The sequence below is a fragment of the Streptomyces griseiscabiei genome, from assembly GCF_020010925.1.
Lineage (GTDB): Bacteria > Actinomycetota > Actinomycetes > Streptomycetales > Streptomycetaceae > Streptomyces > Streptomyces griseiscabiei.
The window spans coordinates 172443-287785 of record NZ_JAGJBZ010000006.1 but is presented as its reverse complement, the minus strand read 5'-3'; the positions used below and the strand labels follow the sequence as shown (position 1 = coordinate 287785).

79 protein-coding genes, 1 other RNA gene and 2 pseudogenes (2 of these 82 cut by a window edge) are annotated in these 115343 nt (G+C 72.2%); 44 read left to right on the top strand and 38 right to left on the bottom strand.

Features of this window, described 5'->3' with window-relative positions; all coding sequences use genetic code 11:
• From J8M51_RS45720 to J8M51_RS45670, 11 genes and pseudogenes are all read right to left on the bottom strand, one after another.
• On the bottom strand, window positions 1–305 hold the start of the coding sequence (locus J8M51_RS45720; protein WP_179203456.1) for a cytochrome P450 family protein. It extends 925 nt beyond the left edge of the window; 305 of the gene's 1230 nt are visible here — the first part of the coding sequence; it begins with the start codon at window positions 303–305; its stop codon lies off the left edge, out of view.
• 396 nt (window positions 306–701) lie between these two features.
• Window positions 702–1475 (bottom strand): dimethylarginine dimethylaminohydrolase family protein, encoded by a 774-nt coding sequence (locus J8M51_RS45715; protein ID WP_398858221.1) that lies wholly within the window; start codon window positions 1473–1475, stop codon window positions 702–704.
• A 116-nt stretch (window positions 1476–1591) separates the two neighbouring features.
• Entirely contained in the window at window positions 1592–1807 is a 216-nt protein-coding gene (locus J8M51_RS45710; protein WP_086755833.1) for an MbtH family protein, read from the bottom strand.
• A 40-nt stretch (window positions 1808–1847) separates the two neighbouring features.
• Window positions 1848–3176 carry a lysine N(6)-hydroxylase/L-ornithine N(5)-oxygenase family protein gene (locus tag J8M51_RS45705; RefSeq protein ID WP_086755832.1) on the bottom strand — a complete coding sequence of 443 codons (1329 nt, stop codon included), beginning with the start codon at window positions 3174–3176 and terminating at the stop codon, window positions 1848–1850.
• A gap of 103 nt (window positions 3177–3279) precedes the next feature.
• On the bottom strand, window positions 3280–3975 hold the full coding sequence (locus J8M51_RS45700) for an FMN-binding negative transcriptional regulator (protein ID WP_086755831.1): 696 nt from the start codon (window positions 3973–3975) through the stop codon (window positions 3280–3282).
• A gap of 141 nt (window positions 3976–4116) precedes the next feature.
• Window positions 4117–20472, bottom strand: a complete 16356-nt coding sequence (locus tag J8M51_RS45695; RefSeq protein WP_086755830.1) for a non-ribosomal peptide synthetase — start codon at window positions 20470–20472, stop codon at window positions 4117–4119.
• Window positions 20473–20478: 6 nt separating this feature from the next.
• Window positions 20479–24003 (bottom strand): annotated as a pseudogene (locus J8M51_RS45690) (amino acid adenylation domain-containing protein); the annotation flags it as partial.
• A 100-nt stretch (window positions 24004–24103) separates the two neighbouring features.
• Entirely contained in the window at window positions 24104–25051 is a 948-nt protein-coding gene (locus J8M51_RS45685) for a condensation domain-containing protein (RefSeq protein ID WP_216589497.1), read from the bottom strand.
• Complete coding sequence (locus tag J8M51_RS45680) at window positions 25048–29139, bottom strand: non-ribosomal peptide synthetase (RefSeq protein WP_267300185.1); 4092 nt, start codon at window positions 29137–29139, stop codon at window positions 25048–25050. The genes J8M51_RS45685 and J8M51_RS45680 overlap by 4 nt, the downstream gene beginning before the upstream one ends.
• On the bottom strand, window positions 29136–29966 hold the full coding sequence (locus J8M51_RS45675) for a thioesterase II family protein (protein ID WP_086753470.1): 831 nt from the start codon (window positions 29964–29966) through the stop codon (window positions 29136–29138). The genes J8M51_RS45680 and J8M51_RS45675 overlap by 4 nt, the downstream gene beginning before the upstream one ends.
• 221 nt (window positions 29967–30187) lie before the next feature.
• Window positions 30188–31330, bottom strand: a complete 1143-nt coding sequence (locus J8M51_RS45670; RefSeq protein ID WP_086753468.1) for a ParB/RepB/Spo0J family partition protein — start codon at window positions 31328–31330, stop codon at window positions 30188–30190.
• Window positions 31331–32053: 723 nt separating this feature from the next.
• Between J8M51_RS45670 and J8M51_RS45665 the strand changes: the two genes are divergently transcribed.
• Window positions 32054–32689, top strand: a complete 636-nt coding sequence (locus J8M51_RS45665; RefSeq protein ID WP_086753466.1) for a ScbR family autoregulator-binding transcription factor — start codon at window positions 32054–32056, stop codon at window positions 32687–32689.
• A 571-nt stretch (window positions 32690–33260) separates the two neighbouring features.
• Window positions 33261–34277, top strand: coding sequence for a ScbA/BarX family gamma-butyrolactone biosynthesis protein (locus tag J8M51_RS45660; RefSeq protein WP_086753464.1), 1017 nt, complete (start codon window positions 33261–33263; stop codon window positions 34275–34277).
• Window positions 34278–34474: 197 nt separating this feature from the next.
• Here J8M51_RS45660 and J8M51_RS45655 read toward each other — a convergent pair whose 3' ends face one another.
• Both J8M51_RS45655 and J8M51_RS45650 read right to left on the bottom strand, forming a co-directional pair.
• A complete protein-coding gene (locus J8M51_RS45655; protein ID WP_086753462.1) occupies window positions 34475–35122 on the bottom strand; it encodes a ScbR family autoregulator-binding transcription factor in 648 nt (215 codons plus the stop codon).
• Between the two features lie 306 nt (window positions 35123–35428).
• Window positions 35429–36157 (bottom strand): HAD family hydrolase, encoded by a 729-nt coding sequence (locus J8M51_RS45650; protein ID WP_086753460.1) that lies wholly within the window; start codon window positions 36155–36157, stop codon window positions 35429–35431.
• 309 nt (window positions 36158–36466) lie between these two features.
• On the opposite strand from J8M51_RS45650, the gene J8M51_RS46415 reads away from it, so the two are divergent.
• Window positions 36467–36670, top strand: a complete 204-nt coding sequence (locus J8M51_RS46415; protein ID WP_398858204.1) for an SDR family oxidoreductase — start codon at window positions 36467–36469, stop codon at window positions 36668–36670.
• Between the two features lie 462 nt (window positions 36671–37132).
• Here J8M51_RS46415 and J8M51_RS45640 read toward each other — a convergent pair whose 3' ends face one another.
• Complete coding sequence (locus J8M51_RS45640; protein WP_086764671.1) at window positions 37133–37609, bottom strand: helix-turn-helix domain-containing protein; 477 nt, start codon at window positions 37607–37609, stop codon at window positions 37133–37135.
• 377 nt (window positions 37610–37986) lie between these two features.
• Here J8M51_RS45640 and J8M51_RS45635 point away from each other — a divergent pair, with 377 nt between their 5' ends.
• From J8M51_RS45635 to J8M51_RS45600, 8 genes are all read left to right on the top strand, one after another.
• Window positions 37987–38745 (top strand): hypothetical protein, encoded by a 759-nt coding sequence (locus J8M51_RS45635; RefSeq protein ID WP_179203555.1) that lies wholly within the window; start codon window positions 37987–37989, stop codon window positions 38743–38745.
• A complete protein-coding gene (locus J8M51_RS45630) occupies window positions 38745–38975 on the top strand; it encodes a hypothetical protein (RefSeq protein ID WP_086764666.1) in 231 nt (76 codons plus the stop codon). Before J8M51_RS45635 ends, J8M51_RS45630 begins: the two co-directional genes overlap by 1 nt.
• Window positions 38976–39160: 185 nt before the next feature.
• Complete coding sequence (locus J8M51_RS45625; protein WP_086764663.1) at window positions 39161–39568, top strand: hypothetical protein; 408 nt, start codon at window positions 39161–39163, stop codon at window positions 39566–39568.
• Between the two features lie 147 nt (window positions 39569–39715).
• Complete coding sequence (locus J8M51_RS45620; RefSeq protein WP_216591802.1) at window positions 39716–40294, top strand: phage tail tube protein; 579 nt, start codon at window positions 39716–39718, stop codon at window positions 40292–40294.
• Between the two features lie 121 nt (window positions 40295–40415).
• A complete protein-coding gene (locus tag J8M51_RS45615; protein WP_216591863.1) occupies window positions 40416–40703 on the top strand; it encodes a hypothetical protein in 288 nt (95 codons plus the stop codon).
• 65 nt (window positions 40704–40768) lie between these two features.
• Window positions 40769–41161 carry a hypothetical protein gene (locus J8M51_RS45610; protein WP_216591864.1) on the top strand — a complete coding sequence of 131 codons (393 nt, stop codon included), beginning with the start codon at window positions 40769–40771 and terminating at the stop codon, window positions 41159–41161.
• A gap of 20 nt (window positions 41162–41181) precedes the next feature.
• A complete protein-coding gene (locus J8M51_RS45605) occupies window positions 41182–41832 on the top strand; it encodes a hypothetical protein (RefSeq protein ID WP_086756934.1) in 651 nt (216 codons plus the stop codon).
• A gap of 140 nt (window positions 41833–41972) precedes the next feature.
• Entirely contained in the window at window positions 41973–42347 is a 375-nt protein-coding gene (locus J8M51_RS45600; protein WP_086756932.1) for a hypothetical protein, read from the top strand.
• Window positions 42348–42446: 99 nt separating this feature from the next.
• Here J8M51_RS45600 and J8M51_RS45595 read toward each other — a convergent pair whose 3' ends face one another.
• Together J8M51_RS45595 and J8M51_RS45590 are read right to left on the bottom strand one after the other, a co-directional pair.
• The gene (locus J8M51_RS45595; protein ID WP_086756931.1) at window positions 42447–42893 is read right to left on the bottom strand and encodes a hypothetical protein; all 447 of its coding nucleotides are present in this window, start codon (window positions 42891–42893) and stop codon (window positions 42447–42449) included.
• A gap of 251 nt (window positions 42894–43144) precedes the next feature.
• Window positions 43145–43555, bottom strand: coding sequence for a DUF3592 domain-containing protein (locus tag J8M51_RS45590; RefSeq protein WP_143673227.1), 411 nt, complete (start codon window positions 43553–43555; stop codon window positions 43145–43147).
• A 153-nt stretch (window positions 43556–43708) separates the two neighbouring features.
• Here J8M51_RS45590 and J8M51_RS45585 point away from each other — a divergent pair, with 153 nt between their 5' ends.
• The 9 genes from J8M51_RS45585 (at window position 43709) to J8M51_RS45545 (ending at window position 51265) form a co-directional block, all read left to right on the top strand.
• Entirely contained in the window at window positions 43709–44386 is a 678-nt protein-coding gene (locus J8M51_RS45585) for a hypothetical protein (protein WP_086756929.1), read from the top strand.
• Window positions 44387–44531: 145 nt separating this feature from the next.
• Entirely contained in the window at window positions 44532–45467 is a 936-nt protein-coding gene (locus J8M51_RS45580; protein WP_264761017.1) for a hypothetical protein, read from the top strand.
• 168 nt (window positions 45468–45635) lie between these two features.
• Complete coding sequence (locus J8M51_RS45575; protein ID WP_086756926.1) at window positions 45636–46475, top strand: hypothetical protein; 840 nt, start codon at window positions 45636–45638, stop codon at window positions 46473–46475.
• Window positions 46462–48822, top strand: coding sequence for a hypothetical protein (locus J8M51_RS45570; RefSeq protein ID WP_267300182.1), 2361 nt, complete (start codon window positions 46462–46464; stop codon window positions 48820–48822). Before J8M51_RS45575 ends, J8M51_RS45570 begins: the two co-directional genes overlap by 14 nt.
• Window positions 48815–49123 carry a hypothetical protein gene (locus tag J8M51_RS45565; protein WP_267300181.1) on the top strand — a complete coding sequence of 103 codons (309 nt, stop codon included), beginning with the start codon at window positions 48815–48817 and terminating at the stop codon, window positions 49121–49123. The genes J8M51_RS45570 and J8M51_RS45565 overlap by 8 nt, the downstream gene beginning before the upstream one ends.
• Window positions 49120–49776 carry a hypothetical protein gene (locus tag J8M51_RS45560; RefSeq protein WP_086757626.1) on the top strand — a complete coding sequence of 219 codons (657 nt, stop codon included), beginning with the start codon at window positions 49120–49122 and terminating at the stop codon, window positions 49774–49776. The genes J8M51_RS45565 and J8M51_RS45560 overlap by 4 nt, the downstream gene beginning before the upstream one ends.
• A 121-nt stretch (window positions 49777–49897) precedes the next feature.
• Window positions 49898–50761: a peptidoglycan-binding protein gene (locus tag J8M51_RS45555; RefSeq protein WP_086757624.1), complete on the top strand. Its 864-nt coding sequence runs from the start codon at window positions 49898–49900 to the stop codon at window positions 50759–50761.
• Between the two features lie 20 nt (window positions 50762–50781).
• Entirely contained in the window at window positions 50782–51018 is a 237-nt protein-coding gene (locus J8M51_RS45550; RefSeq protein WP_086757623.1) for a hypothetical protein, read from the top strand.
• A complete protein-coding gene (locus J8M51_RS45545; RefSeq protein WP_086757621.1) occupies window positions 51005–51265 on the top strand; it encodes a hypothetical protein in 261 nt (86 codons plus the stop codon). Before J8M51_RS45550 ends, J8M51_RS45545 begins: the two co-directional genes overlap by 14 nt.
• Window positions 51266–51306: 41 nt before the next feature.
• On the opposite strand, the gene J8M51_RS45540 is transcribed toward J8M51_RS45545, so the two are convergent.
• From J8M51_RS45540 to J8M51_RS46410, 5 genes and pseudogenes are all read right to left on the bottom strand, one after another.
• Window positions 51307–52134 (bottom strand): hypothetical protein, encoded by an 828-nt coding sequence (locus J8M51_RS45540; RefSeq protein ID WP_086757619.1) that lies wholly within the window; start codon window positions 52132–52134, stop codon window positions 51307–51309.
• A gap of 118 nt (window positions 52135–52252) precedes the next feature.
• Window positions 52253–53437 carry an acyltransferase family protein gene (locus tag J8M51_RS45535; RefSeq protein WP_086757618.1) on the bottom strand — a complete coding sequence of 395 codons (1185 nt, stop codon included), beginning with the start codon at window positions 53435–53437 and terminating at the stop codon, window positions 52253–52255.
• A complete protein-coding gene (locus J8M51_RS45530; RefSeq protein ID WP_086757616.1) occupies window positions 53434–55791 on the bottom strand; it encodes a glycosyltransferase in 2358 nt (785 codons plus the stop codon). The genes J8M51_RS45535 and J8M51_RS45530 overlap by 4 nt, the downstream gene beginning before the upstream one ends.
• Complete coding sequence (locus J8M51_RS45525; protein WP_267300176.1) at window positions 55791–56660, bottom strand: hypothetical protein; 870 nt, start codon at window positions 56658–56660, stop codon at window positions 55791–55793. Before J8M51_RS45525 ends, J8M51_RS45530 begins: the two co-directional genes overlap by 1 nt.
• A gap of 375 nt (window positions 56661–57035) precedes the next feature.
• Window positions 57036–57966: pseudogene (locus tag J8M51_RS46410) on the bottom strand (LysR family transcriptional regulator).
• Window positions 57967–58050: 84 nt separating this feature from the next.
• Here J8M51_RS46410 and J8M51_RS45510 point away from each other — a divergent pair.
• The 3 genes from J8M51_RS45510 (at window position 58051) to J8M51_RS45500 (ending at window position 62865) form a co-directional block, all read left to right on the top strand.
• On the top strand, window positions 58051–59430 hold the full coding sequence (locus J8M51_RS45510) for an MFS transporter (RefSeq protein WP_267300174.1): 1380 nt from the start codon (window positions 58051–58053) through the stop codon (window positions 59428–59430).
• Window positions 59431–59524: 94 nt separating this feature from the next.
• The gene (yicI, locus tag J8M51_RS45505; protein WP_086761943.1) at window positions 59525–61855 is read left to right on the top strand and encodes an alpha-xylosidase; all 2331 of its coding nucleotides are present in this window, start codon (window positions 59525–59527) and stop codon (window positions 61853–61855) included.
• Complete coding sequence (locus J8M51_RS45500; RefSeq protein WP_267300172.1) at window positions 61852–62865, top strand: LacI family DNA-binding transcriptional regulator; 1014 nt, start codon at window positions 61852–61854, stop codon at window positions 62863–62865. The genes yicI and J8M51_RS45500 overlap by 4 nt, the downstream gene beginning before the upstream one ends.
• Before the next feature lie 53 nt (window positions 62866–62918).
• Here the strand turns inward: J8M51_RS45500 and ssrA are convergent.
• The 5 genes from ssrA to ftsE all read right to left on the bottom strand — a co-directional run bounded on the left by ssrA (window position 62919) and on the right by ftsE (window position 67003).
• Window positions 62919–63320, bottom strand: a transfer-messenger RNA (tmRNA) gene (ssrA, locus tag J8M51_RS45495).
• A 126-nt stretch (window positions 63321–63446) separates the two neighbouring features.
• On the bottom strand, window positions 63447–63986 hold the full coding sequence (gene smpB / locus J8M51_RS45490; protein WP_086763613.1) for an SsrA-binding protein SmpB: 540 nt from the start codon (window positions 63984–63986) through the stop codon (window positions 63447–63449).
• Window positions 63987–64085: 99 nt separating this feature from the next.
• Complete coding sequence (locus J8M51_RS45485; protein ID WP_216589657.1) at window positions 64086–65288, bottom strand: S41 family peptidase; 1203 nt, start codon at window positions 65286–65288, stop codon at window positions 64086–64088.
• A 67-nt stretch (window positions 65289–65355) separates the two neighbouring features.
• On the bottom strand, window positions 65356–66273 hold the full coding sequence (ftsX, locus tag J8M51_RS45480) for a permease-like cell division protein FtsX (RefSeq protein WP_086757059.1): 918 nt from the start codon (window positions 66271–66273) through the stop codon (window positions 65356–65358).
• Window positions 66274–66313: 40 nt separating this feature from the next.
• Window positions 66314–67003 carry a cell division ATP-binding protein FtsE gene (gene ftsE, locus J8M51_RS45475; RefSeq protein ID WP_009320785.1) on the bottom strand — a complete coding sequence of 230 codons (690 nt, stop codon included), beginning with the start codon at window positions 67001–67003 and terminating at the stop codon, window positions 66314–66316.
• Between the two features lie 260 nt (window positions 67004–67263).
• On the opposite strand from ftsE, the gene J8M51_RS45470 reads away from it, so the two are divergent.
• A complete protein-coding gene (locus J8M51_RS45470; protein WP_216589658.1) occupies window positions 67264–67458 on the top strand; it encodes a hypothetical protein in 195 nt (64 codons plus the stop codon).
• Window positions 67459–67557: 99 nt separating this feature from the next.
• Here the strand turns inward: J8M51_RS45470 and J8M51_RS45465 are convergent, their stop codons facing one another.
• From J8M51_RS45465 to J8M51_RS45450, 4 genes are all read right to left on the bottom strand, one after another.
• Complete coding sequence (locus tag J8M51_RS45465) at window positions 67558–68388, bottom strand: hypothetical protein (protein ID WP_086764018.1); 831 nt, start codon at window positions 68386–68388, stop codon at window positions 67558–67560.
• A 323-nt stretch (window positions 68389–68711) separates the two neighbouring features.
• Window positions 68712–69815 carry a peptide chain release factor 2 gene (prfB, locus tag J8M51_RS45460; RefSeq protein ID WP_086764016.1) on the bottom strand — a complete coding sequence of 368 codons (1104 nt, stop codon included), beginning with the start codon at window positions 69813–69815 and terminating at the stop codon, window positions 68712–68714.
• A 166-nt stretch (window positions 69816–69981) separates the two neighbouring features.
• Complete coding sequence (locus tag J8M51_RS45455) at window positions 69982–71223, bottom strand: serine/threonine-protein kinase (RefSeq protein WP_267300170.1); 1242 nt, start codon at window positions 71221–71223, stop codon at window positions 69982–69984.
• Between the two features lie 341 nt (window positions 71224–71564).
• Window positions 71565–73292 carry a serine/threonine-protein kinase gene (locus tag J8M51_RS45450; RefSeq protein ID WP_086764644.1) on the bottom strand — a complete coding sequence of 576 codons (1728 nt, stop codon included), beginning with the start codon at window positions 73290–73292 and terminating at the stop codon, window positions 71565–71567.
• Window positions 73293–73809: 517 nt separating this feature from the next.
• Between J8M51_RS45450 and J8M51_RS45445 the strand changes: the two genes are divergently transcribed.
• The 9 genes from J8M51_RS45445 to J8M51_RS45405 all read left to right on the top strand — a co-directional run bounded on the left by J8M51_RS45445 (window position 73810) and on the right by J8M51_RS45405 (window position 92117).
• Window positions 73810–77694, top strand: coding sequence for an FHA domain-containing protein (locus tag J8M51_RS45445; RefSeq protein WP_267300168.1), 3885 nt, complete (start codon window positions 73810–73812; stop codon window positions 77692–77694).
• A gap of 553 nt (window positions 77695–78247) precedes the next feature.
• On the top strand, window positions 78248–79660 hold the full coding sequence (locus tag J8M51_RS45440; RefSeq protein WP_398858193.1) for an ABC transporter substrate-binding protein: 1413 nt from the start codon (window positions 78248–78250) through the stop codon (window positions 79658–79660).
• A 91-nt stretch (window positions 79661–79751) separates the two neighbouring features.
• Window positions 79752–81038 carry a carbohydrate ABC transporter permease gene (locus J8M51_RS45435; RefSeq protein ID WP_179203533.1) on the top strand — a complete coding sequence of 429 codons (1287 nt, stop codon included), beginning with the start codon at window positions 79752–79754 and terminating at the stop codon, window positions 81036–81038.
• Window positions 81035–81940 carry a carbohydrate ABC transporter permease gene (locus J8M51_RS45430; RefSeq protein ID WP_086764261.1) on the top strand — a complete coding sequence of 302 codons (906 nt, stop codon included), beginning with the start codon at window positions 81035–81037 and terminating at the stop codon, window positions 81938–81940. Before J8M51_RS45435 ends, J8M51_RS45430 begins: the two co-directional genes overlap by 4 nt.
• Before the next feature lie 346 nt (window positions 81941–82286).
• Entirely contained in the window at window positions 82287–84530 is a 2244-nt protein-coding gene (locus tag J8M51_RS45425) for a bifunctional glycosyltransferase/CDP-glycerol:glycerophosphate glycerophosphotransferase (RefSeq protein ID WP_086764404.1), read from the top strand.
• A 151-nt stretch (window positions 84531–84681) separates the two neighbouring features.
• Entirely contained in the window at window positions 84682–86898 is a 2217-nt protein-coding gene (locus J8M51_RS45420; protein WP_267300166.1) for a bifunctional glycosyltransferase/CDP-glycerol:glycerophosphate glycerophosphotransferase, read from the top strand.
• Window positions 86899–86903: 5 nt separating this feature from the next.
• Window positions 86904–89141 (top strand): bifunctional glycosyltransferase/CDP-glycerol:glycerophosphate glycerophosphotransferase, encoded by a 2238-nt coding sequence (locus J8M51_RS45415; protein WP_086764076.1) that lies wholly within the window; start codon window positions 86904–86906, stop codon window positions 89139–89141.
• A complete protein-coding gene (locus tag J8M51_RS45410) occupies window positions 89138–90445 on the top strand; it encodes a hypothetical protein (protein ID WP_086764074.1) in 1308 nt (435 codons plus the stop codon). The genes J8M51_RS45415 and J8M51_RS45410 overlap by 4 nt, the downstream gene beginning before the upstream one ends.
• 40 nt (window positions 90446–90485) lie before the next feature.
• Complete coding sequence (locus J8M51_RS45405) at window positions 90486–92117, top strand: hypothetical protein (RefSeq protein ID WP_267300165.1); 1632 nt, start codon at window positions 90486–90488, stop codon at window positions 92115–92117.
• A gap of 66 nt (window positions 92118–92183) precedes the next feature.
• Here the strand turns inward: J8M51_RS45405 and J8M51_RS45400 are convergent, their stop codons facing one another.
• On the bottom strand, window positions 92184–92597 hold the full coding sequence (locus J8M51_RS45400) for an organic hydroperoxide resistance protein (RefSeq protein ID WP_086760831.1): 414 nt from the start codon (window positions 92595–92597) through the stop codon (window positions 92184–92186).
• Window positions 92598–92770: 173 nt separating this feature from the next.
• On the opposite strand from J8M51_RS45400, the gene J8M51_RS45395 reads away from it, so the two are divergent.
• The 7 genes from J8M51_RS45395 to J8M51_RS45365 all read left to right on the top strand — a co-directional run bounded on the left by J8M51_RS45395 (window position 92771) and on the right by J8M51_RS45365 (window position 100695).
• Window positions 92771–93286, top strand: coding sequence for a MarR family winged helix-turn-helix transcriptional regulator (locus J8M51_RS45395; RefSeq protein ID WP_086760832.1), 516 nt, complete (start codon window positions 92771–92773; stop codon window positions 93284–93286).
• 154 nt (window positions 93287–93440) lie between these two features.
• The gene (locus J8M51_RS45390; protein ID WP_086760834.1) at window positions 93441–95033 is read left to right on the top strand and encodes a glycosyltransferase family 2 protein; all 1593 of its coding nucleotides are present in this window, start codon (window positions 93441–93443) and stop codon (window positions 95031–95033) included.
• A gap of 65 nt (window positions 95034–95098) precedes the next feature.
• Entirely contained in the window at window positions 95099–96061 is a 963-nt protein-coding gene (gene galE / locus J8M51_RS45385) for a UDP-glucose 4-epimerase GalE (protein WP_086760836.1), read from the top strand.
• Between the two features lie 155 nt (window positions 96062–96216).
• Entirely contained in the window at window positions 96217–96651 is a 435-nt protein-coding gene (locus tag J8M51_RS45380) for a DUF6507 family protein (RefSeq protein WP_086760838.1), read from the top strand.
• The gene (locus J8M51_RS45375; protein WP_086760839.1) at window positions 96648–99077 is read left to right on the top strand and encodes a hypothetical protein; all 2430 of its coding nucleotides are present in this window, start codon (window positions 96648–96650) and stop codon (window positions 99075–99077) included. Before J8M51_RS45380 ends, J8M51_RS45375 begins: the two co-directional genes overlap by 4 nt.
• Window positions 99074–100123 carry a hypothetical protein gene (locus J8M51_RS45370; RefSeq protein WP_267300164.1) on the top strand — a complete coding sequence of 350 codons (1050 nt, stop codon included), beginning with the start codon at window positions 99074–99076 and terminating at the stop codon, window positions 100121–100123. Before J8M51_RS45375 ends, J8M51_RS45370 begins: the two co-directional genes overlap by 4 nt.
• Before the next feature lie 218 nt (window positions 100124–100341).
• The gene (locus tag J8M51_RS45365; protein WP_267300163.1) at window positions 100342–100695 is read left to right on the top strand and encodes a hypothetical protein; all 354 of its coding nucleotides are present in this window, start codon (window positions 100342–100344) and stop codon (window positions 100693–100695) included.
• Between the two features lie 48 nt (window positions 100696–100743).
• Here J8M51_RS45365 and J8M51_RS45360 read toward each other — a convergent pair whose 3' ends face one another.
• The 4 genes from J8M51_RS45360 to J8M51_RS45345 form a co-directional block, all read right to left on the bottom strand.
• The gene (locus J8M51_RS45360) at window positions 100744–101049 is read right to left on the bottom strand and encodes a DUF6355 family natural product biosynthesis protein (RefSeq protein WP_236068018.1); all 306 of its coding nucleotides are present in this window, start codon (window positions 101047–101049) and stop codon (window positions 100744–100746) included.
• A gap of 281 nt (window positions 101050–101330) precedes the next feature.
• Window positions 101331–101609: a hypothetical protein gene (locus J8M51_RS45355; RefSeq protein ID WP_317853013.1), complete on the bottom strand. Its 279-nt coding sequence runs from the start codon at window positions 101607–101609 to the stop codon at window positions 101331–101333.
• 61 nt (window positions 101610–101670) lie between these two features.
• Complete coding sequence (locus J8M51_RS45350; protein ID WP_179202836.1) at window positions 101671–101961, bottom strand: AbrB/MazE/SpoVT family DNA-binding domain-containing protein; 291 nt, start codon at window positions 101959–101961, stop codon at window positions 101671–101673.
• A 144-nt stretch (window positions 101962–102105) separates the two neighbouring features.
• Window positions 102106–102744 (bottom strand): TetR/AcrR family transcriptional regulator, encoded by a 639-nt coding sequence (locus J8M51_RS45345; protein WP_086751328.1) that lies wholly within the window; start codon window positions 102742–102744, stop codon window positions 102106–102108.
• Between the two features lie 176 nt (window positions 102745–102920).
• On the opposite strand from J8M51_RS45345, the gene J8M51_RS45340 reads away from it, so the two are divergent.
• A complete protein-coding gene (locus tag J8M51_RS45340) occupies window positions 102921–103871 on the top strand; it encodes an ABC transporter permease (protein ID WP_086751329.1) in 951 nt (316 codons plus the stop codon).
• 49 nt (window positions 103872–103920) lie between these two features.
• Entirely contained in the window at window positions 103921–104754 is an 834-nt protein-coding gene (locus tag J8M51_RS45335) for an ABC transporter ATP-binding protein (protein ID WP_398858218.1), read from the top strand.
• A 15-nt stretch (window positions 104755–104769) separates the two neighbouring features.
• Here the strand turns inward: J8M51_RS45335 and J8M51_RS45330 are convergent, their stop codons facing one another.
• On the bottom strand, window positions 104770–105900 hold the full coding sequence (locus J8M51_RS45330) for a glycosyltransferase (RefSeq protein WP_086751339.1): 1131 nt from the start codon (window positions 105898–105900) through the stop codon (window positions 104770–104772).
• Window positions 105897–108803 (bottom strand): bifunctional glycosyltransferase/CDP-glycerol:glycerophosphate glycerophosphotransferase, encoded by a 2907-nt coding sequence (locus J8M51_RS45325; protein ID WP_086751332.1) that lies wholly within the window; start codon window positions 108801–108803, stop codon window positions 105897–105899. The genes J8M51_RS45330 and J8M51_RS45325 overlap by 4 nt, the downstream gene beginning before the upstream one ends.
• A gap of 161 nt (window positions 108804–108964) precedes the next feature.
• Between J8M51_RS45325 and J8M51_RS45320 the strand changes: the two genes are divergently transcribed.
• A complete protein-coding gene (locus tag J8M51_RS45320) occupies window positions 108965–109981 on the top strand; it encodes a serine/threonine-protein kinase (protein WP_267300162.1) in 1017 nt (338 codons plus the stop codon).
• Between the two features lie 302 nt (window positions 109982–110283).
• Complete coding sequence (locus tag J8M51_RS45315) at window positions 110284–112026, top strand: serine/threonine-protein kinase (protein WP_398858216.1); 1743 nt, start codon at window positions 110284–110286, stop codon at window positions 112024–112026.
• Between the two features lie 83 nt (window positions 112027–112109).
• Here the strand turns inward: J8M51_RS45315 and J8M51_RS45310 are convergent, their stop codons facing one another.
• On the bottom strand, window positions 112110–115343 hold the 3' portion of the coding sequence (locus J8M51_RS45310) for an NAD-glutamate dehydrogenase (protein WP_086760525.1). It continues 1740 nt past the right edge of the window; only the last 3234 of its 4974 coding nucleotides appear in the window; its start codon lies beyond the right edge, outside the window; it ends in the stop codon at window positions 112110–112112.

Sequence of the window (115343 nt, the reverse complement as noted above, 5' to 3'; positions counted from 1 at the left end):
TGGTCGTCGCCGTCGGCGAGCACGAGGATGCCGAGGTAGTCGCGGTACTCCGCGGGCAGCCCGTACGCCTCGATCATCTGGTCGGCGATGCTCGGACCGTCCTGGCCGGGGAGTTTGGCGCTGTCCCGCACGAACCTGGGGTCGGTGAGGGCGGCCTTGGCGTCCGCGTAGCGGGTGACCAGCCAGACCGGGGTCTCCACGTCCGGGAGGGTGACGCGGACGAGGGGGGCCTGCTCGCGCAGGGCGGTGAAGCCGCCGGGGGTGCTGACGAACTTCGAGGTCAGGCTGAGGACTTCCTGCGACATGGTGTCTCCATCCATGGGACGTGGTGTCCGCCGACGGCCGGGCCGCGACCGGATGGCTTGAAACATACCGGGACAGCGGTATGTTTCCTATCGCGTTCAACTGTTCGGGTTTGTGGGGGGACATGAGTAGAGGGCCGCGCGGCTTGTGGGCTGCGCGGCCCTCGGGGGCGATCAGGTGCGTCGGCGGGTGCGGGTCCGGTGGGGCTTCTCGCGCAGTTCCCCGCGCCCCTGAAAGACCAGGCCCTGCGGGCCTGAAAGACCACGGCCGGGCGCGTCTGGAAGGCGAGGGGTGGGCGGGGGAAAAGCATGGGGCGCAGCCCCTGCTTTTCAGGGGCGCGGGGAACTGCGCGAGAAGCCCCACCGGGCCGCGGTCGCCGACGAACCCGCAGGCCCGAGCTATGAGGCGCCCGGTCCCAGCTCCAGCGTGCAGGATCTGATGCCGCCGTCGTCCCGCACCAGTTCCGAGAGGTCGAGGCCGATGGGGCGGAAGCCCCGGTCACGGAGCTGGTCCATGACTCCGGCCGCCGCCTCCGGCAGGATCACGTGGAGGCCGTCGCTCACCGCGTTCAGCCCCACCGCGTCGGCCTCGTCGACGAGCAGCGCGTCGGGGAAGAGACCGGCCAGGACATCGCGGCTGACCTCGGAGAACGCGTCCGGGCAGTACATGATCTCGTCGCCGTCCAGGACGGACAGCGCGGTGTCGAGACGGCCGAAGCGGGAGTCGGCCAGCTCCAGGCTGATCAGGGGCCGCCGGAAGTAGTCCAGCGCCTCACGGTGGGCCTCGGGCGGGCTGCCCAGCGGGCGCCCGGCGAGCAGCCAGCGCGTGGTGGCCAGATGGTCCCGCGCCCCCTCGTTGGCGTACACCGCGCCCCGCACCTCGGTGAAGCCCTGGGCGCGGAACCAGTCCAGATACGCCGGCTCCCCCGCCGGGCCGCCCCGCCGCGCCCCCAGCACCCGCCCGTCGACCACCGTCGCGGTCGCCGCCGCGCGGACCGCGTCCGGCAGTCCGGGCAGCGGTCCGATCAGGCGGACGTCGTGGCCCAGGGAGAGATAGAGGCTGTAGAGGCGGCCCCACTGCATCAGGGCCCGCCGGGAGGTCAGGGGCGCGGAGGTCCGGTCGGTCCAGGGCCGGTCGGCCTCCACCGCGTCGAACGGATACGGCTGGCACATCAGATACCGGCGCCGGGTGGCGGTGCGCTCCCCGCGGTGCCGCGCCGCCGGCCGGAGGGGGGTCCGGCGGCGCGGCACCGCGCGAGGGCGGGGAAGGACGCCCTCGCGGCGGGGGCTCATACGGCGGCCATGGCCTCGCGGAGGCTCTTGGGTCGCAGGTCGGTCCAGTGCCGCTCGATGTACTCCAGGCACTCCGGCCGGCCCGCCTCGCCGAACACCGCCCGCCAGCCCGCCGGGACCGGGGCGAAGGCCGGCCACAGCGAGTGCTGCTCCTCGTCGTTGACGAGGACGTGGAACGTGCCGTTGGCGTCGTCGAACGGGTTGGTGCTCATGTCGGGTTCAACTCCCTTTGGATGTGGACTGGTTGGCCGGTCAGGCGATGCCGGAGCCCGCCGGGGCGTGCTGTCGTGCCGCCAGGTCCATCGCGATGGCGTCGGCTATCTCACCGCTGCGGATGGCGATGTTGGACAGCAGCGCGGAGGCGAGGCCGTGGGTGTGCTCGGTGCCGCCCTGGAGGTAGATGCCGACGCCGAGCTCCGGCGAGGTGACGAGGCGGTAGTCGCGTTCGACCCGGAGCCGGCCCTGCTCGTCGCGCAGGCAGTACCGGGCCAGGTCGCCCAGCAGCGGCGTCGGGTCCATGGCGTCGTAGCCCGTGGCGAAGACGATCGCGTCGACGTCGAGGCCGTACGTGGAGTCGTCCCGCACGGAGTGCATGGTGAGCCGGGCCCCGTCGGCGGTCTGTTCGACGGTCCGGACCCGGGAGAGGTTGAGCAGGTGGAGGCGCTTGATCCGGGCGACCTCGTCGTCGTACGCGCGCTGGTAGAGGTCGCGGATGACCTCGTCGTCGGCGACGCCGTAGTTGGTGTTGCGGTGGTAGCGCCAGAACGACTCCCGGGTGCGGTCGGTGCCTCCGTAGTAGTCGTCGACCGCGTCGGCGTCGAAGATGCGGTTGGCGTAGGGGGTGTCGTCGGCGATCGAGTAGCCGTACGACGGCATGATCGCGTAGACCTCGGCGTGCGGGACGGTGTCGTAGACGTACCGGGTGATCTCGGCGGCGCTCTGGCCGGCGCCGACGACGGCGAACCGGCGGACGCGGTCCTTGTCGAGGGTGTTGAACCGGCCGAGGAACTCGGAGCTGTGCCAGACGCGGGCGCCGCGGTCGATGCCGGTGGGCATCGTGGGGACCAGGCCGGTGGAGACGACCAGGTTGCGGGCCTCGACGAGACGGGTGCCGCCGCGCGGGCCGTTGTCCTTCACCTCGACGCGCACGGTGTCGACGGGGCCGCCGGTGTACCCCTCGGGAAGGTGGACCGCGCTCACCTCGCTGTTGTAGGTGACCCGGTCCGAGAAACTCGATTCGGCCCAGTCGAGATAGTCGTGGAATTCGTTCCGGGTGGGGAAGAAGTCCTGGTTGTTCACGAACTGGGCGAGGCGGCCGGCGGCGTGCAGATAGGCGATGAAACTCCACTGGGAGGCCGGGTTGCGGAAGGTCGCCAGGTCCTTCAGGAAGGAGATCTGCATCTTTGTGTCGGGCAGCAGCATGTTGCGGTGCCAGCCGAGGGAGGGCTGCTTCTCGAAGAAGGCCGCGGTGAGCGGGTTCTCGTCCTTTCCGCGCTGCTCCTCCAGGGCGATGGCGAGCGACAGGTTGGACGGCCCGAATCCTATTCCCACGACCTCGTAAGCTTCGGTGTGAGCTTCCATGAATTCTCCCGCAAGTGGTGTGCTGGAAAGGTACGTTGCGTCTTTTTGGGGCGTCAACGACGGTGGCGGTCGGACAGTTGAACTCAGGGGACACGAGCCGGGCTCAGTGGTGGACCGGGCAGCCCTTGATCGTGCCGGTCTTCTCCATGCGGTCCATCAGGCCGGCCGTCTCGCGGTACTGGGTGGAGTCGCGCAGGGCGAAGTCCTCGCGGACCCGGTCGCGGATCTCCTCGTCCTGCTCCTGGCTGAGCTTGAACATGCCCTCGGCGCCGGTGATCTCGACGCGGAAGGCGCCCACCGCGGGCAGGATCGTCGCGAAGTAGTCGATGGAGCGGGACATGTCCCAGGCCCTGGCGGCGCCGAAGTCACGCTCGTACGCCTTCACGGTGTCCTTGCAGACCTCCAGCGAGTCCTCGCCGGGCGCCGCGGCCTCGATCTTGTGGAAGACGCCGTGGACATGGACGGAGGTGAAGTCCCAGGTGGGTGCGGCGGGGGTGATGTCGTACACCGTGGGCGAGACATAGGCGTGCGGGCCGGTGAAGGTGATGAGGACCGGGGTGCCGGTCTCCAGGGCCGTCCAGTGCGGGTTCTCCCGGTTCATGTGGCCGATGAGCCGGCCGCCGGCCAGGGTCTCGGTCCACTCGCCGGTCCACTCCGGGTCCCGGAGCACGGGGAGGTGGGTGGCGTACGGGTCGGCGTCGGCGGGGCCGTTGGAGACCAGCAGGGCGAAGGGGTTGAGGCGGATCAGCTCGGTCATCCACGAGCCGTCCGGCTCCCGGTACGGATCGGGAACGAACATTCGGACCTACCAATTCTCGGCGCTTCGGAAAGGCGCTTCGGAAGGGCTCTTCGGTGGGTTTTTCCGCCCCCGGGGCATTCCTTGTGGGTTCGCCCCGGGGACGGGTTCGCGGGGCCGGTGGGTGGAGGCCCCGCGACGGGGTCAGGACGGTTTGCCGTCCCGGGCCTTGTCGAGCTCGTCGAGCTTGTGGCCGATGACTTCCGCCATTCCGGCGGCGTGCGCCGGAAGGCACATCTCGTGGTGGGTGCTGTGTACGTCGTACGCCGTCAGCTCGCCGGTGACGTACGGCGTCCACTGGTCCGTGTAGGGCGCCTCGGGGTTCAGCGTCGCGTTGAAGAAGAGGACGTCGCCGTCGTAGACCGGCGGGGTGTGCCTCTTCAGCAGTTCGACGTGGTGGACCACGTAGGCGGACGACTTCTCCAGGAGGTCTTCCTGGTCCGCCCCGCCGAATTCACCGAGGAGTTCGCGCACCTGGGACAGTTCGAGATCCGGGTCGTTCGCGAAATGACCGCCCGGGGCCGCGTCGAGCAGGCCGAGAAGGGCGACTTCATGTCCCCTGTGCCGGAGTTCCGCGGCCATCGCGTGGACGACCGCTCCGCCGAAGGACCAGCCGATGAGGTGATACGGCCCTTCCTTCTGCGAAGAGACTATCTCCGTCACGTATTCCGTCACCAGGGATTCCAGTGAATTCGGCAGTACGGAACTCCCGGAGTTCACGGAGTTCCCGGGGTGCCCGGAATTCCCGTCCGCCGGCGCGGACCACGCGGGCGACTGGATGCCGTACGCCGGCCGGTCGGCGGGGAGGTGGGCCGCGAAGGACAGATAGGGCCAGGCGAGTCCGCCGGTGAGGTGGACGAACCACAGGGGTTCGCGGTCCCCGTCGGCCTTGATGGTCAGGACTCGGGCGAACGGGTCGGTGTCCTCCCGTACGGTCCGGGTGCCGTACGCGGCGAGCCTCGCCACCGTGGGCGCCTGGAACACCGCCCGCATGGGCAGCGCCGGATCCACTTCCCGGCGGACGCGGCTGACGAGCCTGGCCGCGAGCAGCGAGTGGCCGCCGAGCGCGAAGAAGTCGTCGTCGACGCCGACCTTCTCCAGGCCGAGCACCTCCGCGAAGAGGGCCGCCAGGGTCTCCTCCCGGGCCGTGCGGGGCGCCCGGTAGGCCTCGCCGGTGAACTCGGGTTCGGGCAGCGCCCGGTGGTCGAGTTTGCCGTTCGGGGCGAGGGGCAGCCGGTCGAGGTGCACGAAGGCCGCGGGGACCATGAACTCCGGGAGCCGCCCGGCGGTGTACGCGGACAGTTCCTCGGTGTCGGGTTCGGCGCCGGGCGCGGCCACCACGTAGGCGACGAGGCGTTTGTCGTCGCCGTGGGGCCGGGCGACGACCGCCGCCCGGTCGACGGCCGGGTGGGCCGTCAGGGCCGCCTCCACCTCGCCCGGCTCCACACGGAAGCCGCGCACCTTGACCTGGACGTCGCCGCGGCCGGCGTACTCCAGCTGCCCGCCCTCGTTCCAGCGGGCCAGGTCGCCCGTGCGGTACATCCGGGAGCCGGGCTCGCCGAACGGGTCGGCGACGAAGCGGTCGGCGGTCAGGTCGGGCCGCCCCCGGTAGCCGCGGGCGATGCTCCCGGCGACGTACAACTCCCCCACCGCGCCCGGCGGGACGGGTGTGAGACCCGAACCGAGCACGTACGCCCGCATGTTGGGCAGGGGGGCGCCGATCGGGGCGTTGCCCGTGGACTCCGAGGGCTCCCCCACCGGGGCGACGGTCGCGTAGAAGCTCTCCGTCTGGCCGTAGGCGTTGACCACGCGCACTCCCGGGAACGCCTCCCGCACCCGGCGCAGGAGGCCGGAGGTGAGGGCCTCGCCGGCGAAGACGAGGGTGTCCACGGAGGTCGTACCGGCCAGCTGGTCGACGAGTTCGGCGAAGACCGACGGGACCGTGCTGATGACCGAGCCCTGCCAGGTGTCCCGCTCGCCCAGCGCGAGCACGTCGCGGACGATCTCGACGGTGCCGCCGTGGGCGAGGGTGGTGAACAGCTCGAACACCGAGACGTCGAAGTTGACCGAGGTACCGGCCAGCATCCGGCGGCCGGGGGCCATGCCCACCGGACCGGCCAGCCGCAGCACGCCGTTGACCACGTTGGCGTGGGTGATGGCGACGCCCTTCGGGGTGCCCGTGGAGCCGGAGGTGTACATCACGTAGGCGAGGTTCTCCGGGCCTGCCGGGCGGCCGAGGTCGGTGGCGTCGGCCGGCAGGACCAGCTCGTCGACGTACAGCTTCGGGACGGTCGTCGGGGGCAGGACGGAGAGGGTCGCGGAGTCGGTGAGGACCAGTTGGGGCCGGGCCTCGCCGAGGATGTGGTCCAGGCGGTGGCTCGGGTACCTCGGGTCGATCGGCAGATAGGCGCCGCCCGCCTTCAGCACGGCCAGCAGGGCGACCGCCAGTCCGGCGGTGCGGGGCAGGGCCACCGCGACGACCGTCTCCGGGCCGACACCGTGGGCGACGAGTTCCCGGGCGAGCCGGTTGGCCGCCGCGTTCAGCCCGCCGTACGTCAGCGCCGTGTCGCCGTCCTCGACGGCGGGCGCGTCCGGGGTGCGGGCCGCCTGGCGCTCGACCAGGGCGTGGACGGTGGTCGCGGGGGTGTCCGCGGCCGTGCCGCTCAGCCCGGTGAGCCGCTCGTGCTCGGCCGGTTCGAGCAGGTCCAGACGGCCGACCGGCACCGACGGGTCGGCGGCGATCTGCCGCAGGACACGGACGAGCCGGCCGCCCAGCGCCTCGACCGTCTCGCGGTCGAAGACGCCCTGCTGGTACTGGAGGACCAGTTGGAGGTGCGGGTCGGCGGCGGCCATCACCGTCAGCGGGTAGTGCGTGCCGGAGAACGGGCGGATGCCGGTGAAGGCGATCCCGGCCGCGCTGTTGGCGGAGTCGATGCCCTCCTTGTCGACGGGGAAGGACTCGAAGACGACGAGGGTGTCGAAGAGGGTGCTCAGACCGGTGGTGCGGTGGATCTCGCTGAGCCCGTGGTGATGGTGGTCCAGCAGCGCGGCCTGGCGGCGCTGAAGGCCGGTGAGCAGGTCGGCGAGGGTGTCGCCGGGGCCGTGTTCGACCCGTACGGGCAGGGTGTTGATGAACAGGCCGACCATCGAGTCGACGTCCGTCACCGTCGGCGGCCGGCCGGAGACGGTCGCGCCGAAGACGACGTCCTGACGGTTCGTGGACCGGCTCAGCAGCACCGCCCAGGCGCCCTGGACGAGCGTGTTGACGGTGACGCCGAGTTCGGCGGCGCGGCGGTTGAGGGCGCGGGCCTCGTCCAGCGGGAGCCGGATGTCGAGCTGGCCGACGCCAGTGGCGGCGGCGTCCGCCGTGTGCGGGGCGAGGAGGGTGGGTTCGGTGACGCCGTCCAGCTCCGCCGCCCAGGCGCGGGCGGTCTCGGTCTCGTCCTGCCGGGACAGCCAGGTGAGGAAGTCCTTGAAGCCGCGGGTGCGGGGCAGGACGGACGGGTCGCCGGCCGAGCCGTACAGGTGGAGCAGGTCCTGCATGAGGATCGGGAAGGACCAGCCGTCGAACAGCACATGGTGGGCGGTGAGGACCAGTTCGGAGCGGTCGTCGGTCATCCGGACCAGCGACAGCCGCAGCAGGGGCGGGGTGGCCGGGTCGAAGTGGGCGGTGTGGTCCTCGGCGAGGAACCGTTCGAAGGCCGCCTCCCGCTCGGCCTCGGGGAGGTCGCGCAGGTCGGTCTCCCGCCAGGGCAGCGGCACCCCGTCCACGACCGCCTGGACCTGCTGTCCGGACGAGTCCGTCACGAACGCGACCCGCAGGTTCGGGTGGCGGTCCAGGAGGGCCTGGCCCGCGGCCCGCATCCGCTCCGGGTCGACGCGGCCGGAGACATGGAACGCGATCTGCATCTGGTAGGCGTCGTGGGCGGCGCCGTCGTCCAGGAGGGACTGGAAGAGCAGGCCGGACTGGAGTGCGGTGAGCGGCCAGACGTCGGTGAGGCCGGGGTGGGTCCGCTCCCACTGTTCGATGTCCTGCTGGGTCACGTCCACGAGGGGGAGGTCGGAGGGGGTGAGGCCGCCGGCTTCCGGGTGCTCGGTGACATGGGCGGTGATCGCGTGCAGGGCGTCCGACCAGAGGTCCATGAGGTCCTGGACCTCGGAGGGGGTGAGGATGCCCGCGGGGAAGCCGACGTTGGCGTCCAGTTGGGCGCCGAGTTCGGTGTCCAGCACCGCGGAGTTGATCTCCAGGGTGGTCATGGCGGGCATGTCGCCGAGGTCTGCGGTGAGGCCTCCGGCCGGGAGTTGGGTCCAGCCGAGGCCGCGGAGTTCTTCGGGCATGTCCGCTGCGGAGAAACGGCCGAGGTAGTTGAAGCCGATCTGGCCGGCCGAGGTGGTCGGTGCGGCCAGCTCAGCCCTTGCTTCCTCGTTCAGGTAACGCAGCAAGCCGTAACCCAGACCCTTGTCCGGGATCGACAGCAGTTGCTCCTTGACGGCCTTGAGCACTCCGCCCGTCGCCTCGCCTCCCTCGAACGCCTCGTCCAGGTCGAAGCCGGTCGTGTCCAGGCGGACCGGGTACATGCTGGTGAACCAGCCGACCGTGGTGGAGAGGTCCGCGCCGGGGACGATGTCCTGTTCGCGGCCGTGGCCTTCGAGACGGACCAGGGTGGACGGTTCGTCCAGGCCCCGGCCCCGGCGCCACTTGGCGACGGCGAGGGCGAGGGCGGCGAGGAGGCCGTCGTTGACGCCGCCGTGGAACGCGGCCGGGACCTTCGTCAGCAGGGCCTCGGTGACCGCGACCGGGAGGCGGACGGAGAGGTGGTCGAGGGTGGAGCGGGTGTCGACCGCCGGGTCCAGGGGGCGTGCGCCCAGGTCGGGGTCGGGGCCGTCGAGGACGCCTCGCCACAGCTCCAGCTCGGCCGTGCGCTCCGGCGAGTTCGCCTCCTCGATCAGCGCGTGCGTCCAGCGGCGTACGGAGGTGCCGACCGGCGGGAGTTCCGCCGTGCCGTTCGTCCGCACCTGCTGCCAGGCCTCGGCGAGGTCGGGGAGCAGGATGCGCCAGGAGACGCCGTCGACGACGAGGTGGTGCAGGGCGATGAGAAGGCGGCCGGGGGTCGCCGGGTCGGCGGGGTCGAACCAGACGAACTGGGCCATGGTCCCGGCGGCCGGGTTCAACCGGCCGGTGGCCTCGTCGAGTTCACCGGCCGCGGTGCGCAGCCACTCCTCGTCCCAGGTCCCGTCGCACGCGATGCGGCGGATCAGCGAGGCCGTGTCGACGGACCCGGTGGGGCCGACCTCCAGGCTCTCCCCGGTCAGCCGTGACCTGAGCAGGTCGTGCCGGTCGAACACCGCGTCCAGGGTGGCGACGAGGCCGGCCCGGTCGATGCCGAGGGGCAGTTCCAGGGGGAGGGACATGGAGAAGCGGTCGAAGTCGCCGCCGAGTTCCAGCATGTACCGGGCGACCGGGAGCAGCGGCAGGGTGCCCGTGCCGCCGCCCTCGAACTCCTCCAGGAGTTCGGCGGTGCCGGTGGTGCGGGCGACCCGGGCGAGTTCGGCGACCGTGCGGTGTTCGAAGATCTCGCGCGGGGTGACCTCGACGCCCTGGGCGCGGGCCCGGGTGACGACCTGGATGGAGCGGATGGAGTCGCCGCCGACGGCGAAGAAGTCGTCGTCGACCCCGACGCGGGCGTGGCCCAGGACGTCGGCGTACACGCCGACGAGGATCTCCTCCTCGGCGGTCGCGGGCGCCCGGTACTCCCCGCCGGTGAACTCCGGTTCGGGCAGGGCCCTGGTGTCGAGCTTGCCGTTCGGGGCGAGCGGCAGCCGCTCGATGACCACGAAGGCGGCCGGGACCATGAACTCCGGCAGCCGCTCGGCGACGAAGGAGCGCAGGTCGCGGGTGGTGAGCCCGGCGGTCAGGTCGAAGTCGGTGTCCCCGAGGCCCTGGCCGCCGCCGGGGCCGGAACCGGCGTCCACCGGGACGACGTAGCCGACGAGTTGCTTGCTGTTGCCGTGCTCGCGTACGACGACGGCCGCGCGGTCGACGCCGGGGTGCGCGGTGATCGCGGCCTCGACCTCGCCGGGTTCGATGCGGAAGCCCCGCACCTTGACCTGGGAGTCGGCCCGGCCGGCGTACTCCAGCTGTCCGTCGGCGTTCCAGCGGGCCAGGTCGCCGGTGCGGTACATCCGGGAGCCGGGCGGGCCGAACGGGTCGGCCACGAACCGCTCGGCGGTCAGGTCCGGGCGGCCCCGGTAGCCGCGGGCGATGTCTCCGGCGATGTACAGCTCGCCGGTGACGCCGACGGGGGCCGGACCGAAGCCGGGGCCGAGGACGTACGCCCGCATGTTGCCGAGCGGGGTGCCGACGGGGGCGCTGCCGGTGCCGCCGCCGGAGCCGTCGGCGGTGAAGGTGGTGGCGTAGAACGACTCGGTCTGGCCGTAGGCGTTGATGACGCGGACGCCCGGGATCCGCTCGCGCATCCGGTCCACCAGGGTGGTGGGCAGGGCCTCGCCGGCGAAGACGACGGTCTCCACGGTGAGCCGGTCGGCGAGCTGGTCGAGGAGTTCGGTGAAGGCCGACGGCACGGTGGAGATCATCGTGCCGTTCCAGGTGTCGCGTTCGCCGAGGACGAGGACGTCCCGGACGATCTCGGCGCTGCCGCCGACGCTCAACGTGGTGAACAGCTCGAACACCGAGACGTCGAAGTTGACCGAGGTGCCCGCGAGGATGCGGGAGCCCTTGCGGACGCCGGTCCTCGGGACGAGGCGGAGGACGCCGTTGACGACGGTGTGGTGGCTGAGGGAGACGCCCTTGGGGGTGCCGGTCGAGCCCGAGGTGTACATGACGTACGCCAGGTTCTGCGGGCGGGCGGTGACCGGCAGGTTGTCGGGCGAGCGGTCCGTGAGGTCCAGGCCGTCGACGTAGAGCTTCGGGACGTCCGTGTCCGGGAGGACGGAGACCGTCTCGGAGTCGGTCAGGACGAGGGTCGGGGCGGCCTCCGTGAGGATGTGGTCGAGGCGGTGGCTCGGGTACTTGGGGTCGATGGGGAGGTAGGCGCCGCCCGCCTTCAGGACGGCGAGCAGGGCGACCGGCAGTTCGGCGGTGCGCGGCAGGGACACCGCGACCAGGGTCTCGGGGCCGACGCCGTGGGCGGCCAGCTCGCGGGCGAGCCGGTTGGCGCGGGCGTTCAGCTCCCAGTACGCGAGGGTCGTGTCGCCGGAGACGATCGCGACCGCGTCCGGGGTGGCCGCGACCTGCTTCTCGACGAGTTCGGTGAGCGTGACCTGCGGGGTCGGCTCGGCGGTGTCGTTGAGGCGGTGCAGGACCTGGTCGCGCTCGGTCTCGTCGAGGAGGTCGACCGCGCCGACGCGGGCCGCCGGGGCGGCGACGAGCTGGCGCAGCACCCGGACGAAGCGGTCGGCGATCCGTTCGGCCGTCGCGCGGTCGAAGAGGTCGGTGGCGAACTCCAGGAGGCCCTCGACCTCGCGTCCGGCCGGGCCCGTCACCTCGGTGAGGTTGAAGAACAGGTCGAACTTGGCGGTGCCGGTGGGTGTCGGGACGTAGGAGACGGCCAGGCCCGGCAGGTCGAAGTCGGCCTGCGCGAAGTTCTGCCAGGCGAACATGACCTGGAACAGCGGGTGGTAGGCCGTGGACCGCTCGGGGTTGAGCAGTTCCACCAGTCGCTCGAAGGGAGCGTCCTGGTTGGCGTAGGCGGCCAGGGCCTTGTCGCGGACCTGGGCGATCAGTTCCTCGAAGGTGGGGTCGGCGGACAGTTCGGCGCGCAGCACCCAGGTGTTGACGAAGAACCCGACCTGGTCGGCGAGGGCCTCGTCGGTGCGGCCGGCGATCGGGGAGCCGATCGGGATGTCGTCGCCGCCGCCGAGCTGGTGCAGCAGCACGGCCAGCACCGACTGCATGATCATGGACACGGTCACGTCGTGCTCGCGGGCCAGCCTCTCGACGGCGACGAGCAGGTCGTCGTCGATGGAGAAGTCCAGCATCTCGCCCCGGTAGCTCGCCTTCGGCGGGCGCGGCCGGTCGACGGGCAGCCGCAGCGGCTGCGGTACGGCGGCCAGCTCCCGTCGCCAGTACGCCGACTGGGCGGCGAGCGGGCTGTCCGGGTCGGTGGCGTCGCCGAGCAGGTCGCGCTGCCAGAGCGTGTAGTCGGCGTACTGGACCGGGAGTTCGGGGAACTCCGGCGCCAGGCCCTCACGGCGGGCCGCGTAGGCGGTGGAGATGTCCCGGATCAGCGGGGCCATGGACTCGCCGTCGCCGGCGATGTGGTGGATGAGCAGGGTCAGGATGTGCTCGCCCGGCCCGCAGCGCAGCACTCCGGCGCGGACGGGGATGTCGGCGGCCAGGTCGAAGTGGTGGCCCGCCGCGCGTTCCACCGCGGCCGGCACCTCGTCCGGCGCCACCTCCACGACCGGCACGGGCAGGGTGAACTCGCCCGGTTCCAGGACGACTTGGTACGCCGTCCCGTCCTCGGCCGCCCGGTACACGGTCCGCAGGCTCTCGTGCCGGGTCACCACGTCCCGGATCGCCTCGGCCAGCGCCTCGGTGTCCAGATCGCCGGTGAGCCGCAGCGCCATCGGGATGTTGTACGTCGCCGAGGGGCCCTCGAAGCGGTCGATGAACCACAGCCGGCGCTGGGCGAACGACAGCGGCAGCCGCTCGGGGCGGGTGCGGACCCGTCGCAGGGGGGTGCGGACGGTGTCGCCGGAGGAGAGCCGGGCGGTGAGTTCGGCGACCGTCGGGTGGCCGAAGACCACCTTGATCGGGATCTCCACCCGCAGTTCGGTGCGGATGCGGCTGATCAGCCGGGTGGCGAGCAGCGAGTGGCCGCCCAGGTCGAAGAAGTTGTCGTCGATGCCGACCTCGTGCACCCCGAGGACCTCCCCGTACAGCCGGGCGAGGATCTCCTCCCGCTTGGTGCGCGGCGCCCGGTAGGGCACCCCGGCGAACTCGGGGGCGGGCAGCGCGGCCCGGTCGAGCTTGCCGTTCGGCATCAGCGGAAGCCGGTCGAGGACCACATGGGCGGCCGGGACCATGAACTCGGGCAGGGCGCGGGCCGCGAAGTCCGCCAGTTCCTCGGTGTCCAGCTCGTCCGTGCTCACCCCGGAGGCGGGCACGACGTACGCCACGAGCACCTTGCCGGCGTTGGTGCCGCGCCCCTCGCGGGCGATCACCGCGGTCTGGCCGACCGCCGGGTGGGCGGCGAGGGCGGCCTCGACCTCGCCGGGCTCGATCCGGAAGCCGCGCACCTTGACCTGGACGTCACCGCGGCCGACGTACTCGATCTGCCCGTCGGCGTTCCAGCGGGCCAGGTCGCCCGTGCGGTACATGCGGGAGCCGGGCTCGCCGAACGGGTCGGCCACGAAGCGGTCGGCGGTCAGGTCCGGGCGGCCCCGGTAGCCGCGGGCCAGGTGCCCGGCGACGTACAGCTCCCCCACCGCGCCCGGCGGGACGGGCGTGAGGCCCGAACCGAGCACGTACGCCCGCATGTTGGGCAGCGGGGTGCCGACGGGCGCGCTGCCCGTGCCGTCCCAGCCGGCCGCGTCGAACGTGGTCGCGTAGAAGCTCTCCGTCTGCCCGTAGGCGTTGACCACGCGGACACCGGGCAAGGCCTCGCGGACCCGGGTGACCAGGGCCGACGGCAGGGCCTCGCCGGCGAAGACGACCGTCTCCACGGCCGTGCGGTCGGCGATCTGGTCGAGGAGCTCCGCGAAGGCGGACGGGACGGTGCTGATGACCGCGCCGTTCCAGTGGTCGCGCTCGCCGAGGACCAGGACGTCCCGGACGATCTCCGCCGTGCCGCCGTGGGCGAGCGTGGTGAACAGCTCGAACGCGGAGACGTCGAAGTTGATCGAGGTACCGGCCAGCACCTTCGAGCCCGCCCGGACGCCCAGGCGGTCGGCGAGCCCGTGGACGCCGTTGGCCAGCGCGCAGTGGGTGATCGCGACGCCCTTGGGGGTGCCGGAGGAGCCCGAGGTGTACATCACATAGGCGAGGTTCCCCGGGTGGACGGTGACGGCGGGGGCCGTCGCGGGCCCGGTTGTGAGGTCGAGTCCGTCGACGTACAGCGTCGGCGCGCCCGTCTCCGGCAGCACGGCGGCCGTCGCGGAGTCGGTCAGCACCAGGGTCGGGCGGGCCTCGCCGAGGATGTGGCCCAGGCGGTGGCTCGGGTACTTGGGGTCGATCGGCAGATAGGCGCCGCCCGCCTTCAGTACGGCCAGCAGGGCGACCGCCAGGTCGGGCGAGCGCGGCAGGGAGACGGCGACGACCGTCTCCGGGCCGACGCCCCGGTCCACGAGGACCCGGGCCAGCCGGTTGGCGCGGGCGTCGAGCCGCTCGTACGTCATGCGCGCGCCCTCGAAGAGGAGCGCGACCGCGTCCGGGGCGGCGGCGGCCCGCTGCTCGAAGAGCCGGGTGACCGGGGTCCCCGGGGTGGGCGCGGTGGTGCCGCTCAGCTCCAGCAGCCGTCGGTGCTCGGCCGGTTCCAGAAGGTCGACCAGGCCGATCGGCAGCGTCGGGTCGTCCGCCAACTGCCGCAGGACGAGGGCGAGTCGGGCCGCGAACGCCTCGACGTCCGCCCGGTCGAGGACGTGCTCCTGGAACTGCAGGGCAAGACGCAGATGCGGGTCCGCGTCCGCCATCACGGTCAGCGGGTAGTGGGTGCCCGTGGAGGGGCGGATGGTGGTGAAGGCGATCCCGGCCGCCGCGTTGGCCTCGTCGAGACCGGCCCGGTCCACGGGGTAGGACTCGAAGACGACCAGGGTGTCGAAGAGGGTGCTGAGGCCGGTGGTCCGCTGGATCTCGCCCAGGCCCCGGTGGTGGTGGTCGAGCAGCACGGCCTGCCGCCGCTGGAGCCGGGTCAGCACCTCGGCGAGGGAGTCGCCGGGGGCGTACTCGACGCGCACCGGCAGGGTGTTGATGAAGAGGCCGACCATCGAGTCGACGTCCGGGACCGCGTGGGGCCGGCCGGAGACGGTCGCGCCGAAGACGACGTCCTGCCGTCCGGTGAGCCGGCCGAGGAGGACCGCCCACGCGCCCTGCACCAGGGTGTTGACGGTGACGCCCAGTTCGGCGGCGCGCCGGGTGAGCGCGCGGACCTCGTCGAGCGGCAGCGGGACGTCGACCGAGCCGATGCCGTGGCTGCCGGAGGCCGGGGCCCCGCCGCGCACCAGCAGGGTGGGCTCGTCGACGCCCTCCAGCTCCCGTGCCCAGGCCCGCTCGGACGCCTCGTGGTCCTGGCGGGCGAGCCAGCCGAGGAAGTCCTTGAAGCCGCGGACCCTCGGCAGGACGGCGGGGTCGCCGCCGGAGCCGTACAGGTGGAGGAGGTCCTTCATCAGATGGGGGAAGGACCAGCCGTCGAAGAGGACGTGGTTGGCGGTGAGGACCAGCTCGGAGGTCTCGCCGGTCATCCGGACCAGGGTCATGCGCAGCATCGGCGGGACGGCCGGGTCGAAGGCCGCCGCGTGGTCCTCGGTGAGGAAGCGCTCGAAGGACGCCTCCCGTTCCGTCTCGGGGAGGTGGGTCAGGTCGATCTCCCGCCAGGGGAGTTCCACGCCGTCGATGACGGCCTGGACCTGACGGCCGGAGGAGTCGGTGACGAACGCGGCCCGCAGGTTCGGGTGCCGGTCCAGCAGCGCCTGGCCCGCCGTGCGCATACGGTCCGCGTCGACGTCTCCGGTGACGTGGAACGACATCTGCATCTGGTAGGCGTCCCAGGAGCCGTCGTTCAGCATCGTGTGGAACAGCAGACCGGACTGGAGCGCGGTGAGCGGCCAGACGTCGGCGAGGCCGGGGTAGGTCCGCTCCCAGAGTTCGATGTCCTGCTGGGTGACCTGGACGAGGGGGAGGTCGGAGGGGGTGAGGCCGCCCGCCTCCGACCCGGTCACGTGGTCGGCCAGCGCCGTCAGGGCCGCGAACCAGAGGGTGACCAGTTCCTCCACGTCCTCCTTGGCGAAGAGGGTCGCGGGGAAGCCGATGCTGGCGTCCAGTTGGGCGCCCTCTTCGGTGTCGATGACGAGGGAGTTGATCTCCAGAGCGGACATGGCGGGCATGTCGGCGTCCAGGGGGGCGGAGAGTTCGGAGAGTTGGGTGAAGCCGAGGCCTCTTAGGGTTTCGGGCATGTCGGCTGTGGAGAAGCGGCCGAGGTAGTTGAAACCGATCTGGCCCGCCGTCTGTTGGGTGCGGGTTGTCCGTGGCTGGTCGCGCAGTTCCCCGCGCCCCTGATGGGGCGCCAGCTCAGCCCTTGTCTCCTCGTTGAGGTAACGCAGCAAGCCGTAGCCCAACCCCTTGTCCGGGATGGCGAGCAGTTGTTCCTTGACGGCCTTGACCGCGCTGCCTGCCGCCGGGCCTCCCCTGAAGGCCTCGTCCAGGTCGATGCCGGCCACGTCGAGGCGGACCGGGAACAGGCTGGTGAACCAGCCGACCGTGGTGGAGAGGTCGGCGCCGGGGACGGCGTCCTGTTCGCGGCCGTGGCCCTCCAGCTTGAGGAGGGTCGAGGGCTCGTAGACGCCGCGTGCGCGCCGCCACTTGGCGACGGCGAGGGCGAGGGCGGCGAGGAGGCCGTCGTTGACGCCGCCGTGGAACGCGGCCGGGACCCTGGTGAGCAGGGCCTCGGTGGTGTCGGCGGGGAGTTGTACGCGGACGAAGTCCAGGGAGCCCCGGGTGTCGACGGCCGGGTCCAGGGGGCGGCGGCCGAGGAGCGGGTCGGGGCCGTCGAGGACGCGCTTCCACAGGCCCAGCTCGGCCTGCCGCTCGGGCGAGTTCGCCTCCTCGATCAGGGCGTGCGTCCAGCGGCGTACGGAGGTGCCCGTGGCCGGCAGCCTCGCGCGTCCCGTGTCGCGGACCTGCTGCCAGGCGGCGGCGAGGTCGGGGAGCAGGATGCGCCAGGAGACACCGTCGACGACCAGGTGGTGCAGGGCGAGGACGAGCCGTCCGGGGGTCCCGGAGTCGGCCGGGTCGAACCACACGAACTGGGCCATGATCCCGGCGGCCGGGTCCAGCCTGCCGGTCGCGGCGTCGAGTTCGGCGGCCACGCGGGCGTCGCAGGTCTCGTCCCACGGGCCGTCGTGTCCGACCCGGCGCAGCAGCGTGCCGGCGTCCACCGAGCCCGGCGCGGGGACGGAGAGGCGGTGGCCGTCGAGGCGGGCGCGGAGCACGTCGTGCCGGTCGAGGACGGCGTTCAGGGTGGCGACGAGCCCGGCGCGGTCGATGCCGACGGGCAGTTCGGCGAGGACGGCCATGGAGAAGCGGTCGTGGGAGCCGCCGAGTTCGAGCATGTACTCGGCGATCGGCAGCAGCGGGAACTCTCCGGTGCCGCCGCCCTCGTACTCCTCCAGGGCGACCGTGGCCGAGGTCTGTTCGGTGACGACGGACGCCAGTTCCGCCGCCGTGCGGTGTTCGAAGATCTGCCGGGGGGTGACCTCGACGCCCTGGGTGCGGGCGCGGGAGACGACCTGGATGGAGCGGATGGAGTCGCCGCCGACCGCGAAGAAGTCGTCGTCGACACCGACCCGTTCGAGGCCCAGCACCTCGGCGTACACCTCGGCGAGGACGCGCTCGCGTTCGTTGCCGGGCGCCCGGTACTCCCCTCCGGTGAACTCCGGTTCGGGCAGCGCCTTGCGGTCGAGTTTGCCGTTGGGGGCGAGCGGGAGGCGGTCGAGGACGACGAAGGCGGAGGGGACCATGAAGTCGGGCAGCCGCCGGGCCACGAAGGCGCGCAGCTCGGCCGTCTCGACGCCCGCCCGGAGGTCGGTGCTCGCGGAGTCGCTGCTGTAGGCGGGCACGACGTAGCCGACGAGCTGCTTGGTGGTGCCGTGGCTGCGGGCCACGACGGCGGCCTGCGCGATGCCGGGGTGGGCGGTGAGCGCGGCCTCGACCTCGCCGGGCTCGATCCGGAAGCCGCGCACCTTGACCTGGTTGTCGCCCCGGCCGAGGTACTCCAGGCGGCCTTCGGCGTTCCAGCGCGCGAGGTCGCCGGTGCGGTACATCCGGGACCCGGGGGGCCCGTACGGGTCGGCCACGAAACGGTCGGCGGTCAGCTCGGCGCGGCCGTGGTAGCCGCGGGCCACCTGGCCGGCGACGTACAGCTCGCCCGCCACGCCCCGCGGTACGGGGGTGAGGCCGGGGCCGAGGACGTAGACGCGCATGTTGCCCAGCGGGGTGCCGATGGGCGCGCTGCCCTCGCCGTGCCAGCGGCGGCTGTCGTCGATGGCGAACGCGGTGGCGTAGAAGCTCTCGGTCTGGCCGTACGCGTTGACGACCCGGACCCCCGGGAACGCCTCGCGGACGCGGGCGGCCAGCGTGGAGGACAGGGCCTCGCCGGCGAAGACGAGGGTGTCGACGGTCGTCGTGCCCGCGATCTGGTCCATCAGTTCGGCGAAGACGGACGGGACGGTGCTGATGAGGCTGCCGGTCCAGCCCTCGCCCCGGGCCGCGCGCTCGCCGAGGACGAGGACGTCCCGGACGAGTTCGACGGTGCCGCCGTGGGTGAGCGTGGTGAAGATCTCGAACACCGAGACGTCGAAGTTGACGGAGGTGCCCGCGAGGGTCCGTGAGTCCTTGCCCAGGTCGACGGTCTCGGCGAGCTGGAGCACGCCGTTGACGAGGGTGTGGTGGGTCAGCGCGACGCCCTTGGGGGTGCCGGTGGAGCCCGAGGTGTACATGACGTACGCGAGGTTGTGCGGGTGGGTGCCCGCGTCGGGGGTCTCCGTCGGGCTGCCGGTGAGGTCGAGCGTGTCGAGGTACAGCTTCGGGGCGTCCGTGTCCGGCAGGACGGCGACCGTGTCGGAGTCCGTCAGGATCAGCTGCGGGCGGGCCTCGCCGAGGATGTACTCCAGGCGGTGGCTCGGGTACTTGGGGTCGATCGGCAGATAGGCGCCGCCCGCCTTCAGCACCGCGAGCAGCGCGACGGGCAGGTCGAGGGTGCGGGGCAGGGCCACCGCGACGACCGTCTCGGGTCCCACCCCCCGCTCGGTGAGGACATGGGCCAACTGGTTGGCGCGGGCGTCGAGTTCGCCGTACGTCAGGGAGGTGCCCTCGTGCACGACCGCCTCGGCGTCGGGGGCGAGGGCGGCCTGTTCCTCGACCAGCCGGGCCAGGGTGAGGGCCGGGACCGGCTCGGCGGTGGCGTTCATGTCGACGAGGAGGCTCCGGCGTTCGGCCGGGTCCAGGGTGTCGACGGCGCCGACGGGCAGCGCCGGGTCCGCCATCAGCTGCCGCAGGACGCGCACGAAGCGGGCGCCGATCGACTCGGCGGTGGACCGGTCGAACAGGTCGAGGGCGTACTCGATGGTGCCGCGCGCGCCCTGCCCGTCGTGGTGCCGGGCGATGTTGAACTCCAGGTCGAACTTGGAGGTCTTGGTGTCCAGCTGCTCGAAGTCGAGGCGGGCTTCGAGGCCGGGCAGGTCCAGCTCGGGCCGGGTGATGTTCTGCCAGGCGAACAGCACCTGGAACAGCGGGTTGTAGGCGGTGGAGCGCTCGGGGCTGAGCCGGTCCACCAGCATCTCGAAGGGGGCGTCCTGGTTGTCGTAGGCGTTCAGCGCCCGCTCGCGGACCTGTTCGAGGACGTCCTCGAAGGCCGGGTTGCCGTCGAGGCGGACACGCAGCACCCAGGTGTTGACGAAGAAGCCGACCAGGTCCGCGAGGTCCTCGTCGCCCCGGCCGGCGATCGGGGAGCCGATCGGGATGTCGTCACCGCCGCCGAGCTGCTGGAGCAGGACCGCGAGGACGGACTGGAGCACCATCGACACGCTCAGCCCGCGCTCGGTCGCCAGCTCCTCGACCTGGGCGAGGAGTTCGGGCTCCAGCGTGAACTCGACGGTGTCACCGCGATGGCTGGCCACCGAGGGGCGGGTGCGGTCGACGGGCAGCTGCAACGGCTGCGCCAGGCCCGCGAGTTCGCCCTCCCAGTGGGCGAGCTGCCGGGACACCAGGCTGTCGGGGTCCTTCTCGTCGCCGAGCAGCTCGCGCTGCCAGAGCGCGTAGTCGGCGTACTGCACGGGCAGTTCGGGGAACTCCGGCGCCCGGCCCGCGCGGCGCGCGGTGTAGGCGAGGCCGAGGTCCCGCAGCAGCGGGGCGCCCGACTCGCCGTCGGCGGCGATGTGGTGGAAGAGCAGCAGCAGGACGTGCCGGTCGGGGGCCTGGCGCAGGATCCGGGCGCGGACCGGGATCTCGGTGTAGAGGTCGAAGGTGTAGGAGACGGCCTCGGCGATCGCCTCGGAGAGCCGGCCGGGCTCGACGTCCACCACGGGGATGTCGGGCCGGATCTCCTCCGGCGGAAGTATTCGCTGGTAGGGAACGCCGTCCTCGTCGTAGAGGATCGTGCGCAGGCTTTCGTGGCGGCCGATCACATCGCGGATCGAGGCGGTCAGCGCGCGGGTGTCCGGCTCGCCCGTGAGGTGCAGGGCGAGGGGCACGTTGTAGGTGGCAGAGGGGCCCTCGAAGCGGTCGATGAACCAGAGCCGACGCTGGGCAAACGACAACGGGATCACTTCGGACTACTCCTTGTTCATTCTGCGCAGACGGGGCCTGCTCGGGCTGGACGCGGGGGAACCGGCGGAACCGGTGGCTCCGGGTGAGGCGGGGGCGGCGGCGAGGTGGTCGGCGAGCTGGGCGACCGTGGGGCTGGAGAAGATCGTCTTGATGGAGACCTCGGCGCCGAGCTGCTTGCGGATACGGCTCTTGAGCCGGGTGGCCAGCAGCGAGGTGACGCCCAGGTTGAAGAAGTTGTCGTGGACGCCGATCCGGTCGGCCTCGACGCCGAGGACGTCCCCGAACAGGGCGCACAGGGCCTGCTGTTGCGGGGTGAGGGGGGCGGCGTCCGTGGTGGGTGCCGTCGCCTCCGCCGCGACCGGGTCCGCCGGGCTCTCCGCCGGGCTCCCGGCCTCGGTGACGATCGGCGCGCCCAGATCCAGGGAGCCCACCGGACGGTCCGGGTCCTCGGCCAGCGCCCGCAGGACCGTGCCCAGGCCGGTGGCGATCCGCCCGGCGGTGTCCTCGTCGAAGACGGCCGGCAGGTACTGGAACGTCAGCCGCGGCCGGTCCCCCGCCCCTCCCTCCGCGATCAGGGTCAGCGGGTAGTTGGAGCCGCCGAGCGAGCGTGTCCCGGTGAGGGTGAGCCGGGCGGCGTCGGAGGCCTCGGCGAGGCCGGACTCGTCGACGGGGAACGCCTGGTGGACGAGGAGGGTGTCGAAGAGGGCGCCCAGACCGGTGGCCTCGTACAGACCGCTCAGGGACTGGTGGTGGTGGTCGAGCAGCGCGGTCTGCCGCTCCTGGAGGCCGGTCAGGAGCGTGCCGAGCGTGTCCTCGGAGCCGCGACTCACCCGTACCGGCAGGGTGTTGATGAACAGCCCGACCATCGACTCGACCCCGGGCAGCCCCGGCGGCCGGCCGGAGACGGTGGCGCCGAACAGCACGTCGTCGCGTCCGGTGAGCCGGCCGAGGGTGACGGCCCAGGCGCCCTGGACGAGGGTGCCGAGGGTGACGCCCAGGGCGGCGGCCCGCCGTACGAGCCGTTCGGCGTCCTCGTCGGTGAGCGGCACGTACGCCGTGGCGGCCTCGGAGCCGGACAGTTCGTCGCGGGCGACCGCCGTGCCGCCGAGCAGGGTGGGCCGGTCCACACCGGCCAGTTCGGCGGCCCAGGCGCGGGCCGCGCCCGGCTCGTCCTGCCGGGCCAGCCAGGCGAGATGGTCACGGAAGCCGCGGACCGGCGGGACGGCCGCGGGGTCGCCCCCGGCCGCGTACAGACGAAGCAGGTCCTGTGCGAGGACCGGCTCGGACCAGCCGTCGAGCAGGGCGTGGTGCAGGGTGAGGACGAGGGCGGCCTGCTCGGCGCCCTGCCGGACGAGGGTCATCCGCAGCAGCGGCGGGGCGGCCAGGTCGAAGGGCTCGGTCCGGTCCTCGGCGAGGAGGCGTTCGAGGGCCGTGTCCCGGTCCTCGGGCACCAGGGTCCTGAGGTCCAGCTCCCGCCAGGGCAGTTCGACGCCGTCCACCACCAGCTGGACCAGATCGCCGGACGCGTCGGGGGCGAAGGCCGCCCGCAGCGCGGAGTGCCGGTCGAGCAGGGCCTGTCCGGCGGCCCGCATCCGGGCGGGGTCGACGCGGCCGGCGAACGTGAACACCGACTGCATCCGGTAGGTGTCGTGGCCGCTGTCGCTGAGCATCGACTCGAACAGCATCCCGGACTGCATCGGCGTCAGCGGCCAGACGTCCGACAGACCCGGGTGGCGCTCACGGAAGGCCGCCAGGTCCTCGTCGCTCAGCGACACCAGCGGCCCCGACACCTCCTCGTACGACGGTGCCGGTGCGGCCGTGCCCGCGTGCGGGGCGAGCCGGGCCACGGTCCGGTGGGTGAGCACCTGCCGCTGGGTGAGCTCCAGGCCCCGGGCGCGGGCCAGCGCGATCACCTTGAGCGAGCGGAGCGAGTCACCGCCGACGGTGAGGAAGTCGTCGTCGGCGCCGACCCGGTCCAGGCCCAGCACCTCGGCGTACACCTCGGCGAGGATCCGCTCCCGCTCGCCCTGCGGCTCCCGGTACTCCCCGCCGTCGAAGACGGGCGCGGGCAGTGCCTTGCGGTCGAGCTTGCCGTTGGGCGACAGCGGCAGCGCGTCCAGGAACACGAAGGCGGACGGGACCATGAACTCGGGCAGCCGTCCGGCGGCCGAGGCCCGCAGCTCGGCGGCCTCGACGCCGTCCGCCACCAGGTAGGCGACCAGGTGGCGGCCCTCGTGGGCGACGACCGCGGCCTGCCGTACGGCGGGGTGGGCCAGCAGCACCGACTCGATCTCGCCCAGCTCGATGCGCAGCCCGCGCAGCTTGATCTGGTGGTCGGTGCGGCCGAGGTACTCGACCTCGCCGTCCGCCGTCCACCGGGCGAGGTCGCCGGTGCGGTACATCCGCTCCCCCGCCGGCCCGAACGGGTCGGCCAGGAACCGGTCGGCGGTGATCTCGGGCCGCCCCAGGTAGGCGGTGGCCAGCTGGACGCCCGCGAGATACAGCTCCCCGGACTCGCCTGCCGGGACGGGCCGCAGCCCGGCGTCGAGGACGTACAGCCGGGTGTTCCACACGGCCTTCCCGATCGGTACGGGACCGTCGGCGCCGGTGTCGCAGGGGTGGTACGTCACGTCCACGGCGGCCTCGGTCGGCCCGTACAGGTTGTGCAGCTCCACGCCCGGCAGCAGCCGCCCGAACTCCCGTACGGTCTCGCGCGGCAGGGCCTCGCCGGAGCAGAACACCCGCCGCAGTCCGGTGCGGCCTGCGGCCTCCGGCTCGGCGAGGAACACCTGGAGCATCGACGGCACGAAGTGGCAGGTGGTCACGGCCTGTTCGCGGATCGTCCGGGCCAGATACACCGGGTCCTGGTGGCCGCCGGGCTCCGCGACGACGATCGCCGCCCCTTCGCGCAGCGCCCAGAAGAACTCCCACACGGACACGTCGAATCCGGACGGGGTCTTCTGCAGCACCCGGTCGGCGGCGGTGAGCGGGTACTCGGCCTGCATCCACCGCAGCCGGTTGTCGATCGCCGAGTGCGGGACGACGACGCCCTTGGGGCGGCCGGTGGAGCCCGAGGTGAAGATGATGTACGCCGGGTGGCCGGGGGTGATCGCCGCGGCCGGGTCGGTGGCCGGGCGGGCCGCCACGGCGTCCCCGTCCTCGTCGAGCACGACCACCGGGACGCCCGCCGGCACCGGCACCCGCCCCGCGGTGTCCGCGACCACGCAGGCCGGGCCCGTGTGCTCCAGCATGTAGGCGAGCCGGTCGGCCGGGTAGTCGGGGTCCAGCGGCAGATAGGCGCCGCCCGCCTTCACCACGGCGACCAGGGTGACCAGCAGCTCCAGGGAGCGCGGCACGGCCACGGCGACCGGGGCGCCGGGGCGCACGCCGAGCGCGGTCAGCTGGTGGGCCAGCCGGTTGGCGCGGGCGTTGAACTCGGCGTACGTCAGTGTCTCGGTGCCGAAGACCAGGGCCGTCGCGTCCGGAGTGCGCCGGACCTGCTCCTCGATGGGCGCGACGAGCGTGAACTCCGTCAATTTCAACACCTTCTCTCGCTGGATATCGTCCGGCGTTTTCACGAACGAAAGGAAGAAATAGAAAATCAATACGGCTTCGACAACGACCCTAAGGTCACCGACTTTTCCCAACAACGGTCGCCCCGGAATCCGCACCGGAATTCGCTCCGGAGCCGGTTCCGGAACTCGCGCCGGAGCCGGTTCCGGAATTGGCGCCGGAATCCCTGGCGACGCGCCGCAGCACACCGGCCAGCCGCTCCGCCGTGTCCCGTGCCGCCTCGGGGCCGAACAGCCCCCGCCGACCGCGCACCCGCAGTTCCAGGGGCCCGGGGTCGGCGCGCAGGACGAGCGTCAGCGGCGGCTGTCCGTGCTGGACGGCCCGGACCCCGGTGACCGTGACCCGTCCGGCGGGGCCGGGGCCCGGTGTGCCGAGGCCCGGCGTGCCGAGGACGACCTCCCGGCGCCCGGCCGCGCCGGCGAGGACCACCGTCCAGGCACCGCGCACGACCGTCTCCAGGTCCACGCCGAGCCCGAGCGCGCGCAGGGTGAGCCGTCCGGCGTCCGCCGTGGTCAGCGGCACCGGGGCCTCCTCCACGGGCGGGCCCCCGCCGCGGGCGCGGACGGTGCCCGCGCCCGCGTAGGAGCGCAGCAGGTCCCGCAGCAGCGAGCGCAGGGTGTCCTCGTCGAGGTGCGGATGCCGGGCGGTGAACACCAGCAGATGCCGTTCCCAGGCCAGCCGGACGAGCGTGGCCCGCACCGCCGGGCCGGGGGCGCCGCAGCTCCGGCGGTCCGCCTCCAGGAGGGTGTCCAGGGCCTCGGTGCGCTCGCCGACGTTCAGGACGCCGAGGTCCAGCTCCCGCCAGAGCGGCTTGTGGCCGCCCCGGTCGAGGAGCGCCTTCACCGCCGTACGCATCCGCACCGGGTCGACCCACCCGGCCAGGTGCACCACGAGCTGGAGCGGCCCGGTGCCGGGGGCGGTGAGCAGGGTGGGCGGCCGGGCCGGGACCGGCGGGGCCGACCGGGGCGGGAACACCGGCGCGGGGGCGGTGCCGGGCCGGATCACCGGTCGGCCCCCGAGGCTCCCGAGGCCGCCGGCGCTCCGGCGACCGCCGTCGCCGTCTCCGTCGCCGTCTCCGTCGCGGTCGCGGTCGTGGCCGCCGTCGCCGTCGCGATCTTCGCCGCCATGCCCTCGACCGTGGGGCTCTCGTACAGCTCGTGCGTGCTCAGCCGGACGGCGAGTTCGGTGCTGACGCGGGCGAGCAGGCGGGTGGCGCGCAGGGAGTTGCCGCCGAGGTCGAAGAAGGACTCGTCGCGGCCGACGTCCCGCTGCCCGAGGACGTCGCACCAGATCGCGGCGATCCTCCGCTCCAGCTCCCCTTCGGGTGCGGTGGGCCGCCGTCTGCCGAGGGCGGCCCGGCGGGGCGCCATGTCGAGCAGCAGCTGGGTCGTGTCGATCGCCCCGGTGCCGTCCTTGGGGATGCGGGTGACCTCCATCAGCCGTACCGGGACGGGGAGTTCGGCCAGGGCGGGGGCGAGCGCCGCGTGCACGGCGGCCGGGTCGGCGCCGTCCGAGGTGTAGGCCACCAGCACCTCGCGCACGCTCAGCTCGTCCGGGGCCAGTTCGTCCACGACGACCGGGTTCCGGGCGTCGAGGCCGATGAGCTGGTAGTGGTACGGCAGCGCCGTGGCCGTGAGGAAGCAGCGCAGGCCGCGCTCGGCGTCGATCGCCCGGAAGCCGCGCAGCCGGGCGGGCGCGGTGGACCGGCCCCGGCTCATGCCGATGTCGTCCCACATGCTCCAGGCCAGGCAGCGCACGTCCCTGCCGCGCTCGTGGTGCCAGTGGTCGGCGAAGCCCACGAGGAAGGTGTTGGCGGCGGAGTAGGCGCCGAAGGAGTGGCCGCCGAACTCGCCGTTGACCGACCCGAACAGCACCAGCGAGGCGGCGGGCCGGCGCTCCAGGACGTCGGCGAGCGCGAGGGTGCCCTCGACCTTCGCCGCGTACTGGGCGCGGAAGCCGTCCTCGGACTCCCGGGCCAGCGTGTGCCGTTCGAGGTTCTCCCACTGGTCGGAGACATCGGCGGCGGCCAGGTGCAGGACGCCGTCCAGCGGGCGCCCCCAGCGCTGCTCGGCGGCGGCGACCACGGCCTCCAGCTGCGCCCGGTCGGTGATGTCGGCCTGCCGGTAGGTGACCTCGCCGAGGTCGGTGAGGTCCTTCAGCCGGGCCGCCCTGGCGCCCTCGGCGGGCGAGCGGCCCACCAGCAGCAGCCGGGCGCCGTACGCGGCCAGCAGATACCCGGCGAGGTCGCCGGCGATCCCGCCGAGCCCGCCGGTGACCAGGTACAGCCCGCCCGCCACCAGCGGCGGCGCGGCCTCGGCCTCCGTCTCCTCGTGGACGGCCCGCAGCCTCGGCTGCCAGCGCAGTCCCTCGCGGGCGGCGACCACTCCGGTGTGGGTGGGGTCGGCGAGTTCGGTGCGCACGGCCCGCGCCCACTGCGCGCGGTCGGCGGGCAGATCGAGCTGGCGCACGGTGATCAGCGGGTTCTCGGCGGCGGCCGTACGGATCAGGCCGGGCAGTCCGCACACGCCGAGGTCGACACGGTCGCCGGGCCGGACGTGGGCCGCGCCCTCGGTGAGGACGAGCAGCAGCGGGGCGCCGAACTCGTCCAGCACGCCCATCAGCGCGGTGAGCTGGACGCTGGCGGCGGTGAGCCGGCGGGCGGGGTCGGGGTCCTCGTCGTCCAGCGGCCAGGCGAACACCACCGAGTCGATGGGCCCGTAGTGGGAGGTGACATCGGTCAGGACCCGCCGCAGATCCTCGGGGTCACCGGGCGCCACCCGGTACCGGTCGAGGTCGACCTCGGCGAAGGAGCGGCCCTTGCCGACGAGCACCGCGCCCTCGTCGTCGAGGCCGAGCGCGGCCAGTTGCCCCTCCTGCGCGAACACCACGCGCGTACCGCAGTCGGCGGAGAACACCAGCCGGGAGGAGCCGCTGTCGGCCGGGGTCCGCGCCGCGGGCAGCCGCGACCACTGCCGCCGGAAGAACCAGGTCCCGGACTCCGCCGTCTCCTCGTCCTCCTCCTCGCCGGCGACGCGGTCGGCGTACCGGCCGGCCCGCAGATCGGCGACGAGCGCGGCCCGCTGGATCTTCCCGCTGGCCGTCTTCGGGAACTCGGCGTCGGTGACCGGTACGACCAGGTCCGGGGCGATCCCGGCCTCCCGGACCAGCGCGGCCCGTACGTCCTGGAAGGTCCGGGCGAGCGCGTCGGCGTCCCAGCGCGTCGGGACGAAGAAGACGACCAGCCGGTCCGATCCCTCACCGGGCTCCCGCACCCCGGCCGCCGCCGAGAACGTGACGCGTACGCCCTCGACCTGCTCGACGACGCTCTCCAGTTCGTGCGCGACGAAGTTGGCGCCCCGCACGATGATCTGGTCCTTCTTCCGCCCGGCGATCACCAGCGACCCGTCCCGCACGAAGGCGAGGTCACCGGTGCGGAACCAGCCGTCGTCGGTGAACGCCTCCCGGTTGGCCTCGGCGTTGCCGTGGTAGTGCCGCAGCATCGTCACTCCACGGATCTGCAGCTCCCCGACCCGGTCCCGGGGCAGCGTCCGCCCCTCGGCGTCGACGACGCGCAGCGTGACGCCGGGGACGGGGCCGCCGACCTCGGTGAACGCGACGGTGTCGACACCCTGCCGACCGAACGCCCGGTATTCCAGATCGCCGTCGAGGGACGCCTGCGACACGACGACCGTCCCCAGCTCACGGTCGTCCCTGCTCTGCCGGGTGTACGTCACCCCCGAGCAGGTCTCCGACATCCCCCAGCACGGCACCATCGCGTCCGCCCGCAGCCCGTGCGGGGCGAGCAGTTCCAGGAAGCGGTGACTGGTGCCGGCGACCACGGGCTCGCCCGCGTTGACGAACTCCCGCATCCGGGACAGGTCGAAGCGCCGCCGGCCGATCTCCTCGGCGCACTCGTTGACCAGGTTGTACGCGAAGTTCGGCGCCCAGGTGTTGGTCACCCCGTACCGCTCGATCCAGTCCAGCCAGAGCAGCGGGTCGCCGAGCACGTCGTCGATGCGCCCGTTGACGTGCTCGCACCGCAGGAACACGTCGCGGACGTTGTAGTAGACCATCGTCACGTGGTCGAGCGGCATCCAGATGAGGCTGACGTCCTCGGCGGTGTAGCCGCGCGCCTGGATCACCGCCCACTCGCGCGCGGCGACGGAGGCGTTGGTGTGCTGCACGCACTTGGGGACGCCGGTGCTGCCCGAGGTGAGCAGATTGATCACCGGGGAGTCCGGGGTGGTCGGGTACCAGGCGGAGTCCCGCTCGTGGCCGAGCAGTTCGTCGACCCGGAGGACCCTGAGGACGGCCGGGTCCGGCTCCTCCCACAGCCCGCGCAGCCCGCCGAGCGCCGGCGCGGTCTCCCGGTCGGTGAGGATCACCGGCCGGTCGAGCAGCTCCCACGCGTTGCGCAGCTTGCGGTTGGTCTCGTTGTGGCTCCCGTACGTCGTCGCCACGGCCACCGGCGTCGGCACGAACCCGCCCAGCACACAGGCCCAGAACGCGGTCATGTACGCGCGGTGGTCCCCGAACTGGAAGAGCGCCGCGTCCCCGGGCGCGAGCCCCGCGTCCCGCAGACCGCCGAGGACGCGCTCGGCGTCCACGAGCAGTTCCGCGTACGTCTGCAGATCCGGCTCCGCGCCCTCTCGCAGATACCGCGTCCCCTTCTCCGGGGCGAGCGCGGCGGCCTGCCGCAGCCCCTCCTGGAGCGTCATGGGCGCACCGGCGGGGACGCGCAGGTCGCCGCCGAAGGTCTCGGAGGAGGGGCGGTCGGTGGAGGGGTCGGGGGTGGGGGCGGGTGCGGCGGGGGGCGGCTCGGCGGGGGCCGGCGCTGGGCCGTTCCCGCTGCCGTCGCGGTCACCGTCACCGTCGAGGGTGCGGGCCCCCTGACGTACGACGACGGCGGCGTCGCGCACCCCGGGTATCGCCCGGGTCGCGGCGGCGAGACGGGCCGCCACGGTGGGGTCGAGACCGGGCGTGACGTCGGTGGTCTCGGAGGTGGCGGAGGCGTCGGAGGTGCCGGAGGCGTCGGAGGTGCCGGAGGCGTCGGAGGTGCCGGAGGCGTCGGAGGTGCCGGGTGTGTGGGTCATCGCGCGCTCCCCGCGAGTTCGGGAGCCGGCTCGGACGGGCCGGCGTGGGACTGACCGCCGAGCGCCTGGCCGGTGAGGGCGTGGCCGAGGTAGGAGACCAGGTCGGCCGGGTCGGTCAGGAAGTAGAAGTGGCCGCCCGGGTAGAAGCGGGTGCGGAAGGCGCCGGTGGTGTGCGCGGCCCACCCGTAGAGGGTGTCCTTCGGCGCCCGCGGGTCGGCGTCGCCGCTGAGCACGGTGATGGGGGTGTCCAGCGGCTCCCCCGCCTCCACCCGGTGCCGTTCCCAGAGGGTGAAGTCGGCCCGGAGCGTGGGCAGCAGCCCCTCCATGACCTCCTCGTCCTCGGCGATCTCGGGCTCGATCCCGCCCAGCCGTACGACCTCGGCGCCGAGTTCCCCGTCGGAGAGCGTGTGCATCACCGGGACGCGGCCGACGGTGCCGGGCGCGGGCTGCGCGGACAGGAAGAGATGACCGGGCGCGGGGCCGCCCCGCTCCCGCAGCGCCTTGGCGACCTCGTACGCCAGCGCCGCGCCCCCCGAGTGCCCGAAGAAGGCGAAGTCACCGTCGAGCACCGGGCGCAGCGCCTGCGTCAGCACCCGCACCAGCGGCCCCACCTCGGTCACCGGGTCCTCGGCGATCCGGTTCTGCCGCCCCGGCAACTGCACGGCCGCCAGCTCGACCTCCGCCGGCAGCAGCCGCGCCCACTCCCCGTAGGCCCCCGCCCCGGCCCCGGCATGCGGAAAACAGATCAGCCGCCGCCGCGCCCGTGGCCGCCGGGCCCGCCATATCCAGGGCGTCTCGACAACAAGGTCAGGACTGTGCTCACTCATGGATCTCCTCCGTAGAAAAAGCTTCGGAAACATGTGCGCGATGGAATTACTTGAGAAAGTCGCGAGCAATCTGCTGGAGAAAGTGCGGAAGAGGGGGCGCCCTGAGAAAACACGCCCGCAACCGCGCCCGAAAGGGCGCGGGGAACTGCGCGACCAGCCACAGGACGACCGGAAGTCGCCGATCCACCCGGAACCCCGACGGCGGCCAGGCGGCACAGAACTCAGCCCCGCCGCATCTCCAGCTCATTGGCCAGCCGCAGCCAGTGATCCGCACAACGCCGCGCCGCCTGCGCGAGCACCGGCGCCCGATGCCCCGGCACGCTCTGCGCCAACCGCCGCCACCGCGCCTCGTCCCCGATCGCGTGCACGCTGAGCATCTGCAGCAGCATCCGCCCCGCCTCCGTGCGCAGCGACGGGTCCTTCCGCAGGTTCGGCAGGATCAGCCCGATCGCCGCCGCCGACATGTGCGCGGTGCTCCGGCCACCGGCCGCGCCACCGCCCCCACCTCCCGCGCCTCGCCCCGGCTCCTCCCGCGAAGCGCCCGACGGCGTGCCAGCCGGAGCGACCCGCTTGGCCGGCTGCCCCTGCGGCAGCGGGTCCTGCCCCCGGCGCAGCCGGTCCCGTACGTCCTTCGCCGTGGCGGTGGCGATCCCGGCCCGCTCGGCTATCTCCCGGAGCGACGCGGTGGGGTTCGCGGCGATGACCTGGCTGGCCCGCAGCCGCCCCTCGGTCGCCTGCAACGGCCGTACCCGGCCGTCCCGGCCGACCCGGGGCGCGTTCAACTGGTCGCTTCGACTCGTTGAACGGCGCCGGATCGCCGCGACCGTGCTGGGCGCGAGCCCCGCGTTGGTGGCGACACGGCGGTCGGACCAGTACGGGTGGCTGTCGAGGATGCGCTCGGCGGCGGCGGCGCGATCGGCCTGCGAGAGCGGGAGGCCGTGCGCGATGTTCAGTTCGACGGAGAGGGCGAAGACCTCGCCCTCGTCGCCGTCGAAGTACTCGACGGCTATCGTGTCGGCCCCGCGCAGCCGGGCCGCGGCGAGCCGGTGCATACCGTCGATGACCCGCATCGACGGGTGGTGCACCAGGACCGGCGGCAGCGGGTCCTCCTGCTCGGCGAGCATCCGCACATGGTCGCGGTTCTCGCCGCCGAGCCGCGGCGAGTCGGACGCGTGGAGCGAGTCGATGTCCACGACGGCGGTCCGTCGTGCCCGCCCCTCCTCGCCCGTGCCCCCGCTCCGGTCGTCGGCGGAGGCGGAGCCGGACGGCGGTGCCTCGGTACCGCCCGCGACGGCCAGCCGCAGACCCGGCCTGGGCCCTTCCCGGCGGTCCGTGGACTCGGCGTGAGCGCCTGAGACGTTCATGACGTGTTCGCTCCTCCCCGTTACGGGCGGGCCACAGCTCTGCATTCCCCCGTGGCCCTCTCAGCCGTGGCAGAAACATACCAGGGGGACGGGTTTTTTTACCCCGCCCGTTGGCTGGTTTTCCGCAACGGGGTCCGTCGGCCCGACGCCACCGAAAATTCTGACCAACCTACGCAAAACGGCCCGCAACCGTGCCCCGGGGGATGGAGGCACGGCTGCGGGAGTCCATTTTGTCGAGAAACGAGAGGCCCCTCCTGGGGGATCCGCCCTCACTCGGTCGGCTTCAACCCAGGAAAACATACCGCTTTAGCGGTTTGCAACACCCTCGCCGAACCCACCCCGGGCGGGGCCGCGTCGAGTCCGAGCCGTTCGGTGATCCGCACGAAGGCCGCCCGGAGGTGGTCCGGCGGGATTCCGAGCGCGGTCGCCGCCCGGTCGACGGAGGGCGTGCGGCCGACCGGGACCACACCGGACTCGGGGGCGCCGGGGCCTGCGGCAGATCCCGGCCGATCACCTTGCGCACGCGACGGACAGCTCCCGGCCGACGGTGCCGGTGCCCTTTACCCCGCAGGCAGGCCCCTTGTGCGTGTACGGGCCTGATCCGGGTACGCGGCAGACGTCCGTTCCCAGCCGAATACCGCACACAGGCCTCTTCCATCTGCAAACCGCTTCGTCGGTTTGTTAGCCTGGTATCTCGATGGTGAACGGAGAGTGACGGAGCCCATGGCCACGCAGGAACGCGCGATCCGTACGCGCAACGCCCTCATCAAGGCTGCGGCCGAACTGCTGGACCAGGAGGGCCCGGCCTCGGTCTCGCTGGCGGCCATCAGCGCCAGGGCCGGCGTCAGCAACGGGGCGCTGCACTTCCACTTCCCCAACAAGACGGCGCTCCTGGACACCGTGGTCGTCGAGGCGGAGGCGCAGCTGCGCCGGGTCACCCGCCCGCGTGACCTCCACACCGTGCAGGCGCTCATCGACGCCAGCCACGACCTCGTGCAGGAGCTCGGGCGGAACGTGGTGCTGCGGGTCGGCTTCCGGCTCAGCGGTCGCGGCGAGCACTCCGAGGCGGCGCCGGACCTGTGGGGCGACTGGCAGCGATGGGTCGAGGCCACGCTCGCGCGCGCGGACGGCGAGGGGGCCCTGGTGTCCGACGCCTCGCCCGAGGAGCTGGCGGCCGTCGTGGTCGCCGTGGGGGCCGGCCTGCAGGCCCGGGGAGAGAGCGACGTCCGCTGGCTGGAGCGGGTCGTACTGACCCGGTTCTGGGCGCTGTTGCTGCCCCGCATCGTGGGCAGCGCCGCGCGGCACCACTTCAGCCCGGCCGGGTTCGTGCCGGGGGCCGGCGAGGATCAGGGGTTCTGACCTCTCGGCCACCGCCGACGGCACCGCCCGGCCCGAGGGCCTCGCCCATCGGGCACGCGCCCGCCACCACGATCGGCGTCATCAAGACGCCTCCCCTCCCGGGGACAAGCGGCAACGGCCCTCCACGCCCACGAGAAGCAAAACAAACCATGCGTGTGGTTTATGGCGGCCGAGGGCGCTCACCCGGCGGGCACATCAGCACCGACCACCCCTGTTCACAGCCGCTCCGCCGCAGCGTCACCCGCACCGCCGCGAGAGCTGCCAGGTCGGTCCTCTTCGCTCGCAGGACCGCGTACCGCGCGGATCAAACCCGTCGCACGGCTGAAAACGTACGTTTCACGGCACCACGGGCACCCCTGGAATCATCCGCATCCCAGGGAGGAACCTGAGGTCAGCCGCCCTGTCTGCGACCAGGGGGACCGGAGTTCCGCGCACGGGAAACCAGCCGTTCGCCGGGCCGTCCGGCCGGAATGAAACATACCGCTAGAAAGTAAACCGGGTGGTATGTATCTTCACAGGCCTGAGGGACCCTTCACATCGACTTCACGCTTCTTGGCCCAGGGGGAGAGACATGTCTGCGAGCACTTTCCGCGTCGAACATCCCATCACCGGCGCTCGTCCCGCCGAACAGGGCAACGCAGCGACGGCACGTGTCGTCCTGCCCCGTTTTCCGTCTCTGACCAGCACCGTTCCCAAGGAACTGGTGCACCGTGCCAGCGTCGCCGAGGTGATGCTCACCGACTGGGAACGCGAGGACGACACTCATTTCACCGTGGCCGCGCAGTGGCCCCGGCGGCACGGCTTCTTCGACGCCGTCGACGGCTGCCACGACCCGCTTCTCATAGCGGAAACGGTCCGTCAGGCCGGAATCCTGCTGGCGCACGCGGAGTTCGACGTCCCCATCGACCACCAGTTCCTGATGTGGGACCTCGAAGTCGACCTCACACCCGAGCACCTGCTCGTCGGGGCCACGCCGGCCTCTCTCGACATCGCGATCGCCTGCACGGACATCAAGCGCCGGGGTTCGAATCTCTCGGGGCTTCACTTCACGGCCGTGATCCACCGTGAGGGGCAGGTGGCCGCGACCGGGTCCGCCACCTTCACCTGCACGTCTCCGGCCGTCTACCGGCGCCTTCGTGCCGCGAGGATCAAGGACGGTGTCCCCACTCCTCTCGCGCTGACGAGCCCGACGGCACCGCAGACCGTCGGCCGGCTCTCTCCCACGGATGTCGTCCTGTCCCCGGTGCCGGAGCCGGGCTGCTGGCAGTTGAGGGTGGACACCCGGCATCCGGTGCTCTTCGACCACCCCGTCGACCACGTGCCGGGCATGGCGCTGCTGGAAGCCGTCCGCCAGGCCACGTCGGCGTTCCTGGGACGCGCCTGCCTGCCGGTGGGCATCACCACCGAGTTCATCTGCTACGCGGAACTCGACGCACCCTGCCTGATCGAGGTGTGTTCCCTTCCGCGGCACACGGACGGCAAGGAACGCGTGCTCGTGACGGGCCGCCAGAACGGCAAGATCGTCTTCACCTCCGCCGTGACCGTGGCACCGGCACCGACCTCGACTTCGGCCTCGGCCTCGGCCTGAACGGTCGGACGTTCCCCGTCCTCAAGCCGCGCATGACTTCACCGGCGGCAGCGGTGGCCCGTGACCACCACGGGTGCCGACAGCCGAACGTCCTCGTCCGGCCCCGTCGCACGGGGCCGGACGAGGACGAGGACGGGGACGCCCCGACCGACAGCGGTCGACAACGGCCGATGTGAGCCGGGCAGTTGTCGGGCGCGTCAGGCCGAGGCGGGCACCAGGGCCGCCGCTTGACGGACGAGACGTTCCCCGCGGTCCGCGGCGACGTCCAGACGCATCAGCACCGCGGGCGAGGCGATGGAGGGCAGCAGGTGCTGCAGCAGTACCGAGATGCGGTGCTCGACGTCCTCCAGGCCGGTCTCCAACTGGGAATAGACCTGCACCCCGTAGAACGTGCCGACCAGCAGTTCGGCGACCTCGCGCGGCACCACGTGCGACAGGGTCTCGCCGCGTTCGCGGGCCCGGGTCACGATCTCGGTCAGCACGTCGACCCACAGCGGCCAGGCGCTCCCGTAGTGCTTGCGGCCGGTGGGGTCCGCGGAGAGCCGGGCCCCGGCCCGCAGAACGGGATCGAGCGGCAGCCGGTGGGCCACCGTCATGATGACGTCCACCATCTCCTGGAGCTTGATCTCATGCTCGGGCGGGGGCTGGTCGGTCTGGACCTCCAGAACCCCCCGGGCCAGCGCCTCCTTCGAATCGAAGTGGAAGTAGAGCGCGCCCTTGGTCACTCCCGCGACCTGGAGGATGTCCGCGACCGTCGCCGCTGTGTACCCGTGATCCGCGAAAACCGCGGCGGCGGCCTCCAACACGGCACGGCGCGTCTCGATCGCTCGCTTTTGCTGGGCCACTGCGTCTCCCCTTCCTTCAAGCCTCCTTCGCAACGTGACACGCGTCAGCGAAGAAAAAACCGTCTAGAAGGTACTGTACTCTGCGGTCAAGGTCTTCACCAGCGCTACCGACGATTCTCCCTCCCCCGCCTCACGGCCCCTGACGCCCGCACCCTCTCCTCGGCAGGAGAAACATGCTGGTCAAGTAGGTCGCAGCGTGCCTTCCTGGGCCTCGCGCGCCTTCCGGGGCAGAGGAAAACGCGAAGCGCGCGAAAGCGTCCGGAGTGCTGGTTTCCGTACCTGGTCGGCGATCGCTTCCCCGTCGTGTCACGCCATCGCAGGGACACGGCGGTCGGCACACCCGGCGTCCGCGAGCCGAGGCCGGCCGGCCTCGGCCCCGGCCTCGGCGTCCACGGTCCTCAGCAGCGATTCGTCGATCCCGTCGAGCGACCCGACCACGTGCCGCACCCCGGCCTCTTGCATCAGCTGCCGCTGGAAGCTGTGGGCGTAGGTGGTCGGATGCCCGATGAAGGCCGCTCCCAAGGTCCGGGCGACCTCGGCCACACGCGCCACGTCGTCGATGAACAGCGTCTCGCCGCAGGGCAGTCCGAAGATGTCCTCGGCGATCTCCCGTACTCCGGGACGGAATCCGTTGGTGCACACGTAACCGGGGCCGTCGAAGTACGCGGCGAACGGGGCCAGGTACCGGTCGAAGTGGGCCCGTTCCAGGCCGCCGTAGCACACCAGGGACGCCCCGGTGGCGCGCAGCCGTTCGAGCAGCCCGCCGGCCCCCGGAAGGACCCGCACGGGATGCTCCCTGAGGTACTCGTCCCGCTCCTGGAAGTACGCCTCCGCGACCTCCTCGGGCACCGACCCCGGCCCGCCCAGTGCCGCGGCGGCCCGGAGCTGCGACTGCGACAGCACGGTCCGTTCCAGTTCGGCGGTGTAGGCGCCGCCACGACTGGCCACGAACCGGTGGAAGACCGGGCTGAAGGTGTCGTTCAGCAGAACCCCGTCGATGTTCACCGCGATCAGACGCACATGCCGAAAGGCCACTGGGACCACCTTGGGTCGAGCCGCACGGATGCGGGCCTGAGGATGTCGGGTGACGAGAACACCACCTGTGGTCATTATTAAACCGGTCATGCGGTTTTTTCAACCGCCTGGGGAAAGCCCGTCGGGTACGCCGGCCCACGCTTCGCACGAGGCCGTACGGGAAACGTCCTCACGGGTCCGATGGACCCATCGCCGCCACAGGGAAGACGGGGGAAGACAAGGGCTGCGCTGAATGGCCAAGAGCGCGCTCGACGCCCTCACCCGCACGCACGCCAAGGAGTTGGGGCCCGGCAGATCACGGCGAACTCCGTGGCACCGGGCTTCGTCAAGACGGACCTGAACAGGCAGCCCTGGTCCCCACCCGAGAACGAGGCCGCCCACGCGTCGCTGTCCGTGTTCGGCCGCATGGGACAGCCCACGGACGTCGCGGACATCGTCGCCCTCCTCACCTCGGACGACGCCCGTTGGATCACGGGCCGGCGCATCGCCGCGACCGGCGGCACGGGGCTGTGAGGCTGCGCGGGGCGTGACGGTCGGTCGAGTTCCGGGGCGTGACGGTGCGGGAGACGGGTCAGGGGCGGTGGAGGGAGGAGAGCGCGGTCGGCAGGACCGGGGGCGTCACCCACCGCCGCGGGACCGTGGCCGACCGGCCCGCACTCCGCCAGAAGCGCCCTGCTGAAGGCTCCAGTTCGGCCATGCACCGGACGGCCGCGCCCCGCCGGCCACAGCGCACCCGTGACGTACGCCGCCGCGAGCCCGCCGACACCGCCGCGGAGCCGTGCCCCTGTACGAGAGCGACGACCCCGCCACCGCGCCCACCACCGGCCCGCGCCCCCTCCCCTCCTCCGAGGCACCCTCAAGAGGAGGCAGCTCGACGACTCCCCCGCACAGCTGGGCGGGTCCGTGCCGCCCGCCTCCCAGCTGAGGACCACGTCGTCGCCGGAGCGGCGGACCCTGGCGCGTACCGGAGGTGACTCAGGTGCCCGCCTGGCCGTCCGCCCCCGCGCCCGCGCCCGCCTCCGGGATCGCCGGGCCCGTGGGCGCGCCGAGTCTGAGCTGTTCGGTGATCTGCACGAAGGCCGCCCGGAGGTGGTCCGGGATGCCGAGCGCGGTCGCCGCCTGGTCGGCGGAGAGCGTGTGGCCGGCCGGGACCGCACCGGTCTCGGGGGGTGCCGGGGCCTGCGGCAGATCCTGCTCGGTCAGCTTGCCCGATCGGATCAGGACATCCCGGACCGGGATGCCGAGCGCACGGGACAGACCCCGCATCGTCTCCAGGTCGGGCATGCTCTGGCGCTGCAGCAGCCGGGTGATGGCCGCCCGGTGCACCCCCGCGTCCTCGGCGAGCTTGGTCTTGCCACCACCGCGCGGGCTGTCGATGTCGTACCCGCGCGCCCGCATCACGCCTTCGATCCAGGCTGCGAACTCGTCGATGTGTTCGGCATCGCTTTTCATTTTGTGGACGCTCCCCTCGGCTGCACCCCCACTTTAGCGGTCGTGCGCACGCGAACTATGCCGTTGCGCGCACGCACGAGTAAAGGTTGAGTGAGCACCCTTCGTCAATCCGGCCTTGTTCCGACCTCGTTCTCGCCCTGCTCACACCCCACTCCCACCCCGATCCGCCCCGAACCGGCCGTTGGCCGATTCTCGACGCGACCCCTTCCGTCCGTCGAGGTGATCCTCGATCTCCGTTGCGCGCGAGATCGCAACATGTGAAGCTGTGTGCGGGCTCGCAACAACAGGAGACTCTCCTTTCCCTTCAGTTGCCGCCGCCCCAGCTCTTGGTTGCCGTCGAAGGGCTTCTGATGGCCCCAGATCGGAGTGTGTCCACCATGTCCTCAGGCCTCGCCGCGCAGCACACCGCCCGCGCCGCCCGCTGGATCGACATCCTGCGCCGCCAATTCCCTGAATTGCTCCAGGAGTTGGCCCCGGGCCGACCGGGCGGCGGGACCCGTTCCCGCCCGCCACTGGGCCCGGCCGCCCTCCGCGCCCTCGGCGAACGGGACGCCGCGGAGCGCGCCGAGGCCCTGCTCGGCGAGCAGCACGGCCTCGCCCCGCTGGGCGCGGGCACCGCCCCGATCCGCCTCCATGTCTCCGACGCCGTACGGGACGTCACCGACGGGGTGGTCGAACTGGAGGAGGCGGTCCGGGAGAAGCTCGGGCTCGGCCGCCCCCCGCGCGCGGACGTGCCGCGGCGGCTGGGCCGGATCGCCGCGCTGCTCGACGACGTCGCCGGGCATCCGGTCCTGGCCCGGCACGTCCTCGACGAGTGCCGCCGGATGGCCCGCCGCTGCGGCCGCACCCTCGGCGACCCCGAGACCCTGGTCCGCGTCAACGGCCGCTGCCCGTGGTGCGATTCGGTGTCGCTGCGGGCCATGCCGGCCTGGCGTACGGTCCTGTGCGTCAACCCGGGGTGCCGGTGCGCCGACGAGGAGTGCCCGTGCGCGGACAACGCCGCCCACCGGCACAGCTGGACGGAGACCGGCTGGGCGCAGCTCGCGGCGGACTCGGGGGCCGACGCGGACGAGATCGCCGCGCTGGTCGACGACGCGGACGAGTGCGACGGCCCGGCCGAGGCGGGGGCCGCCTGATGGGCAACTCCCTGGCGGGGCCGACCGGTTCGTCCCCCACGCTGGTGACCGGCGCCGCCGCCGCGGCGGAGGCGGGCGTGGCCCCCGCGACCGTACGGAAATGGGTTCAGCTGGGCCACCTGGAGGCCGCCGGGCGGCAGGGGCGGACCCATCTCTACCGGCTGGAGGACGTGTTCGCGGCGGAGCGGGCCACGCGGGGGCGCGGGGGCGGCAATCGGCGGCGCGGCTAGGGCACCTCATCGCCCCGTCACACCACTCGGTGTGACGGGGCGATGTGCGTTTCCTGGGGTCCCGACAAACTCATAGTTGCGCGCGCGCTCGCAACGTGTCACAGTTGGTGCAGCGGCGGAGCTGTGCCCCCAGGGACACGGCCCCGCCGTTTCGCATACCTCCGACCAAGAAGGGAGGTCTCACCGTGGCCGAACCGACGGTCACCTTCCCGGATGTCGAACGACTCGTCGTCGACTTCCTGACCGACCGCCCCGAACTCTCCACCGCGACCGTGGACAACGTGCCGCCCGGCGGGTTCGACGGCACCCAGCGGGTCGTCCTGGTCTCCCGCGCCGGCGGGGCCTGGGTGGACGACCTGCACCTCGACCAGCCGCTCGTGGACCTGGAGGTCTACGGGCCGACCAAGACGGCGGCGCACACGCTGGCCCTGACGGTCCGCTCCGCGGTGCTCGCGCTGCGGGGGGCGACGTACGGGGGCGCGGTCGTCTCCGACGTGGTCGAGGCGGACGGACCCCGCTGGCTGCCGGACTGGAACCGGTCCGCGGCCAATCGCTACTACGCGACGGTCCGACTGCACATCCGCCCCGCGTAGGGCTCCGCCTCGGGGGCCGGTCCGCCTATGAGCTCGGTCGGGCAGGCCGGTTCGCGGGTGCGGGTCGTTCGTGGCTGATCGCGCAGTTCCCCGCGCCCCTGAGGGCGCGGCAGTACCCCTCACTTTCCTCTCTCCCAAGGAGTACGCATGGCAGGCAGCAACGCCAACGAGATCCGTGTCGCCGGTACCGGGCGGATTCTGGTCGCCCCGGTCGGGACGACCGCGCCGACCGATGTCACCTCCGCGTGGGGGTCCGGCTGGAAGGACCTCGGCTACACCTCGCAGGACGGCATCAAGCTGGCGAAGAAGGACAAGCTCGACCCGGTGGAGACCTGGCAGTCCGTCTCCCCGGCCCGGTTCATCTACTCGGACCGCGACCTGACGGTGAAGTTCCAGCTGCTCCAGCTCAACGAGGACACGCTGCCGTTCTTCATGGGCGGTGACGCCGTCGCGGAGACCACCACCGGCTCCGGCGTCTACAAGTACGAGCTGGCCGCCGACCCGAAGTTCAACGAGAAGGCGATGGGCATCGAGTTCAGCGACGGTACGGACATCACGTACCGCTTCGTCGTCTCGCGCGGCCAGGTCACCGAGACCGAGGAACTGTCGCTGACCCGTACGGCCTCCATCAAGCTCGGTGTCACCTTCACCGCGCTGGCCGTCGACAACACCAAGCCGCTGGCCACCTTCCTGATGAAGGACCCGGCGTACGGCACCGCCTCCTGATCCACCCTCCCCCACCGGGCGGGGCCGGGACCTCCCCCTCCCCCGGCCCCGCCCGGTACCTCTCGCACGTCCCTCTCCACCCATCTGCATCAATCTCCACCACACCAAGAGGAGTCGTTCCATGGCATTCGACGTCGGCGCCGCCCGTGCCCAGCGGCAGGAGGCGCTCGGTCGCGCCTGGTCCTTCACCGTCGAGGGGGACACCTTCACGCTCCCCACCGAGCTGTCCCGCAAGACCGCGCGCACCCTGCGCGACCTCGACGACAACGACGTGGACGGTCTGCTGCGCGCGCTGCTGGGCGACGCCCAGTTCGAGCGCTTCGACCGTCTCGACGTCACCATGCAGGACATCGCCGCGATCATGGAGGCGTACGGCAAGGAGACCGGGCTCGGCCTGGGGGAAGGCTGAGCCTCGGCGAGTTCGTCGACGAACACGCCGAGGCCCTCGAAGCGGACCTGCTCCGCCACTACGGCGTGGACCTGCTCGACTGGCACCGCGGCCGGCTCTCCTCCCGCCGGCTCGCGGTGCTGGTGAAGCATCTGCCACGCGACAGCGCGACCCTCCAGGAACTCCACGGCGAGGCCGCTCACTGGTCCGTCGCCGACCATCTGCTGGCGTCCGTCGTCGACCAGCTCGCGGAGGCGAACTGGATGTTCGCCACGGTGAACCGGGACGAGGACGCGGACCCGCTGGACTATCCGACGCCGGTACCGCGCCCGCTGCCCGGGGACGCGGAGCCGTCGGCCACCGCGTCGCCCCCGTCGGCCGATGGGCCACCGCCGTCGTCGGCGTCGTCGCCGGCGACCTCGGCCGCCGAGCCGGTACGGAATCCGTCGGCCGTCGAACTCGTCCAGTTCTTCCGTTGACCGAGGAGTGATCCCGTCCCATGACCCTCCACACGCCCCTCGGCGGACTGCCGTACCCGCAGCCCACCGACACCGCGAACATCCCCCTGCACCTCCAGTCCCTGGCCGAGGGCGTCGACGGCCGTACGGTCCTGCGGTACGCGACCGCTGCCGAGCGGGACGCCACGATCACCACCCCGGCCACCGGCATGGTCGCCTGGCTGACCAGCCCCGGCACGCTCAGCTACTACACCGGCTCGGCGTGGGTGGCGATGGGCGCCTGGACCGCGTACACCCCGGTCTGGACGGCCGAGACGACCAACCCGGCGATCGGCAACGGCAGTCTGACCGGCAAGTACGCGATCGTCGGCAGGACCTGCCACTTCACGCTGCTCATGCAGTTCGGGTCCACCACGACGTACGGCAGCGGCAACTACCACCTCTCCTACCCGGTCCAGGCGGGCGCGCTGGGCGGGCTGCCCCAGCACCAGGGGGTGGGGACCAGCCCGAACGGCCGCGCGGTGATCAGCTGCCAGCCGGCCGCCAGTACCAACGCGACGACCTACACCCTGTGGGGCCCGGCCGCGACCTCGACCTCCCATCTCTCCCAGCTCGGCTCCGGCGGAGTGCTGGGCGCGGCCTGGGCGAACGGCAACGTCATCCGCATCGGGGGTTCGTACGAGGTCGCGTGAGCCGCGGCCGGACGGCGCGAGGTGGCCGGGAACCGCCTCCGTTTTGTCCTGGCCACCACAGGCACTTCGGGTATTCTGCGAGGTGTTATCGAGCATATGTTCGAAGCATGTGTGTGAAGTCTGCGGGGAGTGGGGGCCGAGTGACGAACAACGAGGGCGAGCCGTGGGGCGGCGTCGAGCTGGACAGGGCCGAGGCCGAACTGCGACAGGTCCTTGCCGTACGCATGCAACGGGCCGTCCCGGCAGACCTGGTCGTCACCACCCGGACCGAGATCGAGAAGCGCGAGTTCAAGGCGTACGGGCAGGGCTGGCGGGACCGGGGCGAGCACGAGGACCAGCGCCGCCGGTCCGCCGCCCTGCGCAGCCCCGGCGCGCCACCCCACCGCGACCCCGGTGGCAAGATCCTGCCGTTCCCGCAGCAGACGCCCCCGCCGGCCGCGCCATCACACCCGCACCCCCATCCGCACCCGCACCCGCCGTCCGCCCGCCCCCACCCGTCGGACGACGACCTGTAGAGCGGACGGAGCAGACGGAGCGGACGGAACGAACCGAGCGAGCCGAGCGAACGGCACACGGACGCACACGCGTCCACGGTCCGGCGGCGGCCACACATGTCAGTGGTCAAAAAAATCCCGGCGGTCCGGCCGCCGGGATGACCCACGTTCGAGCTTCGGGATGGTCGGCGACTTCGATCGAGCGCTCTTCTCGACGAATCGGGGCCGCCGTTTCCGGGGCGGTGGGGCGGGATTCCCGGCCACCCCCTGTCCGGCGCCCTCGGCATCGCCGGCGTCCGGCTCCCCCGGAAAGGGAATGATCACGCCGCCTTCCAGCAGCGTCAGTTCGGGCCGCCGCAACTGCGCGGGCAACGACGCCAGGGCATCGTTCCAGCCATGCGCATAGGCGGCGAACTCCCGCCGTTCCATCTCGGCCGCGGTGAACAGCACGACTTCCGATCCGCCGTGCGCCCGCACCAGCCTGACCAACTCGTCGACGAGTAACGCGACATCCACCTCCGGAGCCGCCCCGCCCGTCTCAACCTCCGTACCGCGCTCCCCGTCCACGCACTACCCCCGTCACGCCGCCTCCCGAAGAAGGCCACTTCATCCCCGTACCGGCAGAACCGGTGCCCTCTCGCCACCTCTCCGCTAAAGCGACACTGACCAGCGAGTTTCGGGCAAGCGGAGGATACTCGACGAAGCTGTGTCCGTCACGCATGTAAATTGTGAAGTAAGTACATTTCACCGCAAGGTGTTTGAGGTCGTGTGCGAAATCATTCCGGCACAGCGCACAGGCGCACAGGCGCTCCGGCTCATCAGCCGTAGTAGATGACGGTGTATATCTCCAGCGGTACGAAGAGAACGAGCCAGGCGATGATCGAATAAGTCGCGAAACGCCAGCCGGTGACATCGCCGAGTTCCACCGACAGCCGTGAACTCCGGGGATCGGAACGGTCGTAGATGACCTCGACCTCGTCCCCTTCGTCGGCGAACGGCCAGCCGCGTCCCTCGGTCCGGCCTCGCAGGCGCTTCTCCTGCCCTTCCGGCGAATACTCGTAGACAGAGAAATAGGCGCCCTCGTCCGAGACGACACGTACGCATTTCCCTGGGACCGTGACACCACGTCGGCGCAGATTCCTTCGGACGACGAGCGGCCACGAGGCGAACGGCAGGAAAAGGAGAGGAGAAATAGCCAGAATTCCAACTATCCAGATGGCCGGATGCACAGTCGAACCCCTTCCCGGCGTGACAGTCAGGGAGCAGCACACTAGCGCGGTCATCGCCGCCGGACAACCTTCGGATACACCATCAGGAGAGGAGACTGCGTTATGGCAGGCGCAAAGTATGCGACCGGGGATGATCCCGCAAAATTCCTCGGCGTGAACACCTACTTCACCCAGGACGAAGGTCAGTGGGTGAAGAAAATCGCCGTGGGAGCGAGCCATTCGGTCACCGGTCTCAAGGCGGACCTGGAGGGCGCGAAGGCGGCGATCGCCGGCGTGGCTCTCGGTCTCACGCTCTTCAAGGCCGATTTCACGGCGTTCAAGATCGACGAGAAGGGCATCTCGTTCCTGGGACGGCAGAAGTTCATCTGGCCGCACGCGCGGGACGACGAGGAACGCGGCGACAGGAAGCTGGAGGCCAAGGTCCTGCGGGCGGAGAGCGCCTTCAGGACCGCCGAGCGTCGCTATGAGACCGCCGCCGACACCTTGCGTCTCGCCAATCGGACGGCCGCGGCGGCGAACAGCTCCCCCGGAGGCGCCGGCGGCAACCTCTCCACGTCCGCGAAACTCCTCACCGACCAGGCGGTGCGAGCCGAGAAACTGGCCCGCGAGGCGTACACGGAGGCTGAGAAACAGAAGAAGAAGCTGGACAGGACCCTCCAGGCCATCCAGGAGCAGAAGCGGAAGGCCGACAGCGAGGAGAAGCAGGTCGAACGGGCGAAGAAGGAGACCGATGAGAGCGTCAAGAAGATCACCAGTTCCCTGGAAGGGCTGAAGCAGAGGCAGAACGAGCTCAAGAACAGCGTCCGCCAGCTCTCCGAATCCCTCGGCTAGACTCTGAGGAGAAACGAAAAAAATGAGCCTCACCAAATCGATTAATTCGGCCCATTCAAGTCTTACGAGAATGCGCACCGCAGTCACTCAGGCGTCATCCGGATTGAAGGGTCTCAAGGATTCCTCGGGCGGGGCCAACAGTGCGGTGAGCAGGATTCGGTCGTCCGCCGCGGGTGTCGACTCCGCCCTGCTGAAGGCGAAGGGCAGCACGGACAAGCTGGACGGTTCACTCGGCAGACTCAAGTCCCAGGCGGGCCTGGTCAACACCGGGGTCGGAAAGGCGAGGACGGGCAGCGACCGGCTCAAGTCCTCGCTCGACAGGCTCAAGTCGTCCGCCGACAAGACCAAGACCGCTCTCCAGGGCGTCAAGCAGCAGGCCGACGCCGTCGAGAAGTCCGTCGGCAGGGCGGGGAAGAACGCCGACAAGGGCGGGAAGTCGATGGGCAGCCTGGGCAAGGGGCTCAAGGGGGCCTCGCTCGCTCAGAAGGGGCTGAACCTGGCCATGGCGGCGAGTCCGTTCGGGCTGATCATGACTCTGCTCGGTCCGCTGATCGCCCAGTTCGTCAACATGGACAAGGTCGCCGCCCTGGTGAAGCGCGGGCTCGTCGCCGCGTGGAGCGCCATCAAGAGCGCCTCGTCGTCGGCGGCGAAGATGCTCGGGCCGCTGTTCAAGGGCGTCGTCAACGGGTTCATGCTGCCGTCGCGGATGCTGATCCGGGGCCTGAACGCGCTGATCGGCTCGCTGAACCGGGTCAAGATCAAGGTGCCGGACTGGGTGCCGGTGATCGGCGGCAAGGGGTTCCAGTTCAACCTGCCGACGCTCCCCGTCCCGCAGCTCGCCAAGGGCGGCATCGTGCAGGCCCGTTCCGGCGGCACGCTCGCGCTGCTCGGTGAGGCCGGTGAGCACGAGGCCGTCATCCCGCTCTCCAAGCTGGAGCGGATGCTCGGCTCCGGCGGGGGCCTGCGCACCCTCGCCTCCGCCGTGGAGCGCCTCGCCGACCGGCCCGTCGTCATCCAGGTCGACTCCCAGGAGATCGCCCGCGCGGTGTTCCTCGGCCAGCGGCAGCTCGCCCGACGGTAACCGCACACCGGGGCCCGGCAGCACCGCCGCCGACGACCCGACCAGCAACAGCAACAGCAACAGCAACAGCAACAGCAGTCGATGGCATTCGGCAGTCCGCCGCCATCGGCTTTTTTCATGCCCGCAACCGCCCATCCGCCCGCCCGCCCACACCCACCAGGGGACATCATGGGAAACCTGTGGATCGGCCCGCCCGGTTCCATGTACGAGATCGATCAGGCCGCCAAGTCCTTCGACCGCACCGCCGACCTGGGCGTCAGCGAGTTCAAGTCGCTCGGCGGCCGGGTCACCGTCACCCGCAACCTCGCGCCCGTACGCCGCGTCAAGCTGGCCTGGGACCTGCTGCCGCCGGCGCACGCCCGCGCGCTCGACCGGATCGCCCGGCGCGTGGACAGCTCGCTCGCGCCGACCGTGTTCCTCGTGGACCCGGCCTCCGGCAACGTCCTCACCGCCGCCCAGGCCCTCGGCCGGGGCACGGCCAAGGCCACCGACATCACCGGGCTCGCCCAGTGGTTCACCACCTCGACCGGCGCGGTCACCGAGAGTCTCACGGCCCCCGGCACGTTCACCTTCACCGCGGCGGACGTCAACAGCGCCCTGGCCTGGCGCTGCGCCGGCACCGTCGGCAACTTCCCGGTCGCGCCCGGCCTCCAGGTCTCCTTCCAGGCGCCGACCGCGATCGCCGCGCTCGCCACGGAGAGCGTGGGCCTCGACTTCAAGGGGCCCACCGGCACCTACCTCAGCACGGTCTCCGCCACCGGCCCGCTGGTCACCGGCACCGTCCCGGCCGGCGCCGCGTTCGTCACCCCGACCGCCAAGCCGGGCACGGCGGGCACCTACTCCCTCGCCGGTGCCTGCCTCACCTACGGCGGTACGGCGGCGGACGGCGTCCCCGGCGACGGGCTGCCGCCGATGTCCGTGACCGGCTACAGCGACACCCCCGGCCGGCCGCTCCCGTTCCGCAACTTCAGCCTCGACCTCGTGGAGGTGTCCGGTGCAGCAGGCTGACGACGCCACCGAGTCCGCGCTCGCGGCCGGTGAGCGCACCACCGTCCACACCACCCGCCTCGGCGGCAAGGACGTCTCCGCGCAGGTCCAGTCGTGGCAGCTGGAGCGGACGTACGCGACCGACCTGCCGGCCGCGATGCGGGCCTTCTCCGGCTCCTCCGCCGCCCAGCTCCAGGTGCAGCTGTCCGGCAGGGGCGGGGTGTCGGCGCCCGAGCTGTACGCCCCCTGGGCGCTGCACACCACCGGCGACCTCGCCCGCCCGGGGCAGTCCGTGGTGCACCGGGGCGGGGTCGGCCCGAGCACCCTGCCGGCCTTCCGGGGCACCGTCCGCTCCCGCTCCGCGCAGGCCGGCACCGACACCGTGCAGCTCACGGCGCTGGACGGCGCCGAGCGGCTGCGCGGCCCGGCCCAACTGCCCAAGCCGTACGCCGGGTTCAACTACGGGCGGCCGGTCGCCACCGCCACCTGGTGCGTGGACGAGCTGCTGCGCCAGGCGGGCGTGCTCACCGCGCCGCCGGCCCGCCACCCGGGCTTCGTCGAGGGCCAGCCGCTGACCCTGGTCCACGCGAGTCTGCACGGCGGCTTCGCCGCGCCGTACGGCCAGCCGGAGGTGCTGCCGCCCGCGTCCGCGTACTCCTGGACCCGGGACGGCGCCCCGCACGAGATGGCGCTGCTGCCGAAGCAGACCGGGGTCACCGCGAGCTGGTTCCCGCGCTCCCGGGTCACCGTGCCCGGGACCAGGCTGTTCGCGGAGGCCTGGGTCAACCCGGCCCTCGGCCCCGGCGACACGGTCACCCTGGAACTCCTGCTGGACCGCACCGGCACCGCGCGCGGCTCGCTGCGCATGGAGGTGAACTTCGCGGAGGGCACCGTACGGATGGTCTCGGCGACCGTGGACGGCGCGTACTGGTACTTCCAGTGGTACTGGCCCGGGGTGCGCGGCCTCAAGGGACCGTGGCACATCGGCGCCCTGTTCGACACCACCGGCTCCACCGGCACCTCGGTCTACCCGACCGTGCAGCCCCGGCTGACCGGCCCCGACGGCACCCACTACCTGGGCGGCGTCGGCACGTACGTCGAGACCTACGGGCTGCAGTACGCCTCCGAGCTGCGGGAGTTGAAGCTCACCACCGACATGGCCGTGGAGGGCGTCCAGCTCACCAGCGGGCTGTCGGGCATGCCGACGTCGGCGGTCTTCGCGCAGACCGGCACCTGGACCAAGGGCGCCCAGCTGGATGACGCGATCCTCCCGCTGTACGCGATCCCCCGGGTCTCCGGATCGCAGTGGGAGGCCATCGGGCAGATCGCCAAGGCCGGTATGTCGACGGCCGAGTTCGACGAGCGCGGCATCTTCCGGTGGCGCAACCACACCCGGTTCGGCGCGCCGCCCACCGAGGCCGACCTCACGCTCACCTCGGTCCGGGACATCGCCTCGCTGACCCTCACGGAGGAGATCGACGCCTGCCGCAACTACGTCGTCCAGCCCGCCAAGGTGTGGGAGGACTTCGGGGCCGCGGCCGGCACCACGTACACCGACACGGTCGTCCGCACGATCCCGGCGAACGGGACGCTGACGGTGTCGTACGTGATGGCGGAGGAGGAGTTCGACATCGGTCCGCCGACCTCGGACGACGACTCGGTGGTCACGGCGGGCTCCCAGGTCCGCTTCGCGACCACCGCGGCCGGCACGACGGCGGTCAAGGGCGCGGTCGACGTGCTGACCCGCCGTGAGGACGGCTATCTGGTCGTGCGGTTCAGCAACCGCACCGCCCAGCCGCTGTACACGGCCACCAAGACCGGGACGCCGTCCGTCTTCCTGATGACGCTGAAGCCGAAGGCGGACCCTGTCGAACGGCCGGCCACCGCCTACGTCCCGAACACCGACAGCGAGCGGTTCTACGGCCGTCAGGAGCACACCGGCGAGACCACGGACTGGATCCAGGACCTGGCCTCGGCCCAGGGCATCGCCGACGCGCTCCACGACGCCGGCCAGTACCCGGTGCCGGTGATCGGTGACGTCGAGGTGCTGTACGACCCGCGTGTGCAGCTCGGCGACGTCGTCCGGCTCACCGACACCTCGGGCACCCGGCTGGACACCCTGGCCTGGGTGATCGGGGTGAACACGACGGCCGTCGCGGACGGTGGCGTACGCCAGACGCTCACCCTGCGCGGCACCCAGCCCAACGGGACGCCCTCCGACACCGGTCTCACCCCGGACACCCCGGCGGACCCGGTGGTGGTGACCCTGTCGACGTACGCGCAGCTGACCGCGGCCTTCCCGACCCTGGGCGCGCTGACCGCCGCCGGGTTCACCTACGGCGAGCTGAAGGAGTCCGCGTATGTCTGAGACGACGCCCGAGCCGGCACCGGAACCGGCGGCGGAGCCGGTCGACGACATCGCCCCCGGGCCCGGCATCGCCTGGCCCGCCGAGGTGACGGTGACCCTGCCCGAGCCGCAGGAGCAGCCGGAAGAGCCGGAGTCCCCCGAGACTCCGGACGAGCCGGAGGAGGTCGTCGTCCAGCCGACACCCGCCACCGGCCCGGCGGGCGCGGACCCCGGCACCCCACAGCCCGAGGAAGACCAGGAGGCCGACCCCGACGCCGCGGAATCGGAAACAGAGACGGAAACAGAGACGGAGACGGCATGACCGCCTACACACCCCTCAACGGCCTCCCCTACCCCCAGCCCACGGACACGGCCGACATCCCCCTGCACGTGCGGTCCCTCGCGGAGGCCGTGGACGGCCGCACGATCCTGCACCACGCGACCGCCGCCGCCCGTGACGCGGCGGTCACCACCCCGGTCCGCGGCATGGTCGCCTGGCTCGACACCCCCGGCCAGCTCACCCACTACACCGGCGCGGGGTGGCTGCCGGTGGCCGCCGTCCCGGTGTTCCTCTTCAACAACGACGCCGGTACGACGACGTCCACGACCCCGGCCGAGACCCTGTCGGGGGCGACCGGCGACCCGGTGGTGGCCGCCTTCACTGCGCCGGCGACGGGCCGGGTGATCGTCACGGTGGGCTGCTGGATGCACAACTCGGTCGCCGCCAACGGGTACATGGGCGCGACGGTCAGGAAGGTCTCGGACGGCTCGGTGTACCTGGCGTCCACGATCGACCGGGCCGCCAACGTCTACAACACCGACCGCTCCTCGGTCTCCAGCCAGTTCCTCGTCACGGGCCTCACGCCCGGCACGGTGTACTCGGCGACCCCGACCTACTGGTCCTCCGTCGCCACCCCCACCGCCAACACCGTCGCCTACGACAACCGCTTCATCAGGATCGACCCGATCCACTGACCCCGCCCACTGATCCCACCCACCGATCCCACCCACCGATCCCGTTCACCGCAGCCCCGGTGCGCCGCGCTTCCCTCGCGGCGCACCGGGGCTTTCCTCTGCCCGAAAGGACCTCAACCCCATGGCCACACCCCTCTCCGCCGCCGCGTTCGAGGCGGCCCTGCGCGCCGAAGGCGTCACGCTCGACGAGCACACCGGCTGGTCCACCCACAACCGCAACACCGTCGGCGCCTGGGGCCCGGCGCAGGGCGTGATGCTGCACCACACGGCGGGCCGCGACAGCGTCGCCCTGTGCCGCGCCGGCATGACGAACCTCCCGGGCCCCCTGTGCATCGCGGTCATCGCGAAGGACGGCACGGTCCACCTGGTCGGCTACGGCCGCACCAACCACGCCGGCCGCGGCGCGACGGCCACCTACAACGCCGTACGGAACACGACGACGATCCCCTCCCGCCCCGGCGCGGACGCGGTCGACGGCAACGCCCACTTCTACGGCTTCGAGATCGAGAACCTCGGCAACGGCCGCGACCCGTACCCCGACGCACAGCTGGCGGCGGTGGAGAGGGTCGCGGCGGCGGTGTGCCGCGCCCACGGCTGGAGCGCGGGCCGGGTCATCGGCCACAAGGAGTGGACGACCCGCAAGATCGACCCGACGTTCTCGATGGCGGGCATGCGCACACGGATCGCGAACCGCCTCGGCGCGGCGCCGACCGGAGGCACCCGTCCTGCCCCGGGCTCCTACGAGCCCTTCCCGGGGGCCGCGTTCTTCACCACCGGCCGCCGCAGCGCGATCGTCACCGCCATGGGCAGACGGCTGGTCGCCGAGGGCTGCGGCCGGTACGAGGTGGGCCCCGGCCCGTCCTGGACCGCCGCCGACCGCCGCTCCTACGCCGCCTGGCAGCACAAGCTCGGCTACTCCGGCACCGACGCGGACGGCGTCCCCGGCGCCACGAGCTGGGCGAAGCTCCGCGTCCCCCGCACCTGAAAGGACCCCGTGAACCGACCATGACCGACTCGAACCGCAGAGCCCTGCGTACGGCGTTCCAGGCGCTGTTGGCGGTGGCCGCCGCCGTCCCGCTGCTGGCCGACACCCCCGGGGTCGCCGAACTCCCCTTCTGCGCCACCCTCGTGGCCGCCGCCACGGCGCTGAGCCGGCTGATGTCGCTGCCCTCGGTGGAACGCCTGCTGCCCGGCTGGCTGAGGCGACGCGAGCCCGAAGGGGGCGCCGATGGTGAGCAGTGACGAACGCGCCACCGTGGCCCTGGAGCTGGAGCGCCTGCGCCGCGCCGTGGACGTCGGCTTCGCCACCACCCGCGGCGACCTCGCCCTCCTCCTCCAGCGAGCCGACCAGACCGACAAGACCCTCTCCGACCACGAGGACCGTCTGGACACCCTGGAACGCTCCCGCTGGCCCCTCCCGTCCCTGGCCGCCCTGACCTCGTGCACGGCGCTGGCGGTCACCCTCTGGTCGGCGACGACCGGGAAGTAGGCCGGGGGTGGGTGGCTCCCCCGCCCACCCCCGGCGACGGGTCAGCTCGACGACTCGCCCACGTAGCTGAGCGTGTCCGTGCCGCCCGCCTCCCAGGTGATGACGACGTCGTCGCCGGAGCGGCGGACCGTGGCGAAGGTGATGTCGTCGTCGCTGACGTCCTTGGAGGCCATGGGGGTGAGGGCCATACGGAAGTTGTTGTCGTCGCGGTACTTGCCGACGCCGGTCATGATGCCCTTGCCGCCGACCATGTCGATGTAGGACAGCGGGTGCTGGCCCTTGGCCTCGCCGGTGGTCTGCTCGGCGCCGATGGTCAGGGTGCGGGCCTCGTCGTCCTGCCACTGGCCCTCGACGCCCTTGGCGGGCGCGACGCTCGAACCGCCGTCGTCCAGGCCGCCGTCGGGGGTGTCGGAGACCTCCTCCGTGGCCTCGTCCGAGGCTTCCTCGGACGGGCTCCCGGAATCGCTCGCCGACGCCGACACGCCCGGGCCGGGCCGGGCCGTGTCGGAGTCGTCCGAGTCGCTCGTGAGCAGGAAGACGCCCCCGCCGAGCACCGCGAGCGCCGCCACCGCGGCCACGATGATGAGCGCGACTTTGCCTCCGCTACCACCGGAGGGCGGCGGGGGCGGCGGATAACCCCCGTACTGGGGACCGTAGTTGGGCGCCCCCGGCGCACCCGGAGCCCCCGGCATCCCCGGCGCCCCGTACGGCTGCTGCGGTGCCGTCGCGTACGGGTTCGGCGGCTGGCCGGGCGCCTGCCCCGGAGGCGGATACTGCCCCGGGGCCGGGTACTGCCCCGGGTACGGCGGCTGCTGCGGCGGCTGGGCGCCGTAACCGTCGTACGGCGGCTGGCCGGGAGGCTGAGTCATCGGCGGGTGTCACTCCTTGGGTCGCTTCGACGAGGCGGGACGTGCGCGGAACACCTGCCTCCAGCCAGCCCAACATCCACCACTCGCTCAGTCGTACGCAAGTGCGTATCCCGGTTGGTTACGGGGTCAGTACACGGCGCCCACGGCGGACCGGCCACAGCCGTGGCCTGCGGCGGGCCGCCAGATCCTCGGCCCATCCGAACGCGACGACACAGGCGATGACCAGCAGCCAGGTCAGGACCAGCACGGGCCAGACGCTCTCCAGGAGCCACGGCGCGTGCTGTTCGAGGAACACCACGTCCCACAGCCGGTCCCACTGGGTCGAGGCGATCATGATGCAGGTGGTGTGCCAGAGATAGATCGTCACCGCACGGGAGTTGAGGAAGGTGATCACCCCGTCGAGGCGCCGCAGCCGGGGCGGCCACTCGGACCACGACGGACTGAAGTGCAGCAGCAGCGCCACCGTCGCGACCGACCACAGGGACTGGGCGAACGGCATGTCGTCCAGGTCGTGGCCGGGGGCGTAGTCGCCGCGCAGGGCGTACCAGAGGCCGACCAGGGCGACCACCGGGGCCACGGACGGCACGACGTACCTCGGGAGGCGCTGGAGGATGCCCTCCTGGTGGGCCATGCCGAGGATCCAGCAGGCGCCGAAGGTGGTGAAGTCCGTCAGCCCCGAGACGAGCCGCTCGCCCGGCAGCAGCTCCACGAGCCCCAGTTCGAACAGCCCGGCCAGCACGAGCGGCGTGAGGACCGTCACCACCGGCAGCTTCCGCAGCGCGCGCAGCAGCAGCGGGGAGAGCACGACGAACCAGATGTACGTGCGGACGTACCAGAGGGGCCCGGCCAGTTGCACGGCCCAGTCGGCGCCGATGAAGCCCTGCACGGCGGGCAGGCCGTCGGCGTACGGCGGTTCGCTGATCGGGAGGATCCAGAACGCGAGGTGGAACCACCACCACAGGGGATGCCAGTACGGGTCGGGGCTCCAGCCCTGGGCCACCATCCCCGTCACCCCGACGACGCCCAGCAGCCACACCGGCGGCAGCAGCCGGCGGAGCCGGCCCCTGATGACGTCCGCCGCGGGGCGCTTGAGCGAGCGCGCCATCAGGTTGCCGCCGAGCGCGAACATCACGCCCATGGAGGGGAAGACGAGCGGCAGCCAGCTCCAGCCGGCCAGGTGGTAGAGCACCACCCGGAAGATGGCGAGGCCCCGGAGGAAGTCGAAGTACCGGTCCCGGCCCGCGGGTTGCGCGGCCGGTGGGGTCGGCGGCGCAGGCGTGGAGTCCTGGGTGAGTGTGCTCATCCGACCGGCCTCCGCTCTCCCGCGTGCCCCGCCGTCTGCGGGGGCACGGCCGCCCCGTCCGGCGCGCCCGGCAGCCCCACGGCCCCCGTCCGCCGCAGCTTCTGCCAGCGCAGCCGGCCGCCGGTGAGGGCGGTGATCCAGGACTGGAGCAGGACCACGTACATGAGCTGCCGGTACAGGATCTGCTGCAGCGGGAGCGAGATCAGATGGGTCATGCGTTCCTTGTCCAGGCGGAACGCGAGGGCCGCGCACACCACTTGGACGGCCAGGACGCCCAGCCAGGCGCCGATCGTCTTCTCGGTCGGCCCGAAGACCAGCCCGTAGAGCAGGAACACGTCGATGAGCGGGGCCAGCAGCGGGGCCACGACCATGAAGAGGGAGACCAGCGGCAGGCCCACCCGGCCGAAGCGGCCCGAGGCGCCCCGGTCGAAGAGGGAGCCCCGGTGCTTCCAGATCGCCTGCATGGTGCCGTACGACCAGCGGTAGCGCTGGGACCACAGCTGCTGGACGGATTCCGGGGCCTCGGTCCAGGCGCGCGCGTTCTCGGCGTAGACGACGTGCCAGCCGTCGCGGTGCATGGCCATGGTGATGTCGGTGTCCTCGGCGAGGGTGTCCTCGCTCATCCCGCCGACCCGTTCGAGGGCCGTGCGACGGAACGCCCCGACCGCGCCGGGGATCGTCGGCATGCAGCGCAGGATGTCGTACATCCGGCGGTCGAGGTTGAAGCCCATCACGTACTCGATGTGCTGCCAGGCACCGATCATGGTGTCGCGGTTGCCGACCTTGGCGTTGCCCGCGACCGCGCCGACGCGGGGGTCGGCGAAGGGCTGGACCAGCTCACGGACGGTGGACCGTTCGAAGACCGTGTCGCCGTCCATCATGACGATGATCTCGTGCCGCGCGTTGGCGATGCCCCGGTTGAGGGCGGCGGGCTTGCCCGCGTTCAGCTGCCGTACGACGCGGACGCCCGGCAGGTCCTTGCCCAGTTCCTCGACGATGCCGGCCGTGCCGTCGCTGGAGCCGTCGTCGATGACCAGCACCTCGATGGGATGGTCGCTCGCCACCAGCGAACGGACCGTCTTCTCGATGCACTTGGCCTCGTTGTAGGCCGGCACGAGCACCGACACCGGTTCGGTGACGGGCCCGTCCGGCCCCCAGCGGAAGCCGCGCCGCCTGACCTTGCGGGCGTGGACGAGCGACAGGACCAGCATCAGGCCGAAGCGGGCGAGGACGAGGACACCGACGACGGCGAGGGCGACGACGAGGACGCTGGTCGTCTTCTCGGAGACCTGCACCAGCGTCACCCAGACCTTGCCCTTCACCAGGCCGAGGCCGGTGACCGGGGTGTGCGCGCTGGGCGCCTTCAGCGCGCCGGTCAGGGTGTCGAACTTGTAGCCCTTGACCTGGAGTCGGGGGATGTACCGGTCCAGCGCGGCGACGGTCTGCGAGCGGTCGCCGCCGGAGTCGTGCATCAGCACGATCGTGCCGTCACCGCGCTCGGGCGTGGCCCGGCGGATGATCTCGTCGACCCCCGGCCGCTGCCAGTCCTGGCTGTCGGTGTCGCTGACGACGGTGATGTAGCCGCGACCGCCGATGTACTGCGTCACCGGCCAGGTCCGGTTGTCCATGCGCGCCGAGAACGACGAGTAGGGCGGCCGGAACAGCGAGGTGCGGATGCCCGCCGCGCCCGCGAGGGCCAGCTGGTTCTGGGACAGCTCCCAGTCGATGCGGTCCTTGGACTGCAGGGAGAGATCAGGGTGGTTGAAGGTGTGCAGGCCGATCTCGTGGCCCTCGTCGACCATCCGCTGGACCAGGTCCGGGTAGCGGGAGGCCATGGTGCCGGTGATGAAGAAGACGGCCTTGGCGTCGTGCTTCTTCAGCATGTCGAGGACCTTGGGGGTCCACTCGGGGTCCGGCCCGTCGTCGAAGGTCAGCACCAGCTCGTAGTCGGGGACGTCGAGGGCGAGCTGCCGTCCGGAGCGGGTGTCGATGACGGGCCCGCCCTTCAGTATCTTCTTCGGCACTTCGTCGTTCGAGACCAGCGGCCCGACGCGGTGGTCCGCGAGGATCTCGCTGTGCACATAGCCGCGCAGCATCAGCATGGCCATCAGGGCGAGGAGCAGCACACAGGGCAGCACCTGGCGCAGCGGCACCCGCCGCCGCGCGGAACGCTTCTTCGGGCTCTTGCGCGAGCGCTTCGCGGACGGGCGCGTCGGGCCGCCGGGGGCGGTGCCGCCGGACATGGCACCGGCGCCGCTGGTGCCGCCCTCGGAGGCGGGTGTCGAACGCGTGGAGCGGGTACGGCGATTGGCGGCGGCACGCGAGGGCGTGCCGCCGTGCTCGGAGCGGGTCATCAGGCGGGGCTCTCCGGGTTCTGCGGGCTCGACGGACCCGACGGCTCCTGCGCGCTCGGCGAGCCGTCCGGCGTGGAGGACGGGGCGGGCTCGACGGACTGGACGGGCGCCGGGGACGCCGGTCCGCCGGCGACGTTGTCCGAACCGCCGGAGCCCGGAGCGGGGCCGGCGGACCCGGTCTCGGAGGGCGTGGGCGAGGCGGGCGGCGAGGCCGAGGGGGTGGGGTCGACCTTCGGCGGCTCGGGCGCCGAGGCGGACGGCTCGGGGTCCTTCACGCCGACGGTGGGCTTCGGCCCCGGCGTCGCACCGGCGCTGGGCCTGGCCGACGGCTCGGCGCTCGCCGACTTCTCCGGCTGCTTGGCCTTCCCCGAGGAGCCGGTCGGTGACTTGGCACCCGGCGAGGACGAGGCCCCCGTACGGCCGCCGCCCGGACCGGAGTCGGGTACGAAGCCGTCGGCCTCGTCGGTCCGGTCGTCCGACTCGTCCGGCAGCGGAGGGGTGTCCACCTGGCCGGCCGGCTTGTCGTCCTTCTGCATCGGCACCGGCAGCCAGGGCGCGTCCGAGTTGCCGGACACCAGCGTGCCGACGATGACCACGGCGTACGCGGCGCAGGCGGTGCCCACGGCGATACCGAGCTTGCGGTAGAGGTTCCGGCGCCGGCCCGACTCGTCGACGAAGACGGGCCCGTCGGAGTCCTGTCCGGCGCCGGCCGTGTCCCCGTTCCTGCCGGCGTGCCGGCCCGATCCCTCGTCCACTTCGCGCCCCACACCGTCGAGTTGCACGGTCACCTCGTGCGGATCGTGATTACGGCCCGGCTGATCGGGCTGCTCCCAGGGCGCCGCCGGGGCGACTCCCGGCTGCCTCGGCACCGCTCCCGTTCTGCCGGCGGCCTCGGGCCAGACCACCTCGTCCCCGACACCCCTGCCGCCACCACGGCCTCGACCGGGGCCTTCACCCTCGCCACCGGTCAGCGGCGACGGAAAACCCTGCGACCGGACGCCCTGCGACCCAGAGCCCTGCGACTGAGAGCCCTGTGGCTCGACACCCTTCGGCCGGCTGCCGTTGGGCCAGTTCTCGACGTGCACGCACTTCCCCCCACGGGATCGTTCCGGGTGCGTGTTCGATGCCGGGCGGTCGCACTTTCCTGTACCGGACCGAGCCCCCACCCGATCCGGGGCGCCCCGCCCCTCACACGCACCCGGGCCCCGAATGTAGGGGTGGGAGAGATGTCTATGTGTGGGATGTCAGGTGAAGGTCATCATGATGAGTGCATCTCTGGCCGGAATCCACCCGTCCTCCGGATGTGATAGCCATACTTCCGCCTCCGCCAACTCGACGGCGGCCCGCCGCAACGCGTCGAGTCCGGGATGCCTGAGCCCCTTCCGCCACACCAACGACACGGGTGACAACGGCACGGGGTCGACAATCGGCCGCGCCACCGTCCCCGGCATGGCCGGGAAGTCCGCCACCGCCAGCACCGGCGACCTGGTCTTCGCCATGATCCGCCGGAACTCCTCCTCCGCCACGGCCAGCGGTGCGGGCGCGGCGACCTCGATGCCCGAGTCGGCGCCGCTGGATGCATCAGGCGCTGGTCGGCGTGGCCGCCCTCGCCGACACACCTGATGAACCCGGTGTGCCACAGGCCGAACAGCCCCAAGCGGAAGCCGCGGCTCATCGAGGACCGGAAGGGTCAGGGGCGGTGCGGTCTCGTCGCGGAGTACGGGCCCGGTGGGGGCTGGTCGCGCAGTTCCCCGCGCCCCTGAAAAGCAGGGGCTACGCCCCATGCTTTTCGGCCCGCCGACCGCCGCCTCCGGCCACCACGTTCCAGGCCCGCAGAGCCGTGGTATTTCAGGCCCGCAGGGGCCTGATCTTTTAGGGGCGCGGGGAACTGCGCGAGAAGCCCCACCGGACCCGCACCCGCCCACGAACCGCTCCTCCCGAGCTATTAGGCGCCCCCGTCCCCCTCAGCCCCACCTGCCGGGTGCTCCGCACGAACAGCTCCACGCCCAACTCCCGCTCCAGTCGCCGCACATCCCGGCTCAACGCCTGCTGAGCGACATGCAGCCGTGCGGCGGCCCGGGTGAAGTGCAGCTCCTCGGCGACCGCGAGAAACCCCCGCAGAAGCCGGGGGTCGACGGCGTACGGCACGGACGGAACATGCGGAACAGCGGACATCAGGCGAATTTACAACCGGGGCGCGTGAATGGCGACGGAGTAGGTGTTGGACGGTGGATCAAGCAAGGGGCGACGGTAGGTCACATGCCGACCCCCGACCCCGACCACCACCACCCACCCCTGCTCACCGTCACCGCCGACACACTCGTCGCAGCAGACTTCCGCCCCCGCCAACTCAAGGGGCGCGGGGAACTGCGCGACAAGCCACAACGAACCCGCACCCGCCGACGCACAACCACCCCCACCCCCTACCGCGCCCTCTTCCAAAACCCCCACACCCTCCGCTTCACCGCCGGAGGCATCCTCGCCCGCCTCCCCATGGGCATGTTCGGCGTGAGCGCGATCCTCATGATCGCCGACTCCCACGGCTCCTACGCCCTCGCCGGCGCCGTCGTCGCGACGGGCCTCGCCGCCACCGCCCTGGTCGCCCCCTGGACCGCCCGCCTGGTCGACCGCCACGGCCAGGCGCGAGTCGCCGTACCCGCCACCGCCGCCGCCCTCCTCGGCACCCTCTCCCTGATCGCCTGCGTCCACTGGAACGCCCCCGTCTGGACCCTGTTCGCCTCCTACGCGGCCACCGCCACGACCCCCAACACCGGCGGAATGGCCCGCGCCCGCTGGACCCACCTCCTCAAGGACGACCCGGCCGCCCTGCACACCGCCAACTCCTTCGAACAGGCGGTGGACGAACTCTGCTTCATGCTGGGCCCGGTCGCCGCCGCCTTCCTCTGCACCGCCCTGTTCCCCGAGGCCGGCACCCTGATCGGCGGTCTCCTGTGCATGACCGGCGTCCTGGTCCTCGCCGCCCAACGCGCCACCGAGCCCCCGCCCTCCGGCCGTACGACCACGAGGTCGCCGCTCCGCAGCCCCGGCATCGCGCCCCTGCTCATCGTCCTCCTCGCCACCGGCGCGGTCTTCGGCTCCCTGGAGGTCGTCACCGTCGCCTACGCGGACGCCCGGGGCCACGCCGCCGCGTCGGGTGTGATCCTCGGTCTCCAGGCGGCCGGTTCCTTCGCGGCGGGCCTCGCCTACGGCGCGCTGCGGGTGACGGGCCCCGCCGAGCGCCGCTTCCGCCGCTGTCTGGCCGCGATGACCGCCCTGATGGCCCTCCCCTGGCTCGCCGCCACCGCCACCGGTTCGCTCCTGCTGCTCGCCCCGGCCCTCCTCCTCGCCGGCACGGCCACCGCCCCGACCATGGTCACCGCCATGTCCCTGGTCCAACAGCGCACCCCCGAGGGACAGTTGAACGAGGGCATGACCCTCGCGGTCACCGGCCTCCTCGGCGGGACAGCGGGCGGCTCGGCCCTCGGCGGCTGGGTGGCCGAACACGGCCCCGGAGCCGCCACGGCCACCACCGCGACCTCCGCCGCCGGCATCTCCTCCGGCACGGCGGGCTTCGCGGTCCCGGTGGCCGCGGCAGCCCTGGCCCTGCTGATCGCGACGTTTTCCCGTCCCACCCATTGACTCGCTGTGAGCCCACCCTTACCTTCCGTCGAAGCGCTTCGACACACTTCGTCGAATCGATTCGACCCGCCCGGCGGTAAGGATCCCCCCACAGATGAAGTTCACCGACGGCTACTGGCTGCTCCGTGAGGGCGTCACCGCGGCGTACCCGGCCGAGGTCCTCGACGTCACCGCCACGGACGGTGGCACCCTGCGCGTCCATGCCCCCACCCAGCCCGTCCGCCACCGCGGCGACCTGCTGAAGGGACCGGTCGTGACGATCGACGCCCACGCCCCGATGCCCGACGTCATCGGCGTCACCTTCACCCACTTCGAGGGCGAACGGCCGCGCGGCCCCCGATTCGAGCTGACGGCCGAGGAGTTCACCCCGCACATCGCCTACGACGACGACCACGCCACCCTCACCGCCGGAGAGCTGTCGGTCCGGGTCGCCCGCACCGGCCCCTGGCGGGTCGACTTCCTCGCCCACGGCCGCACCCTCACCACCAGCGGTCCCAGATCGATGGGCATCATGCGCGAGGCGTCCGGCGCCCACCACCTCCGCGAACAACTCGCCCTGGGCGTCGGCACCTCGGTGTACGGCCTCGGCGAACGCTTCGGCCCGCTGGTCAAGAACGGCCAGGTGGTGGACATCTGGAACGCCGACGGCGGCACAGCCACCGAACAGGCGTACAAGAACGTGCCGTTCTATCTCACCGACGCGGGCTACGGCGTCTTCGTCGACCACCCCGGCAGGGTGTCCTTCGAGGTCGCCTCGGAGGCCGTGTCGAAGGTCCAGTTCAGCGCGGAGACCCAGCGGTTGACGTACTACGTCGTCTACGGCCCGACCCCGAAGGACATCCTCCGCAAGTACACGGCCCTCACCGGCCGCCCGGCGCTGCCGCCCGCCTGGTCGTTCGGTCTGTGGCTGTCGACCTCCTTCACCACCTCCTACGACGAGGAGACGGTGACCTCGTTCATCGAGGGCATGCGGGAGCGCCGGCTGCCGCTGTCCGTGTTCCACTTCGACTGCTTCTGGATGCGCGAGTTCCAGTGGTGCGACTTCACATGGGACTCGCGCGTCTTCCCGGACCCGGAAGGCATGCTGGCCCGCCTCAAACGCCGGGGCCTGCGGATCTCCGTGTGGATCAACCCGTACATCGCCCAGCGCTCCCCGCTCTTCGCGGAGGGCAGGGACCTCGGCCATCTGCTGCGCCGGCCGGACGGCGACGTGTGGCAGTGGGACCTGTGGCAGCCCGGTATGGCGCTGGTGGACTTCACCAGCCCGGCGGCCCGCGAGTGGTACGCGTCGAAACTTCAGGCGCTGCTCGCCCAGGGCGTCGACTGCTTCAAGACCGACTTCGGCGAGCGGGTGCCCCTGGAGGTGGCCTGGTCCGACGGCTCGGACCCGGAGCGGATGCACAACCACTACACCCACCTCTACAACCGCACGGTCTTCGACGTCCTGCGCAAACACCGGGGCGAGGGCGAGGCGGTGCTCTTCGCCCGCTCGGCGACGGCGGGCGGCCAGCGCTTCCCCGTGCACTGGGGCGGCGACTGCGAGTCGACGTACGAGGCGATGGCCGAGTCGCTGCGCGGCGGGCTGTCCCTGGGGCTGTCGGGCTTCGGGTTCTGGAGCCATGACATCGGCGGCTTCGAGGGCACCCCGACGCCCGCGCTCTTCAAACGGTGGATCGCCTTCGGTCTGCTCTCCTCCCACAGCCGCCTGCACGGCTCGTCGTCGTACCGGGTCCCCTGGCTCTTCGACGACGAATCGGTGGACGTGCTGCGGAAGTTCACCCGGCTCAAGCTGAGCCTGATGCCGTACCTGTACGGGGCCGCGCGCACGGCGCACACCGAGGGCGTGCCGGTGATGCGGGCGATGGTGCTGGAGTTCCCGGACGACCCGGGCTGCGCGCATCTGGAACGGCAGTACATGCTCGGCCCCGATCTCCTCGTGGCCCCCGTCCTCAGCGACGAGGGCGACGTCACGTACTACGTGCCCGAGGGCACCTGGACCCGCTTCCCGGACGGCGGCGACAGTGACGACGACGGGACGGTCACCGGCCCGCGCTGGGTCCGTGAACGGCACGACTTCACCAGCGTGCCGCTCCTGGTCCGTCCGGGCGCGGTCGTCCCGGTCGGCGCGGTGACCGACCGGCCGGACTACGACCACGCCGACGGGGTCACGCTGCGGGCGTACCGCCTCGCGCACGGGGCCCGGGTCACCGTGCCGGTGGGCGAGATGACCTTCACCGTCGTACGGGAGGGCCGGGTGCTGCGGGCGTCGTGCGCTGACCCGCGGTCGCCGTGGGGGCTCGCGGCCGGGGGCCGGGAGGTCCGGGCGGAGGCGGGCACCGGCTTTCTGACGATGGACCTGGACGGGACGGACGAGCAGGACGGGCAGGACGAGGAGTCGGACCCCGCGGAATCGAGGCCGGTGTGACGGTGAGGATCACGGACGTGGCCCGGCACGCGGGCGTCTCCCCGAGCACCGTCTCGTACGCGCTGAGCGGCAAGCGCCCGATCTCGGCGGAGACCCGGGCCCGGGTCGAGGCGTCCGTCCGCGAGCTGGGCTACCGCCCGCACGCGGGCGCCCGCGCCCTGGCGAGCAGCAGATCCAACGTGCTGGCGATGGTGGTGCCGTTACGGGCCGGGATCGATGTGCCGGTGGTGATGCAGTTCGCCGTGTCGGCGGTGACCTCGGCCCGTGCGCACGACCACGACGTCCTGCTGCTGACGCAGGAGGAGGGCGAGGAGGGGCTGCGGCGGGTCGCGGACTCGGCCCTGGTGGACGCGCTGATCGTGATGGACGTCCAACTCCACGACCCCAGGCTGCCGTTGCTCCGCGCACTGGACCGGCCGTCGGTCCTGATCGGCTTCCCCGCCGACCCCACCGGTCTGACCTGCATCGACCTGGACTTCAGGACGGCGGGCGAGCTGTGCGTGGAGCATCTGGCCGGGCTGGGCCATCGTGTGGTGGGGCTGATCGGCTCCCCGCCCGAGGTCTACGTCCGCCGGACGTCCTTCGCCCAGCGTGTGGTCCAGGGCTTCACCTCCGCCGCCACCCGCAACGGCATGTCCTCCACGGTCCACCCCTGTGAGGCGACCCCGGCGGCGGCCCGCGCGGTGGCCGAAGGCCTGCTCCGCGAGCAGCCGGCCCTGACCGGGGTGGTGATCCACAACGAGGCGATCCTCGCCCCCCTGGTCGATGCCTTCGAGCACCTGGGCCTGCGTGTCCCGGCCGATCTCTCCCTCACGGCCCTCTGCCCGGACACCCACGCCACGAGCCTCCGCGTCCCCCTCACCTCGATCGCCCTCCCGGCGACGGAGATCGGCGAACAGGCGGTCGCGCTCCTGATGAAGAAGCTGGACGGCGCTCCCGTGCCCGAGTCCACGCTTCTGCCGCCCCGGCTGACGGTCCGCGCGAGCACGGCCCGCCGGGCGGCGGGGTGAGACATGACAAAGCCCCGCTGCCGTACGGCAGCGGGGCCTCGCCCACATGGGAATTGTGGAGATGGCGGGAATCGAACCCGCGTCCAACGGTGCGGAACCAGGGCTTCTCCGTGTGCAGTTCGCTGTGATTTTCTCAGCCCCGGCGATCACGCGAACAAGTCGCCGACGGGCTCAGTCACTGTTTGATTTCCCTCTTCACCCCGTGACCGGGATCAAGGTTTAGTCCCCTAGTTGATGCCAGGAACCGGGTCGGGAACAGCCCCGGGCTGACACTCCTTAGTGCAGGAGCAGTCTCTTAGCTACCTGAGATCAGGCGGCGAGGGAGAACTGCTGCTGCGGAGAATCGCTCTTGATAGTGGCGATTATTTTTTTCGGCCTGTGGTTTACGAGATCATGGCCGCTTCCTCGACACGCTTCCCCTGCCTCGACATCCGCTGTCGAAACCGATCATCCCCATGTTGTTTTTTCAAACCCCCGAAAGGGCCTCACGCACCCGCTGTGAGGTGCAGAGCCATCGTACGGGACCAACGCGAGCGCATGCCACCGTATTCCGCGCGGCGGCCCGGCCCGGGGCCGGAGGGCTAGGCGCGCTGCTTCCGCTTGGCCGCCGCGATCGCGCGGTCCGACTCCCGCCGGTCCTGCTTCTCCCGCAGCGTCTGCCGCTTGTCGAACTCCTTCTTGCCGCGCGCGAGGGCGATCTCCGCCTTGGCCCGGCCGTCCTTGAAGTACAGGGCGAGGGGCACGATCGTGTGACCCGTCTCCTGCGCCTTGGCCTCCAGCTTGTCGATCTCCTCGCGGTGCAGCAGCAGCTTCCGCTTGCGGCGCGCGGAGTGGTTGGTCCAGCTGCCCTGGTGGTACTCGGGGATATGGGCGTTGTGCAGCCACGCCTCGCCCCCGTCGATCTGGACGAAGCCGTCGGTCAGCGAGGTCCGCCCCTCGCGCAGCGACTTGACCTCGGTGCCCATGAGGACGAGCCCGGCCTCGTAGGTGTCGATGATCGCGTAGTCGTGCCGGGCCTTCTTGTTCTGGGCGACGATCTTCTTCTTGCCGCCCTTCTCGCCGTCCCGGCCCTTGACGGCCGCCCCGCCCTGCTTGGGCTGGGACTCCTTCGGTACGTACATTCCCTTGCTCATAGTGCTGTCCATTTTCGCACTACGGAGGGGGTGCGGGGGAAGCCGATTAACGGGTGCGGCCGGAGAAGCGGCAGCGGCGCGGGCGGTTCACCGGCCGAGGCCGGTCAGCACCGTCTCGGCCCGGCTCAGGGCGTCCTCGTCCGCGTCGAGGTCGGGGGTGATGCCCCGGCCGTCGACACCCCGGCCGGAGGGGGTGCGGTAGTGGCCGACGGTCAGCTCGGCGACGGAACCGCCGGGGAGGCGGCTCGGCATCTGCACCGAGCCCTTGCCGAAGGTGCGGGAGCCCACGACCACCGCGCGCCCCCGGTCCTGGAGGGCCCCGGTGAGCAGCTCGGCCGCGCTCATCGTGCCGCCGTCGACGAGCGCGACCAGGGGTCTGGTGGTGTCGCCGCCGGGTTGCGCGTGCAGGGCCCGCTGCTCGCCCTTGACGTCGTACGTGGCGACGAGGCCGCCGTCGAGGAAGGCGGAGGCGGCGGTGACGGCCTCGGAGACCAGACCGCCGGAGTTGCCGCGCAGGTCGAGGACGAAGCCGGCGGCGTCGGCGGACTGCTCGACGGCGGCCCTCACCAGATCGCCGGAGCCCTTGGTGAACGCGTCGACCGTGATGACGCTGACCCCGCCCGCGGTACGGCTCACGGTCACGTCCTCGGTGGACAGCCGGGCCCGGCGCAGGGTCTGGTGCCAGGTCCGGGAGCCGCGCCGCAGCTCCAGCGACACCTTCGTACCGGCGGCCGCGCTCCCGGGGGCGCCGGTGCTCCCGGTGCCCTCGTCGATCGCGTCGCCGCGGAGTAAGGAGACGACCTCGGTGACCGGGCGGCCGTCGACCTTCTCGCCGTCGACCCGGACCAGCCGGTCGCCCGCGACGATCCCGGCACCGGCGGCCGGCGAGCCGTCCTGCACCCGGGTCACCTCGACGCGGCCGTCGCGGCGCAGCCGGGTCCAGAGGCCGACGCCGGTGTACTCGCCGTCGAGGGCCTCCTCGAACTGCTCGTACTCGCCCTCGGAGTAGACCGCGCCCCAGCGGTCGCCGCTGCGGCTGACGGCGCGCTCGGCGGCCTCCACGGGGGACTCGCCCTCGGCCATGGCCTCGGCGGCGGCGTCGGCGACGTCCTGCTCCCTGTCCGCGGCGGGGGCGGAGCGGGAGGGCTTCGCGGCGGCGGTCGTCCCGCGCCCGGTCGCCTCGAAGGAGCCGGTCGCGGCGCCCGTGGCGAGGACGCTGGCGAAGACCAATGTCAGGGCGGCCCCGCGGCGGATGCGGCGGGGCGGAGAGAACAGGTCGCGGCCTGACATGTCGGCGAGTCTAGGACAAGGCGAAGGGCCGCACCGGCCCTTGCCGGTACGGCCCCAGGGGCATGCGTCACACCTTCAGGTACTTGCGCAGCGCGACGAACGCCGCCAGCGCCGGCATCAGGAAGCTCACCATGAGGATCAGCGGGAGCTTGACGAGGACCGCGTCCCAGCCGACGAAATTGATCAACGGCAGGTTCTGGGACAGCGATACGCCGTTGTCGATCACGAAGTACTGGCCGAGCGCGAGGAAGGCGCAGGCGATCACCCCGCCGATGACACCGGCGACGGCCGCCTCCATGATGAACGGCGCCTGGATGTAGAAGCCCGAGGCGCCCACCAGCCGCATGATGCCGATCTCACGACGACGGCTGAACGCCGACACACGCACCGTGTTGACGATCAGCAGCAGCGCCACGATCAGCATGATCGCCATCACACCGCGCGCCGCCCAGCTGAGATAGCCGAGGAGCCGGAACAGGTTGTCCAGGATGCCCTTCTGGTCCTGCACCGACTGCACACCGTCACGGCCGTTGAAGGCGCTGGCGATGACCGTGTACTTCTCCGGGTCCTTCAGCTTGATGCGGTACGACTCCTGCATCTGGTCCGGGGTGAGGCTGCTGGCCAGCGGGGAGTCGCCGAACTGCTCCTTGTAGTGCTTGTACGCCTCGTCCTGGGACTCGTGGGCGACGTTCTCGACGACCGCCATCTTGCCCAGGTCGGACTTGATCTGGTTCTTCTGCTCGGTCGTGACGGCGCCCTTGGCGCAGTTGGGGTCGGACTCCGCGTCGCTCTTGTTGCAGAGGAAGATCGACACGTTGACCTTGTCGTACCAGTAGCCCTTCATCTGGCTGACCTGGTCGCTCATCAGCAGCGATCCGCCGAACAGGGCGAGGGAGAGGGCGACGGAGACGACGACCGCGAAGGTCATCGTGAGGTTGCGGCGGAGACCGACACCGATCTCCGACAGGACGAACTGGGCCTGCATGGCGTCTCGTTGGGCCTTTCGTGGACGGGGGCGGGGGCGGTCAGTGCTGGTAGCCGTAGACGCCGCGTGCCTGGTCGCGGACGAGGCGGCCCTTCTCCAGCTCGATGACGCGCTTGCGCATCTGGTCCACGATGTTCTGGTCGTGGGTCGCCATCACCACGGTGGTGCCCGTCCGGTTGATCCGGTCGAGCAGCTTCATGATGCCGACGGAGGTCTGCGGGTCGAGGTTGCCGGTGGGCTCGTCCGCGATCAGGAGCTTGGGCCGGTTCACGAAGGCCCGCGCGATGGCCACGCGCTGCTGCTCACCACCGGACAGTTCGCCCGGCATGCGCTCCTCCTTGCCGCCGAGGCCGACCAGTTCCAGCACCTGTGGCACGGACTTGCGGATCTCGCCGCGCGACTTGCCGATGACCTCCTGGGCGAAGGCGACGTTCTCGCCGACCGTCTTGTTCGGCAGCAGCCGGAAGTCCTGGAACACCGTCCCGAGCTGGCGGCGCATCTGCGGCACCTTCCAGTTGGACAGGCGCGCGAGATCCTTGCCGAGGACGTGCACCTGCCCCTGGCTGCACCGCTCCTCCCGCAGGATCAGCCGCAGGAACGTGGACTTTCCGGAGCCGGAGGACCCCACGAGGAACACGAACTCGCCCTTCTCGACCTCCAGGGACACATCCCTGAGTGCGGGGCGGGTCTGCTTGGGGTAGACCTTGGACACGTTGTCGAATCGGATCACGGATGCACCACAAGCCGTCGGGAATGGATGGACGAGACTGTACCGCGCCGTGTTCCTTGAGAGGGCGCAGCCCGATCAGGGGCGCGGGGAACTGCGCGACGAGCCCCCACCGGCCCGCAGCCCCCCGACAACCGCACCCACCCCTATTCCGAGGCCCTCGCGCAACCTCCGGAGGAACCTGGCACAGTGGTGGGGAGGAACGGTCCGGTTCCACGAAGCGTTGAGGTATGTGTGAGGCCATTGCAAGGAGGGCGAGGCGCATGACGTACGACCGGTTGGTGTGCGCGAACTGCGCGTCCCCCGTCGCCGAGGGCCGCTGCCATGTCTGCCGGGCCAGCCGCGAGCGACTCCAGCAGGAGAACCCCTTCGCGGGCCTGAGCCCCATGACGCTGATCGCCCTCCTGGCGATCCTGATAGCGGCGGTGGCCCTGCTGGCGCACCAGACGGCGGCATAGAGAGCGGTACGGAGCGGTACGGACGTACGAGGAAGGCCCGGGGCTGGCTGCCCCGGGCCTTCGTCGTGACTATGCGTGGCCGTGCCTCACCGTGAGCGGTCAGGCGGTGGCGCCGCGGCCCACCATCAGGCGGGGAAGCAGCCGGAAGCCGATACCGCCGACGATCATCGTGGCCGCGCCGACCAGCAGGAACGTGGTCTCGGCGGCACCCGTCTCGGCCAGCTCGCCGCTGCCGGCGCCCTGGGCCTCGGTCTCCGAGCCGGTGTCCGTGAGGGCCGAGGAGCCCTCCTGCTGGACGCTCTCGTCGTTGCCGCCGTCGGGCTCGGTGCCACCGGAGGTGGAACCGCCGTCGGTGGAGCTGCCGCCGCCCGTGCTGCTGGCGTCACCGGTGGTGCTGGTGCCGCTGGTGCCCGGGTTGCCGGTGGTGCTGGTGCTGGTCGTGCTGGTGCTGGGATCGCCCGAGGTGCTCGTGGTGGTGGGGTCACCGGTGGTGCTGGTGGTGGTCGGGTCGCCCGTGGTGCTGGTCGTGGTGGGGTCACCGGTCGTGCTGGTGGTGGTCGGATCACCGGTGGTGCTGGTGGTCGTCGGGTCACCGGTCGTGCTGGTGGTGGTCGGGTCGCCCGTGGTGCTCGTGGTGGTGGGGTCACCGGTCGTGGTCGTGGTGGTCACGTCACCGGTCGTGGTCTCGCCGGTCGTGGTCTCACCGGTCGTCTCGCCGGTGGTCGCACCGATGATGGTGTTGCCCTCGGTGTCGTTGCCCGTCTGGACCGAGACATCGGCCTCGACCGAACCGCCGTCGTCGGTGCTGACACCGACGCCGACGCCGAGGTCCAGCGCGGAAGCGGCACCCGCGGCGGTCAGCGACGCGCCGGCGGCGATCACAGCACCCGCGGCTATTCGCGCCACGCGGATCCGCGTCTTCTTCGTCATATGGCTGCTACCCCCAGTAGCTCATCAGTAAATGGAGCAGAGCGCCCGGGGCCGCGATCAACGGGAGCAGTCGGTTGGGTCGAAGTCCCCCGGTTCACATGCGCCCCAGTAATGCGCATGCCACGCGCCAGCCTTCCCAGTTTTCGCAGCAACGTCAAGGTCGTTGCGTACGCGATGTCCCGTTCACCGCATTTGACCTCGCCACCGACATGTGAGTGTGACGTAAGACCCAGACATCCCCGCACAGACGAGACAACGAACAAGGCAACCGCCTTCCGGTGGAAGGCAGTTGCCTTGTCGACAAAGCGCCGAACTTCGCGCCGTTACTTCTCCTGCTGCTTGCGCCAGCGAATTCCGGCCTCCAGGAAGCCGTCGATCTCGCCGTTGAACACGGCCTCGGGGTTGCCGACTTCGTGCTCGGTGCGGAGGTCCTTGACCATCTGGTACGGGTGCAGGACGTACGAACGCATCTGGTTGCCCCAGGAACTGCCGCCGTCCTTGAGGGCGTCCATCTTGGCCCGCTCCTCCTGGCGCTGCCGCTCCAGCAGCTTCGCCTGGAGGACGTTCATGGCGGTGGCCTTGTTCTGGATCTGCGACCGCTCGTTCTGGCAGGAGACGACGATGCCGGTGGGGAGGTGGGTCAACCGCACCGCGGAGTCGGTGGTGTTGACGCCCTGGCCGCCGGGACCGGAGGACCGGTAGACGTCCACCCGCAGCTCGGACTCGTCGATCTCGATGTGGTCGGTCGTCTCCACCACGGGCAGGATCTCGACACCGGCGAACGAGGTCTGCCGGCGCCCCTGGTTGTCGAAGGGCGAGATCCGGACGAGCCGGTGGGTGCCCTGCTCGACGGAGAGCGTGCCGTAGGCGTACGGCACCTGTACGGCGAAGGTGGTGGACTTGATGCCCGCCTCCTCCGCGTACGAGGTCTCGTACACCTCGGTCTTGTAGCCCTTCTGCTCGGCCCAGCGCAGGTACATCCGCTGCAGCTTCTCGGCGAAGTCGGCGGCGTCGACGCCACCGGCCTCGGCGCGGATGTTGACGAGGGCCTCACGGGAGTCGTACTCGCCGGACAGGAGGGTACGGACCTCCATCTCGTCCAGCGCCTTCCGGACGGAGGCCAGCTCCGACTCGGCCTCGGCGCGGGTGTCGGGGTCGTCCTCCTCCTCGGCCATCTCGAAGAGGACACCGAGGTCGTCGATACGACCGCGCAACGCCTCCGCCTTCCTGACCTCGGCCTGGAGGTGGGAGAGCTTGCTGGTGATCTTCTGCGCCTCGTCCGGGTTGTCCCACAGGGACGGCGCGGCCGCCTGCTCCTCGAGCACGGCGATGTCTGCCCTCAGCTTGTCGAGGTCCAAAACGGCCTCGATCGACTCCATGGTCGAGGAGAGGGACTTCAGCTCTTCGGATACATCGACGACTGCCACGGCTCCAGCGTAACGGCTCCGCCGGGCGGGTTCTTCGGCCGCGGGTGGGCGGGGTGAAAAGCACGGGGCGCAGCCCCGGCTTTTCAGGGGCGCGGGGAACTGCGCGAGCAGCCCCACCGGACCCGTCCCCGCCGACGAACCCCACCCCCCGAGCTGTCAGGCGCCCTCAGGGATTCCCCGGCGCAGAATTCCTCGTGTCGGACGGCGCCCCACCGTCCCCGTCCCCCGAGCTGGCCGCGTACGCCCCCACCCCCACCGCCGCGATCAGAGCCACCGCCGCCGCACCCAGGGTGATCCGGCGCCGCCGCACCACGCTCCCCCGGTTCCGCGCGGAACCGGGCCGCGGCGCCCCCGCCGCCCGGGGCACCCGCGCGGTCCCCCGCGCACCCCCGGCCAGCTCGTCCGGCCCCGGCACCCGCATCGACGTGTGCGTGTCCCGGTTGGAGTCCGGCTTGGCGCCCGGCACCAGCGGCACCGCCCCCCGCCGTACCCGCTCACGCGGCGCGGCGGCGGCCTCGGCGGGCTCCTCCTCGTATCCGTCGCCGGACTCGGTCCCGGGCTCGTCGACGTCCAGCGGCGGCATCCCGGCCAGCAGCGGCAGCTGCTCCCGCAGCCGGGCCGCCAGCTCGGACGCGCGCAGCCGGGAGGCCGGCGCCTTGGCGAGGCACTGCACGAGCAGCTGCCACAGCTCCTCGGGGATACCGGGCAGCGGGACGACGGTCTCGGTGACATGGCGGCGCAGTACGGCCCCGGGGTGCCCGCCGCCGAACGGGGTGAACCCGGCCAGCAGCTCGTACAGCACGGTCGCGAGGGCGTAGATGTCCACGGCCGCGCGGGGCGGCAGGCCCTCGACGATCTCGGGGGCGAGATAGTCCGGCGTACCGATGATCTTCGTGGCACGGGTGCGGCGGGGGGAGTCGATCAGCTTGGCGACGCCGAAGTCGGTGAGGAGGGCCGGGTGGGCGCCGCCGGGGCCGAGCGGGCCCTGCATGTCCAGCAGCACGTTCTCCGGCTTGACGTCCCGGTGGACGACCCCGGCCGCGTGCGCCGCCGCGAGGCCGTCGGCGATGTCGGCCACTATGGCGACCGCCGACTCGGGGGCCATACGGCGCTCCCGGTCGAGGCGGGTGCGCAGGTCGGTGCCCCGGACGAGGTCCATGACGAGGGCGAGGTCGTTGCCGTCGACGACGAGGTCGCGGACGGAGACCACGTTCGGGTGGTCGAGGCCCAGCAGCGCGGTGCGCTCCTGGACGAAGCGGCTGACGAGTTCCTGGTCGGACGAGAGGTCCTCGCGCAGCAGCTTGATGGCGACGGGGCCCTCCGGGCCCTCACCCAGCCACACCGTGCCGGCGCTGCCCCGCCCCAGAATCTGGTTCGCGGTGTACCGGCTTCCGATCTTCCGTCCCAAGACTGCTCCTACAGGCCGCGTGTTGGCGACAAAGCTACGCGCCCCGGACCCCAACCTTCACCGCCGAGGCGGAAATCACCCCTCAGATGTCGACAAGTCCCCAACGTGGGGCTCCGCCGGGGTGCGCGGACGGGGTGGGGGGTGGCTGGGGTGCGTTGTCGACCGCGGGCCCGGTGGGGCTTCTCGCGCAGTTCCCCGCGCCCCTGAGAAGCAGGGGCCGCGCCCCGTGCTTTTCAGGCCCGCAGGGGCCTGGTCTTTCAGGGGCGCGGGGAACGGCGCGACCAGCCCCCACCGGAGCCGCACCCGCCGAAGAACCCGCATCCCCGAACTGTCAGGCGCTCCTACTTACCCGAGCCGTTGTCCAGTTCCCCGATCCACTTGCCCACTTGGCCGACCCAGTCGGACAGCTGGCCCCACCAGCTCTTCCCCGTGCCGACCCACCCCTGAAGCGGCGTGAACTCCCAGATGAGCCAACCACCCACGAAGAGCAGCACGATCATGAACAGGCACCCCTTGAGGCACCCGAGCCCCGGAATCCGCATCGGGTTGGCACTGCGCTGCCGCGGCTCGCGCGGCGGCCGGGGCTCCCGCTGAGGCCGCGGAGCGGGCTGCTGCGGCGCGGGCGCGTACCGCTCCGGCTGCCGCCGCTGCGGCTGTGGCGCGGGCGGGGGCGCGTACTGCTGTTGCTGCTGCGGCTGGCCGTACCCCGGACCGGGGCCTCCCTGAGGCGCCCGCTGCTGCCGGCGCGGCGGCTGCTGCTGCGGCTGTCGCGGCGGCTGCTGCGGAGCCTGCTGCGGCCGGTTGACCTGCCGCTGCGGCCGGCGCCGCAGCGGGTCCTCGTTCGGGTCGAGGTACTGGACCTGCGTCTGCTCGTTGCGGTCGCGGGCCGCGCGGAGCTGGTTCTGCCAGGGGTGCGGCTGCTCGGGCTGCTGCCCGCCGGGGTCGTGCGACGGCACCGGCGGCATCACGGACGTCGGGTCGGCGCCGGAGGTGTGCGGCAGCACGGTCGTGGCGTCGCCCGAGCCCGCCGGACCGGAGGTGTGCGGGAGCACGCTGGTCGCGGCGTTCGGGTCGTACGCGCCGGCGCCGTGCGGCAGCACCTGGGTCGGATCGGCCGAGCCGAACGCGTCCGGGGCGGCGCCCGGCACCTGCGCCGGGGCCGGGTCGGGGGCGAGGATGTGGCCCACGCCCTCGGCGGCGGCGATCTGCATCGAGTTCGCGTGCACCCCGACGCCCTCGGCGACGATACGGAGCGCGCGGGCGAGGTTGACGGCGCTGGGCCGCTCGCGCGGGTTCTTGCGCAGACAGCGCTCGATGATCGTCCACAGCGGGTCGGGGACGGTGGACGGGCGGCGCGGCTCGGCACTGAGGTGCTGGTGCAGCACCTCCAGCGCGGACTGGCCGTTGAACGGCGGGCGTCCGGTGACCAGTTCGTACATGAGGATGCCGGCGCCGTAGATGTCGACGGCGGAGGTCTGCGGCTGGCCCTCGGCGGACTCGGGGGCGACGTACGCGGGCGTGCCGACGAACTCGCTGGTCCGGGTGAGGCCCGGGGAGTCGGCGAGACGGGCGATGCCGAAGTCCGTCAGCATCGGGTGCATCTCGCCGCCGTCCTGCTTGAGCAGGACGTTCGCGGGCTTCAGATCGCGGTGGACGACGCCGTCGGCGTGGCTGGCGGCGAGCGCGTCGGCGATCTGGGCGGTCATCAGGGCCGCGCCGACCGGCGAGAGGGGGCCGTTCTCCCGGAGGTAGCGGTGCAGGTCGGGGCCCTCGACCAGGTCCATGACCAGGGCCAGCAGATCACCCTCGACGACGAGGTCCCGCACCCGCACGACGTTCGGATGGGTGAGCCGGAGCAGCACGGAGCGCTCCCGCAGGAACCGCATCACGATGTCCGCGTCGCTCGCGAGCTCTTCCTTGAGGACCTTGATCGCCACGGTCTCGCCGGGGTGGCCGGGCACGGCCGCCTCGGCTCCCGCGGTCTCCCGCTGGCGGGCGCGCCAGACAGTGCCTGTGGCGCCGCGTCCAATCGGCTCCTCAAGGAGGTACTTACTGCCTACCGGCCGCACGTCATGCACTCCCTGTTGCTTGCCTGCCTGCTGCTTGCCTGGTCACGCCCTGGAGTCCTGCGGACGTTCCGACCACTGTAGTGCGGCCGTCCACGGGACCGGGCTGTTCACTTCCCGACTCTTCCTGCCCACTCTGTCCGCTTGCTGTGGCTTGAGTACGTACGGGTACCCGTGTGCGTTCGATGGAAAGACGCTCCCCGACGGGCGGTTGGTTGCCGCGCGGGGGTGGCCGGGGTTCCGGATGCGGACGTGACCGATCCCGAATGCGGACGCGATACGGACGTGACCGATCTCAAGTGATCAACTACCGGGCACTGGTCAGGCACTTTTGGGGGCAGAGCCGACCAATCAAGATCACTTGACGGTGGGCGGCGGGCGTGTTGTCAGTGGCAGGTGCGAGGATGCCTCCAGCTACTGGCCGACGTGCCCGTGCGTGGTGGGGGAAGTCCGCGGTGGGGACCGCGCGGTCTCGTCCTCGTCGTCGCGGGTGCCCGCGCGGAAGGGATCGCTGACGGCGATGCAGATCCGGCTGACCGTCGTAGACCCGCTGGGACCGACCTCCGAGCCGCGAGGACGTGCCACGGCCTGCGACGTGCTGGTCACGGCGCCCGCCGGGACGGCCCTGGCGGCCGTGGCCTCGGGCCTCGCCTCCGCCGTCGGCGAGGGCGGCGCGGAGCGTCTCGAGCGCAGCCGGGAGACCGGCGCCGGGCAGGTCGTGCTGTACGCCGGTGCCGAGCGCCTCGACGCCCAGCGCTGCACGCTGGGCGAGCCGCCCCTCATCGACGGCGCCGTGCTCTCCCTGGGCGCCCCCTCCGAAGCGGGTCCCGAGGTCGACGAGGCCGCCGCGCAGCTCCATGTCGTGGCCGGCCCCGACGCGGGCGGTGTCCATCTGCTGCACGGCGGCAAGATCCATATCGGCCGCTCCGCCGACGCCGACGTCCCCCTCGACGACCCGGACGTCTCCCGCCTGCACTGCGCGGTCACCCTCGCCGCCGACGGCCGGGTCTCCGTCGTCGACCTGGGCTCCACCAACGGCACCACCCTCGACGGCACCCGCGTCGGCGACCGCCCGGTCCGCCTGGCCCCGGGCGCCCTCCTGCGCATCGGCGAGTCCGCCCTCCGCCTGGCCTCGTCCTCCGGGGCCCGGGGGATCACGACGGCACCCGACGGAGAGGGTCACGTCCGCGTGGCGGTCGGAGCGGGGGCGGGCTCAGGCTCCGGGAATTCCGGGGGTTCCGAGGGTTGCGGGGCGGGCTCGGGGCCCGCTTCCGGTCTCGGCGGAGTGGCCCGCGGGGGTTCGGGCGCGCCGGGGGCCGGGGGTTCCGGGCAGGAGCGGGCCGAGCGGCGGACGGTGCCGGGGCAGGGCGGGGTGCCCGGCATCGAGCGGACGACGGGGAGCGCGGGGTCCGGCGCGACCGGGGGCGCGGGGCGCGGGGCCGCGCCCGGTGCCGGCCGGGAGCCGGTGCACCAGGGCGCCGACGAGAACGGCGTGGGCGAGCCGGAAGCGCAGACCCATGGCCGTCTCCGCGACGCCCACGACCCGCCCGGCGCCGCCCGGGGTTCCCGCGCCGCCGACGCCGCGCCCGGTGACGGCGACGGAAGGGACGGTGGCTTCGGGGGCGACGGTTTCGGGGACGGCGGCGAGGCCCCCGAGTCCGGCACCCGCAAGGGCACACCCCTCCGGGGGACGGACGTACCGCGCGGGGTGCGCAAGCGGGGCGGGTTCGGAGCCTGGGCCCGGCGGCTGACCGGCGGGCGGGGGCAGGCGGGGGCCGAGTACGACCCGTACGAGTACGACGCGGAGGACGACGAGGACGAGCGCGGGGCGATGGCCTCGGTGCTCCCGGCGGCCGGTGAGCGGCTGCCGGAGACCTGGCCGGATCCGGCGGCGCTGCTGCTGACCGCGCTCGGTCCGGGCGCCCGGCTGTGGGAGCGGGGGCCCGGGCACCCGGAGGCGCTGACGGTGCGGCTGGGCACGGCGGACCGGGCGGCGCCGGACGGCTCGGGGCTGCTGCCGGCGGTGCCGGTGACCACCGGGCTGCGCGAGGTCGGCGCGCTGGGGCTGGCCGGGCCGCGCCCCCGGCTGACGGGGCTGACCCGCGCGGTCGTGGCGCAGCTCGCCGCGCTGCACTCCCCCGATGCCCTGGAGCTGGTCCTGATCAGCGCGGACCGCTCCCGTTCCGCCGAGGAGCGCGCCGCCGACTGGTCCTGGCTCGGCTGGCTCCCCCACCTCCGCCCCTCCCACGGCCAGGACTGCCGGCTCCTCCTCGCCTACGACCGCGAGCAGACGACGGCCCGGCTGGACGAACTGCTGCGCCGCGTCGAGGACCACGCGGCGGACACGGCGGGCCATGCCCCCGGAAGCACGCCGGGCGCGGGCAACGGGCGTACGCCGGGCGGGAGTCGTGCGGCGGGCGCCGGAGGGCTCTCGGGGCCCGGGGACGGAGCCGGAGTCTCGGGGCGGCGGGCCGTGCGGAGGCCGTCGTGGGCCCGGGAGGACGGACCGGCGGGCGAGGGCTTCGCGGGGCCGTACACGGTGGTGATCGTGGACGGGGACCCCGGGGGCGCCGATGTGCGGGAGGCCGTGGTGCGGCTGGCCCAGGAGGGGCCGCTCGCCGGGATCCATGTGGTGTGCCTCGCCGAGACGGAGTCCGCGTCACCCTCCTCACCGGTGACGGAGACGTACACGGCGGCCTGCGAGGTCTCGCCCGCGTTCCGCGCCTGCGGGGCCGTCGCCCTGCTCAGCGGTGACGTCGCCACGGCGCTGCGGCTGCTGCGGGTCACCTCCGCCGGGCACGTCACGGGGGGCGGCTCCGGAGCTTCGGAACAGACGGGACCCGGCCGTACGGAGGGCGCGCGCGCCGCGTCCCCCGCCCCCGATCACGCCCCCGCTCCCTCCGCCGGTCACGCGCGCGGTGCGGACACCGGCGCCTCGTCGAGCCGTACGCACACCCATATCGACCTCGCGCGGGGCGCGCGCTCCGGAGCCGACGAGCGGACGCACCCCGGCACCCAGGACATCCCCGCGCTGGACGCGAGCGACGCGGCCGACGCACCCGGACTGCTGAACCACGGCACGGTGGCCGTGCTGGACGCCGTGTCGGCGGCGTGGGCGGAGCGGTTCGCGCGGGCGCTCGCGCCGCTGCGGACGGACGGAGCGGCCGGGGACCGGCAGGCGCGGGTGTCGGCGCCGCTGCCGCAGTCGGCGCGGCTGCTGGACGAGTTGGGGCTGGCGCGGGCCACCCCCGCGTCGCTGATGGCCCGCTGGGCGGACGCGGCCGACGACACGACGGCGCTCGGCGGGCGCGCCTGGGCCGTGCTCGGCGCCGGGCCGCGCGGACCGGTCTCCGTGGACCTGGTCGCCGAGGGCCCCCACCTCCTGATCGAGGGGCCGGTGGGCAGCGGCCGTACGGAGCTGCTGCGGTCCGTGGCCGCCTCGCTCGCCGCCGCCGAGCGGCCCGACCGGCTGGGCATCGCCCTGGTGGACGGACGGGACGGCGGTGCCGGTGGCGCCGCCGGGGCCGGTGGGGGACGTGCCGCCGAGGGGCTGGCGGTCTGTACGGACCTGCCCCATGTGGGGACGCATCTCACGGCCAACGACCCGGTCCGGATGCGGGAGTTCGCGCAGTCGCTGATCTCCGAGCTGAAGCGGCGGTACGAGCTGCTGGGCGGGCTGGGGTTCGGGGAGTGGCACACCCGGCGGGCGGTCTCGGGGCGTATCGTCCCGCAGCGTTCGGCGCCCTCGGGAGCCTCGGGCACGGGGTCCGGACCGGCCGGGGCCGCCGATCTCGACTCGTCGTCCAGTTCCACCCTGCGGCTGCGACCGGCGGCGAGCCGCAGAACCGCCGACCAGGACGGCAGGGGGGCGGCCGGGACGAACCCCGCCTCGGAGCTGCCCCGGCTCGTCGTCGTCGTCGACGACCTCGACGCCCTGCTGTCACCGCCGCTGGGTTCCACCGGCCGGCCCGCCGCCGGATCGGTCGTACGGGCCCTGGAGGCGGTGGCCCGGGAGGGTGAGCGGCTCGGGGTGCATCTCGTCGCCACGACCGGTGTCGGGGGGCGCACGGGCGAGGGTGAGCTGGCGCGTGCGGCCGGTGGGCGGGTCGTGCTGAGCGCGCCCGTGCCGGGACCGGAGGAACCCGCCCCCGGGCGGGGGGAGTTGCTGGGCGAGGGTGACCGTACGACCGCGTTCCAGGCGGGCCGCGTCACCGGACGCATCCCCCGCACGGCCACACTCCGCCCGACCGTCGTCCCCCTCGACTGGGCCCGCATGGGCGACCCCCCCGCCCGCCGCCCCGTCCGCGAACTGGGCAACGGCCCCACGGACCTGGCCCTCCTGGCCAGCGCCTTGGACCGCGCGGCCCGAGAGGTCTCGGCGACGAACGTACCGTCCCTGCTGTAACCGAAGGAGCGAGGCAGGGGGACGCGGGAAGACGGAGGGGAGTCGGCCGCAGGCCCCTCCCCTCCAGGGGCGCGGGGAACTGCGCGAGCAACCACGACGGACCGGCCACCCGCCAACGACAAGGCACCCCAACGGCGATCAGGCACCCGGTGGCCAGGCGCGCCGGGGGATGGGCCGCGCGACTCGGCGGCACGGCGGCCCGCAGCAGAAGCGGGGGACGGGGGAAGACGGAGGAGAGGTGGCCGCAGGCCCCTCCCCTCCAGGGGCGCGGGGAACTGCGCGAGCAACCACGACGGACCGGCCACCCGCCAACGACGAGACACCCCGACGGCGATCAGGCACCCGGCCCCACGGCGGAGCCGATCGCGGAGCCCACCGCCGAGCCCATGGTCACGACGCGGTCACGATCAAGACGTACACCCGGCAGGCGCCCTTGCCGCCCCCTCCCACCCGGCGTAGACCAGAGCGCACGGGACAGCGCTCGACGTTCGACGACGCACGGAGAACGGGGTCAGTGATGCGCAAGAACCACCGCATTCGTCACACTCTTCGCATGCTCGGTACATATGGCACACACCAGCCCAATCCCCCCACCCGCCCCACCACCTCTCCCCCCACACACAAAGCCCTCGCGGCCCTCGCCGTCGGCGCCCTCGCCCTCTCCCTCACCGCCTGCGGCGGCGGTGACGACGACAGCGGCGACGAGGGCGGCACAGGAGGTACCGGCGGCAACGAGGCCACCGTCCAACTCCCCGAGCTGGACGGCCAGAAGCTGGAGGTCGCGGCGGTCTTCACCGGCCCGGAACTGGCCAACTTCCAGAAGGTGCTGGACGAGTTCGAGAAGCGCACCGGCGCCTCGGTGACGTTCGTCCCCACCGGCAACAACACGTCCACGTTCCTCGGGACGAAGATCGAGGGCGGCAAGCCGCCGGACGTCGCGTTCCTGCCCCAGGTCGGCGTGTTGCACCAGTTCGCCGAGAAGGGCTGGGTGAAACCGCTCGGGGCCGAGGCCCAGGCCCAGTTGGACAAGAACTTCTCGGACGGCTGGAAGGACCTCGGCGCCTACGAGGGCAAGCAGTACGGCGTGTACGCCAAGGCCGCCAACAAGTCCCTGGTCTGGTACAACACCGCGGCCTTCGAGGCGGCGGGGATCACCGAGGAGCCGAAGACCTGGGACGACTTCCTGCAGACCGCGCAGACGCTGTCGGACGCCGGTTCACCGGCCGTGTCCGTGGGCGGCGCCGACGGCTGGACGCTCACCGACTGGTTCGAGAACGTCTATCTCTCGCAGGCGGGCCCGGAGAAGTACGACCAGCTCGCCAAGCACGAGATCAAGTGGACGGACCCCTCGGTCAAGGACGCCCTGACCACGCTCGCCGAGCTGTGGGGCAAGGACGACCTGCTCGCGGGCGGCTCCTCGGGCGCGCTGCAGACCGACTACATCAAGTCGATCACCAACACCTTCACCGGGGACACCCCGGCCGGCATGGTCTTCGAGGGCGACTTCGTGGCCGTCACCGTCAACGGCGACACGGACGCGAAGATCGGCACGGACGCCAAGGTGTTCCCGTTCCCGGCGGTCGGCGACGCCTCCCCCGTGGTCACCGGCGGTGACGCGGCCGTGGCGCTGAAGGACGGCAAGGGCGCGCAGGCGCTGCTGACCTTCCTCGCCTCGACCGACGCGGCGGAGATCTGGGCGGCACAGGGCGGCTACCTCTCCCCCAACAAGGAGATGGACCAGGCCAGTTACAAGGACGACGTCACCCGGGAGATCGCGGGGGCGCTGCACGCGGCGGGCGACGACTTCCGCTTCGACATGTCCGACCAGGCCCCGGCGGCGTTCGGCGGCACCCAGGGCACGGGTGAGTGGAAGGACCTCCAGGACTTCCTGAAGGACCCCGACGACGTGGCCGGTGCCCAGAAACAGCTGGAGACCGACGCGGCGAAGGCCTACGGGAACGGCTGACGGCGACCCCATGCCGTCCGCCGGGACAAGGACGAAGACGGCGGGGGGCGCCGGTGAACCGCCGGCTTCCCCCGCCGCATCGCGCAAGAGCGTGACGGGCACCCGGCTGTGGGTGGCGGTGCTGTTCCTGCTGCCCGCGCTGGTGCTGCTCGGCGCGCTCGTGGTCTACCCGATCGGGTACTCGGTCTGGCGGAGCCTGTTCGACGCGGACGGCTCGGGCTTCGTCGGCCTCGACAACTACGCGGAGATCTTCACCGACGACGCCACCCTCGTCGCCGTACGCAACACCGCGATCTGGGTCGCGGTGGCCCCGGCGCTCGTCACCGCGCTCGGGCTGATCTTCGCGGTGCTCACCGAACGGGTGCGCTGGGGAACGGCGTTCAAGCTGATCGTCTTCATGCCGATGGCGATCTCGATGCTGGCCGCGGGCATCATCTTCCGGCTGGTGTACGAGCAGGACCCGGACCAGGGGGTCGCCAACGCGGTCGTGACCTCCGTGCACGACGTGTTCGTGGACGAGTCGGTGTATCCGAAGGCCCGGCCCAATGCCCAGGTGAGCGATCTGAAGGCGTCCGGCGGCGGGTCGTTCACCACGGAGGGGACCGTGCGGGCGGGCACCCCGGCGCTCCTCCCCCTCGTCGGGATCGCCCCGAACAGCCTGCCCGGCGACGCCCGGGACGCGAAGGCGGCCACCGCCGAGGGTGACGGTGTCACCGGGACCGTCTGGCTGGACTTCCGGCTCGGCGGCGGCGGTGAGAAGGGGGCCGTCGACCCGGGCGAGAAGGGGCTGAAGGGCGTCGAGGTCGAGGCGGTGAAGGACGGCAGGGTCGTCGCCTCCACGAGCAGCGGCGCCGACGGCACGTTCAGCCTCCCGGCGTCGGCCGACGGAGCCCAACTGCGGCTGCCCGGCTCGAACTTCGCGGCGCCCTACAACGGCATCGACTGGCTCGGCCCGACGCTCGTCACCCCGGCCGTGATCGGCTCGTACATCTGGATGTGGGCGGGCTTCGCGATGGTGCTGATCGCGGCGGGGCTCGCCGGGGTCGACCGCAATCTGCTGGAGGCGGCCCGGGTGGACGGGGCGAACGAGTGGCAGGTGTTCCGCAAGGTCACCGTGCCGCTGCTGGCGCCGGTCCTGGTCGTCGTCCTCGTCACGCTGATGATCAACGTGATGAAGGTGTTCGACCTCGTCTACATCATCGCCCCCCAGCCCACCCAGGACGAGGCCAACGTCCTCGCCCTGCAGCTCTACTTGGTGTCGTACGGCGGTGGGGGCGACTTCGGTCTCGGCAGCGCGATCGGTGTGGTCCTGCTGCTGCTCGTGCTGCCGGTGATGTGGGTCAACATCCGGCGCCTCAGGAAGGAGCGCCAGCGGTGACGACTGTCGAGGAACGCCCCGCGGCTGCCAAGACCGTCGGGACCGTCGGGAAACGCTCCGTCGCCTCCCGGCTCGCGAGCGGCGCGGCCGGGGGCGCACTGCGGGTGTTTCTGCTCCTTGTGGCGCTGTTCTGGCTGGTGCCGACGTTCGGGCTGCTGGTCTCGTCGTTCCGTGATCCGACCGACATCTCCACCTCGGGGTGGTGGAAGGTGTTCTCCGCTCCGGCCCAACTCACCACCAAGAGCTACCAGTCGCTCCTGGAGAACGACGACATCACCAGCGCCCTCTTCAACACGGTCTGGATCACGGTGCCGGCGACCCTGCTGGTCGTCCTGATCGGCGCGATGGCCGGATACGCCTTCGCCTGGCTGGACTTCAAGGGCCGTGACTGGTGGTTCATGGGCGTGGTGGGGCTGCTGGTGGTGCCGGTGCAGGTGGCGCTGATCCCGCTGTCCGGTCTCTTCCGGGACCTCGGGATCTTCGGCGACATCATCGGGGTCGTCCTCTTCCACGTCGGCTTCGGACTGCCGTTCGCGATCTTCCTGTTGCGCAACTTCTTCGCGGAGATCCCGCGGGAGCTGCTGGAGGCGGCGCGGCTGGACGGGGCCGGTGAGGTACGGCTGTTCGCGACCGTCGTACTGCCGCTCGCCGCACCGGCGTTGGCGTCCCTCGGGATCTTCCAGTTCCTGTGGGTGTGGAACGACATGCTGGTCGCGCTGGTCTTCTCCAGCTCCGACTCCCAGCCGCTGACGGTCGCACTCCAGCAGCAGGTACGGCAGTTCGGCAGCAACATCGAGATCCTCGCGCCGGGCGCGTTCATCTCGATGGTGATCCCACTGGCCGTGTTCTTCGCGTTCCAGAGGCAGTTCGTGTCGGGGGTGATGGCGGGAGCGGTGAAGTAGTACCAAGGGCGCCTCATGGGGTGGGGGTGTGGGGCGTGTTGGCGGGTGCGGGTGCGTGGGGGCTTCTCGCGCAGTTCCCCGCGCCCCTGAAAAGCACGGGCTGCGCCCCGTGCTTTTCAGGCCCGCAGGGGCCTGGTCTTTTAGGGGCGCGGGGAACTGCGCGAGAAGCCCCACCCGGCCGCGGACGACAACGCACCCCACCCCGCAGAGCCAACCGGCGCACCCCGCACCCGAATTCACACCCGCGCGCCCCCAACTCCCCCAGAAATCCCCCGTATGGAACACGCACCGTAACCAAATCATCCCATCGGCCGTTTCCGGGCAGTATGCCCGCGCCGACCCATGGATGTCCTCCTTGCCCAGGTTCAGTGTCATCGTTCCCGCGTACAAGGTTCAGGCGTACCTGCACGAATGCCTGGATTCCGTGCTGTCCCAGTCCTTCACCGACCTCGAACTGATCGTCGTCGACGACGCCTCCCCCGACAACTGCGGAGCGATCGCCGACGAGATCGCCGCGCGCGACCCGCGCGTACGCCGTACCGTGCGCCTGCGGGAGAACGCGGGCCCGGGTGCCGCCCGCAACAAGGGGATGGAGTACGCCAGGGGCGACTACCTCCTCTTCCTCGACGGCGACGACACGTTCACGCCGGGCGCGCTCCAGGCGATCGCCGACCGCGTCAAGGAGACCGGCGAACCGGACGTCCTCGTCCACGACTTCGCCCGCGTCTCCTGGTCGGGCGAGCCGGCCGGTGACGCGCACGACCCCCGGCTCACCGAGCAGGGCCCGGCCCCGTTCCGCCTCGACGACCGTCCGGGCCTGCTGAACATCCGCCCGGTGGTGTGGAACAAGGCCTGCAAACGGGAGTTCGTCGAGGACCACGACTTCCGGTTCCCGTCCGGCATCTACGAGGACATGGCCTGGACGTACCCCGTCCTGATGACCGCCGAGTCCGTCGCCACCCTCGACCGGGTCTGTGTCCACCAGCGCCGGCGCCGCCACGGCAGCCTGCTCGGGGCGACCGGCCGCGCCCACTTCGACGTGTTCGAGCAGTACGACCGGGTGTTCGCGTACATCGACGAGCGCCCGGAGCTGGCGCAGTGGCGCCCGGTGCTGTTCCGGCGCATGCTCGACCACCTCACCTCCGTGTTCTCCCGGCGCCACCGGCTGCCGCGCGAGGCGCGCGCCGAGTTCCTGCGGACGGTCCGCGCGCACTGCGCCCGCTATCGCACCCCCGGCGCGCCCATCCACGCCCGCGCCCGCGTGCGGCACGCGCTCCTGCGACTCGGCAGCCAGCGCACGTACCGGGCACTGTGGGCCCTGGCCCGGCTGGGCCGGAGCGCCGGGCGCCTGGCCCGGGGTCTGGCCCGGCTGCTGCGCGCCGGCGGGCTCCGCGCGCACTACCGCGTCCAGCGCCTCCTGCCGCTGCGGGCCGACCGGGCGGTGTTCGCCGCGTACGACGGCCGGGGCTATGTGTGCAGCCCGGCCGCGCTGGAGAACGCGTTCCGTACATACGTCCCCAAGATGCGTACGGCATGGATCGCGCGCCCCGAGCACCACCACACGCTCCCGGTGGCGACCCGGCGGGTGCTGCCCGGCTCGATGGCGTACTGGACGGCGCTCGCCCGCTCCAAGTACCTGGTGAACAACACGGACTTCGACCGGCGCCTGGTCAAGCGGAACGGTCAGGTCCTGCTGCAGACCCAGCACGGCACCCCGCTCAAGCACATGGGTCTCGACCTCCGGGACCGGCCGGCTGCGGCGCGCGGCACCGACTTCGCGGCGGCGCTGCGCGGCAGCGACCAGTGGGACTTCGTCCTGTCGGGCAACCGGCACTCCACGCTCGTCTGGGAGCGGGTCTTCCCGTCCGCGTACACGACCCTCGAACACGGCTCCCCGCGCAACGACGTGTTCCTGCGGGCGAATTCGTCGGACGTGGCCCGGATCCGCGAGAACCTCGGCGTCCCCGAGGGCGCGGTCGCCGTCCTGTACGCGCCGACCCACCGGGACTACCGGCACTCGCAGCGCGCCCACCTCGATCTGGAGCGGATGCTGCGCAAGCTCGGGCCGCGCTTCGTGATCCTGGCCCGCGCGCACCACGCGTACGGCTCCCGGCTCTCGGACCTGGCGCACGGCCGGCTGCTGGACGTGACCGACCACCCGAGCGTGGAGGCCCTGTGTCTCGCCTCGGACGCGCTGGTCACCGACTACTCCTCCCTGATGTTCGACTACGCCAACCTCGACCGCCCGATCGTGATCCACGCGGAGGACTGGGAGGCGTACGAGGCGGCGCGCGGGACGTACTTCGATCTGCGGTCCTTCCCGCCGGGCGCGGTCGCGCGCAGCGAGGACGAGCTGATCGACATCTTCGCGACCGGGCACTGGCGGGGGTCGCGGTCGGCGCAGCTGCGGGCGGCGTTCCGGGACCGGTTCTGCCAGTACGACGACGGGCGGGCGGCGGAGCGGGTGGTACGGCGGGTCGTGCTGGGCGACCCGTCGCCGGTCGACTTCGTCCCCCTGCCCGACCGCCACCCCGTCCCGTCCGCGGCGGCGGCCCATCCGGGCGGCGCGGACGACGTGCTGGGTACGTAGGCGTTCCGTCTTCGGGTGCGGGTCCGGTGGGGGCTGGTCGCGCAGGGGCCTGGTCTTTCAGGGGCGCGGGGAACTGCGCGAGAAGCCCCACCCACCCGCACCCGACCACGCACCCGGCCACACACGACATCGCACCCTTCGAAAGGAAAGAATGCCCCGCTTCAGCGTCATCGTCCCCACGCACGGTGTCGAAGGGCGCCTCCCCCTCGCTCTGGACTCGGTCCTCACCCAGCCGTTCGGCGACTTCGAGCTGATCCCGGTCCATGATGCGCCGGACTCCCCGGCGGGAGCCGTCAGCACCGCGTACGCCACCAGGGACACCCGGGTCGCCCCCGTCGAGTCCCCGCCCGCCGGGGGCCTGAGCGCCGCCCGCAACGCGGGGCTGGCCGCGGCGCACGGGACGTACGTCCTGTTCCTGGACGGGGACGACACCCTCGCACCGGGCGCGCTGCAGGCGATCACGGACCGGCTGCGCGAGGCCGGCGACCCCGATGTCCTGTACTTCGCGCACGAGCGGGCGCACTGGTGGGAGGGCGGTACGACCGTCGTGCGCCCCACCGGCCCCCAGGCCCCGGCGTGGAGCGCGGCCTACCGCCGGGACTTCCTCACCGAGCGCCAGCTCACCTTTCCGATCGGCCACTTCACCGACCTCGGCTGGAGCGGTCTGGTCGCCCTCGCCGCCGAGCGCACGGCCGAGCTGCGGGGCACGGTCTGTGTACGGCATCTGCTGCGCCGGCAGGGCAGCCGGCTGCACGCGCCCGGCGAGCAGCAGCTCGAACTGCTCGACCAGGTGGAGCTGGTGCTCGCCCGGGCCACCGCCGAACAGGGCGTGTCGGAGGCGCTGTTCGAGCAGCTCTTCGCGGTCGTGCTGCGGAGCGCCGCGCACCCGGAGCGGCTGCCCGCCCACCGGCGCCGCGCCTTCTTCCACCGTGCCACGCATCTCTACCGCCTCCACTGCCCCGCCGGTTTCCGGCGGCCGGGCGGCACCCTCGGTCTGCGGCACCGGTTGCTCGCGACCGGCTCGTACGCCGGCTTCCGGGTCCTGTGCGCCGCCGACCGGGCGGTGACCGGCGCCCTCGCCGCGCTCCCCCGTCCCCGCGCGCCCCTCACCCGCGCCCTGTACGCCCTCCAGCGCCTGCTGCCGCTGGACGCGAACCTCGTCGCGTACCGCGTGCACCGGGGCGGTGACGTCACCGGCGACCCCGCCGCCCTCCACGCCAAGGCCCGTGAACTCGCCCCGCGGCTGCGCTCGGTGTTCCTCGTCGAGCCCGACGCGGTGGACCGGCTCCCCGGGGACGTCGAGCACGCCGTCGTCGGCAGCCGCGAGTACTGGCGGGTGCTCGCCCGCGCCAAGTACCTGGTCGACGACACCGATCTCGACGCTCCTGGCCCGGACGGGATCGTCAAGCGCCACCGCGGCGTCCATCTGCGGACCCGGCGCGGCACCCCGCTGACGGCGACGGGCGTGGACCGGGCACCGTACCCGGTGGCGTCCGCCGCGTCCGGCGACTTCACCGCGCTCTTCGCGCGCGTGGACCGCTGGGACTTCGCCCTCTCCGCCGACCGGTACTCCACCGAGACCTGGGAGCGGGCGCTCCCCGGCGGCTACGAGCAGGTGGAGTACGGCCTGCCGCGCAACGACGTCCACTGCACGGCGACGGCGGAGGACGTGGCGCGCGCCCGGCGTGAACTGGGTGTGCCCGAGGGCAGGAAGGCTCTCCTGTACGCCCCCGCGCACGATGACGTCACCGACGGCCGGGACCGCGCCCAGGACATCGCCCGGCTCGATCTGGAGGCGTTCTGCGAGGCGGTCGGCGAGGAGTTCGTGGTGCTGCTGCGGGAGCCCGTCTCCCGGGGCGCGGCCCGCCGGTGGGGCGGCCGGATCATCGACGTCGGCGCACACCCCTCCACCGCCGAGGTCTGCCTCGCCGCCGACGCGCTGATCACCGATCGCTCGTCCCTGATGTTCGACTACGCCAACCTCGACCGGCCCATCGTGGTCCTCGCGGACGACTGGGACGTCCACCGGGAGACCCGGGGCGTCTGCTTCGACCTGCCGGCCGAGCCGCCCGGTCATGTCGCGCGCACCGAGCGGGAGTTGGCGGAGCTGTTCCGCGACGGCTCGTACGCGGACCCGGAGGCCGGCGCCCTGCGGGCGGCGTTCCGGGAGCGGTTCTGCCCGTTCGACGACGGGCGGGCGGCCGAGCGGGTCGTACGGCGGGTGTTCCTCGGTGAGCGGCCGGAGGCACTGCCGCCCGTCGTGCCGCTCGCCGCGCGGACCCCGGCGCCCGCCCCCGACGCCGCGCCCCTCGCGCACGCCTCCGCGCACGTCCCCGCATCCGCCGCCGCGACCCTCGTGAGGAGCTGACGGACATGCCCCGTTTCAGTGTCATCGTGCCCGTCTTCGAGGTCCGGGGCTTTCTGCGCGCGTGCCTCGACTCGGTCCTCCGGCAGTCGTACCGGGACGTGGAGGTGATCGCCGTGGACGACTGCTCGCCGGACGGCGGTGGCGCGATCCTCGACGACTACGCCGCCCGCGACCCCCGGGTACGGGTGCTGCATCTGCCGGCGAACGTGGGTCCCGGGCGCGCCCGCAACGCCGGACTGCCGTACGCCACCGGGGACTTCGTGCTCTTCCTGGACGGCGACGACACGCTCGTGCCGGGTGCCCTGCGTGCGCTGGCGGACCGGCTGGACGAGACCGGCGATCCCGATGTGCTGCTCTTCGACCACGTCCGCGCGTACGGCTGGGGCGAGATCCGCCGGGACGCCCACGCGCGCGTGCCGGCCGCGGTCGGCCCGGACACCTTCACGGTCGCCGGGCGCCCGGAGATCCTTGAGCTGCCGACGGCGGTGTGGAACAAGGCGTACCGGCGGGAGTTCGTCGAGACGCACGGTTTCCGGTTCCCGCCGGGCCGTCACGAGGACACGGCCTGGACGTTCCCGGTGCTGTTCGACGCCGGGCGGATCGCCGCGCTGGACCGGATCTGCGTCGCCCACCGGCAGCGGCGGCGCGGCACCGGCCCCTCCGCCGGCGGCCGTGCCCCCTTCGACCTGCACGACCAGTACGAGCGGGTCTTCGGCTTCCTGGCCTCCCGGCCGGAGGCGGCGGGCCTGCGGCCCTCGCTGCGGAACCGGATGGCGGCGCAGTGTCTGGAGATCCTCGCCGAGCCGGACCGGATGCCGCCGGGCGACCGGGCCGAATTCTTCGGGCGGACGGCGGCGCTGTACCGCAAGCACCGGTCGGACGACGACCCCGTGGCCCCCGAGCACCGGGTGCTGGAGGGCGGTTGGGCCGCGTACCGGGCGCGGCACCTGGTCACCCGGGTCGCCGACGCGCTCGGCGCGCACGCGGGGCGCGCTCGCGCGGCCGGTGCCGGGCTGATCGGGCGCGGCTGGTCGCTGGCCCAGGAGCGGCTGCCGCTGGATCCGAACCTGGCGCTGTACTCGGCGTTCTCGCACCGGGGCGTGCTCGGGGACCCGGCGGCCGTCTACCAGGCCGCCCGTGAGTTCGCGCCGCACATCCGGGGCGTGTGGGTGGTGCGGCCGGACCGGGTGGCGGCGCTGCCGCCGGGCGTCGCGTACGTGACGCCGGGCTCGTCCGACCATCTGCGGCTGGCGGCGCGGGCGGCGTTCTTCGTCGGCAACGCCGGCCGGCCCGGCCCTCTCGCCAAGCGGCCGGGCAGTGTGCACGTCCACACGCACCAGGGGACGCCGCTGAAGTTCATGGGCGCCGACCTGCTGCACAAGCCGGGTGCCCGGCTCGGCACGGATGTGCCCGAGCTGCTGCGCCGGGCCGACAGCTGGGACCACTCGCTCGTCGCCAACCGCCACTCGGAGCTGGTGTGGAGCAGGGCGTACCCGTGCGGTTTCGGCTCGCTGCGCACCGGCAGCCCGCGCAACGACGTCCTGGTGAACGCCGGTCCGGACAGCGGCGCGGCGGTCCGGGCGCGGCTCGGCATCCCGGCCGGGCACACGGTCGTGCTGTACGCGCCCACGCCCCGCGACTACCGGCGCGGCGGTCACGTCGAGCGCTTCGACCTCGCGCGGTTCGCCGCCGACCTGCGCGGCGGTCTGGGCGAGGCGCACACCCTCGTCGTACGGCTGCATCCGGCGCTCGCGGACGGCCCGGCGCGCGGGTTCGGGCTCGCCGAGCTGCACCGGCGGGGGGTCGTCGTGGACGCGACGGACGAGCCGCACGTCGAGGAGGTGATGCTCGCCTCCGACGTCCTGGTCACGGACTACTCGGCCCTGATGTTCGACTACGCCAACCTGGACCGGCCGATCGTCGTGCACGCCGACGACCTCGACGCGTTCGCGGTGAGCCGGGGCCTGTACCTGGACATCGCCGCCGACCCGCCCGGCCATGTCTCCCGCTCCTACCGTGAGCTGGCCTGGCTGTTCGACTCCGGGCAGTGGCGGGACGCGGAGTCGGCGCGGCTGCGGGCCGGGTTCCGGGAGCGGTACTGCGAGTTCGACGACGGGCGGGCGGCCGAGCGGGTGGTACGGACGCTGATGCTGGGCGAGCGGGAACCGCGTTCGGGGGCGCCCCAGGTGCCCGCGCCGAGGTCCGCCGACACGGTGCCGGGCACGGGCCTCGTGTTGTCATGACGGCGCCCACGGCCGGCGGGCGCACACGGTGGTTCGCGCCGCGCGCGCGGGCGTGGGTGCTGCTGCTCGCCGCCGGTTTCGCGCTGCTCCAGTTCGCGAGTGTCACCGGGCGCGCCACTCCCGACACCAAGAACTACGTGTCGTACGCCCTCACGCTGGGCGGCGCGGGCGTGCGGGAGTCGGCGGCCGGGGCCATCGGCCACTACTGCGGGAGCCGGGCGGCGACGGCCGAGCGCAAGCGGCGCGTGGACGTGGTGCGGTTCCGCGAGCCGAGCCCGGCCGCGCGGGTCGCCGAGGAGTGCCGCCGGGAGCTGTGGCAGAGGGTGGACGAGCGGCTGGCGGCCGGGCGGTGGGACGGCCCGATCGCGCCCTTCGCCTCGGAGCGGTTCCTGCGGATCTTCGAGGCGCGGCCCGGGTATCCGCTGCTGCTGGCCCCGTTCGTCGCCGCGCTCGGGGTCACCTGGGGCGTGTGGCTGGCGAGCGTGCTGATCGCGGCGGCCGGGGGTGTGCTGGCCTTCCTCGTCCTGCGCGCCGTCCGCGCCCCCACCCCCGTCGCCCTGACCGGTCAGGCGCTGTACTACGTCCTCCCGTGCGGCGCGACCGCCGTGCGGCCCATGACGGAGGGGGTGCTGCTGGCCCTGACGCTGGCGGTGCTGTGGGGGTGCGCGCTGGCGATGGCCGGGCGGGTGCGGACGGGGGTGCCGCTGGTCGGCGTATGCCTGCTCGCGCTGTTCACGGTGAAGCACTCGCAGGCGCTGTTCCTGGCGGTGTGTCTGGCGGGGGCGTGCGCGGTGGTCGCGCTCCGGCGCCGCACGGCCGGACCGCGGGAGCCGGTGGAGCCGTGGGTGCGGTCGCTCGGGGTGGTGTCGGCGGGCGCGGCGGTGTGCACGCCGGTGCTCGCCGGGCTGCTGCACTACCCGGCGGCGACGGAGAGCCTTCAGGATCTGCTCACCGACCACTTCACGCTCCCCGACCGGGACCCGGCCCGGCTCTGGCCCGAGTTCCTGCGGCTGCAGGCCGAGTTCTGGGCGGAGTGGGGGCGCCGGGAGCTGGTCCAGCCGTTGTTCCTGGCGGCGCTCGGGGCGGGCGCGTGGGGCGCGCTGCGGCAGCGGCCGGAGTTCGGCTGGTTCGTGCTCGCGGGCGCGTGCACGGGCGTCCTCAACCAGGCGGCGCATCCGGACATCACCATCTGGGGCGACCGGCTGATCGTGGTGGCCTGGCTGCTGCCGGTGCTGGGACTGCCGCTGCTGCTGGAGCGGATCACCACCGCCCGCGACTCACTCGATGTGGTGACCGCGCGCTGAGCCGTCGCCCTCCGGCTCGGATACCGGGAATACACGGCAGATGCCCCAGCCGGTCCGGACAGGTCAGACGGTCCCCGCAGGTCCCGCTTCCGGTCGCCGCCCGACGACCGGCTCCGGTGCCACCGCCGTGCGCGGCGGCCGCACCCGGCTGACCCGGCGGCCGACCCCGTATCTCGTCGCGGGCGCGCTGTTCTGGCTGGTGGCGACCCTGACGTACTGGTGGCTGCCGCTGTGCTGCGACGCCGGTCTGCACGCGGCGGCCGTCGAACGGCTGCGCCGGGACCTCCTGGACCCGGCCCACCCGGCCGTCGCCCTGCCGGGCGCGGGCAGCCCGGCGTACACCCCGTACAGCGTCGCGCAGGGCGTCCTCGCGCGGCTGACCGGGCTGAGCGGCTGGTCGCTGCTGAAGCTCGCCGGGCCGGTGAATCTGCTGGTGCTGCTCACCGGGATCGGCCGTCTCGTCCGCGTACTGACGCCCCGGCCGTGGGCGCCGGTCCTGGCCCTGCTGTTCATGACGTCGCTGTGGGGCACCGGGCGGGCCCCGTGGAGTGGCGGTGCCGGGCTGCCGCCGTTGGCGACGGACCTCGGCCACCCGGCGGTGTGCGCCGTCGCCCTGACGTTCTGGGCCTGGGCGGGGACGGCGGCACGCGCGCGTGGCGGCGGTCTTCCGGGGCGGCGGGTGCGGTACGTCGGGCCGAGCGGCCTCGGGAGCGGCTGGGCGTACGCCGGCCTCGGCGCGCTGTACGGGCTGACCGTGCTGGTGCACCCGGTCACGGGGGTGGGCGCGGCGGCCGGGGCCCTGGCGATCGTGGCGGCCCTGCAGCGCGGGTGGCGCCGGCCGCTGGTGGTGCGCTGGGCGCTGACGGGAGCGGTGGCGCTGCTGGCCGCCGTCTCGTGGCCGTACTACGACGTCCTGTCCTCGGCGGGAGGCACCGGCCCGGAGGAAGCCCACCGGCCCCTCTGGCACTTCTGGCACTTCTGGCACTTCTGGTATCTCTGGCCGACGCTGCTGCTCGGGCTGCCGGCGCTGGGGGCGCGGGGGCGCCGCTCCGCGCGGGATCCGCTCGTGGCGCTGTTCGCGGCGGAGTGCCTGGTGGTGGCGTACGGCTGGGCCGCCGGGCACCCCGCGTACGTCCAGGTCGCGGGGCTCGCCGGTGCGGCGGCGCAGATCGCCCTGGCGGTGGAGCTGACGGCTCCCGCGCCCTGGGGGTGGGCGCGGCGTGCGCTGGGTGGTGCGGCGGTCGCGGGGGCGTGCGCGGGGCTTCTCACCGTGCAGGCGGGCGCCGTCGTGCCGGCCGCGCTGGACTCCGTCGGCCCGGAACGGCCGGCGCGGTGGCCGTCGTACGTGTGGGCGGCGCGGCATCTGCGGGCGGGAGACGTGCTGATCGCCGACGGGTCCGTCGCGGGGCGGGCGATCGCGGGGCACGGGGTGGACCTGGTGGCGCCCCCGTGGCCCGACCCGGCGGCGGCGGAGGGAGAGCGGGCGCGGCGGCTCGCCGATGTCCGGGCGTACCTCGACCCCGCGTCGACGCGGACCCTGCGTGGGGGTGTGGCGCGGCGATACGGGGTGAGGTGGCTGCTGCTCACCCGGTGGCGGCAGGTGCCGGAGGAGGCGGTGGTCGTGGACTGGAGTCCTGTGACCGGTGAGGTGCTGGCGCGGATCACTCCCTAGGACGCCCTCTGGCCGCACCGACCTCACAGGTCACACGGATCACACGGCCTCCCCGGCCCGCCCGGACTACTCGATGACGAGCTCGACCGGGACGTTGCCGCGGGTGGCGTTGGAGTAGGGGCAGACCTGGTGGGCCTGCTCGACGAGCTTGCGGCCGGTGGCCTCGTCGACGGTGTCGGGGAGTTCGACGCGGAGGGTGACCTTGAGGGCGAAGCCCTCGCCCTGCTTGCCGATGCCGACCTCGGCGGTCACGGCGGCGTCGCTGACGTCGACCTTGGCGGCGCGGCCGACGAGGCCGAGCGCGCTGCCGAAGCAGGCCGCGTAACCGGCGGCGAAGAGCTGCTCGGGGTTGGTGCCCTGGCCGTTGCCGCCCAGCTCCACCGGAGGGGCCAGTTCGAGGTCGATCTTGCCGTCCGAGGAGACGGCGCGACCGTCACGGCCGTGGGTGGCGGTGGCGACAGCGGTGTAGAGCGCGTCCATGGGAGAACCATCCCTTTCACAGGTCAAGCAGGTCAGGTCGATCGAATCGATCAGGTCGATCAGGTGGTCGAGTCGCGTCCGGCGGTCCGGTCCGACCGCCGTTCACGGACTCCAGTAGAGCACACAATTCAATTGCCCACAACTAAATGGCGGACACGGGGTACTCTGGAGCCATGACCACCAGCGCCGCCCCCACGCCCGAGGGGACCTCCGAGGAGGTCTCCGGGCAGATCCGCGAGGAGGACTTCCTCCGTCTCGACCGGCAGATCTGCTTCTCCCTGCACGCCGCCTCGCGCGCCTTCAACGGCGTCTACCGCGTCGCCCTCAAGGACCTGGGGATCACCTACCCCCAGTACCTGGTGATGCTGGTGCTGTGGGAGCGGGGCGAACTGCCCGTGAAGAAGCTCGGCGAGCATCTGCGGCTCGACTCCGGGACCCTGTCGCCGCTGCTCAAGCGCCTGGAGGCGGCCGGGCTCGTGCGCCGTGAGCGCAGCGCGCGCGACGAGCGCTCGGTGGTGGTGCGGCCGACCGAGGAGGGCACCGCCCTCCGGCAGCGCGCGCTGGCCGTGCCGCGCCGGATCGTCTCCGCGACCACCCTGGAGATCGACGAGATCCGCGAACTGCGCGACCGCCTGGACCGGTTGACGGCCGCACTGGACGAGGCGGCCCTCGCCGAGCCGGCCGGCTGAGCGCCCGCCCACCCGGATAACCCTCGGCACATCGACAGAATCCGACAACCTCGCGCGGAACCCCAGCCTCCCGCGTGCCATCTTCCCCACGGGGCCGCGAAGCCGCCCTTAAGGGAAGATTGCACACATACCTCTCATAGGTGCGGGGCAACCAATGGCTCTTCAGCAGGCGCAGGTCTCCGTCGTCGTCATCGGCTACGACGACGCCGCCCATGTGGCGGACGCCGTGCGCTCGGCGCTCGCACAGGGGCCGGCCGTCGGTGAGGTGATCGCCGTCGACGACTGCTCGACGGACGGCAGCGCGGAGCTGCTGGAGCGGCTGGCCGCGGACGAGCCCCGGCTGCGGGTCGTACGGCGCCCGTCCAACAGCGGCGGCTGCGGCACCCCGCGCAACACCGGGCTGGACGCCGCGACCTCGCCGTACGTGATGTTCCTGGACAGCGACGACCTGCTGCCGCCCGGCGCCGTGGACGCGCTGCTGGGGGCGGTCCTGGAGCATGACGCGCCGGTCGCGTCGGGGCTGTGCGTGCGCCGGGAGCTGCCGTCCCGCCGCGAGACCCCGTGGCAGCCCGAGCTGTACGACCGGCGCACGCTGGTGGAGCACCCGTCCCGGCGCGTACGCCTGGTGCACGACACCCTCTGCGTCAACAAGCTCTACCGGACCACCTTTCTGCGCGACCACGCGATCCGCTTCCCCGAGGGCCGCTTCCCGTACGAGGACTTCGTGTTCGGCGCGCGCGTGCTGGCCGCCGCGCCGCGTGTCGCGCTCGTCCCCGACCCCGTGTACGTCTGGCACGTACGCCGCTCGGCGGCCCGGCTGTCCATATCCCTGGACCGCTCCGGCATCGCCAACTGGCGGGCCCGCACGGACGCCGACCGGCTCTCCCACGACATCCTGTCGGGCGCCGGCGAGAAGGAGCTGGCGCGCGCCACCCGCACCCGCTTCCTCGACCACTCGCTGCGGATGTACGCGCGCGAACTGGATCTGCGCGACGCGGAGTACCGGCGCGAGTGGTGGGCCCTGACGCGCGCGTACCTGGCCTCCTTCGACGAGGGGGACTTCGCGCCGGCGCCCGCGCCCGGCCGGGTCGTCGCCCGGGTGGTCCTCGCCGCCGAGCAGCCGCGCGACCTGGCCCGCCTCAAGGCGATCGCGGCCCGCCCCGCCCGGCTCACCCCGCCCTACGCGCGCGCGGGCGACGACTCCCCCGTCTGGTCCGCCGACCTGTCGCAGGTGGAACTGGACCACCTCCTCGTCCGTCCCGTGCATCTGCTGCCCGCCGCCGTCGACGCGGAACTGCGGCCACGCGCGCGGGGGACGGTGCTCCGGCTGCGGCTGCACGAGCTGTACGGGCGGATGGCGGAGGCGGGGCCGGAGAGCGTACGGGTGGAGTTCGTCGAGCGGACGGACGGGCGGGTGGGGTTCGCCGGTACGGCCTTCCTCGCACCCGAGCCCGAGTTCGACAGCTGGACCGCCGAAGTCCCGCTGGACCTCACCGCGTTGGGCAGCGGCACCTGGGACCTCCGGCTGCGGCTGCGGTTCGCGGACGGCAGTCGGCGCGAGACCACCGCGCACGCCGTCGCGGGCGCCGGGCTGCTGCGCCGGAGCGCACTGCTCAGCACGCGCCACGGAGTGCTTCTGGTGCAGCCGTACGCGACCCACGCGGGAGCGCTCGCGATCCGGCTCGCGCCCGGTTGGCGAGGATTGACCGAAGTTGTACGCCGCCGTCTCAAACGCCTGCTTCACTGATGACCGACCATGGCATTGCCCGGACTCGCAGGACTCGCAGGACTCGTACAAGGGGAAGGTCGTCCATGACCTGGCTGATCACCGGTGGCGCCGGATACATCGGGGCGCATGTGGTGCGCGCGATGCTGGACGCGGGCGAGGAGGCCGTCGTCTACGACGATCTCTCCACGGGGGTCGCCGAACGGGTGCCCGGGGGCGTGCCGTTGGAGATCGGTTCCACCCTCGACGGGGAGCGGCTGGCCCGGGTGATCCGGGACCGGAGCGTCACCGGCGTCGTCCATCTCGCGGCGAAGAAGCAGGTCGGCGAGTCCGTCGAACGGCCGCTGCACTACTACCGGGAGAACGTCGAGGGCCTGCGCACCCTGCTGTCGGCCGTCACGGACGCACAGGTCGCGTCCTTCGTCTTCTCGTCCTCCGCCGCCGTGTACGGCATGCCCGATGTGGACCTCGTCTCCGAGGACACCCCGTGTCTGCCGATGAGCCCGTACGGCGAGACCAAGCTGGTCGGCGAGTGGCTGGTGCGGGCCACGGGCCGGGCGACGGGCCTGTCCACGGCCTCCCTGCGCTACTTCAACGTGGCGGGTGCCGCGACCCCCGAGCTGTCCGACACGGGCGTCTTCAATCTCGTCCCCATGGTCTTCGAGAAGCTCTCCGAGGGCGCCCCGCCGCGGATCTTCGGCGCCGACTACCCGACCCCCGACGGGACCTGCGTCCGGGACTACATCCATGTCGTCGACCTCGCGGAGGCCCATGTGGCGACCGCGCGGCGGCTGCGCGAGGCCCCCGGCACGGATCTCACCCTCAACATCGGGCGCGGGGACGGCGTCTCGGTGCGCGGGATGATCGACCGGATCAACGCGCTCACCGGGCACGACCTGCCGCCGGTGGTCGTCGGCCGGCGCCCCGGAGACCCCGCGCGCGTGGTCGCCTCGGCGGACCGGATCGCCGCCGAGCTGGGCTGGAAGGCGCGGTACGGCGTCGACGACATGATCACGTCGGCATGGGCGGGCTGGACGGCGCGACGATAGCCCTTTGTGACGGAATCGACGTGCAGCGGGAACTGTCCGGTGCCGTTTGCTCGTGTGTACTGAGGGAAGCCGAAAGGCATTCCGCGGAGACAAGGCGTTCCGCGGAGATGACGTACGTACGACGTGTCCGACAGGGCGTTACGGGGGTAGCGACGATGCCGGCTTGGGACATCGATCCGAACAACGTGCAGACCACGCTGAATTCGACGGGCGAGGCGGCGGGCGGCCTGGAGAAGGCCGCCAACTCGCTGGTGTCGAACATGGCGAGCGCGGCCGAGTCGGCCGGTACGGCCGTGCCGGGCGGGCAGTTCAGCGGACCGATGATCGGGCCGGTGGTCGCCGGCACCCCCCGCGTGCCGGTCGGACCGGTCGCGGCGGCGCTGAGCAAGTACCTCCAGGAGCGTCAGCAGAAGCTGGCGTACATGGCGCAGCGGACCATCGACTCCGTGCAGGGCGCGGCCAAGGCCACCAACGCCTATGTGACCGGTGACCTGGACATGGCGGCAGAGCAGCAGGCGAACGCGCTGAAGGCGACGGTCGTTCCGCCCCCGCCGGGTGTCGACGGCAACGGCGGGCAGGGTCCGAAGTGAGCGACGACATCCCCGTCATCCCGGAGGAAGTCCCCGAGTTCACCGGCAATCTGGAGCAGCTGGACGTGGGCATCGCGGGTGTCCGCTCGGCCGGTACCTCCCTGAGGGACTCGGGCTCGGCGATCCACACCCGCTTCGGCGGCCTCTCCGCGTACTACAAGGCACCCGAGGCGGAGGCGCTGTTCGCGACGACCGCGCCGGTGGCGGCCAAGGGCGACGAGTTCGCCACGGAGTTGGAGACCGTGGCGTCGGCGCTGGACACGTACGCGTCGGCCGTGGGCCCGCTCAAGCAGAAGTTCGACCAGCTCCGCCGGGACGCGATCGCCTTCCGCCAGAAGATCGAGGGCGACGACGAGTGGCGGGCCGACGGTGACCTCGTCGAGGAGAACAACAACCGCCGCTCCGACATCAACGCCGCGTACGCCGCGTTCCAGGCCGCCGAACGCGACTGCTACAACAAGATCGTCGCGCTGGTCGGCGGCGAGGCGCTGGTCGTCAACGACGGCTCGAACAAAGAGAACATGTACGGCTACCGGGGCGAGGACCTGAACAACGCCGGTGGTCTGCCGTGGGGCGACCCGGTCGAGGAGTCCAACCCCTGGTACTACATCCACGAACACGTCTGGGACTTCGCGGTCGGCTTCGTCGTGGACGGCGTGTGGGGCACGATCAAGGGCCTCGGCACCCTGGTGGGCTTCAGCGGCTGGGACGCGGCGGGCCAGGCCTGGGTGGGCCTCGGCAAGCTGGCGACGGGCATCCTGATCACCGCCGTACCGGTGGTGGGTACGGCGTACTGGCTGGCCCCCGACGACAAGCTGCCGTCCTGGCTGCGCGACTCCCGCACGGCCGTCGTCGAGACCGGCAAGGCGCTCATCGCCTACGACGAGTGGGGCAAGAACCCGTCGCGGGCGGCCGGGGCGGTCACCTTCAACGTCCTCACCACCATCTTCACCGGCGGTGCCGGAGGAGCGGCGGCGGGCGCGGGCAAGGCGGGCGCCATCGCCAAGGCGATCTCCTTCGCGGGCAAGGCCGGCAAGATCGTCGACCCGATGACGTACCTCACCAAGGGCGTCGGCGCCACGGCGGTCAAGATCGGTGACGTCATGGCGAGCCTGCGCGGCATCACCGACGGCACCCACATCAAGCTCGGCGAGGGCACCTACCAGATCGCCGACGCACCGAACATCACGGACGACCTCCCGGCGGGCCTCACCCCCGAGAACAGCGTCCGTATGGAGACCCCCAAGGGCGAGGTCGTCTACCTGGACACCCAGACCCTCGTCGTCCACAACGCCGACGGCACGGTCCGCGAGTCCCTGGACAGCATCAGGCACGAGGGGACGGCGGCGGAGCGCGGCGTCGATGTCACCCGGCCCGAGCCGGAGTTGGTGGGCGCGGGCGCGAAGGTGGGCGACGGCGCCACGGGGGCCGTGGGGCGGGTCGGGGACGACGGCCTGCCCGGTGGCCGGGCCGACGACCTGGGCCGGGGACCGGCCGGGAGCCATGAGACACCGAGCGGCGGCGGTCGCGGCGAGACACCGGGCGGCGGGCATACGGACACCCCCTCGGGCGGCGGTCCCAGGGAGACCCCGGCGGGTCACGGCCAGGGCGGGACGCCGGGCGGCGGTGCCGACGGGCCCGGCGGTGGCGGTGCGGACGGACCCGGTGGCGGCGACGGCCCGGGGAGCGGGCCTCCGCAGGACCCGCCGAGCGGCGGCACGGGCGCCGGCGACGACGGCGCGAACGACCCCGGGGGCTGGGAGCGGCCGGACGGCGACCCTCAGCCGTTCGAGCGCGGCGGCCACCTGGAGGATCAGGTCCGTCAGCAGATGCGCGGGACGAAGGTCAAGCCGGGCGACCTGGAGCGGGTGCTGGACAACCTGGCCGGTCATCCCGCCGGCCGGGAGATCGCCGAGACCATCGCGTCCGGGCGTTTCGACGGCGCCACGGGCTTCGACCAGACGGTCTCCAGCCTGGCCCACGCGGACAAGATGTCCGGCGGCATCGAGCAGCTGCGGCTGGGCAACCGGCTGTACGAGAGCGGCATCCGCGACATCTCCTTCGAGGTCAAGGGCGGTTTCGACCTCAAGCCCGGAGTCAGGACCGGTGAGGGCACGGACCTGGACGTCATGGCCCGCGACGCGGCGGGCAACGTCCACGGCTACCAGTTCAAGGACGTCGCGAACCCCAAGAAGACCGTCAAGAAGATCTTCGACAACATGCAGCAGTTGGCGGAGTCCGGTGCCGACTTCAAGACGTTCGTGGTCGACACGAAGGGCACGATGGCCGACCATGCGGCCATGCGGACGGCACAGCGGCTCACCGAGGTGTACGGGAAGACCGACGTGCAGTTCATCATCCGTGTCGAGGACGGGGTCATGCGGATCCCGCCCGACGGTACGTTCATGCCGGAGGCAGCACTGTGATCGCCAGTACCCCTGTCGCCCGCTGGACCTGGGGGCGCGACACCGAGGACGGGCATGATGTCGCGGAGTGCCTCCGGGCCCTGCTCGACGCGTACGCCGTTCTCGCGCGGCACCGGCTGGCCGTCGGCCCTCCGACGCTCCATGTGTCCGTCCACGAGGCCGGCGGGTCGGACGACCGCCTCTTCGAGGGCGACCTCCTGCTCGGTGAGACGCCGGGTGAGACGCCGGGTGAGACGCCGTCCACCGCCGACACGGTCCGGGCACTGACCGCCCGGATCGAGGCGGAGCTGCGCCCCGGCGAGATCGGCGCCGTGTACGCCGACATCGTCTGCCGCGGTGCCGTACGCATCCCCGGCACCGGCGGCGAGGCCCACGAGGAGCGGCTGTTCGTGCTCGGTGCCTCGGCGTTCCTGGACTATGTCACCGCCGACCTCAGGACGTTCTCGGACGCCTGGATGCCGTACGACCTGGAGGGCCGTCCGCAGGCCGACGTGCACGCCGTGAACTACCCACGGCTGGCCGCGGCGCTGCGCGACCTCTCCGAGGCCCTGGACGCGGAGACCGACCCGGACGACCCGACGTACTTCGGCAGGCCGACCGAGACGGGCGTCGAGAACTTCTTCGAGCCGGACGGCTCGCCCTCCGACGTGTGGTCGCGTTTCGAGATCCCGAGGCGTACGGAGGTCTTCCGGCACGGCCCCGTCTTCGACTCCGTGGGCTACAGGCGGTCCGGGGCCGGACAGGTCCGGTACGTCCCGGTCGTCGCCGGCCACGGCGGCGTCCTCGGCTACCTCTGGGCCTCCGACGCCGACTCCGCCGCGAGCTTCGAGCCCCGCGACGGCGCCGGCGAGGACGGGTACAAGGCGGGCCTCGTCTGGCTCGACCGCCTGCACGAGTCCTACGAGCACGGTCTGACGCCGGCCGAGGCGCTCACCACCTGCGTCCGCGCCCCCGCCGACCCGGTCGCCGGCCACGTCCCCCCGGCCACCGAGCCCCGCTCCCTCCCCCTCGCCGACCTGCGCGAACTCGCCACCCACGGCGACTGAGGCGGTGTCCGCGCTGTTCCGCTCCCCCGGGGCGTGCGCGTCCTGGACGTGGGAACTCGACGCGTCCGACGAACGCGTGACCCCGGGCCCGGTATCCGCGCTGTCCGTGGCGGCCCGGATGTCCGCGGTGCTGCGCGCACACGAACTGCTCGTGCCCGGCGTCCTCGAATGGCACTGGATCGTGGACGGCAGCGGGGGGCACGGGGCTCGTCACCCGGATGTCGCTCCCGGGGCCGATGGACGGCGAGGAGGTCGCCCTGCGCGTCGAGCGGAGCCGCCCCGTCGGCTTCCCCGACGCGTCGGTGGGGAGCATCCTCGTCGTGGGCTCCGGGACCTGGATCGACGCGACGGGCGAGAAGCGCGGGGAACACCGGCTGGTCGAACTGCTGAACGCCCCCCGCCTCTCCGCCGCCCTCCGCTCCCTGGACACCTTCCTGGGAGTCCCCGCCGAGCCGGGCGACCCGACGTACTTCGGCAGCGCGGAGGGCCACGGCATCAAGCGACCCGACGTGATCGACGGCCGGGGCCCGGACCTGACGGACCTGCTCCGACCGTCCTTCGGGAAGGCCTGACGTGCCCCCGGCAAGGTGTGGACGCCGGGGGCACGCCAGACCCCTACGTCACGCCGGAGTGCAGTTCGCGGTCCAGTACGCACCGTCGATCTCACTGGTGGAGCCCAGACGGGTCTCACCAGGTCGCACACACCGGTAACTGTCGAACGGCGTCCAGTCCCAGTCGATTTTGATGTACGCGCCGTTGCTCGGCCCCGGCGCGCTGGTGCAGTGGCCGTAGTACGCGTCCGACTGCGTCTCGTAGTAGCCACACGCCCTGACCGCCGTTCCCGACGCCGACGCCGAACCGGGCAGCGCGACCGCGGACATCACGGCAACGGCCACGGCGCCGAGGATCTTCACACGTGCATGCAAGAAAGGCCTCCTGAACTCACGGTTTGTCCCTGCGAAGAGGACAAGGTCCTACGGACGTCACCAGGGTGTCCGAGTGCGGGAAGGCGGCACCAGGGCTTTCGACGGGCTTCGAAACCCGCAGGTGGAGGGCAGGCCGAGGGCACGTGGCTCCGGGAACGGCCCCCTGTACTGGAAGAAGTCCGTCCTTCTCAGGCGCCGACGGCAGGTGACACCTGCGTCGAACTCGCCCCCTCCACGGGAGCGGCCCGCCCACGTGAGTGAGGCGGACCGCTCGTGCTCTCTCAGGCGGGGCCGGGATCGAAGATCTCGTGCCCACCGACCCTGCGCCAGATGACATGGGGCTCGCCTTCGCGGCGTTGGTCCCCGTACTGCCAGGTGGCGCGCCCGTCAGGCGCCCAGGTCATCTCCATGACCGGACTCTCGCCGTCGGCGACCTTCACGCCCTGGACGGGCTTGACACGGAGGCCGGGCCGAAACTGCCCTTTGGTCACGTCCGGTACGAACTTGTTCCGGACGGTGTCCACGAACCGCTCTCGCTCCGGCTGAGGGAGCTTCCGCACGTCACGGTCGAAGCGGGCAGTCGTTTCAAACGTCGGCAATAGGGCCTCCAGGGGGTCGAGGTCAGTTTTCCTCACCGAGGTCCGCGAGCAGACTGTCCGCGTCCTCGTAGAAGGTCGTGCGTCCGGCCGCGATGTCAGCGCTGGCCTCGCGCTCGCCCTCCTGCCATGCCTCCGTCCAGAACCACCGCTGGTCGGAGCGAATCTTGATGAGCCCATGGACCTCGACGACACCGTCGCGGACCGTGAACTCAAGCTCGTCACCCGGGGAGACCCCCAGCGCCTCGCGCAAGCCGACGGGCAGGGTCAGCTGTCCCTTGTCGCGCACGCTGGCCTGGTACGTAGCCACAGCCATGAATGACCTCCCTCTGTCGCCCTTCCTGGTCACTTTCGAGGCTACCCAGGGGCTACATATATTGCGACCCTCCAACATTCCAACTTTCTCACATTCTACCTATGCGGCCAGACGTCGCCGACCTGTCGAACCCCACCCGCACCCCTACAACACCCGCAGCGCCGCCGCCGTAGCCCGGGTCAAGCTCTCCAGATAGCCCTTCGGCAGCTTCGGGGACCGTACGACCACGGCTCGCCAGTACAGCGGCCCGAACATCACGTCCAGGGCCAGGTCCTCGTCCGCGCCCGGACGGACCTCGCCGCGCGCGACCGCCGCCGCGACGATCCCGGTGGCGACGCTCTGCTGCCCCTCCCGCAGCGCCTTCTGCATGGCCTCGGCGATCTCCGGGTTGCGGGCGGCCTCCGCCTGGAGGTCGGGGATGATCTGGCCGGCGACGGGGTGGCGCAGGGCGCGGGACGTGACCTCGTAGAGGAGCCGGAGGTCGCCCTCCAGGGAGCCCGTGTCCGGCATCGGCAGACCCTGTACCGCCACCGCCGAGACGAGGTCCAGCACCAGGTGCAGCTTGGAGCGCCAGCGCCGGTACACCGCCGTCTTGCCGACGCCCGCGCGGCGCGCGATCCCCTCGATGGACATCCGGGCGTAGCCGACCGCCGCGAGTTCCTCGAAGACCGCCGCGCGGATCGCCTCGGTCACGTCCTCGCGGAGCACCGCCGCCCCGGCGGGGGCCCGGCGACGCGGTGGGGTCCGATCCGGCTCGGCGTTCGTCGTCATGGCGCACAGCATAGGCAGCGTCCAGGCGGTATCGGGCCGTGGCGACGAAACGGTTGCGTTCCGACGTCATATCGGCTTACTCTCGCGTGGCGACGATACGGTCCCGTCCCGACGTAAGAGCAGGGCAAGGGCCACGTAAGAAGCGCAGTCGAATACGCGGGACTCCCCCACTAGCGAAAGCAGCGGATGTGAGCCAGGTCCTCCACACACCGCCCCCGACCCCGGCGGACACCCCCCAGGCCGCCCGACCCGCCCAGGGCGCCCGCGCCGCCGAGACCCCGGCGCAGCTCGCCGAGCGGTACGGCCTGAGCGTCAGCGGGGCCCGGCCCTCGCTCGGCGCCTACGTACGGCAGCTGTGGGCCAGACGGCACTTCATCACCGCCTTCGCCACGGCCAAGCTGACCGCGCAGTACAGCCAGGCCAAGCTGGGCCAGGTCTGGCAGGTCGCGAACCCGCTCCTCAACGCGGCGGTCTACTACCTGATCTTCGGCCTGCTGATGGGCACCAAGAGGGGCGTCCCGGACTACGTCCCGTTCCTGGTGACCGGTGTGTTCGTGTGGACCTTCACCCAGAGCTCGATCATGGCCGGCACCCGGGCCATATCCGGCAGCCTCGGCCTGGTCCGCGCCCTGCACTTCCCCCGGGCCTCACTGCCCCTGTCGTACTGCCTCCAGCAGCTCCAGCAGCTGCTGTTCTCCATGGCCGCGCTGGTGGTGATCCTGCTGGCCTTCGGCGTGCCGGTGGCGCCGTCCTGGCTGCTGATCCTCCCCGCGCTGGCGCTCCAGTTCGTGTTCAACGCCGGTATCGCGATGGTGATGGCGCGGATCGGCGCCAAGACGCCCGACATCTCGCAGCTGATGCCGTTCGTGCTGCGGACCTGGATGTACACCTCCGGCGTGATGTTCAGCATCGACCACATGCTCGCCGACCGGAACATCCCGGCCTTCGTGCATCTCCTGCTGGAGTGCAACCCCGCCGCGGTCTACATCGACCTCATGCGCTTCGCCCTGATCGACAGCTTCCACGCGAGCCAGCTGCCGCCGCACGTCTGGGCGATCGCGGCGGGCTGGGCGCTCCTCGCGGGCGTCGGCGGGTTCATCTACTTCTGGAAGGCTGAGGAGACGTACGGCCGTGGCTGACATCACCATCACCCCCACCTCCACTCCTACCCCCACCTCCGCATCCGCCATCCCCGGCGCTCGTGAAGCGGCAGCGGCAGCGGCGGCAGCGGCACAGGACGCCACCGCCGAGCCCGTCCCCACGGTCGTCGTCGACTCCGTCGACATCGTCTACCGCGTCAACGGCACCGGCGCCGGACGCGGCACCGCCACCGCCGCGCTCAACCGCATCCTGCGGCGGAAGAAGTCGGAGAAGGCGGCCGGTGTCCGCAAGGTGCACGCCGTGCGGAACGTGTCGTTCACCGCGTACCGGGGCGAGGCCATCGGGCTCATCGGCACGAACGGCTCCGGCAAGTCGACCCTCCTCAAGGCCGTCGCCGGACTGCTCCCGGTGGAGAACGGCCGGATCTACACCGACGGCCAGCCCTCCCTGCTCGGCGTCAACGCGGCCCTGATGAACGACCTGACGGGCGAGCGGAACGTCCACCTCGGCGGGCTCGCCATGGGCATGTCCCGCGAGCAGGTCAAGGAGCGGTACGAGGAGATCGTCGACTTCTCGGGCATCAACGAGAAGGGGGACTTCATCACGCTCCCCATGCGCACGTACTCCTCCGGCATGGCGGCCCGGCTCAGGTTCTCCATCGCCGCCGCCAAGGACCACGACGTCCTCCTCATCGACGAGGCCCTCGCCACCGGCGACCGCTCCTTCCAGAAGCGGTCCGAGGCGCGCATCCGCAAGCTGCGCAAGCACGCGGGCACGGTCTTCCTCGTCAGCCACAACAACAAGTCGATCCGGGACACCTGCGACCGCGTGCTGTGGCTGGAGCGCGGGGAACTCCGGCTGGACGGGCCGACGGACGACGTGCTCAAGGAGTACGAGAAGTTCACCGGCGGGAAGAAGTGAGCCACCGCCGGCCGGTCACCTCTCCAGGAACGTGAACAGCGCCTCCCACCGGTCCACGATCTCCTGCGTCCCGTACCGCCGGATGTTCTCCCTCGCCCTGTCCCCCATCCGGTCCCGCAGCGCCTTGTCGGTGATCAACTCATCCAGCCGGCGGGCCAGTTCACCCGTGTTGCCGGGGGTGGCCAGCAGTCCGTCCTCGCCGTCGCGCACGATCTCGTGGACGCCGGGCGCGCAGTCGAAGGCGACGCACGGAACGCCCATCGCCATGGCCTCCATGAGGGCGAGGGGGAAGCCCTCGCCCCGGGAGGACAGGGCGAAGACGGAGCCGCCGCGCAGGGCGCCCTGGACGTCGTGCGTACGGCCCATCCAGGACACCGAGCCGTCGAGGCCCAGCGCCGTGCACTGCTTCCTCAGCAACTGCTCGTCCTCCCCGGAGCCGGAGCCGTAGACGAGGAGGGTCCAGTCGGGGTGCCGGGTCGCCACCTCGGCCCAGGTGTCGAGGAGCATGTCGACACCCTTCTCGTCACTGAGCCGGCCGATGCTCAGCACGGCCTTCCCGGTGCGCGGCGACGGCTCCTCCGGCAGCCAGGGCACGGCGTTCGGCAGGTACGAGGCGTTGTCGAGGCCCTCACCGATCCACAGGTCGGCGTCCTCGCGGGTGAGGACGAGCATCCGGTCGACGTCCCGGTAGTGCTTGAGCACCCGCCGGAAGCGGGAGGAGCGGCGCGAGGTCTCGAAGGACTCGTGGCTCATCCCGATGACGGTCAGCCCGGAGGTGTCGGCGAGCGCCACCCACTCCATCGCCCACACCTGGGTCACGACGACGACCCCGCCGGGCCGCGCCGCCCGGAAGAGCCCGCTCAGCACGGCCGCCCGCTCCCGCATGCTCGCCACCCGCGCCCGGCCCGGCGCCGGCGGCTGACCGTCGTACAGCCGCGTGGTCGGGTAAGGGAGTTCGCCGAGGTCGTGCGGGTCCTCGGGGGTGGTGATCCCGATGACGTGGAGACGGTGGCCGCGCTCGGTGAGGAGCCGGGCCAGATGATGGGACCAACTGGTCACCCCGCCCGTCTCGTCCACACTGTTGGACACCAGGAAGATGTCCCGCGATCCGGCCGCTCCCGCCCCGCCGTCCCGTCCGGTCGTCACGCGCGCCTCCACTCGGAGAAGAACCGGTCGACGACGCCACGGGCCGCCGTCCCCTTGTCGTACTCGCCGAAGTCGGCGGTGAACCGCTCCCGCGCGGCGGCGTACTTGAGCGTCTGCTCCGCCAGCGGCATCGACCGCAGGACGGCGTGCAGTTCGTCCTCCGTGCGCACGACCGGGCCCGGCGCCCGTTCGAGGAGGTCGAAGTAGGTGCCCCGGCCCTGGTGCACGTACTCCTCGTAGTCGTACGCGAAGAACAGCATCGGGCGGTCGAGGAGCGCGTAGTCGAACATCACCGACGAGTAGTCCGTGATCAGCGCGTCCGCGAGGGCGAGGACGGGGGTCACGTCGTGGTGGTCCGACACATCGACGACCCGGCCCCGCACCGAGGGCGGGAGCACGACGTCGTTGAGGTAGTGGGCGCGGACGAGGAGCACGTACTCGTCGCCGAAGGTGTCGGCGAAGCGCTCCACGTCGAAGGGGAGCGTGAAGCGACGCTGCCCCTGGTGGCGGAAGGTGGGGGCGTAGAGAAGTACCTTCCGGTCCGCCGGAATGCCCAACTCGTCCGCCAGCGGCGGCCGTCGGGGAGTCCCCTCGCGGGCCCGCACCAGTGCGTCGTTGCGCGGATACCCCACCCGCAGCAGCACCTCCTCCCGCAGCCGGAAGGCCTTCGCCAGCGTGCGGACGTCGTGCTCCGAGCGGATCAGGAAGTGGTCGAAACGGTCGAGGGTGCGCTGCTGTTCGGCCTGCTCGGCACGGGACTTGAGCTTCCAGCCGGGCTCGTCGAAGCCCATGCGCTTGAGCGCGGAGCCGTGCCAGGTCTGGAGGTAGGTGGTGCCGGGCGGCTTGGCCAGCCGCAGCGGGAAACTCTGGTTGTCGATCCAGAACTCGGCGCGGGCCAGCGCCCGCAGATAGGGCAGCGACCAGCGTCGTACGAGGGTGGCGTCGGCGGGGAAGCCCGGCGGACGGCCGCCCGCGTGCGCCCCCGTGTACGACCACACCGCCTCGAAGTCGAGACCCTGGCGGCGCATCTCCTCGTAGATCGCCCGGGGGCTGTCGCTGTACTGCCGGCCGAGGTGGCTCTCGAACACCACCAGCCGCCGCTGCCTCGGCATGCGCCGGAAGACCTCGTGGTAGAGGCGGATCTTGGCCTCCCCGGAGGTGGCCTTCCCGCGCAGTGCCTTCGCCTTGCGGTAGCCGGACTTGGCGACCCTGCCGGGCCGGCCCTGGAGGCCCCGGGTGACGAGGACGTTCACCTTCTTGTCGGGGACCAGCCGGAACGCGAGATGCCCACGGGCGGAGATCTGCGGCTCGACCCGGTCGGCGACCAGCCGTGTCAGCCGGGGCCGGACCGGCGACGCACCCGTGACCAGACCCGGTTCGGCGGCGGTCAGCCGGGTCGTCGTGCGCTCGCCGTCGACGTCCAGCTGCAGGCGTACGTCCCAGACGGCGTCCACGATGCCCAGCGGGCGGATGGCCTTCGAGAGGTCGACGCGGGCCTGCCAGGCGAGGTACGCGCCCTCGTGCCGCACGGCCTCCACCGGCACCCGGGACGTCCGGAAACGCACACCGGGGCGCCGGGCGCGGAACTCCAGCGAGGCGGTGAGCCGGGCGCCGGGCGGGACGACCCCGAGCGGATTGGTGACGCGCCCGGCGAGACGTACCCGGCCGCCGCGTCCCTTCCCTTCCCCCTCCTCCACGTACTCCGTCAGCTCGTTGCGCAGGAACAGCTTGCCCACCGGCCGGGCGTGGTAGCCGAGTTCGGTGACGTCCAGGACCCGGCGCGCGAAGGGGTCCTCCTCGATGTGCTCGGCACACCAGTAGATCCGCCCGTCGCGCTCGACGAGCGGGGCGGAGACCTTGTCCCGGTTGGTGAGCGTGTCCACGGCGGGCAGCAGGTTGTCCCAGTCGCTCTCCCGCAGGAGATACGCGCAGACGGCGTGGACGGGCTCGACCTCGTCGTACGCGGCCGGATCGACCGACTCCAGATAGGCGCGGGCCAGCTCCGCGAACTCCCGCCGGTAGGCCGCGTCCCGGAAGGGCAGGTCCCGTAGATGCAGCACGAGATCGTGCTTGAGGAACTTGACGTCCTTCTGGAACTTCAGCTCCGCCAGCCCCTGTTCGGCGAGGAGCCGGTCCACGCGCCGGTGGATCTCCATCCGGTGCGCGAAGTTGGCGATCTCGGCCCGCCGGTTGCTGATCGACCTGGACCCGGCCTCGGCCGTGTCCTGGACGACGTTCCAGTCGTAGACCCGGTTGGGGATCAGGGTGATCCGGCGGGCCGCCGCGTACGCCTGGGCGGAGAAGAACAGATCCTCGTAGTGGATGCCGACGGGGAACAGCAGGCCGCCCTCGACGAGGAAGTCCCGCCGGTAGCACTTGTTGGTGGACAGGGTGTCGTAGACCAGCAGGTCGGGCAGCTCACGGACCGAGTCGAGGGTGCGGGTGCGGGCGTACAGCCACGGGTACCACTTGACCTCCTTGCGCGTACGCGTGTCCACGTGGACGCGGACGCAGAGGCCGGAGACGAGGTCGGCGCCGGTGGTCTCGGCGGCCTCCAGCAGGTTCCGGCAGGCGTTGCGCTCCAGGACGTCGTCGCTGTCGAGGAACATCACGTACTCGCCGCGGGTCTCGCCGATACCGTGGTTGCGGGGCGCGCCGCAGCCCCCGCTGTTCTCGGGGAGCCGGTACGCGCGGACACGGCCCGGATGCTCGGCGGCGAGCCGGGCGGCCACCTCGTACGAACCGTCCGTGCTGTGATCGTCGACGATCACGACCTCGACGCTCCGCAGCGTCTGCTCCAGCACCGAGCGCACGGCCACGGGAAGCCGGGCCTCGTCGTTGTAGACGATCACGACGACGGACACGGCGGGTCGCCGACCTGCGTCCACGTTCACCCCACTCATCGCTTTCCCTGCCACTTGCCGCTTCCACCCTCTATAGACCGTGGTGCGGTCGAGGGCCACCTGGGTAGATGGCACCGGCGGTGCGCGGGTTGCCTCACCCGCCACCTGCCGGTCCGTGCCGCGATACGCTCCGGGGACGGGCTGAGCGGAGGGGGCGGTCGATGCGCGGGGTGGTGCCTGAGCCGCTGCGGACGGACGATCCGCGGGAGATAGCCGGGTATCCGCTGTACGCCAGGATCGGCGAGGGCGGCATGGGCACGGTCTATCTCTCCCGCAGCCGGGGTGGCCAGCCGGTCGCCCTGAAGCTGGTACGCCCGGAGTACGCCGACAGCCCCGCCTTCCGCGAGCGGTTCGCCCGCGAGGTGGCCGCCGGGCGCCAGGTCTCCGGCTACCACCTGGTGCCGATCGTCGACCATGACGCCGGTGCCGAGCGCCCCTGGCTGGCCACGCACTACGTCCCCGGTGTGCCCCTCGACCAGGCCCTGGAGACCCACGGCCCGCTGCCCGTCCCGGCCGTCCTGCAACTGCTGGCCTGCGCCGCGTACGCGCTGGACGCCGTGCACACCGCCGGGGTGATCCACCGCGACGTCAAGCCCGCCAACCTGCTGCTCGCCGCGGACGGGCCCTGGCTGCTCGACTTCGGCATCGCCCGGGCGGCGGGCGCGGCCACGCTCACCACCGCCGGACGCCTCATCGGCACCCCGAGCTACATGTCCCCCGAGCACGCGCTCGGCCGCCGGGTGACCTCCGCGTCCGACGTGTTCGCGCTGGGCCTGATCGCCGCGGTCGCCGCGACCGGGCGGCACCCGTACGGCCGGGGCAACCCGCTGGCCATCGCGACCCGGATCGCCGCCACCGACGTGACCCCGCCCGCCCTGGACGGCGTCGACCGCCCCCTCGTCGACGTCGTCCGCCGCTGCCTCACCGCCGACCCGGCCGCCCGCCCCTCGGCCGCCGCCGTCGCCGAACACTGCGCGGGAGCGGCCCGCCGGGACGTCCGCGACTTCACCGCGTGGCTGCCGGGGCCGGTCGCCACGTCGGTGACCCTCATCGAGACCGCCTTCCGCACGCTCTCCCTGACAGAAGCCCCGACAGCCCGCCGCGCCCCGCTCCCACCGACGGCCCCGCTCACGGTCCGCGACGAGGAATGGCGCCGCCGGGTCCGCAGGGAGCCGTAGGAGCGTCGCGCGCCCCTGGTCTTTCAGGGGCGCGGGGAACTGCGCGAGAAGCCCCACCGGACCCGCACCCGCCGACGCACCCAACACACCCACCCCCTACCGCGTCCCCTCCCCACAGTCACCCGGAACCACAACTCCACCCCCCGGTGTCATAAGTGCCGTATAAGCTTCGGACCGCTCCAAACGCCCACACCGGCCCAGGAGTTCGGCACCGCAAGGGGGAGGCTCCCATCAGCAGCAGCACTGGCGACATCCTGAGCCCGCTGGGACCGCAGGACCCACGGGAGACCGCCGGCTACCACCTGCACGCCCGCATCGGCGAGGGCGGCATGGGCACGGTCTATCTGTCGCACACCCGAGGCGGCCAGCCCGTCGCCCTGAAGGTCATCCGCCGCGAGTACGGCCAGGACCCCGACTTCCGCCGCCGCTTCGAGCAGGAGGTCCAGGCGGCCCGCCGCGTGCAGGGCTACCACATCGTCCCGGTCGTCGACCACGACACCACCGGCGAACTCCCCTGGCTGGCCTCGGCGTTCATCCCGGGCATCCCCCTGCACGACGCCCTGGTCTCCTTCGGCGCCCTCCCCCTGCCCGCCGTCTTCCAGCTGGTCGGCTGCGCGGCCCGCGCCCTCACCTCCATCCACGCGGCCGGAGTCGTCCACCGCGACCTCAAGCCGAGCAACATCCTCCTCGGCTCCCAGGGCCCGTACGTCATCGACTTCGGCATCGCCCGCGCCGCCGACGCCACCCACCTCACCCAGTCCGGCGGCCTCATCGGCACCCCGCAGTACATGTCGCCGGAGCACGCCCTCGGCGAGCAGGTCACCCCGGCCACCGACGTCTTCTCGCTCGGCCTGATCGCGGCGGTCGCGGCCACCGGACGCCACCCGTACGGCGACGGCGGCGCCATCACCATCGCCGCGCAGATCGCCAACACCGCCCAGCGCCCGCCGAGGCTCGACGGCTACGACGACCGTCTGCGCCCGCTGCTGGAGCGCTGCCTCACCGCCGACCCGGCCGCCCGCGTCGGCACCGAGGAACTGGCCGCGCTGTGCCAGGAGTCGGCGGGCCGCGCCCTCGGCGACTTCACCGGCTGGCTCCCGGCCCCCCTCGCGGCCGAGATCACCCGCCGTGAACAGTCCGCGCAGACCCCGCCCCAGCCGACGGCGCCCCAGATGCCCGCCGCGCCCCCGACCACGGCCCCGGCGCCGCCCCCGCCGACCGGCTTCGGCGCGCCGCCCCCGCAGGACCCGGCTCCCACCCCCGGCTACGGCTACCCGCCCCCGGCGACGGACACCTACAACCTCACCCCGCAGCCGCAGGCCACCGGCCCGGCCCCGACGCCCCCCAAGAAGAGCCGCCGTGGCCTGAAGGCGGCCCTCGTCGCCCTGGCCCTCGTCCTGGTGGCCGGGTCGGGCGCGGCAGCCGCGGTGTACGTGATGGGCGGGAACGACGACGCCGACACCAAGGCGAGCGACACCAAGGACAGCGGCAAGGACAAGGGCGGCGACAAGGCGGGCTCGACACCCGACTCCTCCCCCACCTCCGGCTCCGGCTCCGGCTCCGACGGGCAGGGCGACGGGCAGGACGTGACGAACCCGACCGGGTCCGCGTCGGCGCCCGCGGACACCACGTACACACTGGCCTTCGAAGGCCAGTCCTTCGTGCTGCGCACCCCTGCCGAGAACTACACCTACGTCGACCTGGACGAGCCCAGCATCGACATCAAGGCCCAGATGACGGACGAGACACGCGAGATGTCGCTCCAGAACGGCCAGTGGAGCTTCGAGACCACCATGGGCAAGAGCAAGGGCCCCACGCTCGAACAGTGCCGCACAGGCGCGGACACCGACGTCCTGCCCTCTCTCGTGAACCCCGACGACTTCGGCAAGGACGCGATCATCCCCGAGGGCTCGCTCCTCTGCACGGTCACCAAGGATGGCAACCTCGCCATGTACGAGATCACCAAACTGACCCCGGGGCAGTACAGCTGGGAGGTCCCGAGCGTCGAGGGCAAGCTGACGCTCTGGACGAAGGACACCGAGTAGGCCCGGCGCGCACGGACGACGCGCACGGGACGACGGAGGGGCGCCCCACGGCCGTGGGGCGCCCCTCCGTCGTGGCCGTATCGCTACGAGTGGCTGCGCAGCAGCGTCCGCATCGTCCGCATCGCCACCGACAGGTTGGCGAGGTCGAACGCGTCGGAGCCCTGGATCTCCTCCAGGGTCGTCCGCGCCCGGCCGAGCAGCGCCGCGTTCTTCTGCTCCCACACCTTGAACCGCTGCTCCGGTGTGGAGGAGCCGTTGCCCGCCGACAGCACCTCGGCGGTGAGGGAGGCGTGGGCGGCGTACAGGTCCTCACGGATCGCCGCGCGGGCCATGGACTGCCAGCGGTCCGCGCGCGGCAGATCGATGATGCGGTCCATGAGCTGGGTGATGCTCAGCCGGTCGGCGAGGTCGTAGTACACCTCGGCGACCTCCATCGGCGGACGGCCGACCCGGTCGCCGACCGCGACGATGTCGAGCGTCGGGAAGGCCGAGGAGAAGCCGGCGACCCGGGTGGCCAGTTCCTCCGGGACCCCGGCGCCCGTCAGCTCGTCGTAGATCTTCTGGTACCACTCCAGGTCCGCGCCGCGCAGCAGCTTGGGCAGTTCGCCCCAGACGAGCTGCACGTCCGCGGAGAAGAACTCGATGGTCTCGCTGAGCTGCAACGGCTGCGGCCGGTTGTTCAGCAGCCAGCGCGTACCGCGCTCGACGAGGCGGCGGGAGTGCAGCCGGATCCGGGTCTGGACGGCCGCGTCGACCGTGTTGTCCAGGCTCTCGACCGCGTCCCACACCTCGCCCGACCCGAAGATCGCGCGGGAGGCGGTCTGCGCCCGGACGATCTCCTCCAGGGAGGCCCCGGTCTCCTCACGCAGCCGGTGCAGGAAGCTCGTACCGCCGGTGTTGACCGTGTCGTTGACCAGCAGGGTCGTGACGATCTCCCGGCTCAGCGGGTGGCTGTCGACATGCTCGGCGAACCGCTCGCGCAGCTGCGTCGGGAAGTACTCGTGCAGCAGCTTGCGCAGGTAGGGGTCGTCCGGCAGTGAGGTGTGCAGCAGTTCCTCGGCGACGGTGATCTTGGTGTAGGCGAGCAGGACGGCCGTCTCGGGGCCGGTGAGGCCGTGCCCGGTGTTGAGGCGCTCACGGATCTGCCGGTCGGTGGGCAGGAACTCGATCGCCCGGTCGAGGCGGCCTTCCCTGACCAGGTGGCGCATGAAGCGCTGCTGGGCGTGGAGCATGTCCGGGGACTGGGCGAGGGCGTTGGCGATGGCCGTGTTCTGCGCGTAGTTGTTGCGCAGGACGAGGGCGCCGACCTCGTCGGTCATCTCGGCGAGCAGCTTGTTGCGCTGCTTGACGGTCATGTCCCCTTCGGTGACCAGGCCGTTGAGCAGGATCTTGATGTTCACCTCGTGGTCGGAGGTGTCCACGCCCGCGCTGTTGTCGATGGCGTCGGTGTTGACGCGTCCGCCGGTCTGCGCGAACTCGATCCGGCCCAGCTGGGTCAGTCCGAGGTTGCCGCCCTCGCCGACGACCTGGACCCTGAGGTCCCGTCCGTCGACCCGGATGGCGTCGTTGGCCTTGTCGCCGACGTCGGTGTGCGACTCGGTCGACGCCTTCACGTACGTGCCGATGCCGCCGTTCCACAGCAGGTCGACCGGTGCCTGGAGGATCGCCTTCATCAGGTCCGCCGGGGTCATCTTGGCGACCTTGTCCTCGATGCCGAGGGCGTCCCGGATGTGGGCGTTGATCGGGATCGCCTTGGCGGTGCGCGGGAAGACGCCGCCGCCGGTGGAGATCAGGTCGGTGTCGTAGTCGGCCCAGCTGGAGCGGGGCAGTTCGAAGACCCGGCGGCGCTCGGCGTAGGAGGTGGCCGCGTCCGGGGCGGGGTCGATGAAGATGTGCCGGTGGTCGAAGGCGGCGACCAGCCGGATGTGCTCGCTGAGCAGCATGCCGTTGCCGAACACGTCACCGGACATGTCACCGATGCCGACGACCGTGAAGTCCTCGGCCTGGGTGTTCACCCCCAGCTCCCGGAAGTGCCGCTTGACCGACTCCCAGGCGCCGCGGGCGGTGATGCCCATGCCCTTGTGGTCGTAGCCGGCCGAGCCGCCGGAGGCGAAGGCGTCCCCGAGCCAGAAGTTGTAGCTCTCGGCGACCTGGTTGGCGATGTCGGAGAAGGTCGCGGTGCCCTTGTCGGCGGCGACGACGAGATAGGTGTCGTCCTCGTCGTGCCGGACGACGTCCGACGGGGGGACGACCTCGCCCGCGACCATGTTGTCGGTGATGTCGAGCAGGGCGGAGATGAACGTCTTGTAGCTGCGGATGCCCTCGGCCAGCCAGGCGTCCCGGTCCACCGACGGGTCCGGCAGCTGCTTGGCGACGAAGCCGCCCTTGGCGCCGACGGGCACGATGACGGTGTTCTTCACCATCTGCGCCTTGACCAGGCCGAGGATCTCGGTCCGGAAGTCCTCCCGCCGGTCCGACCAGCGCAGTCCGCCTCGGGCGACCTTCCCGAACCTCAGGTGCACGCCCTCGACGCGCGGCGAGTACACCCAGATCTCGAACGCCGGGCGCGGCGCCGGGAGATCGGGGATGGCCTGCGGGTCGAACTTCATGGAGACGTAGTCGTGCGGCTTGCCGCCGGCCGCCTCCTGGAAGAAGTTGGTGCGCAGCGTCGCCTTGATGACGGTGAGGAAGGACCGCAGGATCCGGTCCTCGTCGAGGCTGGCCACCTGGTCGAGCGCGGCGTCGACCTCTTCGAGGAGCGCGTCGACGATCTCGCGTCCCGCCCGCTGCCGGTCCGGTGACATCCGCGCCTCGAACAGGGAGACGAGCAACCGGGTGGTGTGGACGTTGTTGCGGAGGGTGTCCTCCATGTAGTCCTGGCTGAAGGTGGACCCGGCCTGCCGCAGGTACTTGGCGTACGCGCGCAGCACCATGGCCTGCCGCCAGGTGAGCCCGGCGCTCAGCACGAGCGCGTTGAACCCGTCGTTCTCGGCCTGCCCGGTCCAGGTGGCGGCGAACGCCTCCTGCACCCGCTCCCGGGCGTCGTCCCCGGCGTAGTCCACGCTCCCGGCCTGCGGCCTCGGCATCCGCAGCCCGAAGTCGTAGATCCACGCGGTCGTCCGGTCCGCGCAGCGCAGCTCGTACGGCCGCTCGTCGATGACCTCGACGCCGATGCGGTTGAGGACGGGCAGCACCGCGGAGAGGGAGACGGAGCCGCCCCTGCGGTAGATCTTGAAGCGGCGCTCGTCGGGCGCGGCGCCCACCGGCTCGTACAGGCTGAGCTCGAAGTCCTCGTCCTGGTCGAGCGCTTCGAGACG

What these genes read in the sequence shown, in the direction of transcription:
- J8M51_RS45715 (WP_398858221.1), bottom strand. Translation starts at nt 1,475, where the DNA reads ATGTGCCAGCCGTATCCGTTCGACGCGGTGGAGGCCGACCGGCCCTGG.
- J8M51_RS45710 (WP_086755833.1), bottom strand. Translation starts at nt 1,807, where the DNA reads ATGAGCACCAACCCGTTCGACGACGCCAACGGCACGTTCCACGTCCTC.
- J8M51_RS45705 (WP_086755832.1), bottom strand. Translation starts at nt 3,176, where the DNA reads ATGGAAGCTCACACCGAAGCTTACGAGGTCGTGGGAATAGGATTCGGG.
- J8M51_RS45700 (WP_086755831.1), bottom strand. Translation starts at nt 3,975, where the DNA reads ATGTTCGTTCCCGATCCGTACCGGGAGCCGGACGGCTCGTGGATGACC.
- J8M51_RS45680 (WP_267300185.1), bottom strand. Translation starts at nt 29,139, where the DNA reads ATGACCCACACACCCGGCACCTCCGACGCCTCCGGCACCTCCGACGCC.
- J8M51_RS45675 (WP_086753470.1), bottom strand. Translation starts at nt 29,966, where the DNA reads ATGAGTGAGCACAGTCCTGACCTTGTTGTCGAGACGCCCTGGATATGG.
- J8M51_RS45670 (WP_086753468.1), bottom strand. Translation starts at nt 31,330, where the DNA reads ATGAACGTCTCAGGCGCTCACGCCGAGTCCACGGACCGCCGGGAAGGG.
- J8M51_RS45665 (WP_086753466.1), top strand. Translation starts at nt 32,054, where the DNA reads ATGGCCACGCAGGAACGCGCGATCCGTACGCGCAACGCCCTCATCAAG.
- J8M51_RS45660 (WP_086753464.1), top strand. Translation starts at nt 33,261, where the DNA reads ATGTCTGCGAGCACTTTCCGCGTCGAACATCCCATCACCGGCGCTCGT.
- J8M51_RS45640 (WP_086764671.1), bottom strand. Translation starts at nt 37,609, where the DNA reads ATGAAAAGCGATGCCGAACACATCGACGAGTTCGCAGCCTGGATCGAA.
- J8M51_RS45635 (WP_179203555.1), top strand. Translation starts at nt 37,987, where the DNA reads ATGTCCTCAGGCCTCGCCGCGCAGCACACCGCCCGCGCCGCCCGCTGG.
- J8M51_RS45630 (WP_086764666.1), top strand. Translation starts at nt 38,745, where the DNA reads ATGGGCAACTCCCTGGCGGGGCCGACCGGTTCGTCCCCCACGCTGGTG.
- J8M51_RS45620 (WP_216591802.1), top strand. Translation starts at nt 39,716, where the DNA reads ATGGCAGGCAGCAACGCCAACGAGATCCGTGTCGCCGGTACCGGGCGG.
- J8M51_RS45615 (WP_216591863.1), top strand. Translation starts at nt 40,416, where the DNA reads ATGGCATTCGACGTCGGCGCCGCCCGTGCCCAGCGGCAGGAGGCGCTC.
- J8M51_RS45605 (WP_086756934.1), top strand. Translation starts at nt 41,182, where the DNA reads ATGACCCTCCACACGCCCCTCGGCGGACTGCCGTACCCGCAGCCCACC.
- J8M51_RS45575 (WP_086756926.1), top strand. Translation starts at nt 45,636, where the DNA reads ATGGGAAACCTGTGGATCGGCCCGCCCGGTTCCATGTACGAGATCGAT.
- J8M51_RS45565 (WP_267300181.1), top strand. Translation starts at nt 48,815, where the DNA reads ATGTCTGAGACGACGCCCGAGCCGGCACCGGAACCGGCGGCGGAGCCG.
- J8M51_RS45560 (WP_086757626.1), top strand. Translation starts at nt 49,120, where the DNA reads ATGACCGCCTACACACCCCTCAACGGCCTCCCCTACCCCCAGCCCACG.
- J8M51_RS45555 (WP_086757624.1), top strand. Translation starts at nt 49,898, where the DNA reads ATGGCCACACCCCTCTCCGCCGCCGCGTTCGAGGCGGCCCTGCGCGCC.
- J8M51_RS45550 (WP_086757623.1), top strand. Translation starts at nt 50,782, where the DNA reads ATGACCGACTCGAACCGCAGAGCCCTGCGTACGGCGTTCCAGGCGCTG.
- J8M51_RS45545 (WP_086757621.1), top strand. Translation starts at nt 51,005, where the DNA reads ATGGTGAGCAGTGACGAACGCGCCACCGTGGCCCTGGAGCTGGAGCGC.
- J8M51_RS45540 (WP_086757619.1), bottom strand. Translation starts at nt 52,134, where the DNA reads ATGACTCAGCCTCCCGGCCAGCCGCCGTACGACGGTTACGGCGCCCAG.
- J8M51_RS45535 (WP_086757618.1), bottom strand. Translation starts at nt 53,437, where the DNA reads ATGAGCACACTCACCCAGGACTCCACGCCTGCGCCGCCGACCCCACCG.
- J8M51_RS45530 (WP_086757616.1), bottom strand. Translation starts at nt 55,791, where the DNA reads ATGACCCGCTCCGAGCACGGCGGCACGCCCTCGCGTGCCGCCGCCAAT.
- J8M51_RS45510 (WP_267300174.1), top strand. Translation starts at nt 58,051, where the DNA reads ATGCCGACCCCCGACCCCGACCACCACCACCCACCCCTGCTCACCGTC.
- yicI (WP_086761943.1), top strand. Translation starts at nt 59,525, where the DNA reads ATGAAGTTCACCGACGGCTACTGGCTGCTCCGTGAGGGCGTCACCGCG.
- smpB (WP_086763613.1), bottom strand. Translation starts at nt 63,986, where the DNA reads ATGTACGTACCGAAGGAGTCCCAGCCCAAGCAGGGCGGGGCGGCCGTC.
- J8M51_RS45485 (WP_216589657.1), bottom strand. Translation starts at nt 65,288, where the DNA reads ATGTCAGGCCGCGACCTGTTCTCTCCGCCCCGCCGCATCCGCCGCGGG.
- ftsX (WP_086757059.1), bottom strand. Translation starts at nt 66,273, where the DNA reads ATGCAGGCCCAGTTCGTCCTGTCGGAGATCGGTGTCGGTCTCCGCCGC.
- J8M51_RS45470 (WP_216589658.1), top strand. Translation starts at nt 67,264, where the DNA reads ATGACGTACGACCGGTTGGTGTGCGCGAACTGCGCGTCCCCCGTCGCC.
- J8M51_RS45465 (WP_086764018.1), bottom strand. Translation starts at nt 68,388, where the DNA reads ATGACGAAGAAGACGCGGATCCGCGTGGCGCGAATAGCCGCGGGTGCT.
- J8M51_RS45445 (WP_267300168.1), top strand. Translation starts at nt 73,810, where the DNA reads ATGCAGATCCGGCTGACCGTCGTAGACCCGCTGGGACCGACCTCCGAG.
- J8M51_RS45440 (WP_398858193.1), top strand. Translation starts at nt 78,248, where the DNA reads ATGCTCGGTACATATGGCACACACCAGCCCAATCCCCCCACCCGCCCC.
- J8M51_RS45425 (WP_086764404.1), top strand. Translation starts at nt 82,287, where the DNA reads ATGTCCTCCTTGCCCAGGTTCAGTGTCATCGTTCCCGCGTACAAGGTT.
- J8M51_RS45420 (WP_267300166.1), top strand. Translation starts at nt 84,682, where the DNA reads ATGCCCCGCTTCAGCGTCATCGTCCCCACGCACGGTGTCGAAGGGCGC.
- J8M51_RS45415 (WP_086764076.1), top strand. Translation starts at nt 86,904, where the DNA reads ATGCCCCGTTTCAGTGTCATCGTGCCCGTCTTCGAGGTCCGGGGCTTT.
- J8M51_RS45410 (WP_086764074.1), top strand. Translation starts at nt 89,138, where the DNA reads ATGACGGCGCCCACGGCCGGCGGGCGCACACGGTGGTTCGCGCCGCGC.
- J8M51_RS45405 (WP_267300165.1), top strand. Translation starts at nt 90,486, where the DNA reads ATGCCCCAGCCGGTCCGGACAGGTCAGACGGTCCCCGCAGGTCCCGCT.
- J8M51_RS45400 (WP_086760831.1), bottom strand. Translation starts at nt 92,597, where the DNA reads ATGGACGCGCTCTACACCGCTGTCGCCACCGCCACCCACGGCCGTGAC.
- J8M51_RS45395 (WP_086760832.1), top strand. Translation starts at nt 92,771, where the DNA reads ATGACCACCAGCGCCGCCCCCACGCCCGAGGGGACCTCCGAGGAGGTC.
- J8M51_RS45390 (WP_086760834.1), top strand. Translation starts at nt 93,441, where the DNA reads ATGGCTCTTCAGCAGGCGCAGGTCTCCGTCGTCGTCATCGGCTACGAC.
- galE (WP_086760836.1), top strand. Translation starts at nt 95,099, where the DNA reads ATGACCTGGCTGATCACCGGTGGCGCCGGATACATCGGGGCGCATGTG.
- J8M51_RS45380 (WP_086760838.1), top strand. Translation starts at nt 96,217, where the DNA reads ATGCCGGCTTGGGACATCGATCCGAACAACGTGCAGACCACGCTGAAT.
- J8M51_RS45365 (WP_267300163.1), top strand. Translation starts at nt 100,342, where the DNA reads ATGTCGCTCCCGGGGCCGATGGACGGCGAGGAGGTCGCCCTGCGCGTC.
- J8M51_RS45350 (WP_179202836.1), bottom strand. Translation starts at nt 101,961, where the DNA reads ATGGCTGTGGCTACGTACCAGGCCAGCGTGCGCGACAAGGGACAGCTG.
- J8M51_RS45345 (WP_086751328.1), bottom strand. Translation starts at nt 102,744, where the DNA reads ATGCTGTGCGCCATGACGACGAACGCCGAGCCGGATCGGACCCCACCG.
- J8M51_RS45325 (WP_086751332.1), bottom strand. Translation starts at nt 108,803, where the DNA reads ATGAGTGGGGTGAACGTGGACGCAGGTCGGCGACCCGCCGTGTCCGTC.
- J8M51_RS45320 (WP_267300162.1), top strand. Translation starts at nt 108,965, where the DNA reads ATGCGCGGGGTGGTGCCTGAGCCGCTGCGGACGGACGATCCGCGGGAG.